Source organism: Rhizobium sp. WYCCWR10014, assembly GCF_001657485.1.
Taxonomy (GTDB): domain Bacteria; phylum Pseudomonadota; class Alphaproteobacteria; order Rhizobiales; family Rhizobiaceae; genus Rhizobium.
Map to the genome: position 1 here is coordinate 170,011 of NZ_LXFU01000045.1, position 81,223 is coordinate 251,233.

At 59.3% G+C, this 81,223-nt stretch carries 75 protein-coding genes, 1 tRNA gene and 2 pseudogenes; 48 read left to right on the top strand and 30 right to left on the bottom strand.

All coding sequences use genetic code 11. The features are described 5' to 3' along the window. Positions 1-24 precede the first annotated feature (24 nt). From A6U98_RS24770 to A6U98_RS24805, 7 genes are all read left to right on the top strand, one after another. Positions 25-213, top strand: a complete 189-nt coding sequence (locus tag A6U98_RS24770; RefSeq protein WP_156667888.1) for a hypothetical protein — start codon at positions 25-27, stop codon at positions 211-213. A gap of 1,190 nt (positions 214-1,403) precedes the next feature. Continuing rightward, a complete protein-coding gene (locus A6U98_RS24780; protein ID WP_064653593.1) occupies positions 1,404-1,793 on the top strand; it encodes a hypothetical protein in 390 nt (129 codons plus the stop codon). Beyond that, on the top strand, positions 1,786-2,328 hold the full coding sequence (locus A6U98_RS24785; protein ID WP_156667889.1) for a hypothetical protein: 543 nt from the start codon (positions 1,786-1,788) through the stop codon (positions 2,326-2,328). The genes A6U98_RS24780 and A6U98_RS24785 overlap by 8 nt, the downstream gene beginning before the upstream one ends. A 59-nt stretch (positions 2,329-2,387) precedes the next feature. Further along, positions 2,388-2,678, top strand: a complete 291-nt coding sequence (locus tag A6U98_RS24790) for a hypothetical protein (protein ID WP_064653597.1) — start codon at positions 2,388-2,390, stop codon at positions 2,676-2,678. A 331-nt stretch (positions 2,679-3,009) separates the two neighbouring features. After that, complete coding sequence (locus A6U98_RS24795; protein WP_064653599.1) at positions 3,010-3,387, top strand: MarR family winged helix-turn-helix transcriptional regulator; 378 nt, start codon at positions 3,010-3,012, stop codon at positions 3,385-3,387. A 107-nt stretch (positions 3,388-3,494) separates the two neighbouring features. After that, positions 3,495-4,121, top strand: a complete 627-nt coding sequence (locus tag A6U98_RS24800) for a recombinase family protein (protein WP_064653601.1) — start codon at positions 3,495-3,497, stop codon at positions 4,119-4,121. 240 nt (positions 4,122-4,361) lie between these two features. Next, the gene (locus A6U98_RS24805; RefSeq protein WP_064653603.1) at positions 4,362-5,369 is read left to right on the top strand and encodes a hypothetical protein; all 1,008 of its coding nucleotides are present in this window, start codon (positions 4,362-4,364) and stop codon (positions 5,367-5,369) included. Positions 5,370-5,419: 50 nt separating this feature from the next. On the opposite strand, the gene A6U98_RS24810 is transcribed toward A6U98_RS24805, so the two are convergent. Both A6U98_RS24810 and A6U98_RS24815 read right to left on the bottom strand, forming a co-directional pair. Then, the gene (locus tag A6U98_RS24810; protein ID WP_197496439.1) at positions 5,420-5,887 is read right to left on the bottom strand and encodes a Swt1 family HEPN domain-containing protein; all 468 of its coding nucleotides are present in this window, start codon (positions 5,885-5,887) and stop codon (positions 5,420-5,422) included. A gap of 122 nt (positions 5,888-6,009) precedes the next feature. Continuing rightward, complete coding sequence (locus A6U98_RS24815; protein WP_064653605.1) at positions 6,010-6,639, bottom strand: DUF5343 domain-containing protein; 630 nt, start codon at positions 6,637-6,639, stop codon at positions 6,010-6,012. 407 nt (positions 6,640-7,046) lie between these two features. Between A6U98_RS24815 and A6U98_RS24820 the strand changes: the two genes are divergently transcribed. The 9 genes from A6U98_RS24820 (at position 7,047) to A6U98_RS24865 (ending at position 12,293) form a co-directional block, all read left to right on the top strand. Further along, on the top strand, positions 7,047-8,402 hold the full coding sequence (locus tag A6U98_RS24820; RefSeq protein ID WP_064653607.1) for a site-specific integrase: 1,356 nt from the start codon (positions 7,047-7,049) through the stop codon (positions 8,400-8,402). Between the two features lie 150 nt (positions 8,403-8,552). Next, positions 8,553-9,512 (top strand): hypothetical protein, encoded by a 960-nt coding sequence (locus A6U98_RS24825; protein WP_156667890.1) that lies wholly within the window; start codon positions 8,553-8,555, stop codon positions 9,510-9,512. A 119-nt stretch (positions 9,513-9,631) separates the two neighbouring features. Further along, positions 9,632-9,844 carry a helix-turn-helix domain-containing protein gene (locus A6U98_RS24830; RefSeq protein WP_245304570.1) on the top strand — a complete coding sequence of 71 codons (213 nt, stop codon included), beginning with the start codon at positions 9,632-9,634 and terminating at the stop codon, positions 9,842-9,844. A gap of 9 nt (positions 9,845-9,853) precedes the next feature. Next, positions 9,854-10,075, top strand: a complete 222-nt coding sequence (locus A6U98_RS24835; protein WP_064653611.1) for a hypothetical protein — start codon at positions 9,854-9,856, stop codon at positions 10,073-10,075. Beyond that, complete coding sequence (locus A6U98_RS24840) at positions 10,072-10,365, top strand: hypothetical protein (RefSeq protein WP_064653613.1); 294 nt, start codon at positions 10,072-10,074, stop codon at positions 10,363-10,365. The genes A6U98_RS24835 and A6U98_RS24840 overlap by 4 nt, the downstream gene beginning before the upstream one ends. Before the next feature lie 178 nt (positions 10,366-10,543). Then, positions 10,544-11,347, top strand: a complete 804-nt coding sequence (locus A6U98_RS24850) for a hypothetical protein (protein ID WP_064653616.1) — start codon at positions 10,544-10,546, stop codon at positions 11,345-11,347. Then, positions 11,344-11,622, top strand: coding sequence for a hypothetical protein (locus A6U98_RS24855; RefSeq protein WP_064653618.1), 279 nt, complete (start codon positions 11,344-11,346; stop codon positions 11,620-11,622). Before A6U98_RS24850 ends, A6U98_RS24855 begins: the two co-directional genes overlap by 4 nt. Continuing rightward, positions 11,619-11,942 carry a hypothetical protein gene (locus A6U98_RS24860; protein WP_245304571.1) on the top strand — a complete coding sequence of 108 codons (324 nt, stop codon included), beginning with the start codon at positions 11,619-11,621 and terminating at the stop codon, positions 11,940-11,942. Before A6U98_RS24855 ends, A6U98_RS24860 begins: the two co-directional genes overlap by 4 nt. Before the next feature lie 60 nt (positions 11,943-12,002). After that, positions 12,003-12,293, top strand: a complete 291-nt coding sequence (locus A6U98_RS24865) for a hypothetical protein (RefSeq protein ID WP_064653620.1) — start codon at positions 12,003-12,005, stop codon at positions 12,291-12,293. A gap of 172 nt (positions 12,294-12,465) precedes the next feature. On the opposite strand, the gene A6U98_RS24870 is transcribed toward A6U98_RS24865, so the two are convergent. After that, positions 12,466-13,773: a hypothetical protein gene (locus A6U98_RS24870; RefSeq protein WP_156667891.1), complete on the bottom strand. Its 1,308-nt coding sequence runs from the start codon at positions 13,771-13,773 to the stop codon at positions 12,466-12,468. 378 nt (positions 13,774-14,151) lie between these two features. On the opposite strand from A6U98_RS24870, the gene A6U98_RS24875 reads away from it, so the two are divergent. The 7 genes and pseudogenes from A6U98_RS24875 (at position 14,152) to A6U98_RS36925 (ending at position 19,423) form a co-directional block, all read left to right on the top strand. Beyond that, positions 14,152-15,561, top strand: coding sequence for an MBOAT family O-acyltransferase (locus tag A6U98_RS24875; protein ID WP_064653624.1), 1,410 nt, complete (start codon positions 14,152-14,154; stop codon positions 15,559-15,561). Between the two features lie 316 nt (positions 15,562-15,877). Continuing rightward, the gene (locus A6U98_RS24880; protein WP_197496440.1) at positions 15,878-16,501 is read left to right on the top strand and encodes a hypothetical protein; all 624 of its coding nucleotides are present in this window, start codon (positions 15,878-15,880) and stop codon (positions 16,499-16,501) included. Between the two features lie 515 nt (positions 16,502-17,016). Then, positions 17,017-17,286, top strand: a pseudogene (locus A6U98_RS37825) (hypothetical protein); the annotation flags it as partial. 529 nt (positions 17,287-17,815) lie between these two features. After that, positions 17,816-18,019, top strand: a complete 204-nt coding sequence (locus A6U98_RS24895; protein ID WP_064653630.1) for a hypothetical protein — start codon at positions 17,816-17,818, stop codon at positions 18,017-18,019. Continuing rightward, positions 18,016-18,519, top strand: coding sequence for a hypothetical protein (locus tag A6U98_RS24900; protein ID WP_064653632.1), 504 nt, complete (start codon positions 18,016-18,018; stop codon positions 18,517-18,519). The genes A6U98_RS24895 and A6U98_RS24900 overlap by 4 nt, the downstream gene beginning before the upstream one ends. Before the next feature lie 30 nt (positions 18,520-18,549). After that, on the top strand, positions 18,550-19,125 hold the full coding sequence (locus A6U98_RS24905) for a hypothetical protein (protein WP_156667892.1): 576 nt from the start codon (positions 18,550-18,552) through the stop codon (positions 19,123-19,125). Beyond that, the gene (locus A6U98_RS36925; RefSeq protein WP_156667893.1) at positions 19,118-19,423 is read left to right on the top strand and encodes a hypothetical protein; all 306 of its coding nucleotides are present in this window, start codon (positions 19,118-19,120) and stop codon (positions 19,421-19,423) included. The genes A6U98_RS24905 and A6U98_RS36925 overlap by 8 nt, the downstream gene beginning before the upstream one ends. A gap of 105 nt (positions 19,424-19,528) precedes the next feature. Here A6U98_RS36925 and A6U98_RS24910 read toward each other — a convergent pair whose 3' ends face one another. Both A6U98_RS24910 and A6U98_RS36270 read right to left on the bottom strand, forming a co-directional pair. Next, positions 19,529-19,981: a hypothetical protein gene (locus A6U98_RS24910; RefSeq protein WP_064653636.1), complete on the bottom strand. Its 453-nt coding sequence runs from the start codon at positions 19,979-19,981 to the stop codon at positions 19,529-19,531. Positions 19,982-20,083: 102 nt separating this feature from the next. Beyond that, the gene (locus A6U98_RS36270) at positions 20,084-20,404 is read right to left on the bottom strand and encodes a hypothetical protein (protein ID WP_245304572.1); all 321 of its coding nucleotides are present in this window, start codon (positions 20,402-20,404) and stop codon (positions 20,084-20,086) included. Positions 20,405-21,118: 714 nt separating this feature from the next. On the opposite strand from A6U98_RS36270, the gene A6U98_RS24920 reads away from it, so the two are divergent. From A6U98_RS24920 to A6U98_RS24940, 4 genes are all read left to right on the top strand, one after another. Next, complete coding sequence (locus A6U98_RS24920) at positions 21,119-22,036, top strand: hypothetical protein (RefSeq protein WP_064653640.1); 918 nt, start codon at positions 21,119-21,121, stop codon at positions 22,034-22,036. 382 nt (positions 22,037-22,418) lie between these two features. Then, positions 22,419-22,772, top strand: a complete 354-nt coding sequence (locus A6U98_RS24930; RefSeq protein WP_064653642.1) for a hypothetical protein — start codon at positions 22,419-22,421, stop codon at positions 22,770-22,772. A 26-nt stretch (positions 22,773-22,798) separates the two neighbouring features. Beyond that, positions 22,799-23,677, top strand: a complete 879-nt coding sequence (locus tag A6U98_RS24935; protein ID WP_064653644.1) for a hypothetical protein — start codon at positions 22,799-22,801, stop codon at positions 23,675-23,677. Then, complete coding sequence (locus A6U98_RS24940) at positions 23,674-24,051, top strand: hypothetical protein (protein WP_064653645.1); 378 nt, start codon at positions 23,674-23,676, stop codon at positions 24,049-24,051. The genes A6U98_RS24935 and A6U98_RS24940 overlap by 4 nt, the downstream gene beginning before the upstream one ends. Before the next feature lie 484 nt (positions 24,052-24,535). Here A6U98_RS24940 and A6U98_RS24950 read toward each other — a convergent pair whose 3' ends face one another. The 4 genes from A6U98_RS24950 to A6U98_RS24965 form a co-directional block, all read right to left on the bottom strand. Continuing rightward, entirely contained in the window at positions 24,536-25,384 is an 849-nt protein-coding gene (locus tag A6U98_RS24950; protein WP_064653649.1) for a hypothetical protein, read from the bottom strand. Further along, positions 25,359-25,562, bottom strand: coding sequence for a hypothetical protein (locus A6U98_RS24955; protein ID WP_064653651.1), 204 nt, complete (start codon positions 25,560-25,562; stop codon positions 25,359-25,361). Before A6U98_RS24955 ends, A6U98_RS24950 begins: the two co-directional genes overlap by 26 nt. Positions 25,563-25,837: 275 nt before the next feature. Next, positions 25,838-25,913: transfer RNA gene (locus A6U98_RS24960), tRNA-Ala, on the bottom strand. Between the two features lie 150 nt (positions 25,914-26,063). Further along, positions 26,064-26,447: a TIGR02300 family protein gene (locus tag A6U98_RS24965; protein ID WP_003544290.1), complete on the bottom strand. Its 384-nt coding sequence runs from the start codon at positions 26,445-26,447 to the stop codon at positions 26,064-26,066. 276 nt (positions 26,448-26,723) lie between these two features. Here A6U98_RS24965 and aroA point away from each other — a divergent pair, with 276 nt between their 5' ends. The 3 genes from aroA to rpsA all read left to right on the top strand — a co-directional run bounded on the left by aroA (position 26,724) and on the right by rpsA (position 30,683). Continuing rightward, the gene (gene aroA / locus A6U98_RS24970; protein WP_064653653.1) at positions 26,724-28,082 is read left to right on the top strand and encodes a 3-phosphoshikimate 1-carboxyvinyltransferase; all 1,359 of its coding nucleotides are present in this window, start codon (positions 26,724-26,726) and stop codon (positions 28,080-28,082) included. A gap of 72 nt (positions 28,083-28,154) precedes the next feature. Continuing rightward, positions 28,155-28,802 (top strand): (d)CMP kinase, encoded by a 648-nt coding sequence (cmk, locus tag A6U98_RS24975; protein ID WP_064653655.1) that lies wholly within the window; start codon positions 28,155-28,157, stop codon positions 28,800-28,802. A gap of 177 nt (positions 28,803-28,979) precedes the next feature. Next, positions 28,980-30,683: a 30S ribosomal protein S1 gene (gene rpsA, locus A6U98_RS24980; RefSeq protein ID WP_003544285.1), complete on the top strand. Its 1,704-nt coding sequence runs from the start codon at positions 28,980-28,982 to the stop codon at positions 30,681-30,683. Positions 30,684-30,831: 148 nt separating this feature from the next. On the opposite strand, the gene A6U98_RS24985 is transcribed toward rpsA, so the two are convergent. From A6U98_RS24985 to A6U98_RS24995, 3 genes are all read right to left on the bottom strand, one after another. Next, complete coding sequence (locus A6U98_RS24985; protein ID WP_064653657.1) at positions 30,832-32,370, bottom strand: hypothetical protein; 1,539 nt, start codon at positions 32,368-32,370, stop codon at positions 30,832-30,834. Positions 32,371-32,601: 231 nt separating this feature from the next. Further along, positions 32,602-33,228, bottom strand: a complete 627-nt coding sequence (locus A6U98_RS24990) for a ribonuclease D (protein WP_064653659.1) — start codon at positions 33,226-33,228, stop codon at positions 32,602-32,604. 186 nt (positions 33,229-33,414) lie between these two features. After that, complete coding sequence (locus tag A6U98_RS24995) at positions 33,415-34,224, bottom strand: MerR family transcriptional regulator (protein ID WP_064653660.1); 810 nt, start codon at positions 34,222-34,224, stop codon at positions 33,415-33,417. A gap of 170 nt (positions 34,225-34,394) precedes the next feature. Between A6U98_RS24995 and A6U98_RS25000 the strand changes: the two genes are divergently transcribed. Together A6U98_RS25000 and A6U98_RS25005 are read left to right on the top strand one after the other, a co-directional pair. Beyond that, entirely contained in the window at positions 34,395-35,675 is a 1,281-nt protein-coding gene (locus A6U98_RS25000) for a 4-aminobutyrate--2-oxoglutarate transaminase (RefSeq protein WP_064653662.1), read from the top strand. Between the two features lie 66 nt (positions 35,676-35,741). After that, positions 35,742-37,223 (top strand): NAD-dependent succinate-semialdehyde dehydrogenase, encoded by a 1,482-nt coding sequence (locus A6U98_RS25005; protein ID WP_064653665.1) that lies wholly within the window; start codon positions 35,742-35,744, stop codon positions 37,221-37,223. A 57-nt stretch (positions 37,224-37,280) separates the two neighbouring features. Here the strand turns inward: A6U98_RS25005 and A6U98_RS25010 are convergent, their stop codons facing one another. Beyond that, the gene (locus A6U98_RS25010; RefSeq protein WP_064653667.1) at positions 37,281-37,490 is read right to left on the bottom strand and encodes a SlyX family protein; all 210 of its coding nucleotides are present in this window, start codon (positions 37,488-37,490) and stop codon (positions 37,281-37,283) included. 179 nt (positions 37,491-37,669) lie between these two features. Between A6U98_RS25010 and uxaC the strand changes: the two genes are divergently transcribed. Then, positions 37,670-39,085 carry a glucuronate isomerase gene (gene uxaC / locus A6U98_RS25015; RefSeq protein WP_064653669.1) on the top strand — a complete coding sequence of 472 codons (1,416 nt, stop codon included), beginning with the start codon at positions 37,670-37,672 and terminating at the stop codon, positions 39,083-39,085. Then, on the top strand, positions 39,082-40,536 hold the full coding sequence (locus A6U98_RS25020; protein ID WP_064653671.1) for a mannitol dehydrogenase family protein: 1,455 nt from the start codon (positions 39,082-39,084) through the stop codon (positions 40,534-40,536). The genes uxaC and A6U98_RS25020 overlap by 4 nt, the downstream gene beginning before the upstream one ends. A gap of 67 nt (positions 40,537-40,603) precedes the next feature. Here the strand turns inward: A6U98_RS25020 and A6U98_RS25025 are convergent, their stop codons facing one another. From A6U98_RS25025 to A6U98_RS25055, 7 genes are all read right to left on the bottom strand, one after another. Beyond that, positions 40,604-43,054, bottom strand: a complete 2,451-nt coding sequence (locus tag A6U98_RS25025) for an FAD-dependent oxidoreductase (RefSeq protein ID WP_064653672.1) — start codon at positions 43,052-43,054, stop codon at positions 40,604-40,606. Further along, positions 43,055-43,930, bottom strand: coding sequence for a choline kinase family protein (locus A6U98_RS25030; RefSeq protein ID WP_064653674.1), 876 nt, complete (start codon positions 43,928-43,930; stop codon positions 43,055-43,057). Positions 43,931-43,992: 62 nt separating this feature from the next. Continuing rightward, entirely contained in the window at positions 43,993-45,069 is a 1,077-nt protein-coding gene (gene ugpC, locus A6U98_RS25035) for a sn-glycerol-3-phosphate ABC transporter ATP-binding protein UgpC (protein ID WP_064653676.1), read from the bottom strand. Between the two features lie 32 nt (positions 45,070-45,101). Next, positions 45,102-46,199: a Gfo/Idh/MocA family oxidoreductase gene (locus tag A6U98_RS25040; RefSeq protein WP_184499407.1), complete on the bottom strand. Its 1,098-nt coding sequence runs from the start codon at positions 46,197-46,199 to the stop codon at positions 45,102-45,104. Next, on the bottom strand, positions 46,199-47,077 hold the full coding sequence (locus A6U98_RS25045; protein WP_064653678.1) for a carbohydrate ABC transporter permease: 879 nt from the start codon (positions 47,075-47,077) through the stop codon (positions 46,199-46,201). Before A6U98_RS25045 ends, A6U98_RS25040 begins: the two co-directional genes overlap by 1 nt. A 1-nt stretch (position 47,078) precedes the next feature. After that, a complete protein-coding gene (locus A6U98_RS25050; protein ID WP_064653680.1) occupies positions 47,079-48,038 on the bottom strand; it encodes a sugar ABC transporter permease in 960 nt (319 codons plus the stop codon). 6 nt (positions 48,039-48,044) lie between these two features. Then, positions 48,045-49,331 carry an ABC transporter substrate-binding protein gene (locus A6U98_RS25055; RefSeq protein WP_064653682.1) on the bottom strand — a complete coding sequence of 429 codons (1,287 nt, stop codon included), beginning with the start codon at positions 49,329-49,331 and terminating at the stop codon, positions 48,045-48,047. Positions 49,332-49,529: 198 nt separating this feature from the next. Here A6U98_RS25055 and A6U98_RS25060 point away from each other — a divergent pair, with 198 nt between their 5' ends. The 5 genes from A6U98_RS25060 (at position 49,530) to A6U98_RS25080 (ending at position 54,933) form a co-directional block, all read left to right on the top strand. Next, complete coding sequence (locus tag A6U98_RS25060; protein ID WP_064653684.1) at positions 49,530-50,207, top strand: TetR/AcrR family transcriptional regulator; 678 nt, start codon at positions 49,530-49,532, stop codon at positions 50,205-50,207. Between the two features lie 131 nt (positions 50,208-50,338). After that, the gene (locus tag A6U98_RS25065; protein ID WP_064653686.1) at positions 50,339-51,487 is read left to right on the top strand and encodes a Gfo/Idh/MocA family oxidoreductase; all 1,149 of its coding nucleotides are present in this window, start codon (positions 50,339-50,341) and stop codon (positions 51,485-51,487) included. A gap of 3 nt (positions 51,488-51,490) precedes the next feature. Continuing rightward, the gene (locus tag A6U98_RS25070) at positions 51,491-52,654 is read left to right on the top strand and encodes a dihydrodipicolinate synthase family protein (protein WP_064653688.1); all 1,164 of its coding nucleotides are present in this window, start codon (positions 51,491-51,493) and stop codon (positions 52,652-52,654) included. 28 nt (positions 52,655-52,682) lie between these two features. Further along, positions 52,683-53,507: a sugar phosphate isomerase/epimerase family protein gene (locus A6U98_RS25075; RefSeq protein WP_064653690.1), complete on the top strand. Its 825-nt coding sequence runs from the start codon at positions 52,683-52,685 to the stop codon at positions 53,505-53,507. A gap of 148 nt (positions 53,508-53,655) precedes the next feature. Next, a complete protein-coding gene (locus A6U98_RS25080) occupies positions 53,656-54,933 on the top strand; it encodes a Gfo/Idh/MocA family oxidoreductase (protein WP_064653692.1) in 1,278 nt (425 codons plus the stop codon). A gap of 29 nt (positions 54,934-54,962) precedes the next feature. Here A6U98_RS25080 and A6U98_RS25085 read toward each other — a convergent pair whose 3' ends face one another. The 3 genes from A6U98_RS25085 to A6U98_RS25095 all read right to left on the bottom strand — a co-directional run bounded on the left by A6U98_RS25085 (position 54,963) and on the right by A6U98_RS25095 (position 58,976). Further along, the gene (locus A6U98_RS25085; protein ID WP_064653694.1) at positions 54,963-55,973 is read right to left on the bottom strand and encodes a hydroxyacid dehydrogenase; all 1,011 of its coding nucleotides are present in this window, start codon (positions 55,971-55,973) and stop codon (positions 54,963-54,965) included. Then, on the bottom strand, positions 55,970-57,826 hold the full coding sequence (locus A6U98_RS25090; RefSeq protein ID WP_064653695.1) for a DUF2264 domain-containing protein: 1,857 nt from the start codon (positions 57,824-57,826) through the stop codon (positions 55,970-55,972). Before A6U98_RS25090 ends, A6U98_RS25085 begins: the two co-directional genes overlap by 4 nt. 130 nt (positions 57,827-57,956) lie before the next feature. Next, positions 57,957-58,976, bottom strand: a complete 1,020-nt coding sequence (locus A6U98_RS25095; protein WP_064653697.1) for a LacI family DNA-binding transcriptional regulator — start codon at positions 58,974-58,976, stop codon at positions 57,957-57,959. 146 nt (positions 58,977-59,122) lie between these two features. On the opposite strand from A6U98_RS25095, the gene A6U98_RS25100 reads away from it, so the two are divergent. Then, entirely contained in the window at positions 59,123-60,409 is a 1,287-nt protein-coding gene (locus tag A6U98_RS25100; RefSeq protein ID WP_064653700.1) for an ABC transporter substrate-binding protein, read from the top strand. Positions 60,410-60,473: 64 nt separating this feature from the next. On the opposite strand, the gene A6U98_RS25105 is transcribed toward A6U98_RS25100, so the two are convergent. From A6U98_RS25105 to A6U98_RS25125, 5 genes are read right to left on the bottom strand one after another with little or no spacing between them, the layout of a single operon-like run. Further along, positions 60,474-61,442 carry a glycosyl hydrolase gene (locus A6U98_RS25105; RefSeq protein ID WP_064653701.1) on the bottom strand — a complete coding sequence of 323 codons (969 nt, stop codon included), beginning with the start codon at positions 61,440-61,442 and terminating at the stop codon, positions 60,474-60,476. Positions 61,443-61,445: 3 nt separating this feature from the next. Then, positions 61,446-61,967, bottom strand: coding sequence for a DUF995 domain-containing protein (locus A6U98_RS25110; protein WP_064653703.1), 522 nt, complete (start codon positions 61,965-61,967; stop codon positions 61,446-61,448). 37 nt (positions 61,968-62,004) lie between these two features. Further along, the gene (locus A6U98_RS25115) at positions 62,005-63,873 is read right to left on the bottom strand and encodes a glycosyltransferase family 2 protein (protein WP_064653705.1); all 1,869 of its coding nucleotides are present in this window, start codon (positions 63,871-63,873) and stop codon (positions 62,005-62,007) included. After that, positions 63,870-64,853 carry a UDP-glucose 4-epimerase GalE gene (gene galE, locus A6U98_RS25120; RefSeq protein WP_064653707.1) on the bottom strand — a complete coding sequence of 328 codons (984 nt, stop codon included), beginning with the start codon at positions 64,851-64,853 and terminating at the stop codon, positions 63,870-63,872. Before galE ends, A6U98_RS25115 begins: the two co-directional genes overlap by 4 nt. Position 64,854: 1 nt before the next feature. Then, complete coding sequence (locus A6U98_RS25125; RefSeq protein ID WP_064653708.1) at positions 64,855-65,877, bottom strand: UDP-glucuronic acid decarboxylase family protein; 1,023 nt, start codon at positions 65,875-65,877, stop codon at positions 64,855-64,857. 384 nt (positions 65,878-66,261) lie between these two features. Between A6U98_RS25125 and A6U98_RS25130 the strand changes: the two genes are divergently transcribed. Beyond that, on the top strand, positions 66,262-66,582 hold the full coding sequence (locus A6U98_RS25130; protein WP_064653710.1) for a hypothetical protein: 321 nt from the start codon (positions 66,262-66,264) through the stop codon (positions 66,580-66,582). A 15-nt stretch (positions 66,583-66,597) separates the two neighbouring features. Here A6U98_RS25130 and A6U98_RS25135 read toward each other — a convergent pair whose 3' ends face one another. Continuing rightward, a complete protein-coding gene (locus A6U98_RS25135) occupies positions 66,598-67,380 on the bottom strand; it encodes a response regulator transcription factor (protein WP_064653712.1) in 783 nt (260 codons plus the stop codon). An 830-nt stretch (positions 67,381-68,210) separates the two neighbouring features. On the opposite strand from A6U98_RS25135, the gene A6U98_RS25140 reads away from it, so the two are divergent. The 5 genes from A6U98_RS25140 to A6U98_RS25160 all read left to right on the top strand — a co-directional run bounded on the left by A6U98_RS25140 (position 68,211) and on the right by A6U98_RS25160 (position 75,635). Continuing rightward, positions 68,211-69,167: a hypothetical protein gene (locus tag A6U98_RS25140; protein WP_064653714.1), complete on the top strand. Its 957-nt coding sequence runs from the start codon at positions 68,211-68,213 to the stop codon at positions 69,165-69,167. A 142-nt stretch (positions 69,168-69,309) separates the two neighbouring features. Further along, entirely contained in the window at positions 69,310-71,346 is a 2,037-nt protein-coding gene (locus A6U98_RS25145; RefSeq protein ID WP_064653743.1) for a hypothetical protein, read from the top strand. A 25-nt stretch (positions 71,347-71,371) separates the two neighbouring features. Next, a complete protein-coding gene (locus A6U98_RS25150; RefSeq protein ID WP_064653716.1) occupies positions 71,372-73,669 on the top strand; it encodes a type I secretion system permease/ATPase in 2,298 nt (765 codons plus the stop codon). 5 nt (positions 73,670-73,674) lie between these two features. Continuing rightward, positions 73,675-75,024, top strand: a complete 1,350-nt coding sequence (locus A6U98_RS25155; RefSeq protein WP_064653718.1) for an HlyD family type I secretion periplasmic adaptor subunit — start codon at positions 73,675-73,677, stop codon at positions 75,022-75,024. Positions 75,025-75,143: 119 nt separating this feature from the next. Next, the gene (locus tag A6U98_RS25160; RefSeq protein WP_064653720.1) at positions 75,144-75,635 is read left to right on the top strand and encodes a hypothetical protein; all 492 of its coding nucleotides are present in this window, start codon (positions 75,144-75,146) and stop codon (positions 75,633-75,635) included. A gap of 24 nt (positions 75,636-75,659) precedes the next feature. Here A6U98_RS25160 and A6U98_RS36930 read toward each other — a convergent pair whose 3' ends face one another. Beyond that, positions 75,660-75,860 (bottom strand): hypothetical protein, encoded by a 201-nt coding sequence (locus A6U98_RS36930; RefSeq protein WP_156667894.1) that lies wholly within the window; start codon positions 75,858-75,860, stop codon positions 75,660-75,662. Between the two features lie 45 nt (positions 75,861-75,905). On the opposite strand from A6U98_RS36930, the gene A6U98_RS25165 reads away from it, so the two are divergent. Next, complete coding sequence (locus A6U98_RS25165) at positions 75,906-77,558, top strand: GNAT family N-acetyltransferase (RefSeq protein WP_064653722.1); 1,653 nt, start codon at positions 75,906-75,908, stop codon at positions 77,556-77,558. Between the two features lie 131 nt (positions 77,559-77,689). Continuing rightward, a pseudogene (locus A6U98_RS25170) lies at positions 77,690-81,071 on the top strand (AAA domain-containing protein). The last annotated feature ends 152 nt before the right edge of the window (positions 81,072-81,223 follow it).

Below are 81,223 nucleotides of genomic sequence, written 5' to 3' on the forward strand. Positions count from 1 at the left end.
GGGGCATAGTTCAACACCATGAGAATGCGAATCTTCAAACGGACATCGTGGTTCGAGGCATACTTCGAGATCGAGGAGCGGCGCATCCTCGACCGCTTTTATGACCGCCTTAGCGAGGGCAATGATCACCAATTCTGGATTGGTCGGTGCTACTTGGCCTTCCACGTCTATCGCGAAGCGCAGGCCAGCGACACTGACGCGGCCACCGCCTGACCGCAGAAGCCTCACCGCCAGCCCCGTAGAGCTTCTGCGGGGCGGCACTACTGGCTCCCGCACTGCGGCGTCACCTTGCCCAAGCCTTAGGCAACGCTCCCTGGTCGCTCTGCCCAGCGTGGCTACCGTGATTGCCGCCGGCCACAAGCAGAGACGTGTCGATGAGCTAATGCCGTGGAACTACTCCTCGTGAACACCACCATACTTTGGCTAAATCGTGGGAGCAATAATTCAGCTCACCGGAGACCCGCCTTATGCTTCGCAACCTGATTTTACTCTGCGCGGCCTTAGGCTTTAACGGAGGCGGCGCTCTCGCCGAGGAGTCCGTACCCACTAGAATGTTTCGGTACGCTATCCTCATCGACCAACAAGAGCCAATTTATGGCGAGGTGGCTTGCGCGGAGTACCCGTGCCAATTGGCTAACCAAAAGCTACCTGACATCAATCTTTCACTACACCGCTACGACGACGACTCAGTTCGTCCGATTGTCTCCTGCGGGATGAAGCACTGTTTCATCTCATATCGCCCATCGAACATTAACTTGAGCCAGACGGGGAAGCTTTTAAAGTTCAACTTGGCCGAGGGTGCAGAGCCGGGCCATCACGCAGTCCTTTTAAGGAGCAGACAGGTAGGTGAAATCATTATCTCGTTCTGACATTGATACCGACTTCGGGCTCATTTCTGTGGTCTAGATGACAACCGTGCGTCGGCAACGGTTCTTGTTCAACGTCTAGGAAAACAGCGCTTACACTTAAGGAGAACCCCCAGAGGGAAATCACATATCCAATTACCACCCACTTAAGGAGAACTCCGGAAGGGGAAGACCAAGAATAAAGGATGAGGAGAGGGGACTGATGAAAAAGAGGTTTCTCTCCGAATGATCTTTATGAAGCATGGAAGTGGATAGAACCCTCATCCACCTAATACCTGTCCCCAAGGAAGACCTTAAGGTGAACCTATAAGGGGCGCCTAAACCTCTCGACGACCACGCGCACAGTCCATCAAATGGACCCTCGACACCTGAGAGTGCGCTGACCCATGGCTGAATTCATTGCCGTGGCCCCTCGTTCTTGTGGCTGTGGTGGCCATCGGTCCTCTTGTCGCATTGTCCTGCCGACGAGAGGGCCGGTCTTCCCCAATGCCGCGCTGATCGCACACCACCACCACCACAAACCCACAAGAGCTTAACATGCACAACGAACCGTCCGCGAATAGCGGCCACGGCACGACCCTGCCGTTGAACAATATCCATACCCTGTTTTATCAATCCACCCCGATACGCTTTGCCCTTCTTGACGGTCAGCCTTGGTTTGTCGCCGTCGACGTCTGCCGAGCGGTCGGCGTCTTCAATCCTCGACATGGTGCCGCCAAGTACGTGAGGGCGCTTACAGACAGCCAGAAGGCGCTGGGCAGGCTACCTAGCGTTCTCTGTGGGGCGCCTGCGGTCCTGATCGTCTCGGAGAGCGGTCTTGATAAGCTTCTCTGGCTGGCGCTGCACAGCGTCCGTGAGGCTTGGCCTGTTTTCTCGTCACTCAATGCTCAGGCGTCTCTGATCGCAAAAGAGGCGACTGATGTGTGATCCCCTATCCATGCTGGGCTTCACTGTCGGGGCGCTACAGCAGGGCCTCAGCTATCAGGCTGAGAAGACAGCCGCCGAGCAGCAGAACCAGCTCTACAAAGAGAACGCCGCCAGGGCGAACCAGAATGCCCGTGACCAGATGTTCCAGACCCAGCAGCGCATGCTGCAGGAGCAGGAGAAGGGCGCGGCTGAGAAGATGGACACGGTACGCGAGGCGCGCGAGGCCAAGGCGACCGCTACGGTGGCTGCCGGCGAGGCTGGTGTCTCGGGCCTGTCGGTCGACGCCCTCCTGGCTGAGTTCGATGGCCGAGCTGCGGCAGCCAACGACCGCACCGATCAGAACACCGAATGGACGCTCTCCCAGCTCAATAACGAGATGAAGGGGATCAGGGCCAACGCTGAGGACCGCATCAACTCGGTCCAGCGGGCAGCCGCTCCGTCCTTCTTCAACACCGGCCTGAAGATCGCTGGCGTTGGTCTCGATTCTTACAACGGCTTCCAGGTCCGTGAGGCTGAGGCCCAGCGCCGTCGATAACTATTGCCTCGCCGCAAGCGGGGGTTCCCGTACCACCACCACAGCCAACGAGTAAGCACATGAACTTTCCCCGTATCAAGACCGTCACGGTCGACTCCCACGACGAAACCATTCCAGCGGTCCGTTTCCGCCTCGTCGAGATCGGCGGGATGAATTACCACCTCGCCCGAGACATAGGCCACCATCTCGGCCTCAAGGCTGATGAGGACGGCGATTACCGGTCTGCCCTCACTGAGGCACGCATTCCGTATAATGATCTTGCCATCTTCGACCGTGATCAGCCGCTAGGGTCTCATGCCCTGCTGACTGAGGCAGCTTTCAATCAAGCGCGGCTGGTGAAGCGTGGGTGACGTCACCTCAATTATTACCGATGTCAGAAAGCGCTGCGGCATCAACACACACTCCTATTGTTCATCGTCCTTTGTAGTTGGGGGTAGGTGGAGGCAGAAATATCTGCAGCGAAAATTTCTGAGGTCAAATCAGATATAGAGAACCGGCCGTTCCCCCCGGCCGCCTCTGTCCACACATATCCACAGATCTAGCCACAACCACGAGAAACAAATTCTTTCTAGATTCCAAGAGGTTATTGCCACCAGTTCTCTGCCTCGCTACGATTCCGTTTGGGCATCAACTGGTATCGCTGACAAAGAAAGCGATGTCTTCACCAATAGGAAAGGCGAGATGACGACCACCAGCACTTATCCGAAAGACAACTGGCGCGGCTTGTTCAAGGCCTTCCAGCTCATTGAGTTGTTTCGCGAACGATACCCAGACATCCCGATGCAGACCGTCTCAGTCTTCCTCATCATTGCCATGAGAACCGGCGTCTATCAGCGAGAGTTGCTGAAGCTTTTGGGCCTCAGTCAGTCATCGGTCTCGCGGAACGTTATGGCGCTCAGCGATGTGAACCGCAGAGGCGACCCTGGTCTCGGGCTGATAACGCAGCAGCGCGACCCTCTCGACGCGCGGCAAGTTCGACTGCGACTGACCCCTGCTGGCATTGAGCTGGCCAATAGAGTAGCGGCAATGGGTCAGACTCGGGATGCTGGTTCCAATTGAGTGTACCTTGATCGAACTGCATTTGCCGTGGTTCGATATATCGCCATTGACAAGTCAAAACGAACCACCGATAAGCGAACCACCCAAAACGAACTCAGGTGGTTTCCATGCATATTCGAGCTTACCTTCGCGCCAGCACCAAAGGCCAAGACGCCAACCGTGCGCGGGACGACCTCCTCGCGTTCGCTGAAGAACGTGGACTGAAAATCGCAGCCACCTACATCGAGAACGAGAGCGGGGCCTCACTGAAGCGCCCCGAGCTTTTCCGTCTTCTCCATGACTGCCACCCGGGCGATGTTCTCCTGATCGAACAGGTGGACCGCCTCAGCCGATTGAACGCTGAAGACTGGGAACTCCTGAAGACAGAGATACAGCGCCGTAGGGTGAAGGTCGTAGCGCTCGACCTGCCGACCTCTTGGATGATGGCCACCGCAGACAAGGACGACATTCACAGCCGTATGATGGACGCCATCAATGGGATGATGCTCGACATGCTCGCTGCTATCGCCCGCAAGGATTACGAGGACCGCAGACGGCGACAGGCGCAAGGCATCGTAAAGGCCAAGGCCGATGGCCGCTACAAGGGCCGGCCTGAAGACGAGAAACGCAACGAGGGCATCATCAAGATGCTCGAAGCCGGAATGAGCTGGAACAGCATTGTGGCCGGAACGGGCTGCTCTCGGTCCACGCTGGCCCGCCTGGCAAAGCGTGTCTCGGGTGAGATCACGTCCTAATTCGCAGGCGTTCGTTTCTCTTACCCTGATTATGTTTGTTTTCGACTTCAGCCGTTCCTGAGATTTCGGGGGCGGCATTTTTGTTGATCGTCCCTCTAATTGGGTGGCAGTTCGAGACAGGATAGGTCCCTATCTGGTCAGGATCGGGGAAGCAGATGAATAGCACGGGATAAGTTGTGAAACGCGCCCTAGCCGCTCGCAGCACATGGTATACTTCGGGGGTTTCATCGCGAGTCGCCCATGACCGGTTTGATCAACAGCCAGAAGTACCTGCTGAAGCTCCAGCGCTTCGACCTCGCTTACCTCATATCGATGGCAGTACTGTCAGTGCGGTCTAGCAGAGGGCCGTGGGATTTGGATCAAGATACACTCGTGCTGACCGCTCCACGGCCCTTTTCTGACGCCATACGAGCATTGCCCGACTATGACCGCAAGCGGCTTGCGGAAGCCCTCTGTGCGAACGAGGCAGCGTTTCAACTGAACTATGGTCTCGATCCTGACGATATCCACGCTGAACCGAGCAACGTGGATCAGGTCGAGGGCTCGGAAGCCGCGCTGCCGAACCTCATCTTGCAGAAAGAGATGATGATCAGCGTGGCAACGGGCGGTCAACGCATACAGGACGTCAACGATTACTACCGGGCGCGGCACGTGGACCTCAAATCTTCTGTGCCCGCGCTTGGTCTGTCGTACAGCAACCCTCATGATGATCTGTGGTCTTGGTACCACTATTGGCGGGCTCACCTGCCTCAATACGCCGACCGTCGCCAGTATGTCAGAGAACTGTTCGACCCTCTCATCGCTGCTGCGTCAAATCGAACGAGCATCGCTGTCGTCGAGCGAGAACCCACAGGATGGGAGCGGGTGGATAGAGCGCTTAGCAAGGCGCAAGCTCAACTCGCTGGAGCGACGAACGAGGAGGACTTCCAGACGGTGGGCATGCTCTGCAGAGAGGTGCTCATTTCGGTTGGACAGGCGGTCTACGATGGGGAGCGGCACGTGACGCTTGACGGCGTGAAGCCCAGTTCGACAGATGCGAAGAGGATGCTCGAAGCCTTCCTTCACAGCGTCTTTCCCGGGGACAGCTTCAAGGAGGTTCGTGGCCATGCGAGGGCTTCAGTGGACTTAGGCTTGAACTTGCACCATCGACGGACGGCAACTAGGCAGCTCGCTGAACTCTGCCTCGAAGCTACCGCGTCCACCTCGGCAGTCATGAAAATCTTGTCGCAGAACGCCCAGGCTATGTGACGATTTCGCGTCTTGGCGACACCGTGTGGCGCGACAATCCACCGTTTCGGCTACTTCTCCATCAAGCGAAACCAATCTCGAACGGTAATCCGCAAGCGAAGCTCCTCGTCTTCGGCTAATGGGCAGCAGTGAGCGATGGGATTGCGGAGCGCATTTAGGCTGGCAATGACCTTCTCAAGGCCCTTCCGGCTGTTGAATAGCGAGCCAAATAGTGACCAATGAGAATTGATTATATCGTACAACTCGCCAAACGTTGTGTAGTCCAAGGCATCTTGAGAACGCCTGCTGACGCCAGCATCAAGCTCCTTCTGGACACGCTTGATAACCTCATCCTTGATAGCTTGCGGTATCTTTGAGCCGTTCCACCAGTCCTCACTCTGTGTCTCGGTTATTAGCGTGTCTCGAACCAATGCCCTAATTGAGCGTTCGAGCGAATAAAAAACCTCATAGTGGCGAGCCATCATAGCGCCTTCCGCCCGCACTGCTGCGTCGAGCTGAGGATAATAGTCGCTTTCCACCGTCTCGCTCTGCCCGCGAATGTGGCCCAGTTCGATGTTATATCGCCGTTCGATGGCGCTGATGTCCTCGGCAAATCATCTGGTTTGTCATGCCGAAGGATTTGATTTTCTCCACCAGCGCCCTACTCACCATTCAGCAGATGCTCCCTCAAGCTGCGAAAGATCGCGTTGAACACAGCCTGATCTGATGTAGCCGGCAGGTTGAGATTGATGGTGTACGAGAGGTTTAGTCCGAGACTTTCTTGGTTGTTCGTGGGTGCTCGATACGTCGGCGTGGTAGGCGTGACCACCTCCTCGGACATGGTATCGACCGTCTTTGACTTTGCATCGAAGTCAGCAAATGCCTTGAGGTTCTTGAATGTTGCGATGGTTAGCTCTGCCGTACGGCTAGCAGCAGAGGCACCAGTCGCTTGGCACACTAGTGACAGCAAGTCTTTGTCGTTGAGCGCGTAGCAATATTCGTTGATATCAAACAGCTCCCGATAGCCGATCCGAATTGCTTCTGCGATTGACGCGCCCGAAGTCTGGGTGTTGCGAAATCTCTTATAGAGATCGGTCGGACTGGCGTCCGAGTTCACCAAACCGATCTTCTTGAGATAAGCGGCGATGCTGGCACCCGTCCCACCTTTGATGGCGAGCTTCGTTTGAATGAAGTCAGTTGTCACTCGATCTGGCGTCGCCGCATCACGTATGCGTTCAAGCGCGGTGCGTATTGAGCCCGGTGTAGGGAGATATGGAAGAGTGTCAGCCATCTAAGGTCCATTGATGAGGAGAGCCGAACGTCGACACCACCACATTTATGGATTGAGTCGGGTTGAGTTTCAACGAGTCGCCGCAATCTGAAATACCTACCGATCCAAATCGATCCTAAAACCGGATCATTGGTCAGAATGGTTGGTCAGAATAAATATGAAAAAACGCTGTAATGCCTTGTTTTCAATCAATAAATCTATGGGTAATGAGGAATGGTGGAGCTAAGCGGGATCGAACCGCTGACCTCTTGCATGCCATGCAACGGGCCACCGTTTCCGCGTGTTTCCGGTAGTTGCTAGGCATTGCCTTAACCCCTTCCATTCAAAGCAATTTCTGGTACTGTATATCCAGATGTTTCCGCTATTTTCATACTTGGCACTTCCCTGGTGCTTCCCGGACCCTTTAGATGGCAAAAAAAGATGCTGCTCCGATCAATTCATCGACCTCGGCAGAGATTACCCTCAACCTGATCAAACGCATTGAGCCGGGCGACAAAGAATTCTTTGTTTCAGATACGGTCGTCACAGGGTTCGCGATCCGTGTCCGTACGTCAGGCTCTATGACCTATCTTGTCATCTACCGCTTCGGGTCTGGCCGCGAAGCTCCGACGCGACGTTACACCATCGGCAGCACGAAGAAGGTCACCCCGGATGAAGCTCGACGCGTAGCCAAGACCGTACTCGCTCAGGTCGTCCAGGGTGGTGATCCAGCGAAAGAAAAGAGCGCCGATCGGGCGTCGCCGACCTTTGACGCTCTAAAGGATGATTACCTGCGGACCGTCGACGCGAAGCAGAAGAGTGCGACATACAATCTTTACGCCCGCTGGCTGAATATCGCTTCCGAGACACTGGGGCGGAAGAAGGCAAAGGATGTCGCCACCGGTGAGATCGAGAAGCTGCACGTTTCCTTGAAGGACAAGCCCGTTACGGCAAACCGGGTCCTGTCCACTGTCAGCTCCATGTACACCTGGGGGATGGATACAAAAGCCATCCCGAAGATTGAGAACCCCGCGAGCGGCATCAAAAAGTACCCAGAGGACAATCGCGAACGATATTTGACAGGCGAAGAGCTGGCCCGCCTTGGCGACGCCATTCGAGAAGCGGAAACTGACGGCATCCCCTGGGACCCGGACCCCGACAAAAAGGTCAAGCACGCGCCGAAAGCGGAGAATCGTCGGATTAAGATTGATCAGTTCTCTGCCGCTGCTATTCGCCTGTTCATCCTGACTGGCGCCCGCCGCGGTGAAATCCTAAAACTGAAGTGGTCGAACGTCGATTTGCAGCGCGGGCTGCTCTTTCTTGACGACAGCAAGACCAGGAAGAAAACCATCATCTTGAATGGGCCGGCGCAGCTAATTCTGACGGAGCTGTCGAAAGTCGGCCCTTACGTCATTCCAGGCGAGCCGAAGGTCCACGGCGATGGCAAGATCGAGCATCGTCCTCGATCGGACCTCAAACGGCCTTGGCACCATATTCGGAAGCGGGCCGGGCTTGATGCCGCGGCCGACGATCCAAAGCTTCGGGTTCGCATACATGACCTGCGCCATACTCATGCCTCGGTCGGCGTCGAAGCGAACCTAAGCCTCCAGATCATCGGGAAGCTGCTCGGGCATACGCAGATGAAGACGACCGAGCGTTACGCGCATCTCGCAGACGATCCGAAACGCCGCGCCTCCGACTTGATCGGATCGAAAATCGTCGACGCCATGGGGGACCGCCCGCGGCGAGAGAATGTGCATCCATTGCGACCAGGAAAAAGCTGATCGCGAAGCTACTGCAGGGATAGGACGGCCATCCGAAAAGCCGGGCAGCACCCCCGGTTTCCCTGCGGCACTTTCGGTGCAATGCGAGGTGCTGCATTGAATGATTCAATTAAGTTTTGGGCCGATCGGAGTCGGTGGCCGGACGACGCCATGGGATATATTTTCCTTGGCAATGCAGTGGATCGCGTTGGGAGGTTCTTGTTTCCCGATAGTTGGGACGGAACAGAGAACGTCACGCCTGATCTGTTTGCGCTGGCGTCGACGATCAATGGTGTTGATTATCCGCTTTCGAGCTTGGACGCCAGGCCGCGCGAAAGGCGAATCATACATGAGCTCGTCGCATTGAGGAGGCCGGAATTCCGGCGCGAATATACCATCCGCTATGGCCAGGCCGGTGAAGTGATCCCCAAACTCTCAAGCCAGGAATGGACAGCAGGGCTCCAAGAAGCAGGCAAAATCGATGCCGAACGAAGGCCCAAACTTCAGCGTCGTGAAGCCTGTCGGCGTTTCATAAAGAAAGCCATTCTCGACGGCCGCTTGACCTTCGTCTTACGGCCAAAGCGGGGCGGCGCCTTTTCGCGGCCGCAGGATCGAAAGTGGTGGAATGTGGAAGACCATGATCGCATTTTCTATTGGTGCCAAATGGATCCGCAAAACGCGACGGGTAATGCAGTCGGCGGCGACAGGTTCCAATATGTTTTCGTTGATGAAACTGAACTCAACGCTATCGCGCCGTCGCCTGAACAACTTAATGCATCAGCTGGAGAAGATGGGCTGTCGGGCAGCTTACAACGAGCCCCCTCGTTAGATACTTCGGCGGTCGCCGACCAAGTCAGCCTTAAGGCTACCGAAAATACATCCGCAAGGCCTGAAGGAGCTAGCGTCACTATCTCTCAAGATGGTGGGTTCGAGTTCACCGCTACTGAGCGAGACATTCATGCTGCAATCCAACAAATCTGGCAGGGTGGACCGACGCCGAGTGCGAAAGGACAGCTCCAGGCTGCCGTCGATAAATACCTCAAATCTACTCTTCAATATACGAAGACTCCCGATCCGAGGACATACCAACGATACTTCAAGAAAATAGGCGCGACATTTTTGGACAAATAACGACAGCGGGCGACAGACGGCGACCTGTCGCAGAATGTCGCTAACGCATTGAAATCAAAGGTGAGACCTTCCTCTCAGCGGACACATCGGGTGTCTGCACCAATGATGAGGAAACCACTTTGCTCGACATCTCGCCCAATCAGCGACGCATGCTCCGTACCGACGACGCCGCCACTTACACGGGGGTATCGGCTTCCACGCTGAACAAGCTGCGCCTCACCGGGGGCGGCCCGGAATACATCAAGCTTGGCAAGTCCGTCGTCTACGATCCCGCGGATCTGGACGCATGGCTGTCCTCCAAACGCCGCCGTTCCACGTCGGTCGCAGCCTAGGGGGAGGCCATGATCAAAATGCAAAACCCGGCGGCGCGTGCAGGCGCCAACCGGGGTCTGAAAGTCAAAGCTTTTTCCAGCAGCGTCGACTTCCAGGACCCTACAGAAATCCACCCTGAAATTCAATCCGAATTGCTGGCGGTTCGCTCCGTCATGCGTCGCTTCAGCGTGACCTATTGGCACGCGAAAACGATCTGCCGGCTCTCTGGCCTTGGAGGGTACGCAGCATGACAAAGCGCCTTATCATAACCGCCCGGATTCTCCCCGACGGCGCGCCTACCAAAGTCGTCGGGCGGGACGCCTGGGCGCTTCAGAACCTCGTCACGGCCGGCGAAGGTGGTTGCACTCCGATCGATCATCCCGGCCCGCGGTGGAGTCACTATGTGTTCAAGCTGCGGCGTTTCGGCTTCACCATACAAACGCTCGACGAAACCCACGGCGGCCCGTTTCCTGGTTCGCACGCTCGATACGTCCTGCGCTCGGAAGTCGAAATTCTGGACAACGGAAGGGAGGCGGCATGAGCGATCCCCAAACACATAACCAACGGGTTATTGCAGCCGCCCAATGGCTCGCTGACGAGAAGGAGCCACCCGCAAGGGTGGTTCCAACCATCCGCGCGATGTTCTCCCTGAGCGCGCTTGAGGCGGCGCAAGCCTGTGGCTTGGCGCAGAAGTTCCGGACCTTGCGGAGGGCATTCGGATGACGGTGGAAGCGGCGAGCGCAACATGGAAATTCGACTTCCTGGACACCGTAAACGCGGATCCGCAATGCACTCCGGCATGCCTCAAGGTCATTAAGGCCTATCTGCATTTTGCGTCAGAAGCCTCGCCAGTTGCGTTCATGGCGAAGAGCGAGCTAGTGGCGCGCACCGATCTGGGCGAGGCCACCATCAAACGAACAAGGAAACTCCTGTCGAGACTCGGTTATCTACAGCCAATCGGAAAGACCGCCGAGGGAGCGATTCAATATCGCCTGCGCAATGCTCGGAAGCAGGAGATTGATGAACACATCATTCTCGTGCGTGAGAAACTCGCGGAAGACCGCCGCGAGGGAAAGAAGCTTCTCCGCACCCGAGCTGCGAAAAGGGGAGATCAAAATGAGCCCCCTAAAAATGACATGGGGGGATCAAAAGGAACCCCCCGTTCGGATCAAAATGAGCCCCAAATCCCTAGACTAATCCCTAGAGGTATATTCTCTGAAGGGAGAGATATCTTAATAGCAAGCAGCGAATTCACAGGCGGCACGCAGGAAAAGCAGCCGAGAGAGCAAATCGGCCTCTCTGAGACCGCCGGGTATGAGGAGATGTCCCGCGGAGACGATCCCGACGAGCCTATTCCTGTGCCAAGCGATCAAGACGAAGCTCAAGCGATGATGGAGGCCATTTGCGACGGCCGGGCTGTGCCTGACATCGTCCGGGGCCGGCTGCAGAGCATGCTGCAGGCAGGTGTCCTAACTCCTCGGATGGCTTCGAATATCCTGGCCCCTGTGGAGGATGCAGCATGAGCGAGCAGCTTGACTTGCTGGAATGGGCAGCCAGTCGGCAGACTGATGGTAGTGGTCGCGTGACGTCACGCGATGTAACGTTACATGGTCGTTACCGTAACGCCCCCTGCGGCGACCCTCCCACCGGCGCCCAGATCCTTGACGGGCGCCAACGGTTCGAGCGAAAGGCCGCGGCTTTCTTCGGCGCCCTGGTCCGCGGCTACACGCCACCGTTTCGCGACACCTTGGTGATCCGGCTTGCTGATAGGCGCGAAAGCAGCAGGAGCGCTGCATGATGAACGCACCTATAGAGAATTCTGAAAGCCTTCCTGAAGTGGCGGCCGGCGCGTGGCCTATCCTCATGCAGCGGAGCGATATCATAACTCTGAAGGAAGCAGTTCACCGCACTGGCAAGACGGACAGGACACTGCGGACTTGGTGCAAGCTCTTCGGTATCAGCCGGCAGACGAATAGCGGCGCGCCGATCGAGATTTCCGCTCCGGCGCTTGAGATGGTAATGCATGGAGACATGGAAGCCCTGGAGTTGCTCAGAGGCGGAAACAGGCACCATCCGAGAGTACGCAGGTTCTTCGATCACCTTGGCCTATCGGTGTAGGCTCCGGAGTACGCTGCCGGCGGTCTTGACTTCATCGCACTCCATGTCACGTTCGGCGCCATGAGCACCACGGACAGTGCCGCCCTTCTCGAAGACGCCGCCGACCGGATCGCAGATATCTCGCGACCGGACCTGCAGATCTTGCTTCGCCGCGCGGCGCTGCGGCTGCGCAACGCCGCGGCCGTCTCGATGGAGGATGACGTCGAGGACGCCTTGCGAGACCTGGCCGGCGAGTTCGGCAAGACGCGCAATGATACGATCAGGTTTATCGTCCGGGAGTGGATGGAGAAGAACACCTATTTGCCGGTGCACGACCTCGACGAAGACGGCGATGTGGATGGGAATGCCTGAGCCGCCCTATCCTGATGGCACCAGCGACCCGCGGGCACTTGGCGTCACCCCAACTGACGGAAACGACAAACCTTGGCCTCATCTTGAGGCTTTCAATGCGCGGTCACGCAAGCAGTCGAAATAACTGGCGCCAACCGGCGCGGTCCTGTCGGACGAAGCGCCACGGTCGCAACTAGTAGGTCGCCCTCGCCTGCGCCGAGAGCGCCGCCCCGCATAGGAAGAACAGCGTATAGTTCAGCACGATTCCGCCCGATAAAAACGCTGCGCCGAACACCAGCAGATACATGCCGCCGATCGAAATCGCGCCGTCAGAGGTTTCCTGATCCTTGAGAACGCGCCAGAGCGGAAACACAAGCACCAGACCCAGCAGAAGGACCGCGATGGCGCCGCCTTCATAGCCCGCCTCGAGTATCCAGTTGTGCGGATAGATCTCGCCCTCGCGCGGCGCAGGCAGCCATCCAGGATAGACACCCGTCAGATCGAGTGAGTAAGATCCGAGACCGTGGCCGAAGGCGATGGCGGTCGGGCTTGAAACCCAGCCTTTAAAGGCGAAGCCGAAAAGCGTCTGTCGCGACCAGGTGCGATGGTCGTTGCCGTCTCCGGTATCGAATGCGCCAGCGGTATCATAGGGATTATGATCGTCCGTTTTCGGACGGAAGATTGCTCCCTGCTCGTATCGCTCCGTCTCCCCTTCCATGCGCTGGACGACGGCGAGATTGCGCGCGATCGGCGCATAGAAGACACCAACCAGGAGCGCAGCCGACAGGCCGAAGAACACGGCGGCATGCGCCAAGCCCTTAAGGCGGAACACGAGCGCCGTAAACACGACTGGCAGCAGCAGGAAGATAGTTCGCGACCCGAGCTCGGCAAGCAACAGCGTGACCGCCAGGCCGGCCACCAGCGCGATCGGAGCACGCGCCCTCGTCAGAAGCCAAACGAAGATCGGGATAGCGCCAAGCGCAATGCCATAGGCGACTAGCTGGTAATAGCTGTAATAGGGCGTCCTGCCAGGAATTTGCGGGATTCCCAGAATGTTGCGGAAGTCATCGCCTTGCCACAAGGAGCCGAAACGGATCCACGCGACGGGCAAAGCGAGCGTCAACGCGCCGCCAGCGATCAGCGCCACTGCGACGACCCCCGCCGGCCTTTGTCCCGCCAGGATGCCGGCAGCGAAGAAGGGCAGCGCGGTAAGCAGGAACTGGACGAGATAGTGAATGTCGAATTCAGGCGCACGGAACACGAAGTAACCGGCCACGGTATAACAACAGTAGAGGCCAAGAATTGCCGCCGGCAACAGTAGGCGCTGGTAGCCCCTGAAGGCCATCAGCGCGAGCGGCGCTGAAATGATGATCAATGCAATCACCCAGAAGCGACTTCCGGAAAGCTGATACCATTTCAAAAAATAGAGATAGTTGAAAAAAACCAGTGTCGTTGCAGAAAGCGAGAACAATAATCCCGCCCTCATTCTAATGCCGTGCATGTCTCGTCCCTCAGTTGCGGAACTAATCGCGCAACGTCGAGGCCTTGTCACCCCTAAATGAGCGAGCATTACATATTTTTTCAACTTGAACTTTAGAAGTCTGAAATATACCGCCGATCTGCTGATGAGCGCAGAACACCGGCGGTCAAAATGAAGAGTGCGATGATTTTGCAGCTCATCCCGTCCGTCTCCGCTAACTAGAGGCATGTTCACTACAAGCCATCGCGTGAATCATCGGTTACCACAGCGAATTTACACGAAAGTGTGCCCTTCCAACCGATGGCACCTGTATAGAAACTCGTAATTAAGGTGTCCGGATTGTGGGATTTCTGGCAATCGTGTACGCACGTCGCGAACAGCTAGCTCTCTGGAACTGCAATGAATTTCATTTCGCTTGAATACGCGACGCTATTTTGTATCGTGTTCGTGCTCTACTACCTATTTCCCCGGCTGCAGATCGCAATCCTTCTTTCAGCTAGCCTCTTCTTTTACGGCTGGTCACAACCAGTTGAGTTGCCGCTGCTGCTGGTCGTTTCAATGGCGTCAAGCACGGTCACGTATCTCATTCTTAAAGATAGATATGAGTCGCAGCGCCTGATGGCCTATGGCATCACCTTGAACCTCCTCGTGTTGGGGTTCTTCAAATACAAGTTCCTGTTCATCGAACCACTAACCACCCGCGCTCCGGCCGGCTTGATGGAGAACTTGCTTTACGTCCCGCTCCCGATCGGGATCTCCTTCTATACCTTTCATTGCATAAGCTTGATTGGGGATGCCTACAGGCAGCAATTCACAAAAGACGACCTCTCCGGAGGTTTGAACTTTTCGCGCTTCCTCCGCAACGGCCTCCTTTATCTGATCTTCTTTCCGCAGATCGTGGCGGGGCCCATCGTGAAAGCGCATCAGTTCATGCCTCAGATTGGCAAAAAGACGATCCAAGATGTGCCATTCGCAGAGGCAGTGAAGTGGATTATTTGGGGCCTCTTTTTCAAATCATTCGTAGCCGACAATCTTGCCCAATTCACTGTTTGGATGGATCAACCAGCAACGTTCCAGGGGCTTGGCCGGTACGACCTTCTCGCGCTGCTCTTCTGCTACAGTTATCAAATCTTCGCGGACTTCGCCGGCTATTCCGCTATCGCGATCGGATCTGCGGCATTGTTAGGCTATAGGCTGCCGATAAACTTCAATCGGCCGTACACAGCGCGTTCTTTTTCCGACTTCTGGCGAAGGTGGCACATCAGCCTGTCGAGTTTCTTGCGCGAATACCTCTATATTCCGCTCGGCGGAAATAGACGCGGCCCGATCCGAACATACGTCAACCTGTTTGTCACGATGGCACTTGGCGGCCTCTGGCATGGCGCAGCAATCTCATTCCTTCTCTGGGGCGTAGCTCATGGTTTGGCGTTGTGCGTCGAGCGGGCCTTTGCCCCGCTGGCTCGGAATCTTCCGTCGAAGGGTGTCGCGGCCGTTGCGTTGCAGATAGGGTACTCGGGGCTGATTTTCGCATTGGTCTCTTGGCTGTGGCTTTTTTTTAAGCTGCAGAACTTCGATCATGCCTGGCTCTACATCGACACAATAATCAATGCGTCAAGAGACCTCACGTTCGACGGGGATCAATATGCTCTAATTGCGATTTATGCCGCGCCCGTCATGTTCGCCCATCTCATACCAAAGCGGATAAGCGAGAAGAACAGCATGCTCATGGCAACTTGCTACGCCGCCATGCTGACGTTATCGATCTTCGACAAAGGCCCAACGGATGCCTTCATCTACTTCCAATTCTGAGGCGGCCGCCGCGCGCCGCCGGCAATACGATGAGCGTCTAATCTCGATGGAGCGCAGCCCACGTGATTGGAAATTCCTCACTGTAATCGGCGCAACCGCCTTGGCTCTCTTCGGGCTGTGGAACGTGGCGATACCCCATCTCCCGAGACACCCTCCAACTCTCAATCAGTCCGAAGACAACCGGCATATCATTTTAGACTTCGCACGAGACAAAACGTCTTCGTTGACGCTCGCCGGCACCTCCCTCATTTACAGATTGGCGCCTTCCCTATTCAATGAGGAAATAGCCAATATAGCTCTTCCTGGGCAATCGCCTGTGTCCAGTGCCAACATCGCCTTGCAAAAACAGCCCACGACATTGGTCATTGAGGTCAATATCCTAGATCGGCCGCGTGACCTTGCAATTGAGCAAGTTGCCCAACGAGCAATTTCACCGCCACTTGGTCTTGCGGCGTTGAGTTTTGCTAATACTCCTGCTCGTGCAACTGTATCCAGCCTATACCGCCTCGACGCAAAAGCGGATAAACGAGACGCGGCGTCAGCCAATGCGGCACGAAAACTTCTCAGTCAATCACCGGAGCCCTTGAGGTACACGGAAACAGTCTCCTCCGCCGCTAAAGCGTTGGATGCTCGGCCCGTTACCGGCACCATCAGTCAATCCGCACAAGAACTGCGTGCGATTGCAGATCAGGTGGAAGCCAAAGGCGGTAGAGCCTACTATCTGTATATGCCGATGCACCCCCTGCTCGCCGCGACTGATTATGAAGCGCGAAGCAGGCGCGCGATGACCGTGGCGGATCCAAAATTTGGGAGCCGACTGCTCAGCATTGATTGGAATGACGAAATCCGATGGGAGCCGGACGGTGGCCATTTGGACGCAAGGTCAGCTTTGATTGTCGCGCGACAACTTGAAGAAGCTATTGCGACGAAAAGCCAATAACTTGGCTATTTCCAAGCAGTCTCGCTCGCGTGGGCAACGATAGCGCTGCCGAACATTGCCGAGCATTTCCAATTCCGCCCCCCGGGAACTGTGAGATACTTCATTGCAAAATATGGAGCTTCTCATGAGCAGCAAAGAGTCGCGGAATTCGCGAGAGACAAAGGCCTTCATCATGCTTCGCGGCGCGATGGTGATGATCAGCTTTCGAGAAAGCCTCTTCGACGCAGCGAACCGCGCAGGAATGACGCCGAATGAGTTTTGCCTTCAGGCAGCGGCGGAAAAGCTCAGAGCATCGGGTCGACAGTTTGCCGGCGTCTTTGCCCCTGGCGACACAGACATGCATAGAGGCGGGGCAAACTAAGATGGCAAGAAACACATTCCTGTCTTGGTCAACAACCGCTGCCGCGAACACCGATGTCGGCGGCGTCTTTATCGGCGAGGGATGCCCGCCGAGCAACATGAACGACTCTGACCGCACCATAATGGCCATTCTGCGCCGCGACCTCGACAACGGCCTAGTCTACTCGGCGAAGGCTGGTGCATATACGGCTGTAGCGGACGACAATAACGGCGCCATTCGCTTCACAGCCACTGCAACGCTATCCCTGACTGCTGCCGCCACGCTTGGCGCCGATTGGCACGTTACCGTCATTGCCAGTGGTGGAGATGTAACGATCGACCCGAACGGCGCAGAAACGATCGACGGGGCGGCGACTCTCGTGATTCCGGATGGCGGCTCGGCGGAAGTGTTTTGCGGTGGCTCGGCATTCTATACGGATGGCCTCGCACAACTTCGCGCTCTTGTTACGCTAATGAGCGATGGATGGGGCGCTTTCCCTATCGGTGTTCCTGTTCCCGTAATGACACATAAGGGCGTTTCTTCTCCGCCCACGAATAAAAGCTACCGATACGTCAAACTCACCGCCGCGGACGCCTACAATACCGGCTTCATCACAAGCGAAAGCGTCTCAGGAACCGCCCCGTTGCTGATCGCAACAGGCATCGTTTCGCTGGCCGGAAGCCCGCTTGACGGACAGACGATCAATCTTTGGAACTCGGAAGGCCGGATTCCGCGCGCTGGTTCAAGCGCCGGCACCCTTCAGAATGATGCTTTCCAGGACCATGGGCATCCTATCGTTGGCTCCGATGGGACGGGCGGCGGCGTGGCAGTCATCAATGGCGCCGGCGGCGGGTTCTCACCGAACAACAAGACGAGCGCCGCCACGACGGCCACGACGGGCGGCACGCCCCGCACCGCCAACGAAACGCGGATGAAGAATGAAGCGGTTACCTACTATATGAGGATCAAGTAAAATGCCTTACGCGGTTGGCTTGGATTGTGTTGGCACTGATAACCCCATCATTGTCGAGGGCGTCCCGGTAGAGGGCGATTACCTCGAAATCTCGTGGGACGATTATACGGCCGCCATTAACTGCCTAGTGAACGGTCTTCACGTCTGTGTGGTCAACGGCGTGTTCGTTCTCGATTATGAAATACCGCCCGAGGATAGCCCGTGACGCTGCGCTACCTCTCATATTGGCCGGCAAACCTGACCCTCGTGCTGCTCTCATGGCTTCTTTCGCCTCTGCTGGCTGCGCTCTCGCTGCTTACCGGGCCGAAGCTTCCCGGCTTCCTGCAATGGTTCTCGACCACGGATGCAGATCTTGACGGCGGTATTACCCAGAACGTGGCGGGCTACAAGGCTGGCCTGAAAGCGTGGCGGCTCTGGTGGCAGCGTACGTGCTGGATCTGCCGCAACCCCGCTCACGGCTGGCAATCCGAACTGTTGGGCATGCCTGCGGCTGGCAGCATCATCGTCCGCCAGGCGATCAGCGAGACCCCTAAAAATCAGTGGTACGTCATGGAGACGGCGAGGGGTGTCCGGTTCTTCTGCTTCAAGCGCGATCAACCGCTGTTCGGCGGCTTTTACCTCAAGATATGGCTCGGCTGGGTCAACAAGGCCTATGACGACCGGAATCATCACTACGCATTTCAGATCGCCCCCAAGCGGGCATAACTTCAGAGGCATTCGTCCATGGGGAAATCCTTGAGCAACGTGACGCCCCTAAAGCCGGCAGAGACGATGCCAGCAGAGAGCGCCAAAGCGCCTTCGGACGTCTTGGAGGCAGAACTTCGACAGATCGGCAAGCGCGGCGCCGTGAAGCACGATCAGGGCGTGCTCACTATCGAGCATCCCACATGGATGAAGTCGGTAGGGACCGACTACGTCCGCTTATCGGAGGTCATTGCCGAACAACTGGTCATCCTGGCGGCGTCAAGTCAAGGCAAGGTCGACCAGAGCGAGCTTACGCTGCTCACCGAGATGGTTATGGGGATGGCGCCGAAAGACCACGTGGAGATGATGCTTGCGACGCAAATGGCCGCTGTTCATCTGATGTCGATGCAGATGGCCACAAGGCTGCGCCGGGAAACCGTCATTCAAAAATATGACCTGTACGCTCGCCAAACCAACCAGCTCATGCGCACGTTCGCAGCGCAGGCGGAGTGCCTGAAGCGGTATCGTACCGGCGGGAAGCAGGTGGTTAAGGTCAAGCACGTGCACGTTCACGAGGGCGCCCAAGCCATCGTCGGCAACGTCACCAAGGGGGGTGGGGGTGAGTAAAGAAACCGACGCAATGACATGTACCCACTCGCGCACCGATCGGCTCAATGCGGCTCCTCGCTGCCATGCCAAATCCAAGCGCTCGGGCTTCCAATGCCAGGCGCCGGCCGTCCGCGGTAAGAAGGTCTGCCGGATACACGGTGCGCGCGCCGGGGCTCCTACGGGCGAGCGCAATGGCAATTACCGTCACGGCGCGAACACGAACGAGGCGCGGGCCTTAGCTGCACAGGCTCGCATCCTGAAGGGGATTTCTCGAGACTTCTTATCGGTGCTCTCGGATGCGATGGCCGCCGATTGATAACGGTCGATAACGGCTCTGTCTGCCTGATATTACAGGCAAGTGGGCTTCAGAGAGCAACGCAGGAGAGTGGCGCCTGTATGCGGTTAACATGGAATAAAGCGACTACGGATGAATGACTGAACACTTGCCTCCTCCGACAAGTGGCGTGTTCTTGCCGCTTTGGTCATCTTCGATGTAGCCATGAGAATAAATTTCCACGTAGCGAAGTTTTTCAAGATCAATAACCATTCCCCACGCCGGGCCTCCACAATACAGCCTCGATATTGCCTGACCGCTCGCGAGCTTATATCGCTCGCAAGTGAACATCTCAAAAGACTTTCCGAGTTCTTTTACTACGTATTTGTTAGGCTCTTGTGCTGTCGACGTAATTGCATATTGTGAGCCACCTGGATTGCTGAATTGTATCCCTCGCCAGCTCCCGTCAAGGAATTTTAGCCCACCTGCGACCTCTTGGACACAAAGTAGGGTTTCAGCATTCGCCGGGGAGTTGATGGCGACGCACAGGCTAAGCGCCAAGGCGATCGGCGCCCCGCAGGATAACAATGCCCTTCTCATAAATCTTCTCCATGTCCAATGAAAGCTAGAAGCTGCGAGTCGCGACATCGCGTCTTCATTCAGCTCAAACTAGGGTCGATGCGGATTACCCATTCAAAGCCGTTACCCACCACTCGCGCGCCGATTGAAGGCCTCTACTGCGCCATTATAGTCTGACGTGGCACTTTGATTGTCGTTGCGCGCCTTTTCCAGCGCCTCTTCCGCTTCATCGCTGTTGCAACGCATGAAACGCTCGACATCGTCCTTAAACGATTCCATTTCTCGTTTGCAGCGAGTGAAATCCCACTCGTCATCAAATCCGCCATACCCACTTGCGCAGGATGGCGCACTAGGCTCGGAACAGTAGGCAGATGCGTCGGACGATGAGAATGCAATGAGCATTCCAAGTAAGGCGGCTGACGCGACATTGGGAAAATTTCGCATTACCAACCTCCCGGGCGAGACATCGCGCTTCGGTTCCCGCAAAGGCTGCCATCCGCCGCGCGGTCGTAATAGGAATAGCAGTTCCCGGGATAGCGACGAGAAGGCGCGTAGCCGCCCCCACAGTTGTTGTTGGCGCAGACCGCCACTGCCGTACCAACAAGCGCTATCGCAGCGAGCGCTACGGCCGCCTGATTTTGTTGCTGGACCATCTGGTAGCACTCCTGCGGAGCGATTCCCCGTCGGGCTACCTCCCCCAACAGGCCCTGGTAGAAGGCCGGATCTTGCGTCTCCACCAGAGCACGGCACAACGCAGCTTTGCTGACGGCCTCCGGCTTCTTGTAAAAGTCCGCTTGCGTTGTCGTGCAGCTCGCAAGCACGAGCGAAATCGCCACGGCGCCGAAGCGCCGAGCCATAAGGTACATTTTCACAGATAACCCCTCAGTTGCCCAAGGGAAGCATCGCAGAATTCTGCACCACGTCAAATTGTATATTAATGTATCATTAACGCAGCTTTAGGATGTACGCCTCAAAGAGGCCGCGTTGGCAAACAGATAAGCCGTTTTCCACTGTTTGCGCCATTGCTGATCACCCTCTTGTGGATCTTAGGCATCACGAAACTCTTCGAAGAGGCCGGCTTCGGAATCCCGATCGTTGTTCGCTACCAGAGTGGCTTCATAAGCGCGACCCGCTCGAAACCACTCCAGGAGATGAAAATTGACAGCAAATGCACACGCGAAAGAAGATGCAGCTTCGACCCACGTTCTAGCGCAACTCGCGTCCCTATTGCGCAGCGGCGACGTTCAGGCAGCGCTCGCCTTGACCGAGGCAGCATCCGCAAACAGCGCGACGCCCGATGCGGCGGCACCTGAATACGCAGAGGCCGATGTGGTCGGGAGGATTGCCAGCCTACCCGTGGATACGCTTTCGTTTATCGAGAGGTGCCAGAGCGGGGGAGGCTACAACTATTGGGCCAATGTTCCGGCGGCTTCGTCCTACGCCGACGATTGCGAGATTGGCGGGCGTTTAGCGGAAGAATTCCTCACCTTCATCGGGAAATACCACAACAACGGCAATGGGGCGCTCCTCGGTCCAATCGTGATCGACATGGACAAGAATGGCGCCAGTCGCGGCCACAAGATCGGCTTCATGAATACGATCAACAAGTACGCGATGGGCGCTGCCTACCTGCTTCACGCGGAAAACCATGCGCCTGAGCACCCTTGGAATAAATGCCGCCGGTTGGGCCGCGAACCGGCTGAAGCGCTAGAATCTACGGGAGAGCAGCAATTCGCCTACATCGCGCCCAAAGGCTCGGGGACGCCAACGTTATTGTTTGGCCATCTCGACTACCATCCTTCAACAGAGACCACGAATGCGACCTCGGGCGCGGCGGAAGAGGGGCAGGATTTCAGTGAGCTTTTTTACGAGCTGATCAACCTCGCTGAACTCGCGGAGGCAACCTTAGATATCCTGCGCGAGATGGACTATACGAATGGCGATGGAAGCCGTAACGCCGAACTCGATCGGGTGGCCGCTCTTCAGCGGGTATTGTGCACCAACCTCGGTCGGCTGCGTGAGTCCGCCGAGGTTCTGGATGGGCCAAAAACGTGGGTGCCCGCATCAAACGCTTGAGGCGCTCTTTCCATCAGTTGCTGGATGCTCGATCAGGCGGCTCTCCGATCTGGCGGCCTCAACTAGCCGGTCTTCGTTCCGGCCAGTCTCCTGGCTTCTTCGAAAAGCAAATCTCTCACCCAGTCACTTAAGCTCGCTGCGCCGGCGGCCCTGGCCGCGTCGGACAAGTTCTCCGTCTCTGTTTCCGTCAGCATGACAACAAGTCGTCTGTCGCGCTTTAGATGCGTCGGAACTGGGGGCCTTCCCATAGATATCTCCATCAGGTTTCCTCTCCCGTATAAGGCCTGCCGGTATTTATTGCAATAAAAACTACAGTAGCTATTGACGTAGCTAACTACTGTAGTTAATATGCACATAGAAACTCGGATTGAGGGAAAGCCAGATGCCGAACGCACCGATTCCGGCCACCGCCGAAGGCATGCCCAAGTTCAACCGGGCCGCCATCATGACTCTGGCTTGGAAGCTCTACCGTCGCGATTGGGTGAACAGCCGTCCCGCTAGTGCCGAAGCCCGCCGCAAGTCCTTCTCCCGCTGCCTCAAGTCCGCATGGATGACCGCGAAGTTTGAAGCTGAGACGGCGCGCAAGACGATCAAGCAGCGGGCTGCAGATCGCGTCGAGGAACTAACGCGTGAACTGATGCGGATCGACGCCCGCCCCTGGAAGATGACAACCGTTGCTGATCGTCGCGCAATACAAGCCGAGATCCAAGCGCTCTGCATAACGACACTGCAATAATCAGACCCAACATCGAGGAGATCAAAATGAAACCGATCAACCAATCGGCCGGCGAAGCTCTGGCCATTGAATTGCCGTCCATGTCGCGCCGCAAGCTCTTGCTTGGCATGGGGGCCGCCTCGGCGGCGGCTGCGGTTGCCATCGCACCGGATGCGCACGGCGCCGCTGTAGGCAAGGCGATCGGCTTTTCCGGCGATCAGGCAGAAAACCCCGAACTGATCGTTGCATACCAAAAGTTCAATGATGCCTGCGCCCAGCTGGAAGAGGCTCGAAACTCGATGGAGTGGCTGGCGGATGAGTGGCGGCATCAGTGGCCGTTGGCACCCGAGGAACTGCTGCATGGTGCGAACGCCCAAGATGGCCGAAGCACTATGCCAGCCGAGCGCGACATTGTCGGCCGCTATCTCATCAGGGACACAAGCGAACTTACAAAGAGGCTGGCGCCGGAATTCCGTCGAGAAACCCGGAACACGTGCTTCGCCATTCGCACGGCCAACGAAGAGAGAAAGCTCCTCGAAAGGTGGAAGCGGTCCACGCCAACGGGGCGAACCGAAAAGGCTCTCGCGCGAAACCGCGCCTATAGGATCAAGGCTATCAGGGAGTGCGAACTGCGCATCCAGTTGGCGGAACAATACGAGGCCGAGACCATGCGTCTCCGGCAGCTTTCCGGTGCTGATGCAGCTCGCCTGCGGGTAAGGGACGCTGACCTTCTTCTTCACAAGACTGCCGACGAAGTCTCTAAATGCCAGGCTTGCACTGTAGCCGGCTTGGCAATGAAAGCTGATGCTCTCACCGTGACGGCAGGCGCGCTTATGAAAATCACGAAGTCTGACGAAAGCCCGCTCGGCCAGATCGCCCGGTTCATCGAGTCCGTGGCAGAAGTCGCCGGGAGGGCCTCAGCATGAGCAACTTGGTTCATGAGCTGCGCCGCGAAACCATTGAAGCTTACGTAGAGCAGCTGATTGCGCTTCTGGATCTCCTAGACGGGGATCCAGACCTGGAAGACAACGGAGACTTTGAGCCATCGATCGGCAGCACACCCCAATGCTTCGGCGACGAACGCTTTGACGATCTGGAAATGGACACGGCGGATGATGAAGACTGCGGCGACGACGAACCGGCGATGGGATGGTCGAACCCGGAGGGCTTGCGCGTCCACATACCAGAGGAAGCCGCGCAAACCACCGATTTCGATTATGACGATGGGCCACTCAGATTCGATGGATCTGGTAACACCATCGGAAGGATGGCGCTCCGACAGATTGCCCATGCCGTATGATCAATTGGGAGGTTAGCCGCCTGCGAACCGTCGGTGCTGAGGGTTAAGGGGGGATTCCCGAAAACGAGTTTGAAAAGGGTGCTCCGGATCAGGGGCAGACACCCTTTTCGTGCTGAGTTTTGCAGTCTCAGCGGAACGGAAATTAGCAGAGAGATTGCTGTCCACCATCGGACCGAAGTCCGACTCACCCTCAATAATTAGTGGTTTTCGGAAGTTAGAAGTGCGCGGCTCGACCCGCAAATGTGGAAACGATAGAATGTTTTATGCTCTTCGACGCCGCGTTGGATCCGACAGACAGACTCTCGTCGAGTTGGTGAGGAAACGCGCCCTAAAGACGGCCACTGCATCGGGAGAAAATGTCTTCTCGATCATCCGTGCCGGCGTCGCTCATGAATGGGTCCGTCGTGGCAACGAGCACGAGACGGGCCTGTATATGGACGACGGTAAGATACGACATGCCAAGCCGCGCCAATGAATGTGCGCTCTATTTCGCGGCTACCGATGTGCTTCGAGCTCGACCCTCAAAGATTTTTAGGTGATTTGCCGCCGTAATATCCTGGGCATACATGCAATGGAGCAGCCACAGGCGCTTCCAAAGTTCGTCATCATCAGCGAGGTAACTGACCGCAAGGCCCAAGGCTTTTGCTTCGCGATGATCGACAACAGAACCATGAGAATGAAACACGTTCTTGGTTGAGAGCGCTTCCACCACATTGCTGACATCTTGATCGGTCTTGCCAGCGAGCATTCCATTTTTGAGAAGTGACGTCGCTAGTTTCTTTGTCTGCATAATGGCGTACATCGCCAACCGATGGAGCGCATAATTCTGCTGCGCAACCGCGGGCTCTATGCCGATAGAGGCAGGCATTCCTCCGACCGATGGATCGATAGGGCCGAGCTCCGACGTCGACCCCATAAGAATTTCGCGCGCCGCCAGACAAATGACGGTGCCGTTACTTTTGGCAGCGTTCGGTACGATTACCCGAAGATCAGGCGCCGTGCTTTGGAGAAGGGAAACAATTGCCTCGGTAGCATCGGTCTCTCCCCCACCGGTCTCCAGAAGAAGATCAGCCGGCGCACCATTCAGATCGCCGAGCAGTTCCGCCATATAGGGGATATCACCAGCGTTTATGAACGTGTCGTTCCGAAACCTGTTTGCAAAGTAGACGACAAGCCGCCTCCCCGTCATCTCCTCAATGTCAGCGATCAGGATCTGGCGAAGGTATCGGTCCTTCTGCTGCACCCAGAACAGCGGGGATTGAGATGGTAGCGATTTACCCCTCGGAAATTTCGCCTCAATCGTCGAATTATTCTGCTTCCGTGGTTTGCGCATGGTCCCCTGGCTGTTTTTGCTCGACGCTGTCGCCATGCAGCATGCGGCGCATCTTGTCGTAATCCGGAGTCGGCTCTGCTGGTGCCTTCACAACGCGGGTATCGACCATCCGCCCGGAGGATTTCGGACGCGTGATGTCGGAAATGTCTGCCATTGCGACGGATTGATAGACGTTCATGACGTTCTCCATTGAGCGATTTAACGCTCGCTTCATCATAGAAGCTGGTCGTTGCGCGAGGCTAGCGGCGCATCTGACCCAAGAGAATCAGTCGCATCGCCTGCCGTCAAGGCGTTTCTCGTGTGGGTAACGTTCCCAGCGAGGTTTTATCGCATAGAAAAGGTAAGAAAATCGAAATCGATAGTTCTCGCGCTTCCCAGGTGCTTCCCCAAGGTCTTTCCACTTGGCCGGCAAACCACGGGACCAACACAAGCGTTTGATTTTACGAAACATTTTGGTGGAGCTAAGCGGGATCGAACCGCTGACCTCTTGCATGCCATGCAAGCGCTCTCCCAGCTGAGCTATAGCCCCATCAAGGTGGTCCGGCTCGAGGCCGGTCCTGGGATACTCCTCAGGGCGTGCCCTGCGGAGTGGCGGCTTATTACTTCCGGTTTCCGGAGATAGCAAGCCTAAAAAATCCAGCCCGGAGAATTTTTTCCTCGCCGGGCCGAAATGCAGTCGTCAGACTTCGTCGTCGTCGCCGGTCACGCCGATGATGTCGCTCATATCGTCATCATCGTCGTCTTCGTCCGGTGTGAGGAAGGTATCGTCGTCGTCGTCGCCTTCGATTTCAACATCGTCATCACCGATATCGGGAATGTCGTCGCCGCCGGCGGCTTCATCGGCATCTTCCAGCGAAACCAGTTCAACTTCGGTGTTTTCAGTATCGACTTCCGCGACCTCGTCTTCCTCGGCAACTTCGGCGATGGCCGAGGTTTCTTCGAAGAAGGACAGAGGATAGGACTTGCCGGTATAAGGAGAAACAATCGGATCCCGGTTCAGATCATAAAACTTCTTGCCGGTTTCCGGATCGGTACGCTTGGTTCCAAGTTCCGCTTTCGCCACTATAAGCCTCGTGTGAATGACCGAATAAGAGATTCGGCAAATGCCGATCAAGCCGGCGTTCCATCGGAATTTATAAGCCGGTCCCCTTAATCGCTGTGGCTTCCCATGTCAAAGCCAAACTTTGCGATCGGAGCCCGGGGTTTTTGGCAAGCCGACGGATGACCGCCCGGCACGTTTATGTTAACGAGCCGCAACAGCTGCAGAAGGGGACGGGAATTGCGACCGGCCAAGCCTGTCTTGCGGCAAAAATAGACTGCATTTGCAAAGGATTGCGCCATGCTGAACGGCTCTGCGCCCCGGCCCGCCACCGCCCGCAAATCCGCCGGCCTTACGGGCAGCGTCCGTATTCCGGGCGACAAATCGATCTCGCATCGTTCCTTCATGTTCGGCGGGCTTGCTTCCGGGCAAACGCGGATCACCGGCCTGCTCGAAGGCGAGGACGTGATCAATACCGGTCGGGCGATGCAGGCGATGGGCGCCAGGATTCGCAAAGAAGGCGCGCAATGGGTGATCGACGGCACCGGCAACGGTGCGCTGTTCGCGCCTGACGCGCCGCTCGACTTCGGCAATGCCGGCACTGGCGTGCGGCTGACCATGGGCCTCGTCGGCACCTATGACTTTCGCTCCACCTTCATCGGCGACGCCTCTCTTTCGAAACGGCCGATGGGCCGCGTGCTCAATCCGCTGCGCGAAATGGGCGTGCAGATCAGCGCCTCCGAGGGCGACAGGCTGCCGGTGACGCTCAAAGGCCCGGGAACGCCGAGCCCGATCCGCTATCGGGTGCCGATGGCATCCGCCCAGGTGAAATCGGCCGTCCTGCTTGCCGGTCTCAATACGCCGGGTGTCACCACCGTCATCGAGCCGGTAATGACGCGCGACCATACCGAAAAGATGCTGCAGGGTTTTGGCGCCGCCCTTTCCGTCGAAACGGACAGCGAGGGTGTGCGCACAATCCGGCTCGAAGGGCGCGGCAGGCTGACGGGCCAGGTGATCGACGTTCCAGGCGATCCCTCCTCCACCGCCTTCCCGCTGGTTGCGGCGCTGCTTGTCCCCGGCTCCGACATCACCATCGTCAACGTGCTGATGAACCCGACCCGCACCGGGCTGATCCTGACGCTGCAGGAGATGGGGGCCGATATCGAGGTGCTGAACACGCGTCTTGCCGGCGGCGAAGACGTGGCGGATCTGCGCGTGCGCCATTCCGAGCTCAAGGGCGTGATCGTTCCCGAAGATCGCGCGCCGTCGATGATCGACGAGTATCCTATCCTCGCCGTCGCTGCCTGTTTCGCCGAGGGCGCGACTATCATGAAGGGGCTGGAGGAACTGCGCGTCAAGGAGTCCGACCGCCTTTCCGCCGTTGCCGATGGCCTGAAACTCAATGGCGTCGACTGCGACGAAGGCGAGGATTTTCTCATCGTGCGCGGCCGGCCAGACGGCAAGGGCCTCGGCACCGCTGTCGACGGCAGGGTCAGCACACATCTCGACCATCGCATCGCCATGAGCTTTCTTGTCATGGGGCTTGCCTCGGAGCATCCTGTGACGATCGACGACGCGGCGATGATCGCGACCAGCTTTCCCGAATTCATGCAGCTGATGACCGGCCTTGGAGCAAAGATCGAGGAGGTGCCGGAATGATCTATCCGCCGCGGCAATTCCGCGAAGACAAACTCATTTTCCGTTTCGGCGCGCTGCCGCAGGATTGATCGCATGACGAACGAGACCTTCACCATCGCCATCGATGGCCCGGCGGCGGCCGGCAAAGGCACGCTCTCGCGCCGCATCGCAGAGCGCTACGGATATCACCATCTTGATACCGGCCTGACCTATCGCGCCACGGCCAAGGCGCTGCTCGATGCCGGCCTGCCGCTCGACGACGAGGCGGTGGCGGAAAAGATCGCAAGAGAGGTTGAACTCGCTGGATTGGATCGCGATATACTTTCCAAACATGAGATCGGCGAGGCCGCCTCGAAGATTGCGGTCATGCCGGCGGTGCGCCGGGCGCTGGTTGAGGCGCAGCGGCGGTTTTCGACGAAAGTGCCGGGAACGGTGCTCGATGGGCGCGATATCGGCACGGTCGTCTGCCCGGATGCACCGGTGAAATTCTATGTGACGGCGTCGCCGGAAGTCCGCGCAAGACGCCGTTATGACGAGATCCTCGGCAAAGGCCTGACGGCAGATTTCGATGCGATCTTCGAGGACGTCAAGCGGCGCGACGAACGCGACATGGGACGGGCCGACAGCCCTTTGAAACCAGCTGATGATGCGCACTTGCTTGATACGTCGGAAATGAGTATAGAGGCCGCGTTTCAAGCTGCTCAATCGATCATCGATGCGGTCTTGAGCCGAAATGCCTAAATTCAAGCGATTTTGCGTGCTCTGAGCATGGATCGCTTCTAATACAGCAAGCCTGAAATTCCGTCCAAGCGCCGGATTGCCTTCGTAAGAGAGGGCGGACTGGGTTCAGGCCCGTTCAACGCAAACCAACCGGCGCATACGTGTCCGCTTCCTTATTCAGGACACGCAGGAGATTTTATGTCAGTAGCTACCCCCTCCCGCGAGGATTTCGCGGCTCTTCTCGAAGAGTCCTTTGCCAAGAACGACCTGGCTGAAGGCTATGTCACCAAGGGCATCGTCACGGGCATCGAGAAGGACGTCGCCGTTGTCGACGTCGGCCTGAAGGTTGAAGGCCGCATCGCGCTCAAGGAATTCGGCGCGCGCGCCAAGGACGGCCTGTTGAAGGTCGGCGACGAAGTCGAAGTTTACGTCGAGCGTATCGAAAACGCGCTTGGCGAAGCCGTTCTGTCGCGCGAGAAGGCTCGCCGCGAAGAAAGCTGGGTCAAGCTCGAAGCCAAGTTCGAAGCTGGCGAGCGCGTCGAAGGCGTGATCTTCAACCAGGTCAAGGGCGGCTTCACGGTCGACCTCGACGGTGCGATCGCCTTCCTGCCGCGTTCTCAGGTCGATATTCGCCCGATCCGCGACGTGACCCCGCTGATGCACAATCCGCAGCCCTTCGAAATCCTCAAGATGGACAAGCGCCGCGGCAACATCGTGGTTTCGCGCCGTACGGTTCTGGAAGAATCCCGTGCCGAGCAGCGTTCTGAAATCGTTCAGAACCTCGAAGAAGGCCAGGTTGTTGACGGCGTCGTCAAGAACATCACCGATTACGGTGCGTTCGTTGACCTCGGCGGCATCGACGGCCTGCTGCACGTCACCGACATGGCATGGCGCCGTGTGAACCATCCGTCGGAAATCCTGAACATCGGCCAGCAGGTCAAGGTTCAGATCATCCGCATCAACCAGGAAACCCACCGTATCTCGCTCGGCATGAAGCAGCTCGAGAGCGATCCGTGGGATGGCATCCAGGCGAAGTATCCGGAAGGCAAGAAGATTTCCGGTACCGTCACGAACATCACCGACTATGGTGCGTTCGTCGAACTGGAGCCGGGCATCGAAGGCCTGATCCACATCTCGGAAATGTCCTGGACGAAGAAGAACGTTCACCCCGGCAAGATCCTGTCCACGAGCCAGGAAGTCGAAGTCGTCGTTCTCGAAGTCGACCCGTCCAAGCGCCGTATTTCGCTCGGCCTCAAGCAGACGCTGGAAAATCCGTGGGCAGCATTCGCCCGCAGCCATCCGGCCGGCACTGAAGTCGAAGGCGAAGTCAAGAACAAGACCGAATTCGGCCTGTTCATCGGCCTCGACGGCGATGTCGACGGCATGGTGCACCTCTCCGACCTCGACTGGAACCGTCCGGGCGAACAGGTCATCGAGGAGTTCAACAAGGGTGACGTCGTCAAGGCCGTCGTTCTCGACGTCGATGTCGAGAAGGAACGCATCTCGCTCGGCATCAAGCAGCTCGGCAAGGATGCAGTCGGCGACGCCGCTGCTTCTGGCGACCTGCGCAAGAATGCAGTCGTTTCCTGCGAAGTGATCGCGGTCAACGACGGCGGTGTCGAAGTGAAGCTCGTCAACCACGAAGACATCACTTCCTTCATCCGTCGCGCCGACCTCGCTCGCGACCGCGACGAACAGCGCCCTGAGCGCTTCTCGGTCGGCCAGGTCTTCGACGCCCGCGTCACCAACTTCTCCAAGAAGGACCGTAAGATCATGCTGTCCATCAAGGCTCTGGAGATTGCGGAAGAGAAGGAAGCCGTTGCCCAGTTCGGTTCGTCCGACAGCGGCGCTTCGCTCGGCGACATCCTGGGCGCAGCCCTGAAGAACCGCGGCGGCGAATAAGCCTCGCATCCGCCTTTGAATTGAAGAACCCGCCGGAGCGATCCGGCGGGTTCTTCATTTTCAGGCGATGGAGAAGCGCAGAACCGCTCTATCCTCTTGTTTTTACGCAATCCCTGGCAAAGCGCTTCGCACTTTTCCTGGAATTGCTCTATTCCCAGCCGACCATGCGCTGATAGAGCGCATAGACCGGGTCGGCTGCCGCGCCTGGCTGATAAGCCGACGGTTCGGCATCAATCATCCTCGGCGTCCTGCGCTCGGGTGCGGCGGCGGTTTCTTCAGCGTCGGGCTCGGCGTCTTCGCCGCCGGACTGCGCCTGCTGCTGATCCTCGGACGTATCGTCGCCGTGGTGCTGATGCTGGTGGTGCGTTTCGCCTGCCTTCTCATTCGACGGCGTATCCTTGGCGAACTGGTAAGGCAGCTGGCTATAGGCAAATCCCTCCGGCATCCTTGCCGCCAGCGGCACATAGGAAGCTTCGGCTGTCGCGGGAACCGGCATCGTCTGCGGTTGCGCGGAGATTTCTTTCGGCTGACGAACGGCCACGGGCTCGATATCCATCTGCGGTGGGCGAAGTGCTGCGGATTGGCGAGGATCGGGTGCGGGGAATTCGGCTGGTTGCCTGGTCAAGGTTTCGGTCGCGTCGCTGATGACGGCGTCGTCGAGGATCGTATCGATCTCCACGGCCGCCTCGACGGGAACATCCTCCAGCACGGTTTCGATGTCCTGCTCGCGGATGATGGTGGCGATCATCTCGGAGACCTCTTCGGTCATGGAGGCGACAATTCCTGCCCAGTTCCTGGGAATGACAGGATCAACCTTTTCCGACATCGCGCGGGGTTGAATGGCAGCCGGCTCCGGCGTTTCCGGCGTATCGTCGGCCGCTGTGGCTTCCGTCGGCAACGGTTGCTCGACTTCGATCTCCTGCGGCGCAGATTTTTCCGGGGCGACCTCCCTCGTGGTCGCCGGGGCGGATTGAGCCCGGTTCTCAGCCTTCGGCGCTTCCGGATCGGCAGCTTCCACGGCTTCGGCGATGACCGCTTCTTCGACGGCCGCCAAAGCTGCGGCCTCGATCAGCGAATCGGCTGACGCGGGCGCCGTGTCTGCCGGCTGACGCATGGCGGCGGGCAGCCTGTCCTCATGCAGTCTTATCTCGGGGCGAGCTTCGGCGCGCATCGGCGAAGCGTCATTCTGGCCATAGGAGCGGACGACGGCGCGGGCGGCGAGGTCGCGATCCTTATAGCGGACAATCTCCAGATAGGCGACGATGCGAGCGGCTTCAGGGCCTGTCGGGTTCTTCAGGGCCTCGGCGATCGTCCGGAGCGGCACGCTATGCCCATTCTCGGTGAGCTGGCGCTCGACCTCGTCGATCCTGGCGGTTGGCAGCCGCCGGATGGCATCGGCAAGCCGGGAGGCGAAGGCAAGATTGCTCTCGTCCTCGCCACGATCCAGCGAGATCGAGCGGCCTGCCGCATCGATGACATCGAAAAGGGCTTCGACCATGCGCTCGCGCGCCGCAAGGAGCAGAATATTGAGCTTGCCTGCAATGGCGGAATTGAGGTCTGCGGCTTCGACGGCGTTGACAGGCGGGGGCGCAATTACGGAGTGGCCGAGACCACTTGCGACGATCGCCGCTGTCTGACCCTGGGACGAAAAGCTTGCATTGGACGCTGCACGAACGGGAGTCAACATGGCATGCTCCTTTCGTAAAGTGACGATGAAAGCAGGCTCTAGAAAAGAACCGCGCTCATCCGGTCCCCTTGCATCCCAGCAGATCCTCCTGTCCGCATGACGCAGTTCCGGCGTCATCGAAATGCATAAAAATTAATAGGAATATTAATAAACAGGCGTTAATGAATCGCTAACGGCTGCGGACAAGCCTGCCGCACGGCTATCAGCAAACGCAGAATGAAGGCAATTCGCTCAGCTATGAGCGAAGATATCGGCCTCTTCCCAGCCGAGCAGGTCGAGCTTGGCGCGGGTCGGCAGGAATTCGAAGCAGGCCGTCGCATGATCATGGCGGCCGTCGCGGATCAGGCGTTCCGTCAGCTTATCGCGCAACGCATGCAGATAAAGCACGTCGGAGGCGGCATATTCGAGCTGGGCCGGAGATAGCCTCTCGGCCGCCCAATCGGAAGATTGCTGCGCCTTGGAGACATCGACATCGAGCATCTCCTTGAGATTATCCTTGAGGCCGTGACGATCCGTATAGGTCCGGATCAGGCGCGAGGCGATCTTGGTGCAGAAAACCGGGGTCGTCGTGACGCCGAAAGTATGGAAGAGCACGGCAATATCGAAGCGGCCGTAATGAAAGATCTTCTGATGGGTGGGGTCTTCGAGCAGGGCGACGAGATTGGGCGCCTCTTTCTGGCCGGCGGCGATGCGGATGATATCGGCGGTGCCGTCCCCCGGCGAAAGCTGGACGACGCAGAGCCGGTCACGGCGCGGCACCAGGCCAAGCGTTTCGGTGTCGATCGCAATCGCGCCGGTGTAGCGGGCGGCATCGGCCGCGGAAATATCGCCTTCGTGGTAACGTATGGTGGCCGCCATGAGACTGTCTTTCGTACGAATGCATCTCTTTGGGCTATAGCGCAAAGGCGCAGAGTGCGAAACCGCTTTGCTACGGTAGAGCGCAATGTGTCCTCTGGACGCACAAAGGACGCTCTACCTTTTTTAATCTCTGCATCGCGCTTTCCGGAAATCGATTTCGATTTTTTCGGGCCGACGCGCCGCGGTTCAGAATGTCGGCGGCGTATTGATCCAGAGCAACACGGTTTCGCCATCGTGGCGGTTGCGCCAGGAATGATCGCGGCGGCTTTCGAAATAGAGTGAATCGCCGGGCCCGAGATCGAAGAACTGATCGCCGTCGAGCACCAGTTCGAGCCGGCCGGACAGAACATGCATGAATTCCTCGCCCTCGTGGCGATAGGCGCCCTCGCTGGCAGCGCCCGGCGCCAACACGAAACGATGGCAGTCCATCATCCTGCGGCCTTCGGCGAGGAGTTGCACCGCAACACCCGGCGTCGTTTCCGGCCACCTGCGCCATTCACCGGCGCGCACTAGCGCCGGTACCTCCCCGCTTTCCTCACCCGAGAGGCGCGAGACGGTGGTGCCGTAATACTCGGCCAGATCGTGCAGCGTCTTGAAGCTGACGCCCTGCGAGGTGCGTTCCAGCGTCGAGAGCGTCGACGAGGTGACGCCGATGTCGCCGGCCACCTGATCGAGGGTCTTGCCGCTCGCATGGCGCAGGCTGCGCAGCTTGCGGCCGAGGCCGGTATCCTGGCTTGCCTCGGCGCCATCGGCGGAAGGTTCTTCGCTCTCCAACGCCTCGCGGATTGCCGCGGGATTGAGCCCACGCTCGACACGATACCAGGAGATGCGCTTCAGCCGCGCCACATCGTCGGCGCTGTATTGCCGATGGCCGGTTTCGGAACGACCGGGAACCACCAGACCCTGACTTTCCCAGAGACGCAGCGTCGAGGCCGAAACGCCCGCCAGCCGCGCGGCTTCCGCCACCTTGTAGCGTACAGGCCCATTATCATTCATCCGAAACTGTCCCCGATTCCAATCGCCCCAGAACCTCCATCAAAAAGCGTGATGTTTGAAGCAAAAAATGCCGCTTGATTTCTTGCAGGAAAAATGTAGGAACTTTCTACACATCTTGCAGAACTTATGCAAGATAGTTCTGAAGCCCCTTTTCAGCGCAGGAGCCATCGATGACCGCGACCAGCCTTACCGACCGGAAGAACGCCGCTATTTCACGCGGCGTCGGCATGACCACTCAGATCTATGCCGATCGTGCAGAGAATGCGGAGATCTGGGACAAGGAAGGCCGCCGCTACATCGATTTCGCCGCCGGCATCGCCGTTCTCAATACCGGCCACCGCCATCCCCGGGTCATCGCAGCGGTCAAGGATCAGCTCGACCGCTTCACCCATACCTGCCATCAGGTGGTTCCCTACGAAAGCTACGTGCACCTTGCCGAACGGCTGAACGCGCTGCTGCCTGGTGATTTCGAGAAGAAGACGATTTTCGTCACGACGGGCGCCGAAGCGGTCGAGAACGCCGTCAAGATCGCGCGCGCCGCAACCGGCCGCTCGGCCGTCATCGCCTTTGGCGGCGGCTTCCATGGCCGCACCTTCATGGGCATGGCACTGACCGGCAAGGTCGTGCCCTACAAGGTCGGCTTCGGCGCGATGCCGGGCGACGTGTTCCATATTCCGTTCCCGGTCGAGCTGCACGGCGTCACCGCCGATCAGTCGCTGGCGGCGTTGAAGAAGCTCTTCGCCGCCGATGTCGATCCGCAGCGCGTCGCCGCCATCATCATCGAGCCGGTGCAGGGCGAAGGCGGCTTCTATGCGGCCCCCGCCGCCTTCATGAAGGCGCTGCGCGAGCTCTGCGACCAGCACGGCATCCTGCTGATCGCCGACGAGGTGCAGACTGGTTTTGCCCGCACTGGCAGGATGTTCGCAATGGATCACCACGAGGTGGCGCCTGACCTGACGACGATGGCAAAGAGCCTGGCCGGCGGCTTTCCGCTCGCCGCCGTCACCGGCCGCGCCGAAATCATGGATGCGCCGGGACCGGGCGGGCTCGGCGGCACCTATGGCGGCAATCCGCTGGGTATCGCGGCCGCCCATGCCGTGCTCGACGTCATTGTCGACGAGGATCTCTGCAACCGGGCCAACCAGCTCGGCGGGCGGCTGAAGCAGCGGCTGGAATCGTTGCGCGAGACGGTGCCGGAGATCGTCGATATCCGCGGGCCGGGCTTCATGAACGCCGTCGAATTCAACGACCGGACGACGGGACTGCCGAGCGCGGAATTCGCCAACCGGGTGCGGCTGATCGCGCTCGACAAGGGCCTGATCCTGCTCACCTGCGGCGTCCACGGAAACGTCATCCGCTTCCTCGCGCCGATCACCATTCAGGACGAAATCCTCGGCGAAGCGCTCGATATTCTCGAAGCCTCAATGCTGGAGGCGAGCGCGGGCAAGTGACCGCACCGGAACCGGATTTCAATGGCTGCCGGCAACCGGCAGCCGCACTCCCAAGGAGGATATGACATGGCTTTCACCACCGCACTGACCAAGCACGTTCCCTTCTCCTCGCCGTTTCTGCGCGATGCCGGCTATATCGACGGGGTCTGGACATCAGGCGATGCCACGAGGACTTTCGACGTGCTGAACCCGGCAACCGGCGAACTGCTCGCCTCGCTGCCCGATATGGGTGCGGCCGAGACCCGGGCAGCGATCGATGCGGCCCACGCAGCCCAGCCGGGCTGGGCTGCCCGTCCGGCCAAGGAGCGCAGCGCGATCCTGCGCAAATGGTTCGACCTGATGGTTGCCAATGCCGAAGAACTCGCGGCGATCCTGACCGCCGAAATGGGCAAGCCGTTCCCGGAAGCGCGCGGCGAGATCCTTTATGCCGCGGCCTATATCGAATGGTATGCGGAAGAAGCCAAGCGCATCTACGGCGAGACGATCCCCGCGCCTTCCGACGATAAACGGATGATCGTCATCCGGCAGCCGGTCGGCGTCGTCGGCACGATCACGCCGTGGAATTTCCCGGCGGCGATGATCACCCGCAAGATCGCCCCGGCGCTTGCCGTCGGCTGCACCGTGGTCTCGAAGCCCGCCGAACAGACGCCGCTGACGGCGATCGCGCTTGCCGTACTCGCCGAGCAGGCCGGCATTCCGGCTGGCGTCTTCAACGTCATCGTCGGGGTCGACGGCCCGGCAATCGGCCGCGAGCTCTGCTGCAATGAAAAGGTGCGCAAGATCAGCTTCACCGGTTCGACGGAGGTCGGCCGTATCCTGATGCGGCAGTGCGCCGACCAGATCAAGAAGGTGAGCCTGGAGCTCGGCGGCAACGCACCCTTCATCGTCTTCGACGATGCCGATCTCGACGCTGCCGTCGAGGGCGCGATCGCCTCCAAATACCGCAATGCCGGCCAGACCTGCGTCTGTGCCAACCGCCTCTATGTCCAGTCGAACGTCTATGACGCCTTTGCGGCCAAGCTTGCCGCCAAGGTCGCCGAGATGTCGGTCGGCGACGGCTTCAAGCCGGGTGTCGTGATCGGGCCGCTGATCGATGCGCAAGGCCTCGCCAAGGTGGAAGATCATGTCAGCGACGCGCTTTCCAAGGGCGCCAAGGTGCTGACCGGCGGCAAGCGCATCGACGGCGCCGGCACCTTCTTCACGCCGACGGTGCTGACAGGCGTTGCGCGCGGCATGAAGGTGGCGCGGGAGGAGACCTTCGGGCCGGTGGCGCCGCTCTTTCGCTTCGACACGGTCGAGGATGTCATTCAACAGGCCAACGACACGGAGTTCGGTCTCGCCGCCTATTTCTATGCAGGTGATCTGAAGAAGGTCTGGCGGGTGGCGGAAGCGCTGGAATACGGCATGATCGGCATCAATACCGGCCTGATGTCATCCGAGACCGCGCCCTTCGGCGGCATCAAGCAATCCGGCCTCGGCCGCGAAGGCTCGCGGCACGGCGCCGACGACTATCTGGAAATGAAATATCTCTGCATTGGCGGCGTCTGATCCGTCACATCACGGTGCAAAAAGCACCCCGGGCACGCGGCATTGCGCCGCGTGTCGTCAATAGTGCGGCGGGCGGGTGATCGCTGGCGCGTCAAGCGACTGCTCCTCCAGCGACAGGAAGCGTTCGGTCAGCCGGTCGAGCTTGGTGCGCATCTGCTCGACGGTCTTCCATTGCTCGGCGAGCTGATCGGAAAGCTCTTCGATCGTCTTTGCCTGGTGGGCCAGCATTTCTTCCAGCCGGGTAATTTGGTTCGTCTCGTCCGACATCGATCCTCCTTTGCCGAAACCGGCAGAACAGATGGTTCTGCAAAGCGGAAATAGGCCGCCTCGTCAATGCTTTCCATGCCCGGTGCAGCCATGCGCAAAACTGTACCGTTTGGTTACTAAAAGACCTTGCCGCGCCTGATGTTGTGGGGTAGGCCGTTATCCATCAGGGAGGAATACTGATGGATGCAGGAAACGGCTTTCTTCATCCGGACCGGCTTTTTCCGGCTGATCCGGCAACACGGACCATCGCGCGAGACCTCTACGAGACGGTGCGCAATCTTCCGATCGTCAGCCCGCACGGGCATACCGAACCCTCCTGGTTCGCCGACGACAAGCCCTTCGAAGATGCAGCCTCGCTGCTGGTCATTCCCGATCACTATCTCTTCCGCATGCTGCACAGCGTCGGCGTCACCTTGGACGAGCTCGGCGTGCCGCGTCTCGACGGCAAGCCGGTGGAAACGGGACGGGCGATCTGGCGGACATTTGCCGCACATTATCATCTCTTCCGCGGAACGCCTTCGAGCCTCTGGGTCGACCACGCCATGTCGGCCGTGCTTGGCTGCACCGAGCCGCTGACATCAGACAATGCCGATGCGCTCTACGACCATATCAATGCCCAGCTTGCCCTTCCCGAATTCCGCCCGCGCGCGCTGCACCAGCGATTCGGCATCGAAACGATCGCGACGACGGATGGCGCGCTCGATCCTCTGGCGCATCACCAGAAGATGGTGGCCGACGGATGGATCGGCAAGGTGCGCACGACCTACAGGCCGGACAGTGTCACCGATCCCGACGCCGTCGGCTTCCGCGACAATCTCATCAAGTTCGGAGAGATCACCGGCACCGACGTGACGCGCTGGGACGGTCTTATCGAGGCACATCGGCGCCGACGCGCCTATTTCCGCCAGTTCGGCGCCACCGCAACCGATCACGGCGTGCCCACAGCCTTTACATCAGATCTGCCGCTTGCGGAAAAGCAGGCGTTGCTCGAGAAGGCGCTGAAGGGTCCGCTTTCGGCCGGGGAGGCCGAGCTCTTCCGTGGCCAGATGATGACCGAGATGGCCGGGCTTTCGGCTGAGGACGGCATGGTGATGCAGATCCATGCCGGCTCCAGACGCAACACCGACCGCGGACTTTTCTCGACCCGAGGCCCCAATATGGGCGCCGATATCCCGACAAGCACGGATTGGGTCGGCGGCTTGAATGCCCTGCTGTCAAAATATGGCCACGCACCGGGTTTGCGTGTGCTGCTCTTCACGCTCGACGAGACGACCTATGCACGAGAGCTGGCGCCCATGGTCGGCCATTGGCCCTGCCTGATGATCGGCCCGCCCTGGTGGTTCTACGATAGCCCGAACGGCATTCGGCGCTACCTCGACCAAGTCGTCGAGACGGCGGGCTTTGCCAATATGGCGGGTTTCAACGACGATACGCGCGCGCTGCTTTCGATCCCCGCGCGGCATGACGTCTGGCGCCGCGAGGTCTGCCGCTTCCTGGCCCAGCTTGCTGCCGAGCATCGGATTTCCAAGCGGGAAGCCGAGATCGTCGCGGGCGAGCTCTCCTATGGTAATGCAAAGAAGGCCTACAAGCTGTGAGCGAACGACTGCAGACCCTTTCCGGCCTCGCCCCGACGGCGAAGCTCCCCGCCTATGACCGCAACCAGCTGAAAAGCGGCATCCTGCATCTTGGGCCGGGCGCCTTTTTCCGCGCACATTTCGCGCCGTTTACCGATGCATCACTTGCCGCAGAGGGCGGAGACTGGGGTATCGAGGTGGCGAGCCTGCGCACTGCCGATGTCGCCGATCACCTCAACGAGCAGAACGGCCTCTATACGATGCTGATCCGCGATACGTCGGGCACGACAGCGCAGGTGATCGGTCCCATTCGGCGGGCGCATGTGGCGACACGCGATCCGGCAGGACTGCTCGATCGGCTGGAAGACCCCGCGATCCGCATCGTCAGCCTGACGGTGACGGAAAAAGCCTATGGCATGGACACCGCGACGGGAGGGCTCGACCTCAACCATGCCGATGTGGCGGCCGACCTTGCCAACCGCCATGCGCCGCGCGGTGTCATCGGCTATCTGGTCGAGGGACTTTCCCGGCGCCGGGAGAAGGGCATCGCCCCCTTCACACCGCTCAGCTGCGACAATCTTCCGAGCAACGGTGCCGTTCTGAAACGGCTGGTTCTCGATTTTGCCGAACGTGTCGACCCCTCGCTTCGTCAATGGATCGAGGCAAATGTGCCCTTCCCCTCGACCATGGTCGACCGCATCACGCCGGCCAGCACCGAGGCGACCTACCAGGATGCCGAACGGCTGACCGGACGGCAGGATCTGGCGGCGATCGAGACCGAACCCTTCACGCAATGGGTGATCGAGGATCATTTCGCCAATGGCCGGCCGGCCTGGGACAAGGCCGGCGCGCTGATGGTCACCGATGTTTCGGCTTACGAGAAGATGAAGCTCCGTATGCTGAATGGCGCGCACTCGCTGCTCGCCTATCTCGGTTACATCGGCGGCTATGAATTCATCCGCGACGTGATGGACGATGCAGCCCTGGCAGCACTTGCCTACCGCCATATGCATGCGGCCGCGCGTACGCTCGATCCGGTTCCCGGCATCGACCTCGATGACTATGCCAGCGAATTGATAGCGCGCTTTGCAAACAAGGCGATCGCACATCGCACCTATCAGATCGCCATGGACGGCACGCAGAAGCTGCCGCAGCGGCTGCTGGAACCGGCAAGCGAGGCTCTGGCACATGGCGACAGGGCAGAGACCTATGCGATCGCCGTTGCGGCATGGATGCGCTATGCGATCGGCGAGCATGGCAATGGCGAGCGCTACGAGCTGCGCGATCCTCGTGCTGGCGAAATCGCCGCCCTCATCGCCGATGTCCCGCGCACCGGCCTGGCGATTTCAGCGGCTCTCTTCACCCTTCCCGGACTTTTCCCGACGGCTTTGACAGGCCACCGGGCCTGGACGCAGGATGTGGCTGACAAGCTGGAGATCCTGATCCAGGACGACCGGTTGCCGCTATTTTGAGATTTGGAGCTTGCTGGCAAAGAGGGGGGTACCAAACGGCACGCCCTCTCCCGGGTTACCTGTATTGTCAGGCCTTCACCCGCGCCATATCGGGATCGTAGAGCGGCGATAGCGATACCTTGCAGGGGATGCGTTCCCTGGCGACATCGAGCTCATAGGTGCCGGAGAGGACGAAATCCTCGGTCACGCCGTCGGGCTTGCGAACGTAGCCATAGCCGATCGGCTTGCCGAGTGTATAACCGAAGCCGCCGCTCGACAGCCAGCCGACGCGCTTGCCGTCGCGATAGATCGTTTCGCGGCCGAGCAGCACGGCATCGGCATCCTCCGGAATGAAGCAGGCGAGGCGCTTCTTGACGCCTCCCGAAAGCTGCCGCTCGATCGCCTCACGGCCGCGGAAGGCAATATTCTTCCGCATTTTCACCGCCCAGACGAGACCGGCTTCAACAGGCGTATGGTCGGGACCGATATCCGAGCCCCAGGCGCGATAACCCTTTTCCAGGCGGCAGCTCTCAATGGCGCGGTAACCGGCATTGACGAGGCCGAGTTCACCGCCTGCGGCCATCAGCACGTCATAGACCGTGGTCGCATACTCGACGGGAACATGCAGTTCGTAGCCAAGCTCCCCGACATAGGTGATGCGCAACGCCCGCACCGGGCAGCCTGCAATGCCGATGGTCCTGACCTTGCCGAAGGGGAAGGCCGCATTCGAGACGTCGCTGGCCGTCACCTTTTCCAGCACGGCGCGGGAATTCGGTCCCATCAGCGACAGCACGGAATAGGTGGATGTGACGTCGACCAGCTCGGCCTGCATCGCCGCCGGGATATTGCGTGCGATCCAGTCGAAGTCATGGGTGGCGAAGCCGGTACCGGTGACGATGTAATATTCGTTCTCGGCGATGCGGGCGACCGTCACGTCGCATTCGATGCCGCCCTTGTCGTTCAGCATCTGCGTGTAGACAAGCGATCCCACAGGCCTTGCGACATCATTGGCGGCGATCCAGGACAGCGCCGCCTCGGCATCCCTGCCCTTCAGCACGAATTTGGCAAAGGAGGTCTGGTCGAAGATGACGGCCGCTTCGCGCACGGCCTTGTGCTCGCGGCCGACGGCGTCGAACCAGTTCTGCCTGGTGTAGCTGTAGATATCCTTCGGCTCCTCGTTGGCGAAGAGATCGGCAAACCAGTTCGGCCGCTCCCAGCCGAGCTTTTCACCGAAACAGGCGCCCTGCGCCTTCAGCCGGTCATAGAGCGGCGATTTGCGGCAGGGGCGACCGCTCGAATGTTCCTCGAACGGCCAGGCCATGGTGTAATGTTTGCCATAGGCTTCGAGCGTGCGTGTCCGCACCCAGTCGGTATCGAAATGCGGCCGGCCGAAACGGCGGATATCGACCGGCCAGAGATCATAAGGCGGTTCGCCCTTCGTCACCCATTCGGCAAGCGCCATGCCGGCGCCGCCGGCAGAGGCTATACCGAAGGCGTTGAAACCGGCGCCGACGAAGAAATTCTTCAGCTCCGGGGCTTCGCCTAGAATGAAGTTGCCATCCGGCGTGAAGCTTTCCGGGCCGTTCAGCAGCTGCTTGACGCCGACATTTTCCAGCGCCGGAACGCGGCCGAGCGCCTGTTCCATGATCTGTTCGAAATGGTCGAAATTGCTGTCCAGCAGCGTGTAGTGGAAACCTTCGGGGATGCCGTTCTTCGCCCAGGGAATGGGGTTCGGCTCGTAGCCGCCCATGACGATGCCGCCGACCTCTTCCTTATAGTAGGTCAGGCGATCGGGATCGCGCAGCGTCGGCAGGTTGGAGGGCACGCCGAAAGATTCTGTGATGATGTATTGATGCTCGACGGAGACAAGCGGCACGTTGACGCCGAAGCGGGCGGCGAAGGCGCGCGTCCATTGGCCGGCGCAGACGACGACGCGCTCGCATTCGATGCGCCCTTGCGCCGTGACGACGGCACGAATCCTCCCCTTGTCGACTTCAAGGTCGAGGACTTCGGTATCCTCGAAGATCGAAACGCCCGACATGCGGGCGCCCTTTGCCAGCGCCTGGGTAATGTCGGAGGGATTGGCCTGGCCGTCGGTCGGGAGGAAGGCGGCGCCGACGAGATCGTCCACCGTCATCAGCGGCCAGAGATCGAAGGCTTCCTGCGGGGTCAGCAATTGCATTTCGAGGCCGAAGGACTGGGCGGTGGTCGCCTGGCGCCTGACCTCGGTCCAGCGTTCCTCGTTGCAGGCAAGGCGCAGGCCGCCATTCATCTTCCAGCCGGTGCCGAGACCCGTTTCCTCTTCCAGCCGCTTGTAGAGATCGACGGAATAGCCAAGAAGCTGGGTGATGTTGGCGCTGGTGCGCAGCTGGCCGACGAGGCCGGCGGCATGGAAGGTGGTGCCCGAGGTAAGCTTCTTGCGCTCCAGCAGCACGGTATCGGTCCAGCCGAGCTTGCCCAGATGATAGGCCGTCGAACAGCCGATGATGCCGCCGCCGATGACCACGGCTTTCGCCGTCTTCGGTAATTCCTTCGTCATTTACTGGTCCTGTTCAAAGGCTTGATAGGCGCGCTCAAAGCGCGAGAGATTTTCGGCCGTATAGCCGGCGTAATCGAAATCGATGGTGGAATGAATTTCCGAAATCATGCTCCAGAGCGTCTCGCGCAGCAGCGAGGCGCATTTCATCGCGGCATAGCGCCGGCTGAGATCATCGGTCAGCGGCCGGTCGAAATAGATCTCCAGCATCGTGCGCTCGGCCACTTCCGAGAGGTCGTTGTTGGAGGCCAATCCGCCAAGATCGAAAAGCGGTGTGTTGAAACCGGCATAGTCCCAGTCGATCAGCCAGAGCCGTTTGCCGTCATCGAGAAAGTTGGCGGCCAGCAGGTCGTTGTGGCCGAAGGCGATCTCGAAAGGCCCCGCCGCTTCTTCTAGCGTCTCAGCCCTGCCGACGAGCCCCGGCAACAGAGGAAGATAGCTGCTCTCCGACGCCTTCAGATTGGCGGCGTAATCGCGGATGACATGGAAAACCCAGAAGATCATCGCCTGGCCGCGAAAATGCCGGGCGATGTCGCGGTGGCAGGCGCGCACCAGCGGCAAGACCCGGGCCAGCATTTGTGGCGCCCTGATATCCTCCGGCGAAAGCGCCCGCGCCTCGATATATTCGAGCACCAGCACGCCCGGCGAATGGTGGATGACCGCTGGCGAAATGCCGGCCGCATGGGCCGCAAGGCTTGCGGCAAGCTCGTTCTGCCTGTTGATGTGATGGATCGGGATATCGGTGCCGAGTCTCACCACGCAACGCGCGACGGCATCGCTGACCAGATAGTTCCGATTGGTGATGCCGCCTGCTATGGGCGAAATGTCGATCGGGCCCTGCCAGATGCCGAGCGCATGAATCCTATCTTCAGGCGTCATGCTATCCCCCTTGCCCTCTGGAAATGATGGGGCAGAGGGGGATCGGCTGTCAAGCAGCGGGATTAGATCGTCTTGCCGGACGCGTCAAAGACGTGACAGCGGGCCGGATCGAAGGAAGCCTTCACATTGGCGCCGCGCTCCACCTTCTGCTGGCCGTCGAGCGCAACAGTCAGGAGCTGGTTATCCGGCGTCGTGGTGTAGAGCATGGTGGCGCCGCCGAGATTTTCAACGAGATCGACGTTGACGGTCGAGAGCGCGATTGCACCTTCGGCCAGCGAAAGATGCTCGGGACGGATGCCGAAGGTGACGTCCTCTCCCGCCCCGCCGTTCAGGCGGCGCGGCAGGCGGACGGAATTGCCGCAGACATGGATGCTGGTTTCGGTCTCGCCGACCTGCTCGATGCGGGCCTTCAGGAAATTCATCTTCGGGCTGCCGATGAACCCGGCGACGAAACGGTTGGCCGGGTTGTTGTAGAGATCGAGCGGCGCGCCGACCTGCTCGATACGGCCGGAATTCAGCACCACGATCTTGTCCGCCATCGTCATGGCTTCGACCTGGTCATGGGTGACATAGATCATCGTATTGCCGAGGCTGCGGTGCAGGCGGGAAATCTCGACGCGCATCTGCACGCGCAATTCGGCATCGAGGTTCGACAGCGGCTCGTCGAACAGGAAGATACGCGGCTCACGCACGATGGCCCGGCCGATGGCGACACGCTGGCGCTGGCCGCCGGAGAGCGCCTTCGGCTTGCGCTCCAACAGCTTCTCGATCTGCAGGATTTCGGCGGCGCGCTTCACCTTCGGCTGGATCTCGGCCTTCTTGTAACCCGCCGTCTCCAGGCCGAAGGCGAGGTTCTTGTAAACCGACATATGCGGATAGAGCGCGTAGGACTGGAAAACCATGGCGATGCCGCGCTTGGCCGGCGCCACCTCATTCATGCGCTCGCTGTCGAGCAGCAGCGCTCCGCCCGAAATCTCCTCGAGGCCGGCAATCATGCGCAGAAGGGTCGATTTTCCGCAGCCGGAGGGGCCGACAAAAACGACGAATTCGCCGGGATCGATCGTCAGGTCGATGCCATGGATCACATCCATCGCGCCGTAGCGCTTCTCGACCTTCTGAAGAACGACACTGGTTGCCATCTTCTCAAAACCCTCTCTTTTTATTTTGTCGGTTACTTCGTTCTTGCGCGCCAATCGGCGTATTTCGGACTATCGGGACCGACCGGCAGCGGCACGTCAGCGCCGCTGTCGGAAGACTGGTAGATGGCGGTGACGAGTTCCAGCGCACGGCGGGCATCCACCGTCGTCACCGGCAGCGGCGCATGGCCGCTGAGGAAGGCGTGGAACTGGCCCATCTGGGTGGTGAAACGCGGCGCGACTGGCTGCCAGTCGCCAACCACCTTGTCAATCTGCTCCCGCACATCGTCATTCGCGGCGATGATCTTCCAGGGGTCCTTGCCGGGCGTATAGGGCTCGTGGCTGCTCTCGAAAGTGACATTCTCGAAGTGCAGCCTGAGCCGGCTCAACTGTTCCTGCGAACCAAGCGTGCAGGAAAGCGAGACAAAGGCGCCGCTTTCCATCAGCAGGCTGGCAGAGGCACAATCCTCGACCTCGATATCGTTGACGCGGGTGGCGACGCGGCCGAAGACCCTTGCCGCAGGCCCCATCAGATGCATCAGCATGTCGTGCAGATGCAGGGCATGGGTGACGAGAACGCCGCCGAGCTCCGTCGCCCATTTGCCGCGCCAGGGCACAGCGTAATATTCCGGCTTGCGCAGCCAGAAGGTTTCGACCGAAGCGGTATAGGGCTTGCCGGCAATGCCGGCGTCGATGATGCGCTTGGCCTTCTGGATGCCGTCGCCGTAACGGTACTGGAAGATCGGCATCAGCACGCCTTTGGCGGTCTTTTCCGCTGCCATGATGGTATCGACGGCGGCAAGCGAGCCCGTCAGCGGCTTTTCGCAGACGACATGTTTACCGGCAGCAAGTGCTGCGACCACCTGTTCCAGATGGATGCCGGGAGGAGTGCAGATATCGATGATGTCGATCGTGTCGTCGGCCAGCAGCTCCGCAAAGGAAGTGGTACGTCGTTCGATACCGAACTCGTCGCCGACGGTTGCCATGCGCTGTTCGTTCAGGTCGCAGATCGCCACGACCTTGAACTTGTCGGAATGCGGCAGGTAACCCTCGACGATATGGGAGCGGCCGATACCGCAGCCGACGATCGCGACCGTCCTGATGCTCATGTCGCTCTTTCCTGTCATCGCCATCAACGCTTCATGCCTGTCGTGGCGATGCCCTCGATCAGCAGGCGCTGGAAGAACAGGAAGAAGAAGAACACCGGCACGAGCGTCAGGGTCGACATGGCGAACAAACCGCCCCAATCCGATGCGCTGGTCGAGTCGACGAAGGTGCGCAGGCCGAGCTGAATGGTATAGGTGTTCATGTCGTTCAGGTAGATCAGCGGACCGAAGAAATCGTCCCAGGTCCAGATGAAGGAGAAGATGGCGGCCGTTGCCAGCACCGGCAGCGACAGCGGCAGCATGATCTTCCAGTAGATGCGCCAAGCGCTGCAGCCGTCCATCATCGCCGCCTCGTCCAATTCGCGCGGAATGCCGCGGAAGAACTGCACCATCAGGAAGATGAAGAAGGCATCGCTTGCGAGAAACTTCGGCACGACAAGCGGCAGGATGGTGTTGACCCAGCCGAGATCGAGAAAGAGCACATATTGCGGGATCAGCGTCACGTGATAGGGGATCATCAACGTGCCGAGCATGATCGCGAACCAGAAATTCCGGCCGGCAAAACGCAGCCGCGCAAAGGCGAAAGCCGTCAGCGAACAGGCGATGACATTGCCCGTCACCACCAGCACCGAGATGACCAGCGAATTCCAGAAGAACCGGCCGAAGCTGACATCGAGGCCGACCCAACCGCGCGCATAGGAGGAGAAATCGATCGACGACGGGATGAGCGAGGTCGACGAGAAGATCTCGGTCTCCGGCCTGACCGATGCCGAAACCATCCATAACAGCGGATAAAGCATCAGGAGCGAAGCGGCGATCAGCAGGGCATGGATGATGAGCGACGCCGGCAGGCTGCGTTTGGTGATGTCGGATGGCGGCCTGGCCGCAGTGACGGAAGCGGTCATCTCAGTCATCGTAGTGCACCCAATAACGCGAGGTCAGGAAGGAGAAGGCGGTGAAGATCGCGATGATCAACACCAGGATCCAGGCGAGCGCCGAGGCATAGCCCATGCGGAAATTGCCGAAGGCTTCCTGATAGAGGTAGAGCGTGTAGAACAGCGTCGAGTTGATCGGACCGCCGGTGCCGCCGGAAATGATGAAAGCCGGCGTGAAGGCCTTGAAGGCATCAATGGTCTGGACGACGGCATTGAAAAAGATCACCGGCGTCAGAAGCGGCAGCGTGATCTTGTAGAATTGCCGGAACTTGGAGGCGCCGTCGAGGCTCGCGGCCTCATACATATCCTGCGGGATCTGACGCAGGCCGGCCAGGAAAATAATCATCGGCGAGCCGAACTGCCAGACGGACAGCGCCACCAGCGTATAGATCGAATAGTTCGGATGCGAGATCCAGCTCGGACCTTCGATACCGAAATACGAAAGCGCGGCATTGACGAGGCCATCGCTGGCGAAAAGCTGGCGCCAGAGCACGGCGATCGCCACGCTGCCGCCCAGCAGTGACGGCAGATAGAAGATGGCACGATAGACCGACAGGCCGCGCAGGCCGCGGTTCAGCGCCATGGCGACCAGCAATGCGAAAGTCAGCTTGAACGGCACCGAGAAGACAACATAGGTCAGGGTGACATACATGGCGGCCGAGAATTTCGGATCCGCCGTGGCGATGCGCACGTAATTCGCCATTCCCACCCACCGCGGCGACTGAAGCATGTCGAAGTCGGTGAAGGAAAGGTAGAGCGAAATCAGGGCCGGCCCGAGCGTCAGCCCGAAAAAGCCGATGAGCCATGGAAGAAGGAAGAGATAGCCGGGAGCATTGGCATTCCAGAGACGCCTGAGGCGTCCTTCGGCCACGGCCCCCTGATATCTTTCCACATTGATGGCCCCTGCGGGCGTGCGCATCGCATTGCTCATACGGGATCAGCCTCGTGCGAGAATCTGCGTGATTTCAGCGACAAGCTGTTTGCCACCGTCGGAGGGAGACAGCTGTCCGAAGCCGACCTGTTCGGCGATGTTGCGTAACATCAGCTCACCTTCACCGGCGCCGGCCGGCGGCGGCGGCGGCAATTTGCCGGCGAGATCGCCGAGGCCGCTGACATAGGCCAATGCAACCTTGCCATTCTCATCAAGCTTCGCCGCGACGACCTCGCGCATGGCGCTCGATTCCGGAATGCCGCGTTCGACATCCAGAAGCAGCGCTGCCTCGGGGTTCTTGACGAAGAAATTGACGTAGTCCACGGCAAGGTCCACGGCTTTGGACTGGGCGGAGACCGAGAAGAACATCGAAGGCTTGCGATAGTGGCCGCCCTTCGATTCCGGCTTGATGCGCATGTAGTTGGTCAGCGCCAGCTTGTCCTTGTTCATTGCCTGATAGGCGACGAACTGGTTGGAATGGGCAAAACCGGCGGCCGACTTGCCGAGCGAAACCGTGTTGGTGTCGATATCGTTCTTGTCGAGAGCCTGGACATCGGCAGGAACACAGGCGCCGGCCTCCCGGAACTTGGCCCACATGTCGTACCATTCGGAGGCATCGTCCACGTCGAAGGCGATCTTGCCGTCGGCGGTATAAAGCGCCTTGCCGCGCTGACGCAGCCAGTTTTCGAACAGCGGTTCGCCGCCGCTGCCGTCGGCCAAGCCGAACATGCCCTTGCGTTTGCCGGACTTGGTGATCTCCGCACCCATGCGGGCGAACTCTTCCCAGGTGGTCGCCTGGGTCGGCAGATCGACGCCGGCCTCCTTGAAGGCGGTGGTGTTCAGGACCGTGGCGGCCGAATTCGCGCCCAGGCTGACGCCGTAGAGATGGCCGTCGACGCTGCCGCCTTCGATCTGCGCCTTGTCGAAATCGTCGAGGTTGAGTTTGGCCGGCATATAGGATTCGAGCGGGGCGAGCGCGCCGCGCCGCGCATACTGGACGATATAGCGATAATCCATCTGGATGACGTCGGGCGCGTTGCGGCCGGCGACCTGGGTCGCAAGGCGCGGCCAGTAGTCGCCCCAGCCGAGGAATTCGCCGGTGACCGAGGTGCCCGAATTCTTCGATTGATAGAGCTGCGACACCTTGTTGGTGCGGTCGGCGCGCGGCTGCGAGCCCCACCACAGGAGACGCAAGCGCTTTTCCTGTGCCAAAGCGCTGGTTCCCAGCGCCGAGAGCGAAAGGAGCGTGGCGCCTCCCGCAACGAAATTACGTCTGCTTACACGGAATGTCATTTCTTTTCCTCCTCCAAAGGGAAGCGCCTCCACACGCTTCCGAACATAGTTACCCTTGCATAAATAACTAATTGGTTACAAGCTACGGGCAAAGCGGCGAGCGTGTCAAGCGGTGTCGCTCGCGGGGCTTTCAAATTCGGTTTTTACAATTTCGCACCGAAGGCTTATGAGCGCAACATGTGAGACGGAGGTGGAGAAATGAACGACAGCGGGGGGAATGGGGAAAAGAAAAGGTCTCGGCGCCCATCTGCCGAACGGACGGCCCAACGCGATCCGGAGCGGACACGCGCTGCTATCCTTGACGCGGCAACCCGGGAATTTGCCGAAAACGGCATGGGCGGGGCTCGCGTCGATGCGATCGCCGAGCGCGCCGGCACCAACAAGCGCATGCTCTATCATTATTTCGGCGACAAGGAGCAGCTCTACCTCAAAGTGCTCGAAGAAGCCTATGTCGGCATCCGCACCGCCGAGCGCGCGCTGCATATCGGCGACCGCAGCCCGGAGGAAGGCATCGGCGAACTTGCACTCTTCACCTGGCGTTATTTTCTCCAGCATCCGGAATTCCTGAGCTTGCTCGGCACGGAAAATCTGCATCGCGCCCGCTGGCTGCGCCAATCCGTCCGGCTCAAGGAACTGCATTCGCATCTGATCGGCGAGCTTTCGGACGTGCTCGAGCAGGGAAAGAAGCAGGGGGTCTTCATCGAGACCGCCGATCCCCTGCATGTCTACCTGACGATCGCCTCGCTCGGTTATTTCTATCTGTCCAACCAGTACACGCTTTCGACGATCTTTGGCCGCGACCTGATCGAGCCGACCCATCTCAATGCCTGGGAAAGGCATATCGTCCACGTCACGCTCGCCTCGATTAAGCGCTGAATTTCTAAAATCGGATTTGACTATTGACAGCCGCGCCGCTCTTCTGCCATCAAGTAACTGTTTAGTTACCGGCTCGGGAGGACCGGACGAGGATGCCCGCTCCCGCCGCAAAAATCTGCTGGGAGGAAAAAATGGCACGCTTGGGGATCATCTTGCACGGCGTCACCGGCCGCATGGGTTACAATCAGCACCTGGTGCGCTCGATTCTCGCCTTCCGCGATCAGGGCGGCATCACGCTGAAATCGGGTGAGAAACTCGAGATCGACCCGATCATCGTCGGCCGCAACGGCGCCAAGATGGAAGAGCTGGCGAAGAAGCATAACATCAAGCGCTGGTCGACCGATCTCGATGTCGCGCTCGCCAATCCCGACGACACGATCTTCTTCGATGCCGGCACGACGCTGATGCGCGCCGAACTTCTGTCCAAGGCGCTCGATGCCGGCAAGCATGTCTATTGCGAAAAGCCGATCTCCGACGATCTGCAGGTGGCACTCGACCTTGCCCGCAAGGCGCGCGGCTCCGGCCTCAAACACGGCGTCGTGCAAGACAAGCTCTTCCTGCCCGGCCTGCGCAAGCTGGCGCTGCTCAGGGATTCCGGCTTCTTCGGCAAGATCCTCTCGGTGCGCGGCGAATTCGGCTACTGGGTTTTCGAAGGCGATTGGGGCGTGCCGGCCCAGCGCCCCTCCTGGAACTACCGCAAGGGCGACGGCGGCGGCATCATCCTCGACATGCTTTGCCACTGGCGCTATGTGCTCGACAATCTGTTCGGCGAAGTCAAAGCCGTATCCTGCCTCGGTGCTACGCATATTCCGCGCCGCATCGACGAGCAGGGCAAGCCCTATGACTGCGACACCGACGATGCGGCCTATGCGACCTTCGAGCTCGAAGGCGGTGCGATCGCGCAGGTCAATTCCTCCTGGGCCGTCCGCGTCCGCCGCGACGACCTCGTCACCTTCCAGGTCGACGGCACGCATGGTTCGGCCGTCGCCGGTCTGACGAAATGCTGGAGCCAGCACCGCGTCAACACGCCGAAGCCGGTCTGGAACCCGGACCAGCCGCAGACGATCGACTTCTACAAGACCTGGGACGAGGTTCCCGATACGCAGGCCTTCGACAACGGCTTCAAGGCGCAGTGGGAAATGTTCATCCGCCATGTCGTCGAAGACGCGCCGTGGCCCTATGGCCTGGAAGCCGGCGCCAAGGGCGTGCAGCTTGCTGAACTCGGCCTGAAATCCTGGGCCGAGCGTCGCTGGCTCGACGTTCCCGCGCTGGAGTTCTGAGCCGTGACGACGATCAATCTTCCTCTCGACGGCAAGATCGCCCCCTACACGCTGACCGGCACGCCGATCGCGCTCGCCAAGCGTGACGCCAAGGCCTTTCCGCGCATCGCCTTTGCCGCCGCCCATGTCGTCGCCGATCCGCTCGCCGACAACGATCCGTGGCTGACGCCGGCGATCGATTGGGAGCGAACCCTCGCCTTCCGCCACCGGCTCTGGGATCTCGGCCTCGGGGTTGCCGAAGCGATGGATACGGCGCAGCGCGGCATGGGCCTCGGCTGGCCGGAAGCGCGCGACCTCATCCGCCGGGCGCTCAGTGAGGCGGCCGGCCGCAAGGACGCGCTGATCGCCTGCGGCGCCGGCACCGACCATTTGACGCCGGGACCCGACGTGACCGTCGACACGATCCTGAGGGCCTATGAGGAGCAGATCGAAACCGTGGAGGCGGCCGGCGGCCGCATCATCCTGATGGCAAGCCGGGCGCTTGCCGCTGCCGCCAAAGGCCCGGACGACTATATCCGCGTCTATGACCGCATCCTTCGCCAGGTCAAGGAACCCGTCATCATCCATTGGCTCGGCGAAATGTTCGATCCGGCGCTCGAAGGTTACTGGGGCAACAGTGATCATATCCAAGCCATGTCCACCTGCCTCGAGGTGATCGAGGCCCATGCCGACAAAGTCGATGGCATCAAGATCTCGCTGCTCTCCAAGGAGAAGGAAGTGGCGATGCGCCGCCGGCTGCCGAAAGGCGTGCGCATGTATACCGGCGACGATTTCAACTATGCCGAACTGATCGCCGGCGATGAAGAGGGCCATTCCGACGCACTGCTCGGCATTTTCGATGCGATCGCGCCGGCTGCCTCGGCAGCCCTCGAAGCGCTCGGTCGCAAGAGCAACCATGAATTCTTCGATCTGCTGGAGCCGACCGTGCCGCTATCGCGCCACATCTTCAAGGCGCCGACCCGCTTCTACAAGACCGGCGTCGTCTTCCTCGCCTATCTCAACGGCCTGCAGGACCATTTCGTCATGGTCGGCGGCCAGCACAGCACCCGCTCGCTGACGCATCTGGCCGAACTCTTCCGCCTGGCCGACAAGGCACGGGTTCTGGCCGATCCCGAACTTGCCGCAAGCCGCATGCGCCAAGTGCTCGCCGTCCACGGCGTCAACTGAAGCGCTGAGGTGATGGGAGGAGAATGATATGCAGGTCGAAGGACTTTCGATCAACCTGGCGACGATCCGGGAGCAATGCGGTTTTGCGCAGGCCGTCGATATCTGCCTGAAACACGGTATCACCGCGATCGCCCCCTGGCGCGACCAGGTCGCCAAGGTCGGTCTCGACGAGGCGGTGCGTATCGTCAAATCGAACGGCATCAAGCTGAGCGGTCTTTGCCGCGGCGGCTTCTTCCCGGCGGCGAACGATGCCGACTGGCAGAAAAACCTCGACGACAACAGGCGGGCCATCGATGAGGCGGCAGCGTTTTCCGCCGATTGCCTCGTGCTCGTCGTCGGCGGTCTGCCTGATAGTTCGAAGGACATCGTCGCCGCGCGCCGAATGGTGTTCGACGGCATTGCCGCCGTTTTGCCGCATGCGCAGGCTGCCGGCGTGAAGCTCGCCATCGAACCGCTGCATCCAATGTATGCCGCCGACCGTGCCTGCGTGAACACGCTCGGTCAGGCGCTCGATATGTGCGAACAACTCGGGGAGGAGGTCGGCGTTGCGGTCGATGTCTACCATGTCTGGTGGGACCCCGATCTTGCCAACCAGATCGCCCGCGCCGGCCGCATGAAACGCATCTTTGCCCATCACATCTGCGACTGGCTGGTGCCGACAAAGGACATGCTCCTCGACCGCGGCATGATGGGCGATGGTGTGATCGACCTCAAAGGCATAAGACGGATGGTGGAGGCCGCCGGTTTCTTCGGCGCTCAGGAGGTGGAGATCTTTTCGGCCGAAAACTGGTGGAAACGCCCGGCCGACGAAGTGATCGCCACCTGCGTCGAGCGCTTCAGGAGCTGCTGCTAAAGCATGTCGCGCAAAACTGTGCAGCGGTTTTGCGCGACATGCGACGACCCAAAGACCTAAAGCGGGGCCAAGCGAATCTGAAAGATCGCGACGCGCTTTAGGCCTGATTTCAGTATTTGTTTCATCACGCATGCAGGAGGATCATTCGATGGAGAAACGCCGTTTTGCCCTGATCGGTACGGGAAACCGCGGCACCACCATGTGGGGCAAGGATCTGCTTGCCGGCTGGCGCGAACATGTCGACCTGACCGCGATCGTCGAGAAGAATTCGCTGCGCGGCGAGCGCGCCCGCAACATGATCGGCAGCAATGCGCCGCTCTACGAAAACATCGATTCGATGCTTGCCGAGCAGAAGCCGGATCTCGTCATCGTCTGCACACCCGACCATACGCATGACGATATCGTCGTGCGGGCGCTGGAGTCCGGCATCGACGTCATTACCGAAAAACCAATGACGACCTCGGTCGAAAAGATTCGCCGGATTCTGGATGCCGAAAAGCGCACTGGTCGCCGGGTCGACGTGTCCTTCAACTATCGCTATGCGCCGACGGCTGCGAAGATCAAGGAATTGCTGAATGCCGGCGAGATCGGCCGGGTCACCTCGGTCGATTTTCATTGGTATCTGAACACCAAGCACGGTGCCGACTACTTCCGCCGCTGGCATGCCTATACCGAAAATTCCGGCAGCCTGTTCGTCCACAAGGCGACGCATCATTTCGATCTGCTGAACTGGTATCTCGACAGCGATCCCGAGTCCGTCACCTCCTTCGCCGACCTGCAGAATTACGGCCGCAAGGGCCCGTTCCGCGGTCCGCGCTGCAAGCTCTGTCCGCATACGCATGAATGCGACTACTATCTCGATATCGAGGCCGATCCCTTCCTCGATTCGCTTTACGAGGATCCCTCTAAGATCGACGGCTATTTCCGTGACGGTTGCGTCTTCCGCGAGGACATCGACATTCCCGATACGATGGTGGTGTCGCTCCGTTACCGCAACAACGTCCATGTCTCCTATTCGCTGAACACCTTCCAGCCGATCGAAGGCCATCACCTTGCCTTCAACGGCACCAAAGGGCGAATCGAGCTTCGTCAATATGAGGCCCAGCCCTGGGAAGAGCCGAAGGAGGACACGATCCTCCTCATCCGCAATTTCCCGAACGGCAAGGAGGCTGTGGAGCGCATCGTCGTTCCGCATTTCACAGGCGGCCATTACGGCGGCGACGACCGAATGCGCAACATGATCTTCAAGCCCGAAATGGAAGACAAGCTTGCGCAACGCGCCGGCACGCGGGCGGGCGCCATGTCGGTGCTCTGCGGCATTGCGGCGCTGACAAGCTCGCGCACCGGCAAGGTGGTCGATATTGCCGATCTCATGCCTGAACTTGCCAATGACGGTTCGCCAAATTCGCTGAGAACGTCGCGCTGATACCCTTCGCCTGGGCCCCTTGACGCGCCTCAGGCGATGTTTTCGAGATTTGCCTGATGGATCTGGTAGAGCAGCGGCTGGCCGGTCACGAAGCGCTCTATCTCATCCACCGCCATCTCGCCGAGGCGCGCCCGTTCCAGCCCGATGGCGCCGGCGATATGCGGCGTCAGAAAGACGTTCGGCAGATCGTAGAAAGCAGAACCTGCCTCCGGGATTTCCGGATCGGTGACATCGAGGACCGCGTCGATACGGCCGGTCTTCAGCACCGAAAGCAGGGCGGCCTCATCGATGAGAATGCCGCGCGCCGTGTTGACGAGCGTCGCGCCGTCCTTCATCAGCGACAGCCTTCGCGCATCGATCATATGCTGCGTCGAGGGCAGCGACGGCGCATGCAGGGAAACGATATCCGCTTGCCGCATCAATTCGTCGAGATCGACCTTTTCCGTTCCCAGGTCGGCTGCCTCGGCGGCATCAAGCGTCGGATCGGAGAGCAGCAGTCTATAGTCAAAGGGTTTCAAGAGCTCGATCACGCGCCGGCCGATGCGCGAAGCGCCGACGATGCCGACAGTGCGGCGGTAGTTTCCGATCGCTTCGCGCTGCATCAAATGTGTGCGGTTGCGGTTTCGGTCGGCAACATAGAGATCGCGGAAACGGAAAACACGCTTGCCGGCGAAAATGATCGCCGCCAGCGTGAATTCGGCCACCGGCACGGCGTTGGCCTCGGCCGAATGGCTGACCGGGATACCGGCTTCGAAGATGGCGTCGTCGATGACGCCCTTTACCGTGCCTGCCGCATGAACGATGAACTTGAGATGCGGCGCCGCGGCGGGGATTTCAGGCCCGACATAGGGTCCGCCCCAGCCGGTGATCAGGATTTCCGCCTCGGCCAGCAGACGTTTCGCACGCTCGTCGTCGAAGCGCTGCAGCGGCTTGGAATCCAGCAGCCGACCGATGCCGCTCAGCCGGCGCAGGACCTCATCCGGCAGCACATGCTGCGTGCGCGACGGTTGCATGGCAAGGATAATGGCCGGCTGGCTCATGGCATTTGTCCGGGCGCTTCGATGGCGCTGACTGTCACGCCCTTTTCCCTCACCAGGGCCTCCAGCGTTGCAATGTCAGGCGCTTTCGGCGGTCTCGTCCAGGCAGATGAGAGGGCCGCGGGATCGTCAAGCGCCAGCACTGCCGTCACCAGGATGGTTTCACCGGCCGGAATCTGCCCGCGCAGCTGCGGCACCAGGGTTTTCGCGACGATCACATTGGTGTTGGGCATTGCCTTCTGGACGAGGCCCGAACGTTTGACCGAGGAGCCGAGGTCGAGAATGCCGGTGAAATCGGCTTCGCCGACCGCATAGGCAATCCCACCCGAAGCGAACAGCGTATCGAGCTCGAAGTCCCGGCGGCCGATGGCAAATCCGCCTTCTGCAATCCGCAGCGGTCGGCTTGTCCTGATCCGGTGGAGGCGGATATGCCACGGTGCGGCGGGCACGAGCCAGGTTTCGACGTCGACATCGGCAAAAGGCGACCATTTCGCAAACAGCACCTCGCCTGCGATCTTGGCTTCCTCATTCGTTTCGCGCACGCGGTAGTGCAGGCCGTCATCGCTGAAGGCAAGCGCTGAATCGAAGGCGGCAAGCGCAAAGGCACGCTCATCGGCCTCGACGCTGAAGCCGTAGCGGGCGGAATAGGCGAACTTCGCGTATTTTTCCGTGCCGCACCGCATCTGCAGGTTTTCCTGGCCGGAAGACAGCGCCACGACATCGCCGCCCGCCCGCATGATCACCATGCCGGGATGGCGCTGGGAGACGATGTCAGGTGCTTGCTCCGGCACTTTCTCCTTCGCGGTCCAGAATGGGTGATCCTCAGCGATCGCCAGCGGCAGGAAGGCCTTGAAGGCCCAGTAGGGCGAGCCGGCGGAATTATAACTCTCCGACATCAGCAGGTTCGGATAGCCGAAACCGATCGACAGCACGCCGTCACGATCGGCAATCGGCTTGTCCTTCCACCAGCGCAGATGCTGCAGGCAGAGATGCTTGACCTCCCCCCAGGGCAGAGCCTCGACATCGGCAAAGGCGAGCGCCGACCAGAAACCGGCGCAGGCAAAGCGATAGGTCAGGCTGCGGCCGAAGGGGATCGTCGCCCCGTCGGCGGCAAACCAATGCCGGAAATCCCGGGCGAAGAGGACCGCGCGTTCGCGGTAACGCTTCGCATAATCGTCGTCGACGAGCTTCGAATAGATCAGGCCGTAGAAATGCATGGCGAAGGGAATGTAGTGATCGATGCGGCGGACGTTTCCGTCGCGATACCAGCCGTCGCCGATATAGAAGCCTTCGAGTTCTTCCAGATATTTCCGTGTCAGGCTGCGGTCGAAATCGGCGCCGAGACGATCGAGCGCGATATCGACGAAGATCCGGAAGAATTTCCAATTGTTGTCGGCATAGTCGAACTGCCTGGCATGCTTGAGATAGGCGATGACATTGCTGCGGGCGCGCGCATCGAGCGGCTCCCAGATCTTTTCCGGCACCAGCGCCAGGGCAAAACCGAGAGCGGCAAGCTCGACCATCCGCTGATCGCGGCCATTGACCGTTCCCCAATATTCCGGATGGGCGGGATCGGTGCCGTTTGCGAGACCTTCGGCGAAACGATGCCAGTGGGCGAAGTCGCCGTTGCCGGCGCCAAACGGCGCCAATCCCCAGAGGGGGCGGGCGAACCCTTCCAGATCGGCCGCCGCCCGGTCGAAATGGGCGCCGCCGCCATTGAGCGTGACGCGGGCATTGCCGTTCGAGAAACAGGCAAGCAGCGGATCGAAGAGCGCAAGCAGGGCGCGGCTCATATCGGCGCGGGTTTCCAGCGGATTGCCTGCGAGCGGGTTGGCGCTGGCGGGATCATAGGTCATCGGTATCACTCACGGGTTCTAGAGAATGATGCCGAAAAGTGTGAGCGGTTTTCGGACGACATCATGCTCTAACTATTTAAATTAGAACAGGATTCAGATTTTAGGCCGACTCAGCCTAAATCATCCTGTTCTAGATGTTCGGAACGGTCCCTCCCGGAATGGGAACGACCGCCTGGCAGATGTGACGCGCAGAGGCCGTCCTGTTGCGGAAACGGGACAGCATCAGCGAAACGGCTTCGCGCCCGAGGGCGGCGCGGTCGACACGCATGGTGGACAGCGCCGGATTGGTCATCAGCGCGCAGGGCAGATCGTCGAAGCCGACAATCGCGAAATCCTCCGGCACACGCAGCCCGGCCTCGGTGACGGCCTCGAGCACGCCGACGGCGATGAAATCATTCATGCAGAAGGCGGCGGTAAAACCGGCATTCTCGGCAAGTGCTTCTGCCGTGCGTTCATGCGCCTCTCGGCTGGCGCTGCCTTGTAGGGCCAGGGACACGAGGCGGCCCTCGGCGCCGGCGACGGCGTTAATCGCCGCCTCGAAACCGCGGACGCGCTCCCGAATCGTATGGCGGTGAGAGCCGCTCAGATGCAGGATGCGGCGATGGCCGGCCTTTATCAGCCGGCTGGTCGCCTCATAGGCGCCAAAGAAATTAGCCGGCGAAACGCCATCGAACTGCATCCTGGGATCGGTGCCGTTGACAAGAACGGTGGGCGTCATGCTGGCTTGCAGCCAGTCGCGCAACATCTCGTTCGGATCGATACCAACGAGAAAGAGACCTTCAGCGCCTGCGGTCTGCATATAGTCGCGCACTGCATCCGGCGTAGTTCGATCCTCGCGGACCAGCCGGACTTCGAAGGGCATGCCCGCTTCGGCAGCGCCGGCGCGCAGGCCGTCGACGATGGCTTCATAAAAGACGCTGAGGGTGCCGGTGACGCCGTCGCTGGCAATCAGCGCCAGCCCGCCCGCAACGGCTTCGGAAGCAGGCTTGACGGGATAACCGTTCTCGGCTGCCACCTTCAATATCTGCCGGCGCACGCTTTCGCTTATACCAGGTTCGTTGGCGAGCACGCGTGACACCGTGGAGACCGAGACGCCGGCCAATATGGCTATATCGGCCTGACGCGGCCGTCTGATTTTTTGGTCGTTCATGGGGCAAACATTATGCAAATAATGCAAATTTGCAAGAAAATGATTGGTTCTTGCAATAAAAATTTTTTTGCGTACTCTATTTGCTGAAATGCCCTGACAAAGCCATTGGAGGATGGCAGCGGGCATAGTGGAACAAGGAGGATATCATGCAGGTCAATCGCCGTTCATTCCTGATGGGTTCAGCCGGTGCGGCCGCCGGCATCGCCTTCGGCGCCGGAAGCGCCATTCCGGCCCTTGCCGAAGACGCACAGCTGCGCGCCATGTGGTGGGGGTCCAACGACCGCGCCAAGCGCACGCTCGAGGTCGCCAAGCTCTATCAGTCGAAATCGCCTGGTGTCACTGTCGTCGGTGAATCGCTTTCGGGCGACGGCTACTGGACAAAGCTCGCAACGCAGATGGCCGGCCGCTCGATCGCCGACATCTTCCAACTCGAGCCGGGAACAATCTCGGACTATTCGAAGCGCGGCGCCTGCCTGCCACTCGATGAATTCGTCCCCTCCGCACTGGACGTCCAGTCCTTCGGCGCCGACATGCTGAAACTGACCACCATCGACGGCAAGCTCTATGGTGTCGGCCTCGGCCTCAACTCCTTCTCGATGTTCTTCGACACAGTCGAATTCGAGAAGGCGGGCATCCCTCTGCCGACCCCCGACCTCACCTGGGATGAGTATGCCAAGCTCGCCGTAGAACTCTCCAAGTCCTCCGGCAAGAGCGGCGGCCCCTATGCGGCACGCTACGCCTATGTGTTCGATGCCTGGCTGCGCCAGCGTGGCAAGAGTCTTTTTGCCAAGGAAAGCGTTGGGCTCGGCTTCACGGCCGACGATGCCAGGGAATGGTTCGACTACTGGGAGAAGCTGCGCAAAGCGGGTGGCACTGTTGCTGCCGACGTGCAGACGCTCGATCAGAACACGATCGACACCAATAGCCTTGGTCTCGGCAAATCGGTGATCGGCATGGCCTATTCAAACCAGATGATCGGCTATCAGCTGATCATCAAGAACAAGCTCGGCATCACCATGCTGCCGCGTGAAAAGAAGGGCGGTCCATCCGGCCATTATTACCGTCCGGCATTGATCTGGAGTGTGGGGGCGACGACCAAGCACGGCGAAGCTGCCGCGAAGTTCATCAGCTTCTTTGTCAACGATCCCGAAGCCGGCAAGATTCTCGGTGTGGAACGCGGCGTGCCAATGTCGCCTACCGTGCGCGAAGCCATCCTGCCGCAGCTTAACCCGACGGAGCAGGAGACGATCAAATATGTGAACCTGCTCAAGGATCAGGTCGGCGAATATCCGCCGCCGGTGCCGATGGGCGCAACCCAATTCGACCAGCGTGTGCTGCGTCCGATTTGTGACGAACTCGCCTTCGAACGGGTCTCGCCCGCCGATGCGGCAACCCGGCTCATCGAAGAGGGTAAGGCAACGATCAAGGGATGATCGGTCGCCGGACGTGAGAGGAAAGGCCCGCAACACCCCGGCGGGCCTTTCTGTTTTCTGGCTATCAGTTAGCCAGACTTTCGACCACGCGCCAGTTCGGCCGGCCGAGATCGAAGGGCCAGGCGTGCACATCCCGATCGTTGAAATAGACCACCTCCTGCAGATTCGGGAAGGCGCTCTGCTTCAACGTAACCGTTTCGATCCACGGCTTCATATAGGCGTCGCCGCCTTCATAGCCGAGCTCCGCCACCCAGATGGGCTTTCCGTAGCCGGCGACGAGATCATATCCCTGCTTCAGCGCTTCCGAGAAGGTCCGGTGCTCATTGTAGGCAAGCTCGTCGTAGCGCTGCAGGCCGAAGACCGAGAGCCCGACGAGGTCGACATAGTCGTCGCCGGGATAATAGGCCTCGAGGCCAGGCTCTCCCTTCGGCGACCACATGAGCTCGGTGCCGGGCGCCTCCTGGCGGACAATGTCCATCATCCGCTTGTAGGCCGTGATATAGTCCTGCGGGCTCCAGCCGGACCATGAAAACCGCCCCGACTTGTCTTCCATCTCCTGCCCCCAGCGGACGATCACCGGGCTTTTCAGCTCAGAAATCATCTGCGCGATCGCACGCATGTTGACATCATAATCACCGCGCAGAACCTTTGCGCGAAGCTCCGCAGAGCTCAGCCGCCAATCGACGTCCCAGGACCATGGCTCCACGGTGATCAGCAGATTGCGGCCTCTGGCCTGCGCATAGGCATCGGCGACGCGCAACGTCTCGAGATCGACGTCCTCCCATGGCAGGAACAGGGCTTCGGTCGCGACATTCGCCTGGGCGCCGAAATCGCCGTGCGGATCGTAAGCCCCGAACTTGATGCCGTCGGCATGAAGGACGGGGCGCTTGTCGATGATCGTCCGCACGGCCGCCGCCGGGTTCGGGGCAATGCCGGCATATTGCACTTCGCTTCGGCCCGGCAGATCCGCGACACACAGCAACAGCAGCGCTATCGCGGCGGTCGAGAGGTGGTTTTTCATCAGCTTCTTCATGGCTCACCCTCCTTTTCGGGCTACTTCCTGGCTCAGCAGGATCTGCTTCAGTTCGCTTGCCTTCGCGCTCACGGTATCCGCGGGAACAAGCTTCTGGAACTCATCGCCCTGACGCACCGATGCGTGGCGAAAGACGTACCACTCGCCGCTCGGCTGGCGCCGCTGATAGATCGTGTTGCCGATCTTGCGATGGCCGAAACAGGTGCTGGCGCGGGCCGCGCCCTCGGCATTCGTCCAGGTGGCCCGCATGCAGAGCTGACCGAGATCGTCGACCACCCATCTGCCTTCGGCAAAGGACGGCTTGCCCTTATCGTCGCTCCAGGCGACGAACCGCCGGCCGTCATCGAAGAAGCGGCCACCGCCGGTGTTCCAGGTCCAGGTCTTGTCGCCGTAGATCCGATAGAGCTCATAGGCGCTGAGCGGCGTCGGCGCGTCCTTTTTGGCAACCTCGGCGCCGTGCGCTGCCACCGGCAGGCACAGGCTGAGAGCAAGCGCTGCTCCCCATAGTCTCGATCCGATACTCATTACATCCTCCATACTCGACACTTGCCGGTTCCGCCGGCTACGCACCCTGTTCGTCTCGGCCGGTTCTGCCGAAACCATTCCATTTCAGGTGGAATTTCACGATCCTGGTCTTGCCGCCGCCGAGGCCGGCGCCGGCCACGGCAAATTGCGTTTCGGTGAAACTGACGAACGACTGGCCGTGCGAAAGAGCTTCGAGGCCGCGCAGGCCGTGGCTCCCCACCTGCGTGCCGCCGGCGACGAAAATCGCAAGCCCGGTGGCTGTCGCAAGCCACAGCCCGCGCGATTGCGGCAGCAGCGGCAGATCGTTTTCGACCGCATGGCGAACGACGATCAGCACCGTCAGCGACAGGTAGACCGAGAGGTTCATCATGGCGAAAACATAAAAACCCTGGGCGGCCGCGTCATCGGTCGCAAACATCATTGCGGCGGCGGAAAGGCCGGCGAGCCCGATATAGGGCGCGATCACGCGCAGCGGCAAAGACCGCTGCTGCTGCCTTCCCTTCGGCGTGATGCGGAAATCGACGAAGGAGTCGCAGATATAGTCGCGAACAGCGGCAAGGCTGCCGGCCAGCGACCACGGCCAGCGCAGAAAGATGAAGGCAAGCCCTTCCCAGCCGAGCAGTTTCGCATCGTGCGGCCTGAAGGTCGCCGTTGCCCGCCAGAAGAAGGCAAACAGCGTCAGCACGATCGACATCGGCACGAAATGCAGCAGGAAATCCGGATAGGTGACATTAACGAAGACACGGCCCGTCAGCAACGCAGCAACCGGCAGCAGGAACATCATGGCCATGAAGACGGAAAAGAGCGGGTACCAGAGCTGCGAGAACACGAACTGGAACCTCAGCCGCCAGGGCAGGTGCATGATGTGATGGCGGGAATGTTGCAACAGAATGGTGACCAGGCTGCGCGACCACTGGAATTCCTGGACGACGAGGTCGGTGAAATTCGCCGGTCCGTCGCCATGCGCGATCGCATCGACGGCATGCACGCCACGCCAGCCGCCGGCATTCATCATCAGCGTCGTCGAATGGTCTTCTGCAAGTTCCGGGCCGAGGCCGCCGATCTGACGAAGGGCGGCGGTACGAACCGCATAATGGGAACCGATGCAAAGTGGCGCCCAGCCATTATTGTAACCCGTCTGCAGCGAACCGTGCAGGCTTGCCTCCGCATAGAGCCTGCCACGCGCCGCCCAGCTTGTCCTGGCATTGGCATCGCAAATGCTCGGAGCGGAGACATAGCCGATCCCGGGATCGGCGAAGGGGCGCAGAACTTCACGGAGGTAGGTCGGCGTCGGCACATGGTCGGCATCGAACTGGGCGACGAAATCGTAGCGCGCATAGCCGAAATGGTCGTAGAAATAGGCGAGGTTGCCTTCCTTGCAACGCGTCCGGCGCGGCCAGGTGGTGCGATGATACTCCGCCACACCTTTTCGGGTGGAGATCAGCACACCGTGCGCCGCACACCAGCGCCTGGTTTCCTCCGAAGGGTCCTCGTCGGCGAGCCAGACATCGAAATCGACGCCGACCTGGTCGAGCATCGCCTGCAGCGTGGTGCGGACGACGGCAAAGGGCTCGGACGGCGCCTTAGTGACGACCATCGCCACCCGCCCTTCCGGCAGCAGTGCGCGAGGGCTGACCGTCCTCGCATCGAGGAAGATCAGGATGAAATAGGCCGGCACAAGCGTGATCCAGGCAAGCACGAGGGTGACGAGCACGAAGGTGGCCCAGGAAATGATATGGGCGGACTGGCACCACCAGATCCAGAAATAGCCGAGTGCCGTCAGCCAGCAGAGAATGCCGAAGCCATAGGCGACACGGTTCCAGCCGGTGAAAACAGGATCGAATGCATCAGCAGCGACGGTTTTGGCCGTCCTGACGCCATGGCCGATTTGCGAAACGTTGCTCATGCCCTCATCTCCAGCCCGAAGGTGGGGCCGGCGGTGCGGATGATCGTATCGATATCCGAGAAAGCCGGCGAGAAGCCGAGTTCCGCTTTCGCTTTTGCGGTATTGGCAAAGAGGATCGGCGGATCGCCGACGCGGCGGGAGCGATAACGTACGGGGACTTCGCGGCCGCTGGCGCGATGGATCGCCTCGAGAATCTCACGCACCGAGGTGCCCCGGCCGGAGCCGAGATTGACGCTGAGCGAGCCGCCATCCGCCAACAGATGATTGACGGCGGCGAGATGCGCCTGCGCGAGATCGCTGACATGAATATAGTCGCGAACACAGGTTCCGTCCTCGGTCGCATAATCGGTGCCGAAGATATCGAGCCGCTCCAGCCTGCCGGCGGCGGCGAGAAGGGCGCGCGGGATGAGATGGGTCTCGGGTTGATGGCGCTCGGCGAGCTCGCCGTCTGGATCTGCTCCGGCCGCATTGAAATAACGCAGTGCGGCAAAGCGGATGCCGTAGGCAGCGGCAAAATCCTCAAGCGCCATTTCGAAGATCAGCTTGGTGCGCCCATAGGGATTGACCGGGTGCTGCGGGCTTTCCTCCCGTATCGGCAGCGAGGCGGGAACGCCATAGGTGGCGCAACTGCTTGAAAAGACGATCCGGTCGATATCCTGGTCGAGGCAGGCCTCAAGCAGTGTCAGACTGCCGACGACGTTGTTCCGGTAGTATTTCCTGGGCATGTCGACGGATTCGCCGACATAGGCATTGGCACCACAATGGATGACGCAATCGGGCGAAAACTCCGCAAGGGTCCGGCGCAGCGTGGCTACGTCGGCAAGTTCCGCCCGGATGAGCGGTCCCCAGCGGACACTGTCGGCATGTCCGGTCGAGAGATTATCGTAGGTAACCGGGATCATGCCGGCGCGCGACAGCGCTTTGCAGATATGACTGCCTATGAAACCGGCGCCGCCGGTGACGAGAATGTAGCGGGGCATCTCATACGACCTCCGCCTTCTCTGTGCCGGCAAGCAGCCCGTCGAAATAGTCGACGGTGCGAGCCAAGCCGGTTTCGAGCCCGATGAGGGGCTGCCAGCCCAGCTCGGCCATGGCCCGGGAAATATCCGGCCGCCGCTGACGGGGGTCGTCGGTGACCGCCGGCAGGTGGACGATCCGGGAACGCGAGTTCGTCAGGTCCCGGATGATTTCCGCCAGGCGTCGAACGGTCATTTCGGTTGGATTGCCGAGGTTGATCGGGCCGTTGCAGGCGCTGCCGGCGGCCGAAAAACGCAGGAAACCCTCGATGAGATCGTCGACATAGCAAAAAGAACGGGTCTGCTGGCCATCGCCATAGATCGTCAGATCCGCGTTGCGCAGGGCCTGCACGATGAAATTGGAAACCACCCGCCCGTCGTCCAGGCGCATGCGTGGTCCGTAGGTATTGAAGATGCGGCCGACCTTGATGTCGATGCCATAAGTCCTGTGATAGTCGAAAAACAGGGTTTCGGCGCTGCGCTTGCCCTCGTCGTAGCAGCCGCGCGGTCCGATCTGGTTGACATTGCCGCAATAGGATTCGTGCTGCGGGCTGTGGATCGGGTCGCCATAAACCTCCGACGTCGACGACTGGACGACGATCGCACCGGTCTTTCGCGCGCAATCCAAGGTGTTGACGGCGCCGAGCACGTTGGTGAGCAGCGTTCCCACAGGATCCCGCTGATAGTCGGGCGGAGAGGCCGGAGAGGCGAAATTGAAGATGAGTGACGCGTCGATGTCGAAGGGCTGGCGAACATCGTGCTCGACGATGTGGAAGCGAGTGTTCGACGCAAGGTGATCGACATTCGCACGGCGGCCGGTGGAAAAATTATCCAGGCATATGACACGGTGGCCGCGCTGCAGAAGCCTTTCGCAGAGATGTGAACCGAGGAAACCTCCCCCGCCATTCACAAGAACGGGGCGCAACGCTTGCGCCACCGGTACGCCTGACACTTCAGAAAAGCTTTCGTTGGGAACGAAACTACGCATTACAAACTCCTTCCCATGTATTTAGTCTTTTTGATTTATTGATGCGCCTCAAGTCTTCCTATCCGTCTGGATGTTCGTGAACCTCCTATCAAGACATGAATAACTTTGTAGTTATTCTTCGCATAACTGATTTACTACTCAAATGATAAGACGATTAGCGTGAAGGTCAACTTTAAAAAGTTCTAGTATCCAAAATAATTACAGAAGTATTCTTCAATGTAACGAATGATTAATCACACTTAACCATTCTCCGCCACAATGCTTTCATCTGCCGCTCAAGCTTCACTCAATGCAGCTAATATAAAAGGGAAGGCGGGAGATTGGCCGAGCTCAACTGCTCCGCCGGTCTTGCATCCGGAAGCGCCATATGCGAGGGGTTTTGGCATGTTGAAAAAACAAGATGCAGCGCAGCTGAAAGGCCGGTGTATCCGCTCGGCGATGTTCGCCTGGGGAATGGCGCTTCTTGCGATCGGACCGACGGCCTGCACGGTCGTCAGCGACGATATCGCGGTCGTCGCGAAGAAGAATATCGTCGAGGTCGAGGCGCCGCGCGTTTCCAAGGCGTATGCCTATCCGGCAAATCGGGCCGAGCACCCGACGGGGGCAACGGTTCGCACCGTAGCTTATCATGGCTCGGCGCCCTATATCTGCTCTCCAAGCGGCTTCGGACAGAAGTCACGCTGCTTTGCACGCCCCCCGATCTGAAGCAAAAGCGTCAGATCAATTGCGCCACCGGCCGGACATATCGTCTTCACCGGCGGGATGCTCGTTGAAGAAACGGGATGCAGCTTCCGTGCGGTTTCGGACGTTCATCTTCTTGTAGATGTTGCGGACGTGAACCTTCACAGTATTTTCGGAAAGATGCAGCTTGTCGGCGATGATCTTGTTCTGCGTGCCCTTGCATATGAGATCCAGGATCTGAACCTCCCGGGTGGTCAAAGCTGAGATGCTGTCGCGCCTCAGCTTGAGCGCATTGCTGCGGGCCGCATCGACCGATTTTGTCTGATAGAGCGAAGGCTCCAGCTGAACGTTTTTGTTGGTGAGGCGATTGAGAAGTGCCGACGGAAAATGTTCGCCGCCCTTCATCAGCAGATCCACTGCAGCCATGAAGACATCGAGCCGCAGGTTGAGTGGCAGGACGCCATCGATGATCCGCGCTTCTACCAGCCGGCTGACATAGGGCTCAAGCATATCGATAGCTTCGACGACGAGTCCGATCGAGGTTTGAGGGTGGTTTTCGCGGGCGGCCTGCAGCGCTTCATGAAGCTCCGGGCCGGGTATATGATAGAATAAAACGAGTTTCATATCGCTGGCATCTTTTTCCAGCATCGGCTTTGTACTCGTTATGCTTGTCACTTCACAGTTCGGAAATTTCTTTGCCAGTGCTTCTACCATGCATTCGGAAAACAGATCCGCCTTGGCCACCACTAGTATAGTATCTCCGGACGAACCCAACTTCCTCCCCTGGTCCGCATTCTCCATTCCTGAGCCTGTCATGAACATTTACGCCTCCCCTAGCGTTACACTTTACTCAACTTGGCGCGATGGCGGGTATTAGATAGTAAGAAATGCCGACCCCAAATGTCATCGCTTTATTTTTTAGACATTTCTTAATTATGTTAATACGGATTGAGAAGGAAGGAAATGGCCCAAAGTGATTAGTTTTAGCGGACTAAAAACGATACGATACCAAGCATTGGTTGCAATCTTACTGCGATATATACTTGCAGGCTATATTTGCGCTCACTATAGATGAGAGCCGAATGTAATATTTCAGTACAGATTGTTATATTTCGTCATGCATGAAGTGTTGGATATGAGACCGGCAGACGTCGAAAGCAGCTCCTCAGCCCAGCGGCGAATGCCGGAAGTCCTGGGTTCTCGCAGCTTAGCGACGCCCCGGCCGAAGAAGTCTCAACGCTCCAACGACAGGGGCTAGCCGGACGTGGCAAATCGGCCTTAGCCCGAATTGGTATCTATCCGATCCACATTCTTTCCAGCATTCTGTGATCGTCGTCCAAGTGGCGACATGGAAAAGCCAGGTATTGTCATGCGTTTTTGATACACGGCCTCCATTATAGGGCAACTCAACGAAAAGAAAACCTGACCACTCCTTATCCTTTCAGGATTCGGAGCCGGATATGTGCGGCCTTGTACTGAGTACGTACGTTCCCAATACCAACGGTTTGATCAACAAATCGCGATGAAGCTGCAGATGACCTAGTATCGAACACATCTGCCGATGTTAACCGCATCGGAGCGAGCGCGAGTAAAATCCCATTTGAGATGAGAGGGATTTCGAAAAGCTGCTCCGGTTTTTTCTGGAGAATGCAATGTCTGACGAAATTGAAATCACCAAGGTCGGGGCACTTGCCGACGGCTTTGCCAACAGCGCTGTCAATTCCACCGAAGTCGATGACGGCTCGACCGGTTATGTCGGCGGCGTCGCCAATGGCGACAATCGCGATAATACCGACAACAGCGTTGACGTGGACGTCAAGGCGGAAATCGATGTCGCCGCCAACAATGGCGACAACCGCGACAACGAATATGACTGGAGCTACAAGTCCGACGACGATACGAGCACCAAGACCACGACGATCACCGATACCGACACCAAGACCGACTACGACTGGAGCTATGACAGCAAGACGTACAGCGACAACGACACCGACACCAAGACGATCACGGACACCGATACGAAGACCGTGACCGACACCGATATCAAGACCGTTACGGAGACGGATACGGATACGAAGACGGTTACCGACAGCAACAACACCTCCGACAGCTTCAACAAGACGGACACAGACTTCGCCGTCATCGAGGACGTCAAGGACTCCAATCTCGGCGTTGCCGGACACGACCTCACCTTCAACCTCGGGGACGACTTCTCCTTCACTCTCGACGTCGACAGCATCCTGAACAATTCGCTGACCGGCGCAGGCAATGACAGCGGCTTCAGCGCCGTCCAGGCGAACCATCTTGCCGACCAGGATAGCGCCTGGAACGTCAAGATGGATAACGAAGGCGCCCAGAACCACCTGAATGCCAATGGCGGCACCGCCAATAGTGCAGACGGCTTGGACATGGACGGCAAAGGCTGGGATCTCAAGGCTGGCGACGACGCCACTGGCTCGAGCGCGGCCGATGCTTCGGCAATCCTTGCCAATTCCGGCTTCCACCTCGAGTTCGTTCAGGGTGCGAACCTGCTCAGCAATACGGTCGACTCCAGCGTCATCGGCGGCAATTCTCATGTCTCCGACGTCGGCGAGGATACCAGCACCTGACACTGACCTCCAGCGACCAAGACGAACTGCACCGGCTCAAGCCGGTGCAGTTTGATTGCTTGAAAACGATTTGACGACCACACACGGCTCCCGGGCGGGCGCCTCCAAGGCCGATCGTCATCTCGAATGGGAGGGCCGAACCATGCATATCGAGAAGATTTCGGAAATTATTGCGCACTTCATCGGTCTCTTCGAGATGACGACCGACGAGATGAGGTTGCGTACCAACTATGCCGAAGGCGCAGGACCGGGCGCGGATGGACCGGCTCTGCCGGATCAGGATGCCTTTACCGCCGCCTTCTCTTCCGATTTCCAGCTCAAGGATTACGATCCGGGCATCAATTACAAAAGCGGCAGTTACGAAATCGAATTTGGCCCGGCGCGCCATTTCGGCCGCGTCTTCGAAGAGAGCCTCGAGAAGCTGGCGGCGATTGCCGGAAAGGACATCCCGTTACCACATTTCGGCGATCCCAAGGATATGGTGCTCACGGATGAGCCGGAACTGACAGTCTTTGCCGGGCCTGGTTCGGCGATCAGTCATGTCCTCCAGGTCAACGCCCTCTACGACGACGACTATCTCGATATGACGGATGGCGTCCATGCGCCTCGAGACACGAGTTTCGTCGTCGAGCGGCTCGCGGATTTCAGCGCCAAGGCCGAGGTCTTCACGCCTTTTGCGAGCCTCCACCGCACCGATACCTATGATGGCGCCCTGAGGATCGCCGAGGATCTCAAAAGCTATATCCAGAATGCCCAGAATACCGAGGATAGCGGCGCAACCTCGCTCGGCACCGACGCGACGCATGATTTTGTCCGCCTCGACCCCGAGGTCAACGACACCGTCTACATCAACGGCAAGGCCGAGACCGATATACCGGTCCTCGACGACTTCCTGCCCGACCGCGGTCTCGCCAAGCTCCCGGAAGAACTCGACGACAGCAATACATCCGTCGAGCAGACCGAGCCCAGCGGCAACAGCCTTGAGGTGACCGCCGGTGCGAACGTCGTCGTCAACGTCGCCTCCGTGATCCACACCGGTGTCATTACATCGGTCACCGCCGTCATGGGCAACTATCATCAGATCGACGCGGTCTCCCAGGCCTTCGTATACAGCGACAATGACGAGATTGCTTCGGCGCTGCGCTCATCCGGTCATTCGGCCGAGGAAGCCGGAACGATCGCCAAGAACATCGCCGTCTTCGAACAAAGCACCTTCGAAGCATCGAGCCATGCCGAACCCGATTCTGCCGATCCGACGTTCCCCAACAACTGGCGCGTCAGCGTCATCGACGGTGACGTCTCCTTCGTCCAGTGGATCGAGCAGTATCAGTTCGTCACCGACAACGACACGATGACGGTCACCACCTCAGGGTCCGAAGCCACGGTTCTGACGGGCGGCAATACCTCGATCAATTTCTCCTCTTTTTTCCAGATGGGCCTGCAATATGATCTGGTGATCATCGGCGGCAATGTGCTCGATATCAACAGCATCACGCAGGTCTCGCTGCTCTACGATAATGACTGGGTGCGGGCAGAGGGCGACCTCGATCCCGGCGCCGACATACAAACGGGCAACAACCTGATCTGGAATTTCGCCTCGATCCACAATGTCGGGACGGGCGGTCCATTCGAGGCCATGCCCGACTACATGATCGACGCGCAGAAGGCGATCGAAGATCGCGATCCCAATATGCCGGAGGGGCTGTCGTTCGATGCGAATTTCCAAGGATATGCCGGGCTGAATGTACTCTACATCACCGGCAATCTCTACGACATGACAATCATAAAGCAGATCAGCATCCTCGGCGATTCCGACGACGTGACCCAGGCGGCATCGACCATCCTCGAAAACAATCCCGACGCAACGGTTACGATCGACACGGGCAGCAATGCGGTCGTCAACATCGCCGAGATCGTCGACTACGACAGTTTCGGCCAGACGACCTATCTGGCAGGCCAGCTCTATTCAGACGCCATCCTCATTCAGGGCGGGCTGGTGGAGCATGACACGACACAGCCACAGCCAGCCGACGACAGGCTGGCCAACGAAGTCATCGCTTTTCTCGACAATGACGATCCGGCGGGCGGCGATTGCGCTGACGGCGTCATCAATGCCGGGCATGATTATTCATGGTCGTCGACGCACCCCGCCGACGTAATGCAAGCCATGGTCGCCTGACCTTGAGTATTGCGAAGGAACCACGATGAACCAGATTTCGAAACAAGTCTTTGCGGCAGGGAGCGCTCTCGATCTGAGGTCGGGCACTATTCCCTCCGCTGCCCCCTCGGAAGCGACGATGACCGATGTGTGCATCTCCGCGATCGACGAGGCGGTCGAGAACCTTCGCAGGCTGAGCGGCGCCGCTGCTTCGTCTCCCAATGGCCGCAAGGAGACGTCTGAGGTTGCGGCAAACGAGGCTGCCGATATCGGACACGCAAGCGCAACGCAGGCGCCCCTTCCGGAAAAGACGGCGGTGCCGGAAGCTAAAGTGGGAACGGCACCTCCTGTTGCGGTGGCGCAGGGCCTGGCGACAGCAAAACCGGCGGAAGCGCCGGCCCAGCCGCAGATCGAAGCACGCGTGGCCCCCGAACTGCCGAAAGAGAAGACCGAGCTTAAATCGAGCCCGACGATGCCCTTCGGCAAGACCATCGAAGGAGAAAGCGGTCCGATCAGCGAGAACGACAGGCGGCTGCGCACCGGCGGCGGCGGAAACGGTAAGGATTCCGATCCCGGGGGCGGCGGGGGCGGGGGCGGGGGAAGCGGCGGCGGTTTTCACAAGCGCAGTGAGCCTGTGAATTTCGCCGCCAGCCTCTCGCGCGGCATGGCGGCGGTACGGCACAATATGGTCGTCGTCATGATGTTCACGATCGCCATCAACGTCCTCCTGCTGGCGATACCGCTTTATCTCTTCCAGATATCCGACCGGGTGCTGACAAGCCGCTCCATCGATACGCTCGTCATGCTCTCGATCGCCGTGCTTGGCGCCGTGCTGCTGCAGGCCTTCATGGATTCGGTGCGTCGCTTTATCCTGATGCGCACCGCGGTGGAGCTCGAAGTACAGCTCGGTGCGCCGATCCTCAGCGCTGCAGCGAGGGCATCGCTGCATGGCAGCGGCAAGGACTATCAGACGCTGCAGGATCTGCAGCTGCTGCGCGGCTTCCTGACATCAGGCACGCTGATCGCATTTCTCGATGCGCCGCTGATGCCATTCTTCGTGGTCGTCGTCTATTTCGTGCATCCGCATCTCGGCATCATCATCATGGTCTGCTGCGCGGTGCTTTTTGTCATCGCCTATCTGAACCAGAAATTCACCGCCCGGCAATTCGCCGAATCCAACGGCTATCTCAGCCGGGCGAATTTCCATCTCGATTCCATGTCGCGCAATTCGCAGATCATCAACGCAATGGCGATGATCCCCGAGGCCGTGAAGATGTGGGGCCGGGAGACGGCTGGTTCGCTGAAATCGCAAGTCGAGGCACAGGACCGCAACATCATCTTCTCCGGCATATCGAAGGCCTGCCGCATGGTCACCCAGGTCACCCTGCTCGGCTGGGGCGCGCATCTGTCGCTCTCCGGCGAGCTGACGGGCGGCATGGTGATTGCGGCCTCGATCATCTCGGGACGCGCGCTGGCACCAATCGAAGGCGCCATCGAAGGCTGGAACCAGTTCAACCGGTCGGCAGCCGCCTATGGCAGGATCAAGGGACTGCTCTTGAATTCCCCATTGAACTTCCCGCGCCTGCGTCTCCCCAATCCCGAAGGCCGGCTCGATGTCGAACGCATTCTCTTCGTGCCGCCACCGCAAAAGAAGGTCATTCTCAACGGCATCTCCTTCTCGCTCAGAAAAGGGGAATCGCTTGCGATCATCGGCAATTCCGGGTCCGGCAAGACGACGCTCGGCAAGATGCTCGTCGGCTCGATCGTTCCGACATCGGGAAATGTGCGCCTCGACCTGATGGATCTGCGCAACTGGGACCAGCGCCAGTTCGGCGAAAGCATCGGCTATCTGCCGCAGGATGTGCAGCTCTTTCCCGGCACGATCAAGGCCAATATCTGCCGCATGCGCGACGACGTCGACGATCACCAGATCTACGAGGCCGCGGTGCTGGCCGACGTGCACGAACTCATCGCGGGCTTCCCGCAGGGCTACGAAACCATCGTGGCAGCCGATGGCGCTCCGCTTTCGGGCGGCCAGAAGCAGCGCATCGCGCTGGCCCGCGCCTTCTTCGGCAATCCCAAATTCGTGGTCCTCGACGAGCCGAATTCGAATCTCGATACCCAGGGCGAGGCAGCCCTTGCCAAGGCGCTGATCCACGCCAAGAAGCAGGGCATTACCACCGTCACGATTACCCAGCGCCCGGCTCTCCTCCAATGCGTCGACAAAATCCTCGTGCTCAAGGAGGGCACTGTCGCCATGTTCGGGGAAAGGATCGAGGTGCTGCAGGCGCTTTCCAAGAACAACGGCAATAACGGTCAACAAGCACCGCGCATTGAGGGATGAACGACATGGGACGGAAAAAGCAGGAGACATCAGGCCCGGTGCAGCTCGAATGGTATAGCGACGTGCCGCGCTCGATCCGTATGCACAGCATCGTCGGCCTGACGGTTCTCTTCACCTCCTTTGGCGGGTTCGGCTTCTGGGCGGCGACGGCACCGCTTGCTTCGGCTGTCATCGCGCAGGGAAGCTTTGTCGCGACCGGCAACAACAAGATCGTTCAGCATCTGGAAGGCGGCATCATCAAGGAGATGCACGTCAGCGAGGGCGATACGGTCAAGGAAGGCGATATCCTGCTGACCCTCGATCCCACAGCATCCCGCTCAAACGAGCGGATGCTGCAGCTTCGCCGCCTGCGCCTGGAAGCTGTCGTCGCAAGGCTCCGCGCCGAAGCGCAGGGCCTGCGCGAATTCCAACTTCCCGACATCGTGATGAAAGAGGCAAGCGACCCCGACATCAACGCGATCATCCAGAGCCAGAACGTCGTCTTCCACAGCAAGCAGATCAAGCTCGAAGAGCAGCTCAATCTGATCGAGAAGAACATCAAGTCGCTCGAATACCGGTTCGCCGGCTATAGGGGCCAACGAGAATCCTTTGAAAGGCAATTGTCGCTGCTGAGCGAGGAACGCGATTCCAAGGCCCGACTGGTCAAGGTCGGCTATATGCGCAAGACGGATCTGCTGGCAATCGAGCGGGCGATCGCCGATGCGATGGGCGACATTGCTCGGCTGAACGGCGAACTCAACGAGAGCGAGGCGGAGATCGCCAAATTCCGCCAGGAAGCCGTCATCGCCGTCAACTCCAACAAGCAGGCGGCACTCGATGCGCTCGAGACCGCCGAAACCGATCTGGACAGCGTGCGAGAACAGATGCGCGAGGCCGCCGGCGTGCTCGACCGCACCACTATCCGTTCACCGGTGTCGGGCACGGTGGTGCGCTCCTATTTTCACACAGCCGGCGGTGTTATCACGACAGGAAAGCCGATTATGGAGATCCTGCCGTCACATGTGCCGCTGATCCTGGAAGCGCAGGTGCTGCGCACCTCGATCGATCAGCTGCATGAGGGAGAAACGGCCTCGATCCGCCTCACGGCGCTCAACCGGCGCACGACCCCTGTTCTGCAGGGCAAGGTCTTCTACGTCTCAGCCGATTCGATCGAGGAAAATTCGGGAGCTTCGGTCAAGGACGTCTATATCGTCCGCGTCGGAATACCCGATTCCGAGATTGCGCGGGTGCACAATTTCCATCCCGTTCCCGGCATGCCGGCTGAAGTTCTGATTCAGACGTCGGAACGCACCTTCTTCGAATATCTGAGCAAACCGATCACCGACAGCATGTCCCGGGCTTTCAAGGAGCGCTGATCGCTCACGATCCGGCACGGGCGGTCCGGTAAATATGACGGACTTGCCCGTTGTTCTGATGTAGTGTCCACATGTCATCCCTTGAGGGATGGATCCCCTCCGGGGAGAAAGGGTCAAGCATGGCGGCGATGTCCGATGTCCTGCTGCGGGTCGGCCGCCTGAATTATGTCTGGACGAACACCGAAAGCCTGCTGATCTACATCATCGCCCATCTTCTCCGGGTCGAAAAGGATGCAGCAATCGTCGTGTTCCTGACGCTCAACACCACGCGCGCCCGGATCGATCTCATCGAACGGCTGTCCAAGCTCGCTTCGACCTCTCCTTCCGACCGGAAGACGATCCTTTCAGCCATGTCGCGGCTGAAGAAGGAATCCAAGACCCGCAACAAGTACAATCACTGCATCTATTCCTTCGACGAAAAGGGAGAGATCTCGAGTACCCAGCTGATGCGGCTCGTCGAGGACGACAAGGAGATCCGCTACGGCAAGATCGAACAGATGGACGCGCGCGAGCTCGACCTTCTCGAAAAGTCGATCGCCGAGATCGTCGCCATCAGCCGGACGCTCTGGGCCTTCATCCATGCGAGCCCGCAGATCTCCGGCGAGCTCTGATCTAATCCTTATGTACGCATGTTCTCAAAACCGCTGCACACTTTCGGGCGATGTCCGTTGAAGCGCAGCTTCCTTCAGGACGCGTTGCGCTTTATCGCTTTGAATCTGTGCATCATTTTCACCAAAAATCGATCGCGATTTTGGCTTATGCGCCGGCTCAGGACTAATCCCATTTAGGTCCCGCAAATCATCCGGACGGTTTATTTGAAGATCGGTGTTTCCCATTAGAATGAAACCTCCCGAGTGACGTATGGGGTATTGGGGGCGGACATGCGCATAGATATCATCGACACCATTGCGGGGTTCGAGGCGGCACGTGAGAACTGGGATCAGGTCTTCCTGGAAGATCCCGACGCGCAACATTTCCTCTCCTGGATATGGCTGAAGAACTATCTCTCCCGCCGCCGCCGCTGGTTCATCCTCGCCCTTCGCGAACGCGATCCCGAAGCACCCTATGTCGCCTTCTTTCCGCTGCGCCTCATCACGCATCTGGACGAGAAGACCGGGCTCTTCTACGACGAGATCATCATGGCCGGGAATTTTGCGGCCGATTATACCGGCTTCATCGTCAGACCGGATTACGAGCATCACGCCATTGCCGGCTTTACTTCGTTTCTCAAACATCAGAACTGGACGGACCTGAAGCTCGAATATTTCAGCGGTCCCGCCGGCCGGCGCGAGAAGATGATCGAGGCGCTGCAGGGGCCGGAGGTGATGTTTCGCGACAGCTCGCCCAAGAACAGCGAGAATATCGACAATACGATCTGCCCGATCGTCCCCCTGCCGGCGAGCTTCGACGACTATCTCGAACAGCGCATGAGTAGCCAGACGCGCCAGAAGCTCCGGCGCTTCCTGCGCAAGGTCGAAGGCGATGATATTTACCGGATCACGATGGCAACTCCCGAGACCATCGATCGGGACTTGGACATCCTCTTCAATCTCTGGCGGATCAAGTGGAGTGCCCGCAAAGGCACGGAGCGGACCGAGCGGCTGATCATCACCACACGCGAAATGCTGATGGACAGCTTCAACTGCGGCAATCTCGAGGTACCGGTGTTTTGGCACGGCGATCAGCCGCTCGGCGCGCTGGCGAATATCGTCGACCGGCAGAAGAAGGCGATCCTCTTTTATATCACCGGCCGCGACGAAAACTGGAAGACGCCGTCTCCCGGTCTTATCCTACACGGCTACTGCATCCGCCGGGCGATCGAGCACGGGTTCAAGACTTATGATTTCCTGCGCGGAAACGAACCCTACAAGTACATGTTCGGGGCGGAGGAAAGGCGGATCAGCTGTACCTTGTTCCGCACCCGCAACGGCCAGAATCTGCATGGCGTGCTCAACCCGCGCAGCATTCGTTTCGTCTATGAACAGGCGCTCGACATGTACCGGAACGGAGCCCGGAGCAAGGCGGAGATCGCCTTCAACCAGGTCCTGCAATCGGCTCCCGGCCATACCGGCGCGGAATTCGGGCTCGCCAATCTGCTGTTCGACCGCGGCAAACTGACGGAGGCACTGGCTGCCTACAAGACTCTCGTCGAGCAAGCGCCCGATCCGACACCGATCCAAATGCGGCTTGGCGACACGCAGCTTGCGCTACATCAATATGAGCAGGCCGCAGAGACTTTCCGCCGAGTTGGCGAGATCGGGCCGCATCTCATCCAGGCGCATTACAAGCGCGGTATCGCCCTTGCAGCCAGCAAACGGCTGGCCGAGGCGGAGACCGTCTTCGCCGCGATCCAGCAGGTGCATTCGGACGATCCGGCCGCCCTCGACTATGCCGCCAAGGCGGGTGTTGCCCTTGAGCGGATCCGCATGAGTGCCGAGGCCGCCGTTGGCAAGACGGACGTCGTGCCGGAGACCATCGCCCGCTGGAACCGGGGACGGCAACTCAGCGAGCGACGCCGACCACGCCTGCATTGATGTGGTTTGCCATGGCGCGGAAATGCGGTCCGGCGGCTCCGGGACGCGCAGTCACCATCGTCTTTGATTTTGAGCTGCGATCGTTGTTAAAAGAAGCGCGAGCCTATTTTGCAACTCCTCAGTGAGAAGTCATGCAGACAAATGCAGACGGCGCCGAAAGGGAACGGCTTCTGGCCATTCTCGATTTCTGGCACAAAATCGAGTTCTTCATTCCTTACGATCTCTCCAGTCGCATCGTCTCCGGTGAAGGCCGAAGTGTTTTCTGGTTGCATGCGAAAACGCTCGGGGATGACGGTGCCGCACTCAGCCGTCCAGCGATCCCCGAGGAGAAGCAGATCACGGGTTTTACCCTGTTCCTCGGCGTTTTCAGCAAATCTGAAATTTCCGATATCCGCAGACACTTCGATGGCGTTGCGTCCGATATCGCCGAATATGACGATGCCGAACGCAGCGACCTCGATGGCGATACCTGCTTTGCTAGCCTGCAACTCTCTCCCTTGGGACAGCCGATGTTTGAAACATTTTCGGTTTCCACGCTGCCATGGGCTCTGGGACGGGTGCGGAAATCCGGCCTCTCCTCGCTCGGCTACGAGGCATTTGCCGACAGCAAACGGCAGCTCTCGGAATTGCTCCAAAATTTTCGGGCACAGCGGCATCTGATATCTTCATCCTCCGAGGACACGGTCGATCAGCCGATCGATGCCACCGAAATCCTGACGCTGCATGAATTGCTCTGCGATTGGGCCGGCTTTGCCTCGAAGCAGGAAAAGCCCATCGCCGCCGTTGAAATACGCTATCGAGACCGGCTGGAAAAACCTGAGCTCATCTCCTTGCCGCCACCGCCGGAAAGCAATGCGCTCGATGCCGACGACGAGGAGGACGAAAGTGCAAGCGTTGAAGACGACATCGGCATCCTGAACAGCTTCTTCATCGAGGATATCGAGCGCGCGATGATGGGGGTCAAACACGGCGATATCCCCAAGCCGCTCAGGCAATATCTCACTCCGCTCGCGCAGGAGAAGCGGATCGACCTCTACACCGAGGATGGACGCAAGGCGATCGCTCGAGCCTTGCATCCTGGCAATCTCAATCGCGGACGTTGGCTCAGCGAAGGCCACCAGGCGATGAGCCTCATGCAGCAGTTTGCGATCAATTCGGCGATTCGCGACCTTTCGGAGACGGGACTGTTCTCGGTCAACGGCCCGCCAGGGACGGGAAAGACGACCCTGCTTCGCGACATGTTCGCAGATAATATCGTCCGGCGCGCCCGCGTCCTGGCCTCCTTGAAGACGGCGCGCGATGCCTTTGACGGTTCGGCGCGCCGCCTCACTTTCGCGGACCGGAGCACAAGTTCGATATCGGCGCTGATCCCGGCCCTTGCTGGTTTCGAAATGGTCGTCGCCTCCTCCAACAACGCTGCCGTGGAGAATATCTCGCGCGACCTTCCCAAGCGAAGCTCGATCGCGGGCACGTCTTCATTCCAATATCTGCAGACGGTGGCACACAAGATCGCCTGCCAGAAGGACAATGGGGCGGTCGTCAAGCTCTCCGACGGCGACCGCCCATGGGGGCTGATCGCCTGTGCGCTCGGCAACTCCCGGAACCGTCGAGCCTTCAAGGAACGTTTCGCCTTCATGGAAATCACAGAAAGGCCGAAGCCCGGCTGGTCGGGTGCCGACAAGCCACAGACCATCTGGGAATGGCTGAAGGGTTATAGGGGACCAACCTTCGCCGAAGCATCGGCGGCATTTCATGCCGCCGACAGGGTGGTTCGCGACAAGATCGGCGAATATGCACGCTATGCCGATCTCCATGACGAAATCGCCCTAGTTTCCCGGGATGCATTCTGCCGCGAGGCGCTTGAACAGGTCAGAGCAGCTGCGGCCGAACTTCGGCAAGCGCAGGAGCGTTGCGACGTGGTTGCGGCCGACATGCTCCGTATCAGGGAAGGGTTGTCTCCTCTGAGGGAGGAGGAACTGTTGCTCGATCGCAGCGCTCCTGCGTGGTGGGAGAAAGTGCTATCGACCAACCCTGCACGGCAGCATCGGCAAAATGTCGCCGCCAATGCGCGCCAACAGCTGGAACTGCGCAAGGCGCTGGCGGAATGCGAACATCAACTTGCGAAAAACCCTTGGACCTACGTTCGAAAAGTCCTTGCGGAGACATCAACGTGCCGAACAGGCACTACGGTCGCAACGAGAAATCTGGTCCAGGAAAAGGGAGGAATTTGGCCGCCTGGGGGAAATTCTCAACCATCCCACCCTACCCACGCGCCTCGCCGATCTCGAGACCGATCGGTACCAGATTGACGGTCTGTGGCATCAGAACGAATTGGCAGGTCTGCGCTCGGCATTGCTGGAAGCAGCGTTGGTACTGCATCAAGCGTGGCTGGTGGATGTCGGCAGGAAAGGTGGAGGTTTTGGAGGAAACATCGTCGCCATCAACAAACTGCTTTCCAACAACGGTCCCGTCGATGGCAAGCATGTTGCGTCGATCTGGCAGAGCCTTTTCATGATCGTTCCGATCGTGTCGACGACATTTGCCTCCTTTGCGCGGCAGTTCCGTGGTCTCGACACTGGCTCGATCGGTTGGGTCTTCATCGATGAAGCCGGCCAGGCGGTGCCGCAAGCAGCCGTCGGCGCCCTGTTGCGGGCGCGCCGCGTCATGGTGATCGGCGATCCCCAGCAGATCGAACCGGTTTTTACGCTGCCCAGCGCGTTGATCACCGCCACCTCGGCTCTCTCGCCGCATACGGCGACAGGACAATATTCGCCGAACAGGGCATCGGTGCAGATGCTGGCCGATGCCGCCAACCGCTATGGAACGATGCTCTCGGGCGAGGAGGCGGACGGGCTCTGGATCGGCAGCCCTCTCAGGGTACATCGGCGCTGCATCGATCCGATGTTCAGCCTTGCCAACCAGATCGCCTATCGGAACAAGATGGTCTTCGGGCTGGAAGAGCGCCGGCCGGCCAGCGACGCTCCACCGTTTTATGGCGACAGCGCCTGGATCGATATCAAGGGTAGGGTATCGGGCAAGCAGGTCGTTGGAGAACAGACGGGTTTCATCGCCGACGTCCTCACCGCCACCTATCGCCGGGACGGCATATTGCCAGATCTCTACATCATCTCGCCTTTCAAGGAGGTCAAGAATCAGCTGAGGCAGGCTCTGGCCCATGCAGCATGGATCGATCCGGACGGAAATATGCGCGCGTCTCCACCGAAGTTGTCGAGGTGGCTGAAGGAAAGGATCGGCACGGTGCATAGTTTCCAGGGCAAGGAAGAAGACATCGTTTTCATGGTGCTCGGCGCCGATGCCGCTCATAGCGGAGCAGCAGCCTGGGCCGCAGCGAAGCCGAACCTTTTGAACGTTGCCCTGACACGTGCAAAACGCCGATTCTATATCGTCGGCGATCGTACCCTCTGGGGAACCTTGCCTTACTTCAGGGAGACAGCGAGCGCCTTGGAGACAATACAGGCAGCCGAATTCCTGGCTCGGAATGAATTGAACTGAAGGATCCGGATCCGATTGCTGCCGGCGGATGCCTGCCACGATCACATTTGGAAACGCAAAAAGCCCGCACGAGGCGGGCTTTTGCATATTGTCTATTTGGGAAGATTGGTTGCGGGGGCAGGATTTGAACCGTCCTTCGGACCCTTCAGGTT

Coding starts and splice junctions, on each gene's coding strand:
- A6U98_RS24770 (WP_156667888.1), top strand. CDS start 25: ATGCGAATCTTCAAACGGACATCGTGGTTCGAGGCATACTTCGAGATC.
- A6U98_RS24780 (WP_064653593.1), top strand. CDS start 1,404: ATGCACAACGAACCGTCCGCGAATAGCGGCCACGGCACGACCCTGCCG.
- A6U98_RS24785 (WP_156667889.1), top strand. CDS start 1,786: ATGTGTGATCCCCTATCCATGCTGGGCTTCACTGTCGGGGCGCTACAG.
- A6U98_RS24790 (WP_064653597.1), top strand. CDS start 2,388: ATGAACTTTCCCCGTATCAAGACCGTCACGGTCGACTCCCACGACGAA.
- A6U98_RS24795 (WP_064653599.1), top strand. CDS start 3,010: ATGACGACCACCAGCACTTATCCGAAAGACAACTGGCGCGGCTTGTTC.
- A6U98_RS24800 (WP_064653601.1), top strand. CDS start 3,495: ATGCATATTCGAGCTTACCTTCGCGCCAGCACCAAAGGCCAAGACGCC.
- A6U98_RS24805 (WP_064653603.1), top strand. CDS start 4,362: ATGACCGGTTTGATCAACAGCCAGAAGTACCTGCTGAAGCTCCAGCGC.
- A6U98_RS24815 (WP_064653605.1), bottom strand. CDS start 6,639: ATGGCTGACACTCTTCCATATCTCCCTACACCGGGCTCAATACGCACC.
- A6U98_RS24820 (WP_064653607.1), top strand. CDS start 7,047: ATGGCAAAAAAAGATGCTGCTCCGATCAATTCATCGACCTCGGCAGAG.
- A6U98_RS24825 (WP_156667890.1), top strand. CDS start 8,553: ATGGGATATATTTTCCTTGGCAATGCAGTGGATCGCGTTGGGAGGTTC.
- A6U98_RS24835 (WP_064653611.1), top strand. CDS start 9,854: ATGATCAAAATGCAAAACCCGGCGGCGCGTGCAGGCGCCAACCGGGGT.
- A6U98_RS24840 (WP_064653613.1), top strand. CDS start 10,072: ATGACAAAGCGCCTTATCATAACCGCCCGGATTCTCCCCGACGGCGCG.
- A6U98_RS24850 (WP_064653616.1), top strand. CDS start 10,544: ATGACGGTGGAAGCGGCGAGCGCAACATGGAAATTCGACTTCCTGGAC.
- A6U98_RS24855 (WP_064653618.1), top strand. CDS start 11,344: ATGAGCGAGCAGCTTGACTTGCTGGAATGGGCAGCCAGTCGGCAGACT.
- A6U98_RS24860 (WP_245304571.1), top strand. CDS start 11,619: ATGATGAACGCACCTATAGAGAATTCTGAAAGCCTTCCTGAAGTGGCG.
- A6U98_RS24865 (WP_064653620.1), top strand. CDS start 12,003: ATGAGCACCACGGACAGTGCCGCCCTTCTCGAAGACGCCGCCGACCGG.
- A6U98_RS24870 (WP_156667891.1), bottom strand. CDS start 13,773: ATGCACGGCATTAGAATGAGGGCGGGATTATTGTTCTCGCTTTCTGCA.
- A6U98_RS24875 (WP_064653624.1), top strand. CDS start 14,152: ATGAATTTCATTTCGCTTGAATACGCGACGCTATTTTGTATCGTGTTC.
- A6U98_RS24895 (WP_064653630.1), top strand. CDS start 17,816: ATGCCTTACGCGGTTGGCTTGGATTGTGTTGGCACTGATAACCCCATC.
- A6U98_RS24910 (WP_064653636.1), bottom strand. CDS start 19,981: ATGAGAAGGGCATTGTTATCCTGCGGGGCGCCGATCGCCTTGGCGCTT.
- A6U98_RS36270 (WP_245304572.1), bottom strand. CDS start 20,404: ATGCGAAATTTTCCCAATGTCGCGTCAGCCGCCTTACTTGGAATGCTC.
- A6U98_RS24930 (WP_064653642.1), top strand. CDS start 22,419: ATGCCGAACGCACCGATTCCGGCCACCGCCGAAGGCATGCCCAAGTTC.
- A6U98_RS24935 (WP_064653644.1), top strand. CDS start 22,799: ATGAAACCGATCAACCAATCGGCCGGCGAAGCTCTGGCCATTGAATTG.
- A6U98_RS24940 (WP_064653645.1), top strand. CDS start 23,674: ATGAGCAACTTGGTTCATGAGCTGCGCCGCGAAACCATTGAAGCTTAC.
- A6U98_RS24950 (WP_064653649.1), bottom strand. CDS start 25,384: ATGCGCAAACCACGGAAGCAGAATAATTCGACGATTGAGGCGAAATTT.
- A6U98_RS24955 (WP_064653651.1), bottom strand. CDS start 25,562: ATGAACGTCTATCAATCCGTCGCAATGGCAGACATTTCCGACATCACG.
- aroA (WP_064653653.1), top strand. CDS start 26,724: ATGCTGAACGGCTCTGCGCCCCGGCCCGCCACCGCCCGCAAATCCGCC.
- cmk (WP_064653655.1), top strand. CDS start 28,155: ATGACGAACGAGACCTTCACCATCGCCATCGATGGCCCGGCGGCGGCC.
- rpsA (WP_003544285.1), top strand. CDS start 28,980: ATGTCAGTAGCTACCCCCTCCCGCGAGGATTTCGCGGCTCTTCTCGAA.
- A6U98_RS24985 (WP_064653657.1), bottom strand. CDS start 32,370: ATGTTGACTCCCGTTCGTGCAGCGTCCAATGCAAGCTTTTCGTCCCAG.
- A6U98_RS24990 (WP_064653659.1), bottom strand. CDS start 33,228: ATGGCGGCCACCATACGTTACCACGAAGGCGATATTTCCGCGGCCGAT.
- A6U98_RS24995 (WP_064653660.1), bottom strand. CDS start 34,224: ATGAATGATAATGGGCCTGTACGCTACAAGGTGGCGGAAGCCGCGCGG.
- A6U98_RS25000 (WP_064653662.1), top strand. CDS start 34,395: ATGACCGCGACCAGCCTTACCGACCGGAAGAACGCCGCTATTTCACGC.
- A6U98_RS25005 (WP_064653665.1), top strand. CDS start 35,742: ATGGCTTTCACCACCGCACTGACCAAGCACGTTCCCTTCTCCTCGCCG.
- A6U98_RS25010 (WP_064653667.1), bottom strand. CDS start 37,490: ATGTCGGACGAGACGAACCAAATTACCCGGCTGGAAGAAATGCTGGCC.
- uxaC (WP_064653669.1), top strand. CDS start 37,670: ATGGATGCAGGAAACGGCTTTCTTCATCCGGACCGGCTTTTTCCGGCT.
- A6U98_RS25025 (WP_064653672.1), bottom strand. CDS start 43,054: ATGACGAAGGAATTACCGAAGACGGCGAAAGCCGTGGTCATCGGCGGC.
- A6U98_RS25030 (WP_064653674.1), bottom strand. CDS start 43,930: ATGACGCCTGAAGATAGGATTCATGCGCTCGGCATCTGGCAGGGCCCG.
- ugpC (WP_064653676.1), bottom strand. CDS start 45,069: ATGGCAACCAGTGTCGTTCTTCAGAAGGTCGAGAAGCGCTACGGCGCG.
- A6U98_RS25040 (WP_184499407.1), bottom strand. CDS start 46,199: ATGGCGATGACAGGAAAGAGCGACATGAGCATCAGGACGGTCGCGATC.
- A6U98_RS25045 (WP_064653678.1), bottom strand. CDS start 47,077: ATGACCGCTTCCGTCACTGCGGCCAGGCCGCCATCCGACATCACCAAA.
- A6U98_RS25050 (WP_064653680.1), bottom strand. CDS start 48,038: ATGAGCAATGCGATGCGCACGCCCGCAGGGGCCATCAATGTGGAAAGA.
- A6U98_RS25055 (WP_064653682.1), bottom strand. CDS start 49,331: ATGACATTCCGTGTAAGCAGACGTAATTTCGTTGCGGGAGGCGCCACG.
- A6U98_RS25060 (WP_064653684.1), top strand. CDS start 49,530: ATGAACGACAGCGGGGGGAATGGGGAAAAGAAAAGGTCTCGGCGCCCA.
- A6U98_RS25065 (WP_064653686.1), top strand. CDS start 50,339: ATGGCACGCTTGGGGATCATCTTGCACGGCGTCACCGGCCGCATGGGT.
- A6U98_RS25075 (WP_064653690.1), top strand. CDS start 52,683: ATGCAGGTCGAAGGACTTTCGATCAACCTGGCGACGATCCGGGAGCAA.
- A6U98_RS25080 (WP_064653692.1), top strand. CDS start 53,656: ATGGAGAAACGCCGTTTTGCCCTGATCGGTACGGGAAACCGCGGCACC.
- A6U98_RS25085 (WP_064653694.1), bottom strand. CDS start 55,973: ATGAGCCAGCCGGCCATTATCCTTGCCATGCAACCGTCGCGCACGCAG.
- A6U98_RS25090 (WP_064653695.1), bottom strand. CDS start 57,826: ATGACCTATGATCCCGCCAGCGCCAACCCGCTCGCAGGCAATCCGCTG.
- A6U98_RS25095 (WP_064653697.1), bottom strand. CDS start 58,976: ATGAACGACCAAAAAATCAGACGGCCGCGTCAGGCCGATATAGCCATA.
- A6U98_RS25100 (WP_064653700.1), top strand. CDS start 59,123: ATGCAGGTCAATCGCCGTTCATTCCTGATGGGTTCAGCCGGTGCGGCC.
- A6U98_RS25105 (WP_064653701.1), bottom strand. CDS start 61,442: ATGAAGAAGCTGATGAAAAACCACCTCTCGACCGCCGCGATAGCGCTG.
- A6U98_RS25110 (WP_064653703.1), bottom strand. CDS start 61,967: ATGAGTATCGGATCGAGACTATGGGGAGCAGCGCTTGCTCTCAGCCTG.
- A6U98_RS25115 (WP_064653705.1), bottom strand. CDS start 63,873: ATGAGCAACGTTTCGCAAATCGGCCATGGCGTCAGGACGGCCAAAACC.
- galE (WP_064653707.1), bottom strand. CDS start 64,853: ATGCCCCGCTACATTCTCGTCACCGGCGGCGCCGGTTTCATAGGCAGT.
- A6U98_RS25125 (WP_064653708.1), bottom strand. CDS start 65,877: ATGCGTAGTTTCGTTCCCAACGAAAGCTTTTCTGAAGTGTCAGGCGTA.
- A6U98_RS25130 (WP_064653710.1), top strand. CDS start 66,262: ATGTTGAAAAAACAAGATGCAGCGCAGCTGAAAGGCCGGTGTATCCGC.
- A6U98_RS25135 (WP_064653712.1), bottom strand. CDS start 67,380: ATGTTCATGACAGGCTCAGGAATGGAGAATGCGGACCAGGGGAGGAAG.
- A6U98_RS25140 (WP_064653714.1), top strand. CDS start 68,211: ATGTCTGACGAAATTGAAATCACCAAGGTCGGGGCACTTGCCGACGGC.
- A6U98_RS25145 (WP_064653743.1), top strand. CDS start 69,310: ATGCATATCGAGAAGATTTCGGAAATTATTGCGCACTTCATCGGTCTC.
- A6U98_RS25150 (WP_064653716.1), top strand. CDS start 71,372: ATGAACCAGATTTCGAAACAAGTCTTTGCGGCAGGGAGCGCTCTCGAT.
- A6U98_RS25155 (WP_064653718.1), top strand. CDS start 73,675: ATGGGACGGAAAAAGCAGGAGACATCAGGCCCGGTGCAGCTCGAATGG.
- A6U98_RS25160 (WP_064653720.1), top strand. CDS start 75,144: ATGGCGGCGATGTCCGATGTCCTGCTGCGGGTCGGCCGCCTGAATTAT.
- A6U98_RS36930 (WP_156667894.1), bottom strand. CDS start 75,860: ATGGGAAACACCGATCTTCAAATAAACCGTCCGGATGATTTGCGGGAC.
- A6U98_RS25165 (WP_064653722.1), top strand. CDS start 75,906: ATGCGCATAGATATCATCGACACCATTGCGGGGTTCGAGGCGGCACGT.